Here is an 81,003-nt window from a genome sequence, read left to right on the forward strand (position 1 = left end):
GAGGCTTATGCCTCTTTTTTTCTACCAAAAAATCCCATTGATAGAATATCATAGAAATCTATCAACAGGATTTATCATAGAGCCCTTTTTTTATTATCTCGTTTATTTTTTTGTTCTTGAATCCGCATCTTAGCTCGTTCAATCATGGTATGTTCTTGCTTTTGAAAGACTGATCTAGTAGTTAAATAATTGAATACACCAACTAATACTTGGTCAATGATCTTAACAAGTAAGGCGTTTAAATGAAGCCAAGATAATCCTACCAGCATAATTAAAGTATCTGGAATTAGACTAATTACACGATAGGTAAAGAAAACTATTAATTTATGCCATGTGCTGTGATCATGATCGACATTATTAATAAAAACGGCTTTTTGGTTAAAGTAAAATGATGCCAGGTTGGACACAATAAAAGCAATGGTGTTAGAAATCACCATTACGCTGTGCCACCAAGAGTGAAGCACCATAAAGACTAAAGTGTTAATTAAGGCAGCTACAAAGCCAAAAATCATGTATACCCAAAGATTACGGTGTCTTTTAAGTATTTTTTGCCCTAATTGTCGAATTTGAGCTTGATCGACAGCAGTAACTTCTTTTTTATTTTTAGTCATGTAGCTTATCAGCCATTTCCTTTGCAGCTTGGTCGATTAGATCAATTGCTTCATCGTCAGGCGCATTTTCAATAGTGACTGGTTTAGTAATCTCAGTAGCACCACATTCTTTAAATGCCTTTTCATAGTCAAAAACATTTTCACAGAAGTGTTCACCATAGGTCTTATCTCCAGAACCCATGACAGCAAAATATTTACCACTTAAATCTAAAGCCTTTAATTCTTCATAAAAGTCTGCAATTTCATCGGTCATTGCACCTTCACCATAAGTGTAAGTAATGAAAATGCAGAGATCACTTTCTAAGTAATCGTTAGCATCCGTAAAACCAACATCGCTGGTTTCAACGTCAAAGCCATAGTCTTGAAGATCTTCTTCTAATATATCTGCCATGTCTTCATCATTGCCAGTCATACTGGCGTAGACAATTCTTGCTTTCATGATTTTTCATACCTTTCACTGCATTATACGACATTTTATTATACATGAAACTATCGTAAAATCGTTTGGTTTTATCAAATTTTTAAAATTGAAATTCATTATTTTGCCTTATATTTAAGGATTTAAAATTTTTTCTGTATTTTTAATTAAACAAACGGTAAAGTAAATCAGAGATAACAGAGTTTTTTTAGTAGAGGGTAATTTATGCATAAAATTTTCAGAATTTTTATTATTTTGTTTTTAGCCTTAAGTGCGACAATCGTAGTTGGGCAAAGTTGTTATAATCAGCCAACCTATGCTTCGATGGGATCAACGGGTGGAGGTAGTACTTCAACAGGTGGTGGTTCTTTATCCGGCGGCGGTGGTTGGTCGTCATCAGATTCAGATAGTGATGCGGATTTCTTTGATTTACATAGTTGGGGAGTAATATTACTAATTTTCCTAGTTCTGGGAGGATTAGTATATTTAGAAATGCTTTTTTCTAGATTCCGCTATTGGCTGCGCAAGATTCATTATGCGTACCATTTAAAGCGACAACGCCTATACACTTTTTCAACCTAATTTAACAATTAGTAAGTTCGAGAAAATGTTGCGGTTAACCAAAATTAAATTAGTGGAAAATAAAAATAATGAATTAGATGATAGTTTTACAGAGACTTATATTCAAGCTCAGTATTTATATAGTCAGCTTTTACGCGAAAAATATGTCAACCGCCATCATAGTCTGCATTTACTTAGAAAATATTTAGATAAATATTTCTACAAAGCCATGGTTAAGGAAATTAAATTGAAGATCTCACAGGGAACGATTGATGATACCGTTGTTAATAATATTGAAGTTGTCAAATATGCCAAGTTAGACGAGAATTTGATTATTACGCAATTAAACGTCAATGGTCAGGATAAAGAAGTTCAATTTAATGAAAGCTTTGAGGATAGCTTTGCTAGAGACACATGGAGCGATTATGTGATCTTCGGCAAGACAAAGTCGGGACAATATAAGATTGTTTCTTTAGTATATGGCGAGCATTTCCAATTAAATGGCAGAGATTATAATCGCCAAAGAAATTTACGTCACACTCAATACTTTGAAAGACGAAAATGATTAGCCTTTTAAAAGTATTTAGTAAAACGGTATAATAGTGATATCTGAAACTAAAAAAGTTTTATCAAAGGAGAATTTGTTTTGATTACAATTAAATCAATTAGAGAACTTAAAGGTATGCAAGCTTCAGGCCATCTTCTTGCAACAATGTTTGAAGGCTTGCGTGATGTAATTAAGCCAGGAATTTCAACCTGGGAAATTGAAGAATTCTGCCAAGACTTTGTTAAGAGTCGTGGTGGTCGTCTTTCAGAACAAGGCTTTGAAGGCTACAAGTATGGTACTTGTATCTCAGTTAACGATGAAATTGCTCACCAAACTCCAAGAAAAGACCGTATCTTAAAGGAAGGCGACATCGTTAAGGTTGATGTAACTTGCAACTTAAATGGTTACGAGTCAGATTCATGCACTACTTATCCAGTTGGTGAAATTTCAGAAGCTGATAAGAAATTAATCGAAGTAACTAAGAAGGCAATGTACTTAGGAATTGATCAAGCCGTTTTAGGTAACCGTATCGGTGATATTGGTGCCGCTATTCAACATTGGGTTGAAGACGAAAACCATTATGGCGATGTCCGCGAATTAATTGGTCACGGTATTCAACCATCAATTCACGAAGATCCAGAAGTACCACACTGGGGCAAGGCTGGTCACGGCATTCGTCTTCGTGAAGGTATGACTATTACCTGTGAACCAATGGTTGAAGCAGGTGGCGATTGGCATATTGACCAAAGAACAGTTGATGACCCTAACGATGACTGGGTTTACTACGCAACTCCAGATGGTTCAAATGCTGCTCAATTTGAACACACTTTTGCTATTACTAAAGATGGTCCTAAGATCTTAACTTTACAAAAACCATATGATGGTTTAGAAAAATACATCCCTCACTTTGATGAGATGGATGATTAGGTTCTTGAATGAAAAATGAGATAAAGAAATCTAATTCAAAAATAAGTGATTTCTTTCTTACTTTGCGAACGATTTTGTCGCAAGGTGAGATTATTGATAGTTCAATTGTAATTGCATATTATATTTTGTTTTCAATCTTTCCGATTATCATTATTATCGGAAATGTCCTGCCTCTGTTTCATATTGATACAGCGCCTATTGCAAAATATTTAAATTTGATTTTTCCAGATCAAGTATCTAGTTTTATTATGCCGATCATCAATTCTTTATTGAAGACGACATCTACTGGCTATATTTCATTTGGTATTATTTTAGCGATTTGGTCTTTTTCTAATTTGGTTAATGCAATTAGATTAGGTGAGAACCGACTGTATGGTGTTCACCAAGTTGAATTAAAACTTTCAATGCTTAATTTTTTGTGGACAAGGTTGATCACAGTCATCTTTACTACTTTGATGATTATCATCTTTACTGCAGTTGGTGTAATATTGGCGTTTGGTCAAGAATTGCTAGATTTAATGGATGCAATTTTTAAAGTACCAGTTCATGAAATTGGTAAAATATTTAGCTATCGTTATCCTGTGATTTTCTTGATTATAATTTTGGCGGTATTTTACTTAAATTATGTTTTGCCAAATATTAAACTAAAGAAACGTGTAATTTGGCCGGGGATATTTGTCACTTCATTTGGATGGATGGCGTTATCATTTTTATTTAGTTTTTATTTGCATAACTTTCCAATTACTTGGAAAAACTACGGCATTGTCGGTACGTTTATTATCTTTATGTTGTGGTTGAACATTGCTTCACTATTGTTTTTATTTGGCGTTGCTGTTAATGCAACGATTATTCGTAATCGAGTAGGAGAGCTTGAGTATTCTGCTGGTAGGATTGCAAGTTATATTCAAGATAAAAGGCGAAAACAAAAGTAGCTCTAAAATCACGATTTTGCTATGATACTGTTAAAAGTTAAGAGAATAGAAAGAGTGTCTGTATGAAAGTAAGAAAAGCTGTTATTCCAGCTGCCGGTTTAGGTACTAGATTCTTACCTGCAACTAAGGCTTTACCTAAAGAAATGTTGCCAATTGTTGATAAACCAACAATTCAATTTATCGTAGAAGAAGCCAAGAAGTCTGGTATTGAAGATATTTTGATTGTTATTGGTAAAAATAAGCGACCAATTGAAGATCATTTTGATTCTAATCCAGAACTTGAACAAGACTTGGAAGAAAAGGGTAAAAGCGAGTTGCTTAAGTTGACCCAAGGTATTACCAACTTAGGTGTCAATTTGTACTATACTAGACAACCACATCCAGCAGGCTTAGGGGATGCAATTTATCGTGCTCGCAGCTTTGTTGGAGATGAGCCATTTGTAGTAATGCTTGGGGATGATTTGATGGATGACAAAATTCCTTTAACTAAGCAATTGATTAATCGTTATGACAAGACTCATGCTTCTACTATTGCTGTAATGCCAGTGCCTCATGAAGAAGTTTCTAAATATGGGGTAATTGAACCTGAAAATGAAATCATGCCTGGTTTAATCAACGTTAAGTCTTTTGTAGAAAAGCCAGATATTGATAAGGCACCAAGTGATTATGCAATTATTGGACGTTACTTGCTTACACCAGAAATTTTTGATATTTTGGCTCATCAAAAACCAGGGCGTGGCGGAGAAATCCAATTAACAGATGCCATTGATACGATGAATAAGACACAACGCGTGTTTGCTCATGTATTTAAAGGTGAACGTCATGATGTTGGTAATAAAGAAGGCTATCTTGAAACTTCTATTGAATATGGACTAAAGCATCCTGAAATTAAGGATCAATTGCGTGCGTATATTAAGAAGCTATCTAAGCAATTTGAAGCTGAAGATAAAAATAATAAATAAAAAGCAGATAATTGTTTACAGACTACGCGAAAGCGTAGTCTTTTTATGTTTTTTTTAATATTTTTTGTTATGATCATAGTGTTAATAATACAAATGGAGAAAAAGTGATGAAAAATATTTATATTGTAGCAGCCAAGAGAACACCTTTTGGCAAGTATCGTGGATTTTTTAAAGATGCTTCGGCAATTGATCTTGGCGTAATGGCATTAAAGGGCGCGTTAAAAGATGGAAATATTAATCCTGATAAGGTCCAAGAACTTTTTATGGGCAATGTTTTGAGTACAGGCTTGGGTGAAAATATGGCTCGTCAGGTTGCTCTTAATTCAGGAATGAAAGAAGAATCCACTGCGGCAACGATTAATGATGTTTGTGGCTCTAGCCTTAAGGCTGTCCGTTTAGCTCAAGGTCAAATGGAAATGGGCGATTTAGATCTAGTTGCAGTTGGTGGTAGCGAAAGTATGACCCGTGTACCATATTTGGTTAAAAAAGAAAATAAAGAAAATCCTGCAGACCATTTAGTAAATACTATGATAAATGATGGCTTGATGGATGCTTTTTCTGGACAACATATGGGGATTACCGCCGAAAACGTTGCACAAAGATATCATGTTACCCGTGAAGAGATGGATGAATTTAGTCTTCGTTCTCATAAAAAAGCGGCAGAAGCAACGAAATATGGCTTTTTTGATAACGAAATTTTGCCAATTGAAATTGATGGTGAAACTTTAGATCATGATGAGCCAATTCGTCCAGATACTTCTATGGAAGCCTTAAGTCAATTAAAACCGGTCTTTAAAGAGGATGGTGACGTAACCGCCGGTAATTCGTCTCCATTAACAGATGGTGCAAGTATGTTGGTATTAGCCACAGAAGACAAGGTTAAGGAATTAAACTTAAAGCCGATTGCTAAGCTAGGAGCTTTTGCGGAAGCTGGATTTGATCCTGCTTATATGGGATATGCACCATATTTTGCCGTGAAGAAGCTGCTTGAAAAAACAGGACGTTCAATTAATGATTATGATATTGTAGAACTAAACGAAGCCTTTGCTTCGCAAAGCGTAGCAGTAGCTCGTGATTTGCAAATCCCTGATGATAAATTAAATATCATGGGTGGTGCCATTGCGTTGGGACATCCATTAGGTGCAACTGGAACCAGATTAATTTGTTCTGCAATTAGTGGCTTAAAGAAGGAGCAAGGCCAGCGTGCATTGGTAACTTTGTGCATTGGCGGTGGTCAAGCAATCGCATATGAAATCGAGAATGTTTAATGAAGTTTTATCAATTAAAGCCTGAGCAAAGGCGAGAAATTTTACAATCTGAAGGAATAAATTTAGAAGATATTGATGATCAGGTTCTTAACCGCTTAGACAAATTAAGCGAAAATGTTGTGGGCCAATTACGGTTGCCTTTGGGAGTAGTGCAAAATCTTTTACTAAATGAGCAATCGTATATGGTCCCTATGGCTGTAGAAGAACCTTCAGTTGTGGCAGCTGCTAATCATGGTGCTCATATTTTTGCACGAAATGGTGGAGTCAAGGCAACTAGCAAGCGAACAGGAATCTATGGTCAAATCGTTTTAAAGATAAATTCTGACTTTTCTTTGGTAAACTTAAAAAAACAATTTCCTGATTTGATCGATTTAGCTAATACAGAATTTGCTAGTTTAATTCGTCACGGTGGTGGAACTAGATCAATTGAGGCTGAACAAAAAGGTGATTTAGTCTATCTTAAAGTTTTAGTTGATCCCGCTGAAGCAATGGGGGCAAATAAGACAAATTCTATCTTGGAATTTTTAGCAGCTAAATTAAAACAATTCCCAGGTGTTGAAGAAAAATTATTTGCCATTTTATCAAATTATCCTAGTCAGTTGACTACGGTTATAGTTACTCTTGATCCTAAAACAATGGGTGGCCGGAAAGTAGCTGAACGTGTTGCTTTGCTCAGCAAAATTGGTTATGAAGATCCATATCGAGCAGTAACCAATAATAAAGGAATCATGAATGGCGTTGATGCGGTGTTAATTGCTACAGGAAATGATTACCGCGCAATTGAAAGTGCGACTGCAGTTTTAGCTAACCAAGATGGACATTATCGCAGTTTGTCTAAATGGACTATGCAAGATGGCAAGCTAGTTGGCGAATTAACTTTGCCAATGGCTATTGGAGTAGTTGGTGGTTCTATTAAGGCTCGCAAAGATGTACAGCAGAGTTTTGCTATTTTAGGTAAGAAGATTACCAGTGCTAAGTTAGCCGAAATTATTGTCAGTGTTGGGTTAGCTAATAATCTGGCAGCACTGCTGGCGATTTCTACTGTAGGAATTCAAGCAGGACATATGAAGCTGCAAGCACGCAATATCGTCGCTGAACTTGATGCCAGTGATGATGAAAAGAAGCAGGTATTAACACAAATAATTGAGCAAAAAGATTATTCTGAAAGTTATGCACAACTTGTTTTAAAGCAAATAAGAGAGGGAAAATAATGCAAGTAGGTATTGATAAGATTGGACTTTTTACTCCTAACAAATATGTAGACATGGTTGATTTAGCCCATGCAAGAAATGAAGATCCAAATAAGTTTTTGATCGGTATTGGTCAAAGTGAAATGAGCGTTGCAGATCAAACCCAAGATGCTGTTTCAATGGGAATTAATGCAACGATGAAGTACATTGACCGGATTGATAAGGATAAGATTGGTTTATTGGTCTTTGGTACCGAAAGCGGGATCGATCAATCTAAATCAGCTTCACTTTTTGTTAAGACAGCACTTAAATTAAAACCAGAAGTGCGGACTTTTGAAGTAAAAGAGGCATGTTTTGGCTTAACCGCTGCCTTAATGATTGCACGTGATTTCGTTAGAGTTCATTCCGACCAAACTGCAATGGTCATTGGTAGTGATATTGCACGTTACGGTATTGGTACTGCGGGTGAAGTAACCCAAGGTGCTGGTAGTGTAAGTATGCTGATTAAGGCTGATCCAGCTATTTTAGCTTTAAATGATGGTCACAGTGCATACAGCGAGGACATTAATGACTTTTGGCGTCCAAATAACTCTAAATTAGCAATGGTTGATGGTAAATATTCAACACAAGTCTATTTAGATTTCTTTAGCAAAACTTTTGCGGATTATAAAAAGCAAAAGAATTTGGAAACAAAAGATTTTGATGCTATTATTTATCACTTGCCATTCACTAAGATGGGGTTAAAGGCTAATCGAATTGCTGTTGCTGATCAAGATGAAGCCACTACTGAAAAATTGCAAAATTCATTTGCTGCTTCTAAACAATTATCACGTCGAGTTGGTAATATTTATACTGCCTCTCTTTATATGAGCTTGTTGAGTTTGCTTGAAAACGGTAATTTATCAGCTGGCTCATTAGTTGGTTTATTCTCATATGGCTCAGGTGCCATGGGTGAATTTTACAGTGGCAATCTTGTAGCTTGCTATGAAAAAGAAATTAATGCAGCCAGTGATGAAAAGATGCTTGAAAGACGTCAAAAGTTAAGTATTCCTGAATACGAAGATGTGTTTAATACTGCGCTTGAAGATCCGGAAGACAATGAAGAATTAACTAGTGATGATGAAAAAGGCACTTGGTATTTTGCAGGTACTAAAGGCAATATTCGTCAATATAAAGTTAAGTAAAATGGAAAAGGCTATGATCATGATGATCGTAGCCTTTTTACATAAGAACAATTTGATTGTTGTCTTCTTTGATTTGTAATCCAAAAATGTGATGTTCTTCTTGGTCAACTGCTATTAAAAGAGGAATACCGCGGTTATGCATATGACCTACTAAGCGGATCAGTTTAGCCTTAGTCATTGCTTTTTCTCCTGGATAAAGCAGACAGTGGCCATCTACCAGAGTTAGTTTGCCCCAAGGAACAACTTTATCGTCTATTTTTAGATAAAAAGTGGTATTAATATTTAAATCGTTAATTAATTGAAGTAAATCTGTTAAGCGCATTTTCAAGTATAATTAAAATTAGTAATAGTTATTAACTAATTATAGAATGAATAATAAAGTAAATTAACATGGAAGAATCAAAATGAAGAAAAAAATAATATTATCGTCTTTGACTTTGGCTGGACTAGGGTGGTTAGCAATTAGCGACTATTTTTTTAAATACGCGATGACCACTTATAAGAAAAAGCCAGAATCTAAAGAATTATCCGGTAGGGATGCGCTATATCGTGACAAGCTTGGGTTCAAAGAATTTGAAAAACAAGAATGGATTTTAAGAGTAGATTCTAATATAAGTTTATATGCTAACTATCTTGATAATCATTCTAAGAAGACGACGATTTTATTGCATGGCTTTATGAGCGACGGAGATAGCATGGCTGGTTTTGCCAAGATGTTTTATGATTTGGGATATAATGTCTTGTTGCCTGATGCGCGGGCACATGGACGCAGCTCAGGCGAATATATTGGCTATGGCTGGGTAGAAAAAGACGATATTTTACGCTGGATTAAAAAAGCGATTGGCTATACTGGGGATGATACTCAGATCGTCGTGATGGGACAAAGCATGGGCGGTGCTACTGCGATGATGGTTTCCGGCTTAAAATTACCTAAGCAGGTAAAAGCATTTATTGAAGATTGTGGATATTCCAGTGTAAAAGAAGAAGTGGATTATCAAGCAGGTAATTTATTTGGTTTGCCTAAAGTAATTCGTAAACCTTTGATCAAGACCATGAGTGGTATTAATAGAATAGAGAATGGCTTTTTCTTAAAACGAGCATCATCTGTTAAACAATTGCGGAAGAATACGCGGCCGTTTTTGTTTATCCATGGTGGAAAAGACCACTTTGTGCCTACCGAAATGGTGTATCAAAATTATGCGGCAACTAATGCACCTAAGTTTTTATGGGTTGCACCGTTAGCTGGGCACGCTCTATCTTATCCAATGTACAAAAATAAATATCGACAAGTTATCAAAGCTTTTTTGAAAAAATATATTCATTAATTATTGCAAGCGGTTACACAACAGGATATAATTAGGGACGTGGAAGAGGTAGAAATTAAGTTAACAAGTATAAATATAAGTAAGTTTTTATCTCCAGAATTGTATTATTATTGGAAACTTGAAAGATTCTCTATATGTAGAGGTATCAGCCCTAATAATGGCTGTTTACAAAACTCCAATTCATTAAAAGTTACGTTTTATGTAAAGACCCGAACAAGTGAATGTTAATATTGGTTACGATGATGCCATTGTTTTAATACATAACGAACAGTTGAAGATCGTGACTATCAATTTGATGAGCTACCTCATCCACTTGAATTGCGACTGCTAAGAGACAAGGATTGCCCGACAGTCGCTTTTTGTATGCAAAAACAACCTAGCTGATAACTAGGTTGTTTTTCTTATCTTATTTTCTTAAAACTAATTTAGCGATTGCTTCACAACGTGGAGTTTGTGGCAACATATCCACATTTTGGATTACACGGACATCGTAAACTTCACTTAATAAGACTAAATCTTGGGCTAAAGTAGATGGGTTACATGAAATGTAAACAAAAGTTTCAGGTTTTACCTGTAAAAGAGTTTTGATTAATTTTTTAGCCAAGCCCGTTCTAGGTGGGTCAACGATTAAGGCATCGATTGAAACGCCGCTGTTCTTTAATTCAGGCAATACCTTTTCTACGCTGCCTTGGATGTAATCTGCATTTTTGATGTGATTGAGTTCCACATTGTGCTCTGCATCTTTAACGGCTTCAGGAATAGTTTCGATTCCGATAACTTGCTTGACGCGATCAGCAGCTAAGATACCTAATGTACCTACACCACTATAGGCATCAATTAAAGTTTGATCTGGGGTTAAGTCTAAGTATTTCAATGCTTCTGAATAAAGGTTGACAGTTTGAACCGGGTTGAGTTGGAAGAAGGCACGTGGGGATAAAGCAAATTTCTTACCCAAAATTTCTTCCATAATTTGGTTTTTACCCAATAATTTTTCAGTTTTATTGCCCCAAACCTGTGGATTTTGCCATTCAGTTTCGTTTTGGTAAACGCTGACGACATTATCCAGCTTCATGATTTCTTTAGCAAGTGGGATTAAGTTCTTGATCTTGTGACCAATGGTGATCAAAGTAACTTGAATTTCTTTGCTAGCTTCAGATTGACGCACTACGATAGTTTTGACGCCGGGTAAATGACGACGGAAGTTAGCAACAGGGACATGCAACTTCTCAATTAAAACTTTGATTTCACGTTCAGTCTTTTGAGTGTCTTCACTTTGCGTAGGCATCTTAGGCAAATCGATCAAGCGGTGAGAATTTGGTGCAAAAAGACCTAATTTAGTTTTACCGTGAACATTTTCGATTTGGTATTGTGCCTTATTGCGGTAATGCCATTCATCAGGAGCAGGGATAGTCTTCTTAACCTTGTATTTAGCATAGTTTCTTGGATGGTACTTTCTAAGTGATTCAAGCATATTATTACGCTTGAATTCAAGTTGCTTTTCATAAGACAAATGTGCTAGTTCCAATCCACCAATTTCTGGATCTACGCCTTCTGGGAAAGCTACTCGATCAGGACTCTTTTCCTTAATGCGGACAAGTTCACCTTGAAGATAGTGAGGGTAGCTCTTAACAATTTTGGCTACGACTACTTCATCTGGCAAAGCACCTGGGATAAAGATAATCTTCTTTTTATAATAGCCGATTCCTTCGCCATTAATTCCCAAACGTTTAATTGTGATAATTACATCTTTTTCATGATGTTGTTTTTTATTTGTAAATTTTTTATTCATCATCTTATTCTTTCTACTAAAAACTAATTACATTGCTTTTAATTGTACTACCTGGTAAAAGTTCTTAGCAAGATTTAAAAAAATTTGCTAGCATGTATTTTGGAATATGCGAGGTGAAAAAATGATCATAACCAAAGTTAGTGCACAAAAGCGCCCAGGTCGCTATAATATTTTCCTAGATGGTAAATATGCTTTTTCTGCTGGTGAAAAAACAGTCGCTGAGTTTGTTCTTTTAAAAGGAAAAGAACTTGATGATGAGCAAGTTGAAAAAATCAGACAATTTGATGCTGCTGCTAAAGCTAGTGATCTAGCAGCACATTTTTTGAGTTACGAACCTCGAACTATTTTTGAAGTCTTGCAGTATTTAAAAAAGCATGAAATTTCTGATGAAGCTGCTAATAGTGCCGTTAATCAGTTAAATGAGTTAGGTTATTTAGATGATCGTCAGTATGCTAAATTATTTATTAAAAATGATTTACGTGTCGGATCAGATGGACCGAAAAGTTTGCTACGTAAATTAACGCAAAAAGGTGTTGATCCAGAAATCAGTCAGACAGAATTAGACGAAGTGATGGATGAAGACTGGATTGAAGTCGGTCAAAGAGTAATCAAATCGATGATTCATCAAGCAGGTAAACTGGCTCAGCGAGAATTAAAGCGTAAGATGAAAACTAAGTTATTAATGCATGGTTTTGACGGTGGAATTAGCAGTGAAATAATTGCATCTTTAGATCTTGAAGATGATGAAGATTTGCAAATGCAAGCTTTAAAAAAGCAGGGCATCAAAGCCTATAAACGTTTTCGTCGCTATGATGAAAGTGAATGCAAGTTTCGGATGAAGAAATATCTCTTCAGCCATGGTTTTTCAACTAGTGAAATTGATGCATTTTTAAATGGTGAAGTAATTAATTTTGATGATTTAGCAGAATATTAAGGAGAAAAAATGAAAAAGAATATTGATAAGAAGTTATTTGTTGGCCGTCCTTTCCCAGATAGTTTGATGAATGCCCAAAAGAGTTTTATGGAATCTAATCAACAAATGGAAAATGATGAAGTATTTCAAAAGTTTTTAGCAGATAATAATCTAGAAAATAAGCGTTCAGCCTTAATTGTTTCAGGCCCAGATAGCTTTATGTACTGGTATGGCGTAGTAACTGATGTGGAAGCTGATAAGGTGCCAACAGGTTTAATGAAGTTTGAATTACCTAAGGCTGAAATAGATGAAGAAGTAGAAGAAAATCAAAATTTAGTTTACTTTAACTTGCCATTAAATAGCACTGTACCTAATTTTGTAAAAAAGGTAGTAGCCAATGGAGTTAAGGTTTATGAGAACTTAGGTGATAGCGATACTCCATATATTGTCTGGAATCTAGATTTAGATACAAAAAAACTGACCCAAGCATTTTACGTAAAGGTCAGTGAATAATTAATGTTGTTGTGGATCGATTGATAGATTATCGTATTCAACATAAGCGCCAAGACAAGTTGATACGAACATGATTAATAAGACGAAACCGATGGAACTACCTACAATTTGATCTAGTGTTAACACGGCACGTACTAAATAAGTTGCGGCAAAGCATAAAATAAAATCTAAGACGATATTTGCAAATAATAAGAAATAGCGTCGTCTAATACTGAAAAAGCGCAAAAGCTGCTTTAACAAGCCGTCATTAGTTTGCATAGCTAATAGATCAACTGGTCGTTGAATCGTAGCTTTAACTGCAAACATAATGATAGAACCGACTAAAGCACCAATAATTGTGCGGTAAATTTCTGCCGAATGGAGAACTAGTGCATTATAGCCGATACCGATAATTAGTAAGCTACAGATATATGGAACAAGTAATAAAAAAGTAAAAACTAATAAAACGTGGCTTTTTTTCATAAGGAGTTCCTCCTTTTAGTCTTATTTGCTATTTTAACATACTGTTAATTGCTCTATGCTATAATAACTTTATTTAGATAACTTTTTTAAGAAAGAGAGTAAAAAAATGAGTAGTGATCCTGGAGCGAAGAATCTTTTTGTTCGCCTTAAAAATAGATTGTCAGGTGAGACAGAAGAAGGAACTAAAGATCATTTAGAAAAAGAAATTATCAATTTACATGATAATCATAAAATTAATGATACTGAGTTCTCAATGCTTGAAAGAATTCTGGACTTTCAGGGGAAAATGGCTCGCGAAGTAATGGTACCAAGAACGGACGCGTTCATGGTAGATGCGGATGTGAGTTTTCAAGATAATCTTGATGAAATATTGCGTGAGCCGTATTCGCGTATTCCAGTATATAAACGAGATAAGGATAAAATCGTCGGCATAATTCATATCAGAACGGTATTGCGTAAGGCTAAGATTAAGGGGTTTGAAAATCTTGATTATCAAGATGTAATGACTGAACCTTTATTTGCACCAGAAACAGCAGAATTAGGAGATCTGTTGATGGAAATGCAGCAAACGCAGCGTCAACTAGCTATTTTAACAGATGAGTATGGTGGCGTAACTGGCTTGGCTACTATTGAAGACCTTGTCGAAGAGATCGTAGGGGATATCGACGACGAGGTTGATCATACAGAGATTTTGTATAATCAAATTGCGCCCAATAAGTATATTATCTATGGAAAAATGCCGTTAGATGATTTTAATGAGCAATTTGGTACGCATCTTGAAATGGAAGATGTAGATACGGTAGCAGGTTATGTCATTAATACCTTGAAGATGATCCCAGCTAAAGGGGAAAAGTTAACCGTTGACATTGGCGACGGGATGACTTTGACTACTAGAAGAATGAAAGGGTCACGTTTACTTACGGTTTTGTTGACAAAGGATAGACAAGAAATAAAAAAGGAAGAAGATAAAAAAGAGTAATGGATAAAGAGTTAGCAGAGAAAGTAAAGAAAAGAAGAACATTTGCAATTATTTCTCACCCAGATGCAGGTAAGACAACAATTACGGAACAAATGCTGTTATTTGGTGGGGTAATTAGAAAAGCTGGTACTGTTAAAGCCCGTAAAACTGGTAACTTTGCTACAAGTGACTGGATGGAAATTGAAAAAAAGCGTGGTATTTCAGTTACTAGTTCCGTTATGCAGTTTGAGTACAAGGGCAAGAGAATCAATATCTTGGATACACCAGGACACCAAGATTTCTCAGAAGATACCTATCGTACTTTAATGGCGGTGGATGCTGCTGTCATGGTAATTGACTCTGCAAAGGGTATCGAACCACAAACTAAGAAACTATTTAAAGTTGTTAAAAAACGTGGTATTCCGATTTTTACTTTTATGAACAAGTTAGACCGTGATGGTCGACCACCACTTGATTTGATTGCTGAACTTGAAGATTTGCTCGGCATTGAAGGTGTAGCAATGGACTGGCCGATTGGTTCTGGTCAAACTTTAAAAGGCTTGTATGATATTGCTAATAATCGCGTTGAATTGTACCGCAAAGATGGCGCAGACCGTTTCTTACCATTGAATGAAGATGGTACTTTGCCTGATAGCGAACCATTGAGTCAAGATCCTCAATTCCAAGATACTCTTGATGAAATTGAATTGGTTAAAGAAGCTGGTAATAAATTTGATCCTGAAAAAATTGCTTTGGGTGATCAAACTCCAGTCTTCTTCGGTTCAGCTTTAACCAATTTTGGTGTAGAAACATTCTTAAATAGTTTCGTTGATTTAGCACCGGCTCCTGAAAGTCATACTGTTAATGGGGATGAAGAACTTAGTCCAAAAGATCCGGAATTCTCAGGCTTTGTCTTTAAGATTCAGGCTAACATGAATCCTCACCACCGTGATCGAATCGCATTTGTCCGTGTTGGTAGTGGTGAATTTAAAAAAGGATTGGATGTTACTTTAGCAAGAACAGGTAAGCCAATCCGTTTGAATAATGCAACTGAATTTATGTCTAGTGAACGTGTGCAAGTTTCAGATGCCGTAGCTGGAGATATTGTTGGTTTGTACGATACTGGTAACTTCCAAATTGGAGACAGTATTTATTCAGGTAAACGTAAAATCGTTTATCCACCACTTCCAGAATTTACTCCAGAATTGTTTATGCGGGTAACTGCTAAGAATGTGATGAAGCAAAAGTCATTCCACAAGGGAATGAATCAGTTGGTTCAAGAAGGTGCTATTCAGCTTTACCGTAATTACCAAACCGATGAATATATTTTAGGTGCGGTTGGTCAATTGCAATTTGAAGTCTTCCAATTCAGAATGAAGAATGAATATAATTCAGAAGTTGAGATGAATAGTATTGGACATAGAGTTGCGCGTTGGATTGATCCAGAGCAACTTGATCCTCGTATGTCTAACAGCCGTAATCTTCTAGTAAAAGACCGTTATGGCAATCCATTGTTCTTGTTTGAGAATGAATTTGCAGAACGATTCTTCCACGACAAGTATCCGGATGTTAAATTAATGGAAAAGCTTTAATAAAAAATAAGCGTCTAGGAAATAAATCCTCTAGACGCTTATTTTTGTGATTAAATTTATTTAATTTACTTGTCGACGTGAATTTCAATGACGTGACGGCTCTTGTCAACGGTTAAAGTATATGAAGAATCGTAATCTTTGATTAATCGTTTGATGACAAATTCAATTTCATCTTCACGGACACGGCGATCATGGTTTTCAAGTGCAATGCCGATTGCATTTTTGCTTTCGGTATAAATTACTGAAGTATTTCCTAATGAATATACTTTAACGTAATTAGCATCGGTAGTATTGAGCTGACTGTGAACCAAGTTAGAATAGTTGTTAGTTACATCGATTAAATGCATGAATTTCACCTGTTTCTTTTAGTTTTTATAACTTAAATTTAGTATACATCAAATTAAGCAGCATCTTTTTATTTTTATTAAATTAAATAAAAAGATGCTGCTGATTATTAATCGCAGAATCTTTTTTGAATTATTAATTGGCGTAATTACTCAGCTGTGTTTTCATCGCTAATAACGATCTTATTATCGACAACATCTGCCTTAAGATTCTTGCTATCAGTGTGATCAAGCTTGAAGTCTGCAACGTTATCTTCGATTTCTTCTTGAATTGTTCGACGAAGTGGACGAGCACCTAAAGCAGGGTTGAATCCATCTTCAACTAATTTATCTTTAGCTGTTTGAGTTACATCGATATGCAATCCTTGGTCTTTGACCATATCGTTAGTGTTCTTAAGCATCAAATCAACGATCTTGAGTAAGTCTGGCTTAGTCAATTCGTTGAATTCAATGACATCATCTAAACGGTTTAAGAATTCTGGCTTAAAGAATTGGCTCATATTATTTCTAGCTGATTCTTTAGATTCAGTTTCATTCTCAGCAGTAAAGCCGACACTAGCATTCTTAATTCCTTGACCTGCATTAGAAGTCATAATGATGATTGTATCTTTAAATGAAACTGTTCGACCTTGTGAGTCGGTTAAGCGGCCATCGTCTAAAATTTGTAAGAATAAGTTTAAAACGTCTGGGTGAGCCTTTTCGATTTCATCGAGCAAGATCAAGCTGTAAGGATTATGTCTTACTTGCTCAGTTAATTGTCCAGCTTCTTCGTAGCCAACGTAACCAGGAGCAGAACCAATTAACTTAGAAACAGAGTATTGTTCCATGTATTCAGACATATCGAAACGAATCATGGCGTTTTCTGAACCGAACATTTGCTTAGCTAATTGTTTGGCAAGCTCAGTCTTACCAACACCAGTTGGTCCTACGAAGAGGAAAGAACCAATTGGGCGACCTGATTTGTTAAAGCCGATTCTATTACGACGAATAGCACGAGCCACTTTTTCAACTGCCTTATCTTGACCAATGACATGAGCCTTTAAGTCACTGGCTAAGTTTTGCAATTGATTTTCTTCTTGCTTTTGAATATCACCAACAGGGATGCCAGTCTTTTCTTCAACAATCTTATTCATAATCTTGTTGGTGATAACTGGAGACTTGTCTGGATCTACCTTTTGATCTTTAACTTTTTCGTATTTTTCGATTTGGTCGCGGTAGTAGGCTGCCTTTTCGTAATCTTCATTCTTTAAGGCTTCTTCTTTTAGTTGCTCAGCTGCATTGATTCTTTCTTGCATTTTATCCTTATCAATATAAGGAATAGTTAAGTTCATTCTTGAACCAGCTTCATCTAACAAGTCAATGGCTTTGTCAGGTAAAAATCTGTCTTGAATGTAACGAGCTGATAATTTAGCAGCTGCTTCAATTGCATCATCTGTATAATGAACGTGGTGGTAATCTTCGTAGCGTTGTTGAATACCTTTCAGAATCCTAATAGTTTCATCAATAGAAGGTTCTTTTACTTCAACGGGTTGGAATCTACGTGCTAAAGCAGAATCTTTTTCAATGTCGCGATATTCCTTGATAGTAGTAGCACCAACTAATTGGAGTTCACCACGAGCTAAGGCTGGTTTGATGATGTTACCAGCATCCATACCGCCTTCAGCGTTACCCGCACCAACAATTTCGTGAATTTCATCAATGAATAAAATGATGTCATCACTTTGTTGTAATTCTTTGATTAATTGCTCCATCCGTTGTTCAAATTGACCACGAATTCCAGTACCTTGAACAAGTGAAACTACATTTAATGATATGATTCTTTTATTTTGTAATTTAGCTGGGACAGAACCATCAACGATTTCTTGTGCTAATCCTTCAACTACGGCTGTTTTACCAACACCTGCTTCACCGATTAAAACAGGGTTGTTTTTAGTTCTTCTATTTAAAATCTCAATTACACGAGCGATTTCTTTATCACGTCCGATAACTGGATCGATTTTTCCTTTTTTAGCAAGAGCAGTTAAATCAGTACCGTATTGGTCAAGGAGACTTTTACCACCTTGATTGCCGTTACCATTTCCTCCGCCCATTTGCATTTTTGGATTATTTCCGTTCATATTATTTGCGGCATTGTTGTTATTTCCGTTTAAAGCGTTGAATAAATCATCAAAGTCGCCAAAAAATTCATTGTTATTATTCATATTTTCTAGATTTCCTTGTTGATTTCTTAATTCTTGATAGCATTGTTGACATAAATCAATTTCTCGGCTTTGGCCATTTACCTTAGTAAAGAGGTGAATGGAGGCTGGCCGTTTATGACAATTTTGACAAAGCAAAATACATGACCGCCTTTCATTTAAGTTGTAACAAAATTATATTATTAGCACTCTTAGTAGTCAAGTGCTAAGCTCTACATTTCTTACTTAATGTAAGAAACACATAAAATAATAATATTTTTGAAAAATTAACATAAATAGTAGAATAAATAATGAAAAAATTATAAAATTTAAAAAGTGTGGTGATATTTTTGGATTATCAAAAGATTTTAGATCAATTGGTGTCTGGAGAGCTTAAAGAATATAAGGTAGAGCCCGAATATGCCTTTGATTTACAGAAAACTATTAGAAATTATGGTAAAAGACAATATATTACCGGCAGAGCTGAAAGAGGCGGTGCTATTGTATATACCGCTACGAACACTGACGATTGAATAATGTAAACTGTTACATTATTGTTGTCTAAACTGTAAAAACATGATAATCTAATACCTGAATGGGTATTTATTACCAGTTTAATTTTTTCAATTTAAAGGAGATATTTATAATGGAAAAACGCGATTTTCATATTATTGCAGAAACAGGTATTCATGCACGTCCAGCTACTCTTTTAGTACAAGCTGCTTCAAAGTTCGGTTCAGATGTTAACTTGGAATACAACGGCAAGTCAGTAAACTTGAAGTCAATCATGGGTGTTATGTCACTTGGTGTTGGCCAAAATGCTGATGTTACTATCACTGCTGAAGGTGACGATGAAAAAGACGCATTGGACGCAATTGCTGACACTATGAAAAAAGAAGGTTTAGCTGAATAATGACCAAGACTTTAAAAGGAATTGCTGCTAGTGATGGTATTGCCATTGCTCCAGCATATCTTCTTGTGGAGCCTGATCTTTCATTTTCAAAGTCTTCAGTTGATGATGTTGAAGCTGAAGTAGCTCGTTACAAGGATGCTATTAAGACTTCAACTACTGAAGTTGAAAAGATTCGTGATGTTGCCAAGAAGAGCTTGGGTGAAGAAGAATCTCAAGTTTTTGAAGCTCACTTAATGATTTTGAATGATCCAGAATTTACTGGTGCCATTGAGAATGAAATTAAGGATTCAAAGATCAATGCAGAAGCTGCATTAGATGAAACTGCACAAAAGTTCATCCAAATTTTTGAAAGTATGACTGATAATCCTTACATGCAAGAACGTGCTGCCGATGTACGCGATGTTTCTAAGCGTATTATGGCTCACTTACTTGGTAAGGAATTACCAAACCCAGCTTCAATTGACCATGAAGTAATCGTTGTTGCTCATGATTTGACTCCAAGTGATACTGCACAACTTAACAAGAAATACGTTAAGGGCTTTATTACTGATATTGGTGGTCGTACTGCTCACTCAGCAATCATGGCACGTTCACTTGAATTACCAGCTGTAGTTGGTACTGATTCAATTACTAAGGACGTTAAGAACGGCGACATGTTAATTGATGATGGTCTTGATGGTGTAGCTATTATTGATCCTAGTGATGATCAAGTAGCTGACTACAAGAAGAAGGGTGAAGCTTTCTTAAAGCAAAAGGCTGAATGGAAGAAATTGAAGGATGAACCTTCAGTAACTGCCGATGGTAAGCAATTTACTATTGCAGCCAACATCGGTACTCCTAATGATATGCCAGGTGTACATGAAAACGGTGCAGAAGCTGTTGGTTTGTACAGAACTGAATTCTTGTACATGGATTCATCAAACTTCCCAACTGAAGATGATCAATTCGAAGCTTACAAGAAAGTTATCGAAGGCATGAACGGCAAGCAAGTTATCATCAGAACAATGGATATTGGTGGTGACAAGCATCTAGATTACTGGGACCTGCCAGATGAAATGAACCCATTCTTAGGTGTACGTGCTATTCGTCTTTCACTTAAGAACGAAAAGATTTTCCGTACCCAATTAAGAGCTTTGCTTCGTGCATCAGCATACGGTAAGCTTGGTATTATGTTCCCAATGATTGGTACATTGGCTGAACTTCGTCAAGCTAAGGCTATCTTAAATGATGAAAAGCAAAAGCTTGTTGAAAAGGGCGTTAAGATCGGTGACGACTTGCAAGTTGGTATGATGATCGAAGTTCCTGCAGCTGCTGTTTTAGCAGATCAATTCGCTAAGGAAGTTGACTTCTTCTCAATTGGTACTAACGACTTGATCCAATACACTATGGCTGCTGACCGTGGTAACGATAACCTATCATACTTGTACCAACCATATAACCCATCAGTACTTCGTTTGATTAAGCACACTATTGATTCTGCTCATGAAAATGGTATCTGGTGTGGTATGTGTGGTGAAGCTGCCGGTGATAACACCATGTTCCCAATCTTACTTTCAATGGGACTTGATGAATACTCAATGAGTGCAACTTCAATCTTACGTATCAGAAGCTTAATGAAGAAGTTTGATACTAAGGATCTTAAGGAATTGGCTAACGAGGCATGCTTCGTTTCAGAAACTGCTGAAGAAAATGAAAAGTTAGTTAATGACTTAATGAAGAAGATCGACAAATAAATTCATATTTTGAATTGAGAAAAGAGACCGAAAGGTCTCTTTTTTCATATTTAAATATTTTAAACAAAACATACAATTTCTTCACAAATAATTCACGTTTTATCTTTAGAATATAAAGAGAAGTTAACATAAAAGATAAAATGAGTACTTACAAAAAAGAAGTTAGTATGTTATACTAATAGTAAGATTAAGAACGTATACAAATATTTGTTCTGAGGAGCGTGATTTTTATGGTAGATTTATATGTTTCGCCTAGTTGTACTTCATGTCGTAAGGCACGAGCTTGGCTTGAAAAGCATGATATTCCATTTAAGGAAAGAAACATTTTTTCGGAGCCTTTGACTAAAAAAGAGATATTAAAAATTCTACGTATGACTGAAAATGGTACTGAAGAAATCATTTCTACCCGCTCAAGAGCTTTTCAACAATTAAAAATAAATTTGGATGATTTATCAATTGATCAGTTACTTGATTTAGTAGAAAAGAATCCAAGCTTGTTAAGAAGACCAATTATTATGGATGATCGTCGACTTCAAGTAGGATATAATGAAGACGAAATTCGTCGTTTCTTACCACGTAAGGTTCGTCGATTAGAATTGGCTGAAGCCCAAAAAATTGCAGATTTATAATATGGAAGAGTGTTAGTAATGATGCTAACACTTTTATTTTAGATAAAAAATAGGCTACAATAGGTTATATAATTCGTGGAGGAGATATCCTGTGCAAGTAGATCATATCAATGAAAATACAATAAGAGTTAGAATTAATAAAAATGAATTAGCTCATCGTGGATTGAAGGTTTTAGATTTATTGGGGGATAAACAAAAAATACAGCAATTCTTCTACTCCATTCTTTCAGAGGTAGATACTGATCATACCTTTACTCAAGGAGTACCTGTAACTTTTCAGGTAATGCCTAACAATGGCGGTCTTGACTTGATGATTACCAAGATTAAGCCTGACGATGCTGATAATCTCCGTCAAATGATAGAGCCAATGAATAGTGAGACTAATCAAACACAGGCAGAGCCCGATTCAAGAAGAAGTTTCTTTGACCTTGATCCGAAAGATGATGTAAATACTGAACTTGATCCAATAAAAGAAGAAAAGCTTGAATCATCTAATCAGGAGAACGCAGTTAATATTCAATATTGGAAATTCCAAAATCATCATTCCTACAGCTTTGATGAGTTAGGAAATCTAGTTGAATTAGCGGATAGTTTGAAAGTAAGTGATCTGGCTTCAAGTTTGTATTATTTACGGGGTAAATACTACTTGAAGTTAGCATTTTTAGATGAAAATTATGCTGAACTTAAGCCAGCTGATGCTTGGGCTATTGCTAATGAATACGGAATCAAGATTGATGATGAAGAAATGAAGACGGTAAAGGAAACTGGAAAATGTTTGTTGAACCGTGATGCTCTTGATTATATTCGCTATTACTTTCTTCAAAAGCAATAATTAAGATTTTATAAAGAAAAAGAGACGTTAGAAAAAAACGTCTCTTTTTTACGTAATAAAACATGGGTGAAGAAATATGTATGCAGCCATGTTGAATAAAAAAATAGTATTAGCCGTTAGTGAAGCGAATATGGTTAATACCGGTCAAAAAAATTTAAATATAGATGATTATCGTTGTCCACACTGTCATAAAAAAGTAATTTTAATTATTTCAGAACAAAAGGCAGCCTTTTTTAAGCATTTAACTAGTTATAGCAATGCGATGGGAGAAAAAGAGGAACATCATCAATCTAAGATGCTGTTGAAAGCCGCGCTTACTGCGGCCGGATTCAACGCGCAAGTTGAGATACCGTTAGCTGATGGTCAGCTAAGAGCAGACGTTTTAGCTTCAGAAAAATTAGCCTTTGAAGTTCAATGTGCACCGCTAAGTGATACTGAATTTAGACATCGACATTTATTATATTCTGAAATAGGAGTAACCGATATTTGGATTGTGGGACAAAGGCATTATTTAAAGAAGAAACTAAAACATACTCAGTCGATCTTTTTTAGAAAGAATAAATTGTGGGGAAATTATTATCTGGAAATTAATCCTAAAAAGAATGTGTTTTGCTTAAAATATAATGTTTTACAGGAACCGGTAACGAATAATCTTCATTACCAAGTAAAATATTTTGCTTTAGATGAATTAGATATGAAGATGTTTTGGCATTTTAAGCCTATAAAAAGAGACTATCCAATTAATATAAATAATCAAAAAAAATATTTAAGAAGGCAGTTAGCACAGAAAACAAAGCTCGGATTAAAAATAGGCGAGTTACTTTATTGCAAGGGGCTAACTGTGGATAGTCTGCCAGATGAAGTGTTTAGTACTTGGCGTAATCCTGGTGAAGTAGATTCTGTCACTAAATTTTTGCAAAAATAAAACGCCTATTAAATAAGGCGTAAGTGGTTTTGTTGCGGCATAAAATTTGAAAAGCAATTTTGATAATCAGGTAGAAGCAAATTAACTAAATCCTCATGTGCAACGGGACCTTCTAGAAGGACACCATTTTGTTCATTATCCTCATTGAACAAAACAATTGTTGGTGTAGCTTTAATGTTCCATTGATTAGCTAATTTTTGATCTTCCTCGATTGAACTCCGTACATAACTGCTTTTCTTGATTGCATTAATTGTATTAGCTTTAATGTTAAGCCTAGTAGCAATTTTTTCTAACAATTTAGGATTGTAAGCTGAAGCATCATGACTTAAATTCTTTTGCAGTTCATATAAAAATTCACGTGCTTTTTTATTACCATATTTAAGTTTAATAGCATGGTAATTTTCTAGCGCATCATAAGTTGCTTTAGAAAAAGTACTGATGTCTGGCAGCTTTTGTGCATCCTTACGACGCCTAATAGCGTCATCATTTATTAAACAAACATTAGCAATAGGAATATAGTGATAACAAACGTCAATTCCAAGTTCATCAACGGTGTTGCGAATTTGTTTTTCCGTATCATAACAGTAAATTCCTATTGGATTAATGAATAGAAAAATCTCGAACATACTCTCGACCCCTTTGGTGATTTACTATTGATACTTTAGCAAGAAACAAAAAAAGTGACAAAAAATATGCCTTATTTTCTATATGTTATTTTTTGTGAATACTTGCTCGAGCAATTTTACTTTGGTTAGTATTGCTAGAATTCTGCTTAAAATTGTAATCGCTTTCCAGCTTAGTTAGGACATTAGTTATTAAAACTGGATCATCATTCTCGATTTCTAACTCAAAGTCTTCATAGCCATCTGGATAAGAAGTTGCATCTAATGTTAATTCACAATCTTGTGGTCCATTCATTAAGATACGTCTAGTTTTGCTCCAGGTGAAAAGTGAAAGAGCGTCTTGTTCCTTAGCAAAATGTGCACTGAGGTATTGACCAATATTACCGTGAAAGGTAAAGTGCTTTTTTGCTACCAATTCTTTAGCTTGCGCATGAGTTAAATTATCGTTAATTTCAATAACTTCATGATAATTTTTTTGAACTGGATTAGGATCAGGCACTTTCATTGTTTGTTCGGCATGATCGCTATAAATTCTGATTCGCAAACTAATATGGTGCTTTTTTAATAATTTATCAGGTGTATCAAAATAATAATTCTCTTGTACAAAATCACTTTTTACAGGAAAATCACTGACTATTTTTTGATAAGTTTCTTTATGTAAAAGTGTTTTAGCTTCGATTTCTCGATTTTTGCTCATAAGTTTAAAACCTCCGAATCCATAAATCATTATAATAGTTAGGAAAAAATATTTAAATCAGTTCAGATTATAATCTTTAACATGGTAAAATGTGTTTGTTTACTAAGAAAGGATGTTTTCTCATGGAAGTAGATTGGGATAACTTCTTGTGGCCTTATAATGAAGCTGTACGCGAGTTAAAGGTTAAATTTCGTTCCCTTAGACAAGGCTTTTTAACTAGGGGAGAACATTCACCAATTGAATTTGTAATTGGTAGGGTGAAGACAGTAGATTCTATTAAAGAAAAAATGACGAGACGGGTAATTAGCCCAGATGTCATTGAAACTGATATGCAAGATATTGCCGGTATACGTATTGTGACACAATTTGTGGACGATATTTATAAGGTGGTAGACTTAATTCATTCACGTGATGATATGGAAGTAGTAGAAGAGCGTGATTATATTCAAAATGCTAAACCTTCAGGCTATCGTTCATATCATATGGTAATTAACTATACAGTTTACTTGCCAGAAGGACCTAAAAAGTTAATTGCGGAAATTCAGATTAGAACTTTAGCAATGAATTTTTGGGCTACTGTTGAACATACTTTAAATTATAAATACCAAGGTGCTTATCCAGAGGATATTTCAAAACGACTTAAGTCAACCGCAGAAGCTGCGTATAAGCTAGATGAAGAAATGTCTTCTATTAAGGATGAGGTCCAAGAAGCTCAAAAGATTTTTACCAAAAATAAAGGCAAGGAAAAGTCATGAAAGTAACAATAGCGCATAATAACTATGATAAGACTTTAGAGACAGTGGCCTATCTTAAGAAGCTATTGCAAAAGAAGAATGTCATTTTTGACGCTAAATATCCAGATGTAGTAATTACAGTCGGCGGAGATGGTACTTTAATCAACGCTTTTCATCGTTATGAGAATCAGGTTGATTCAGTACGTTTTATAGGTGTGCACACAGGACACTTAGGTTTTTATACTGATTGGCGTAATTATGATATTGATAAAATGGTTGATGCGCTTTTATTAACCAAAGATCAACCGGCTAAGTATCCCTTGCTTGAAATTAAAATGTTAACTGAGTCGGGCGATATTCGTTATCATTTGGCTGTAAATGAATCAGCGGTTAAAAGAATATCACATACGCTTGAAGCAGATGTTTATATTGATGATGAAATATTTGAAAATTTTAGAGGCGATGGTTTATGTGTTTCTACGCCAACGGGCTCAACCGCTTATAGCAAATCGCTGGGCGGGGCTGTAATTCATCCGCGATTAAAAGCTTTGCAAATGACAGAGATCGCTTCAATCAATAATCGTGTATTTAGAACATTATCTGCGCCAATTGTAATCGCACCCGATCAATGGATTACGATTGTGCCTAACGCTGATCATTTTGTAATGACTGTGGATGGGGCAAGAATCGATGTTAAAAATGCCAAAAAAATAGAATATCGTATTTCTAAGCACTCAATTCAGTTTGATCAGTTTGGTCATCACCATTTTTGGGCGCGTGTACAAAATGCGTTTATTAAGGATAACGAGGGTAATGACAAGTTTATTTAAATTAATTGTACAAGAAAAAGATCCCAAAAAATTGGGCTCTTTTTTGTTAAAGAATGGTTTCTCGCATCAGGCTTTGATTAAGGCAAGACATCATCACGGAATGATTTTGGTAAATCATAAGCGAAGATATTTAAGTTTTCATTTACGGACTGGGGATGAAGTTATTTTTGTTAGTGGTGAAGAAAAGAAAAATCAATTTTTGAAGCCATCTAATAATCCGGTAGATCCAGTTTTAGAGACTAAAAATTATATTGTGCTAAATAAACAAGCTGGGGTTTTATCAATCCCGTCTAGATATGAAGATAACGATGCTATTGTAAATAGATTAATGGGCTATTTTTCGAGTCAAAATGAAAGGGATTTAAAGCCTCATGTGATTACTCGTTTGGACCGAGATACTTCTGGTTTAGTATTAGTTGGAAAGAATGCTGTTGCGCATGCTCGTTTTAGCAAAATTGGTAAAGAGCAGTTTATTAAAAAGTATCACGCTATTGTTCATGGGAATTTTGCGAAAGATGAGTTAGCTGGATTAATTGATGAACCGATCGGTAAAGAAGGCGACGGTGTAAAAAGAGCCGTAGTAGCAAGCGGAAAAAAAGCACAGACGTGTTATCGTGTGCTTAGCCAAGTTAAAGGGGCTAGTCTAGTAGAATTACGCCTGTTAACAGGTAGAACGCATCAGATAAGGGTTCATATGGCTTATTTAGGCCATCCACTTTTTGGTGATCCCTTATATGGCATTGATGACAATTTTTCCCGGCAAGCATTAAATTGTTTTTATTTAGCTTTCCCTGATCCATTTGATAATGAAAAAAAGCGAGTAATTGAAATCAAAGATCCACAAGACATGTCGAAGTTATGGCAAAAATTAGTTAATTAATAAAAATTTTTAAAATCATTAGGATAAACTATTAAAATACTTGCATAAAGAAAGCGCATTCTTTAGAATGATAAGTGCAATATAAAACTATACTTATACAGAAAAGAGGATACCTTTATGTATTATTCCAATGGTAATTATGAAGCTTTTGCAGATCCTAAAAAGCCTGAAGGCGTAGACAATAAGTCTGCTTATATTATCGGTAGCGGTCTAGCTGGCCTTTCTGCAGCTGTCTTCTTGGTTCGTGATGCTCAAATGAAAGGTGAGAATATTCATATCTTGGAAGAATTGCCAGTAGCTGGTGGTTCACTTGACGGTGCTAAACGTCCAAACGCTGGCTTCGTTGTCCGTGGTGGACGTGAAATGGAGAATCACTTTGAATGTTTATGGGATATGTATCGCTCAATTCCAAGTTTGGAAATTCCAGGTGCTTCTTATCTTGATGAGTATTATTGGCTTGATAAAGAGGACCCTAACTCCTCAAATTGCCGTTTGATTTATAACCGTGGTGATCGTCTTCCAAGTGATGGTCAATACGGTTTAGGCAAATGTACTAATGAAATTGTTAAATTAATCATGACACCAGAAAAGGAACTTGAAGGAGAAACTATTGAGGAATTCTTTAGCGATGACTTCTTTAAGACTAACTTCTGGTCATACTGGTCAACAATGTTTGCTTTCGAAAAATGGCACTCAGTAGCCGAAATGCGCCGTTATGCGATGCGCTTTATTCACCACATTGATGGTTTGCCAGACTTTACCGCTTTGAAATTTAACAAGTATAACCAATATGAATCAATGGTAAAACCACTCTTGGCATACTTAAAAGATCATGGTGTTAAATTTGAATATGATTGTCACGTTCAAAATGTAGAAGTTGATCATGATGGCAAGCAAAAGATTGCTAAGAAGATCATTATGACTCAAAATGGCAAGGAAACAGAAGTTCCATTGACTCCAAATGACATCGTATTTATTACTAATGGTTCAATTACTGAGAGTTCAACTTACGGTGATCAAAATACCCCAGCTCCAATTACACATGCTAAAGGTAGTTCCTGGAAGTTATGGGAAAATTTGGCAAAGCAAGATCCAGACTTTGGTCACCCAGATGTCTTCTGTGAAAACTTACCAGAACGTAGCTGGTTTGTTTCCGCAACTACTACTTTGAAGAATAAGAAATTAGCTCCATACTTTGAACGTTTGACTAAACGTAGTCTTTATGATGGCAAAGTTAATACTGGTGGTATTATCACGATTGTCGATTCTAACTGGGAGCTTAGCTTTACTATTCACCGTCAACCACACTTCAAGAGTCAAAATCCAGATGAAATTGTAGTTTGGATTTATGCACTTTATTCAGACACTGAAGGTAATTACATTAAGAAGAGAGTGGTTGACTGCAGCGGTAAGGAAATTGCTGAGGAACTTTTGTATCACTTAGGTGTTCCAGAAAGTCAAATTAATGAATTAGCTAGTGAAGAAAACATGAATACTGTTCCTGTTTACATGCCATACATTACTAGTTACTTCATGCCAAGACATAGCGGTGACCGTCCAGCCGTTGTACCAGATGGTTCTGTCAACATCGCCTTTATTGGTAACTTTGCGGAGTCGCCAACAAGAGATACCGTCTTTACTACTGAATATTCAGTCAGAACGGCTATGGAAGCTGTTTACACGCTTTTGAATGTTGACCGTGGTGTTCCTGAAGTATTTGATTCAATTTACGATATTCGTCAACTCTTGCGGGCAATGTACTACATGTCAGACAAGAAGAAGCTGGCTGATCAAGACATGCCACTCCCTGAAAAATTAGCTCTTAAGACAGGGATGCGCAAGATTAAGAAGACTTGGGTAGAAGAATTGTTAAAAGAAGCTAACTTGATGTAGTTTTAATGCAAAAAGAAAAAAGCTTGATTTTTATCAAGCTTTTTTTGTATGCTTCTTAACGCGCTTCATAATAAATAAAATCGCTGCAGCTATTAGGGCAACGGCCACAATCATGACTGCTGCCTTAATAATTCTGCTGGTGTCAAGATGCAAAATTGAGTCGCCACCATAAGCATAAAGATATGCAAATGGACTTACCCCGATCACAATCGGAATCAATTGCTTTTTGAAATCATTTTTATTAATCAAAATATTGACATAGCTAACGGTTGCACTTGGAATAAATGGGATGAGATAGCCAATAGTTAGAGCGACCATCGGATATTTTTGTGTAGTTAACAATTTGTAGATCTTACTATTAGACATATGTTTAATGTCATATAGTTTGTGCAAAAACTGCATCAAGATGATTTGTCCTAAAATATCACTAATCCAGTTAACAATAAAGCCAAATGCTGGACCATACAAGATTCCATTCAAAACACAGAAGATACCATTAGATAAGCCGGGAATTGCCACACAAATGGCATTTAAAATAAAAAGAAAAGCTAAATCTTCGATCCCGTGGCTACGAACCATTTTAATTAACAATTCTTCATTATGGTGATCAAAATGAACTAGTAATTTTAATTCTGGTAGATAGCTTAAATATAATTTATATAAAAGCAATAATCCTAAAATTCCACCTAGAATAAATAGTATGATACGAATAATCTTTTGTTTCACTTGGTCACCTTCTTATTAATTCAGTTCTGCTTATGTCTATTTTACTTTAAATTTATGAAATGAAAAAGCCATGACTAGCATGTCATGGTTATTTTTCATTATGGGTTATTTGGTGAAAAGTACGCGAGTGCCTTCAGGAACAGGAATTTCTGTTTGAATTGGAGTTAAAGCTCCATTACCGCCATTTCTGATATACAAGGTAGCGTTATCTGTATTTTGATTTGCAGCTACTACGTATTTTTGATCGGCATCCCAGTTGAAGTCACGAGGGAAATCACCAAATGTAGAAATGCGCTGAACTAAGCTTAGGGTGTGGTCATCATTAATCTTAAAGACGGTGATAGAATTGTGGCCTCTGTTGGAGTTATAAACATATTTACCATCTTTACTAATGTAAAGTGCTGCGGCACCATTGTGTTCAGTAAAATCTTCTGGAATGGTCTTGTATGTAGCGATATTTTCGAAGTCCCAAGTGTCTTCATTAAATTTAACTACGTTGATTTTGCTAGATAATTCACCAACAACGTAGAAGTAGTTACCATCTTTTGAAAAGACGATGTGGCGAGTTCCAAAACCAGCTTCATTTTTATATTGAGCTAGGTGATGTAACTTGCCGTTTTCTAACCGGTAGAAGTCGACAGTGTCATTACCTAAATCGCAGCTAACTAAATTACCTGCTGGTGTTTCATCGAAGAAGTGTGGGTGAGGGCCATCGACTTGTTCTGGACGTGGGCCCAATGTTTCAGCCTTGTGAGTGACTTGATCGAGTAATTCTAACTTGCCGCTTTTATTGTAGTGGAATACAGATAAAACGGCGGTGTGGTAATTTGCGGTATAGATAAGCTTTTGCTCGCGATCAATACCAACATATGCTGGTGAAGCGCCAGGTGTTAAATAGCGATCGACTTCACTTGAACCATGTTCACCTAATTTAAAGACGCCGATACCACCTTCGTCACCTGCGTTGTTAATAGTAAAAATTAAATCGCCATCTTTTTGGAAATAAGTAGGGCCACCTACACTAATAATATTTTCAGCCTTGCCTAACTTAGCTCCATTATCTTCACCAGTAAAAGGCAATTCATAAATACCTTTAGAGGTCTTCTTAGTATAGCCACCGATTAAAACTTTCATATAATGCCTCCGATTTTTTAGAAAAAGTATTAACTGAGATAAGTATAGCATGGAAAATAATGAATCAGATTGTGACTTGTTCTAGTGAAAAGTGCTAGAGTAGGAAATATAAGGGAAAAATAATAATTGTAAAAATGAGAAGGTGCGTATAGGATGGATGAAAATAAAATCCGTAAATTATATGCCCAGAATGAGGTTCAACAAGTTTTTACAAATTTGCACTCTTCTTCTTCTGGATTATCGGATGAGGAAGCCGCTAAACGACTTAAGAAATATGGTACTAATACTATTAAAAAAGCCGCAGCTGAATCAGAATGGAAAACGTTTTTCAAAAACTTTTCTAGTATGATGGCAATTTTGCTTTGGATATCAGGGTTAATTGCAATAGTTTCCGGAACGTTAGAATTAGGAATTGCCATTTGGTTGGTTAATATTATCAATGGCTTATTTAGTTTTTGGCAGGAGCGAGCCGCCAAGCGGGCAACGGATGCCTTAAACAATATGTTGCCCAGCCATGTAGAAGTGATTAGAAATGGCAAGAAAAAGCAAATAAATAGTAAAGAGCTAGTGCCGGGGGATGTTTTTGTTTTACAAGCTGGTAACTCAATTCCAGCCGATGCAAGAATTATTTCCGCCAGTTCAATGCCAGTAGATCAAAGTGCTTTGAATGGTGAATCTGTTCCAGAGTCTAAAACCACAAAGTATGATCCTGGTGAAGGTAGTTATGCTGAAAGCAATTTGGTCTACTCAGGCACTACTGTGGGAGCTGGCACTGCTAGAACAATTGCTTTTGCGACGGGTATGAATACAGAATTCGGTCGAATTGCAAGCTTGACGCAAAAACAAACGAAGACAAGCAGTCCTCTCACGGCAGAGCTTAATCGATTGACTAAGCAAATTTCGATTATTGCTATTACGATTGGACTTATATTTTTTATCGCAGCTATCTTCTTCGTAAAGTATCCTTTAGCTAAGGCTTTTATCTTTGCTTTGGGGATGATTGTTGCTTTTATTCCAGAAGGATTATTGCCAACGGTAACTTTAAGTCTAGCTCAAGGTGTTAAGCGGATGGCTAAAAAGCATGCGTTAGTGAAAGAATTTAATTCTGTTGAAACTTTAGGTGAAACGACAGTTATTTGCTCAGATAAAACCGGTACGTTGACGCAGAATCAAATGACAATTCACTACCTTTGGACACCAGCTCATGAATATCACGTTACTGGTAATGGCTATGTTAATAATGGTCAGATTGAGCTAAATACAAAACAATTATGGTATGAGGAAAATCCTGATTTACGTAAATTAGTTCAAATTGCAGCTTTGGATAATGATACTTCGGTTCAACCTAATAAAAAGGGTGGAAAGCCTAAGATTTTAGGTACACCAACCGAAGCTTCCTTGATTGTGATGGCAGAAAAAGCTGGATTTGATAAACAAAAAGTTTTAGTAAAATATCCTCGTTTGCGGGAATTGCCATTTGATTCTGATCGTAAAAGAATGTCAACTGTTCATCGTTGGGATGATACGCATTATATTGTTCTCACTAAAGGTTCTTATAGCGACACGATTAAGCAATGTGATCAAATCCAGGTTGATGGTAAAATTCGTCCGATGACTGAAGCAGATCGTCTTCGCGCTAAAAAGGCAAACGCTGATTATGCTTCTCGCGGATTGCGCAGTATGGCCCTCGCTTATAAAATAATCGATCATGGTGTCGATATTAATAAAATAAGTATTGCGTATGCGGAAAATCATTTAATCTTTGTGGGTTTAGCAACAATGAGCGATCCACCACGTCCAGAAATTTATGATGCAGTTAAACGTTGTCATCAGGCCAAAATTAGAATAATCATGGTAACTGGGGATTCAAAATTAACTGCTAAGTCAGTGGCTGTTCAAATTGGTTTAACTTCTGATCAAGCACGTGTAATTTCCGGTAATGAATTAGATCAAATGAGCGATGAAGAATTGCGTCATGCATTAAAAGATGAGGTAATCTTTGCCAGAGTTGCTCCAGAACAAAAATACCGCATTGTAAAGAATTGTCAGGCTAACGGTGAAGTTGTAGCTTCCACCGGTGATGGAGTTAATGATGCTCCGGCTTTAAAGCAAGCCGATATTGGAATTGCAATGGGAATGACTGGTACTGACGTGGCTAAAGATGCAGCCAATATGATTTTGACCGATGATAACTTCGCTTCGATTGTAGCTACCATTGAAGAAGGACGTGCAGTTTATAGCAATATCCGCAAGTTCTTAACATATATTTTGACTTCTAATGTACCCGAAGCTATTCCGTCAGTGCTATTTCTTTTCTCGGCTGGATTAATTCCACTTCCTATGACAGTTATGCAAATTTTAACGGTTGATCTAGGTACCGATATGCTTCCAGCCTTAGGATTAGGTGCGGAAGCTGCCGATCCAGATATTATGAAGCAACCACCACGTAAAAGATCAGAACATTTATTGAACAAAGGTGTTATTATTAAAGCCTTTTGTTGGTATGGTCTTTTATCAAGTATTATTTCTACAGCTGCCTATTTCTTTGTGAACTATCAAAATGGTTGGCCTAACGTAGCTTTGGCTGCTAATGGCTCAATTTATATGCGAGCTACAACTATGGTTTTAGGTGCAATTGTCTTCACTCAGGTGGCAAATGTATTAAATTGTAGAACTAATATAGTTTCTGTTTTTAAAAAGGGATTATTTGAGAATAAAAATATTTGGTACGGCATTATTTTTGAAATCATTCTATTCGTTATCTTGACTATTACACCAGGCATTCAGCAGGTGTTCAATACAACTATCTTGACTGCTAGTGATTGGCTATTCCTATTCTTGTTACCAATTCCTTTAGTATTATTAGATGAACTAAGAAAATGGTTGATGTATCATCACAAAAATATCTAATAATTTGGGCTGCTTAAGTTTTTAAGCTGCTATTCTTATGCTAAAATTATTTTTAAGGAGATATAAGATTATGAAATGGATTTCAACTATTAAAAAAATTGGTAAAAAAGCTATCGATAATAAAGATGGCATGGTAATTTTGTTCGGCGAGGGTGCCAACAAAGACTTAGAAGATGTTTCAGTTATTCAAAAATTTAGTGATGAAACTCCAGTTAATGGCTTTGTCTTTAAAAAGGGTGATACGATTACTGTAGATGGTCAAACTTATGTAGCTAATTATGTAGGTCCAATGGTTGAAAGTAATATGAAGGCTTTGGGTCACGCTACTTTATTCTTTAACCGTCCAATTCCTAAAGCACCTTTAGCAAATGCGGTATATTTTGATCCAGATGTTGCTCAACCACTTCCAACCTTTAAAGTGGATGATGATATTGTTTACGAACACATTTAAATACTAGGACAGGTAGATGGATTATAAACAAAAAAGTAAAAAAGAAACCTTATTTAAAAAATGGTTTTTAGATAATCGGTTTAGTATTGTTTTATTAAACATCTTATTGTTCTTTTTAATTATCTGGATTTTTAATAAAATTTCTTTTGTATTGAATCCTGCTTGGGTATTTTTTAGTGCGATTTTGCCGCCATTACTTTTAGCGGTTATTCAATATTATGTAATGAATCCAGTAGTAGATTGGTTTGAAAAGAAGTTTAAAGTACCTAGAGTTGCTACAATTCTTGTCTTGTTTCTGTTTGTTTTAATAGCTTTAATCTGGATTATCAATATCCTGGTTCCTATTGCCCAGAATCAGATTAATTCGCTGATTAAAAACTGGCCTCATATTTGGAACGATGCTGTTAATGCAACGCAGAATGCTTTGCGTGATCCTCGTTTGCATGAGGTAAAAGGTAGCTTACAAGGCATGATAGACAATACGCAAAAAACTTTGTTTAAATCAGGGCAAAGTACTATCAACGCTACTTTAGGCAATATATCATCTGCGGTAAGTATCATTACAATGATTGTGATGACTCTGCTTACTGCACCGTTTATCTTATTCTTTATGCTCAAAGATGGGCATCAATTGCGTCCTTACATTACGAAATTTGCACCGGAGCATTGGCAACCTAGTTTTAGTCAGCTGTTGTATGATATCAACTATGCATTGGCTTCATATATTCGTGGTCAAATAACAGTTGCTTTTTGGGTAGGCGTCATGTTTGTAATTGGCTACATAATAATTGGCCTACCATATGGATTAGCTTTAGCTATCCTAGCCGGTTTTATGAATTTGATTCCATATTTTGGGACACCATTGGCTCTTATTCCGGTATTCGTAATTGCAATTATGACTTCAGGATCAATGTTAATTAAGGTTTTAGTGGTCTTTTTAATTGAACAAGCAATTGAAACTAGAATTTTAAGTCCTTTAGTTATGGGGAATAAAATGGAAATGCATCCCGTAACTACTATTTTACTTTTAATCGGTGCTAGTTCCGTTTGGGGACTATGGGGTGTAATTTTTGGTATTCCGATCTATGCAGTCTTGAAGATTATCGTGTCTCGCGTGTACAATTATTATCGAAGAGAATCTGAAATTTTTAGTGAAACAGATGCTGTTTCTTCGACCACGGGAGATGCAGATACAAAAGCAAATAATGCTAAATAAATTAAAGCGTGGTTTAAAAGCTGCGCTTTTTTAGTTTAAGGAGTTTTTGAAATGACAAATCACGTAGTTTTATATGAGCCATTAATGCCAGCTAATACTGGTAATATTGCACGTACCTGTGCAGGTACCAATACAGTTTTAGATTTGATTGAACCTTTGGGGTTTCAAATTGATAATAAAAAAATGAAACGAGCAGGGCTCGATTATTGGGACAAAGTTGATGTACGTCGTCATGATGATCTGAATGCTTTTTTAAAGACTTTAGGGCCTAATGACGAAATGTATTTAATTTCTAAGTTTTCATCAAAGAATTATGTAGATGTAGATTACACCGACCCAAATAAAAATTATTATTTTGTTTTTGGTAAGGAAACTACAGGTTTACCTGAAACTTTTATGCGTGAATATTATGACAGAAATTTAAGAATTCCAATGTCAGATAATATTCGTTGCTATAATTTGTCGAATTCTGTAGCAATGGTCTTGCTTGAAGCATTGCGTCAACAAGGATTTCCAAATATGGAAACTGCACACCATTATGAAAATGATAAATTGAAGGATGATTATGATCGTCCAGAAAGATATGAACGTAATTTAGGAAGTGAAGAATAATGGATTTTGAGAGACAAACACCAGTAACTGTACAAGCATTTCACTATGATTTAGTTGATGAAGATACAGAACCAAAGAGCGATGTTAGAACTGGCATTCAAAAATTGGATGTAAGTCAAGATGATGAGCATTCAGAAGAAAATGGCAGCTATTATGATGTAGCTGTGTTCTATGATGTAGTTCCTGCACCAAGTGAATTTAGAGTAAGTGGAACTATTCATCAGGTTGTTCAATTAAAAGATTATCATGGTGATGGTTCTGATATCAGTAGCGCAGATTGGCAACTTTTAAGTCGACCATTGGTTGAATATATTGAGACTTTAACGTATGAAGTAACTCAAGTAACTTTTGACCAACCGGTTAACTTGAACTTTAAAGCCAATTTTTAATCACTAATTAGGGTGAGTACATGCCTGTAAAAAGGAAAAAAAGAAAGACAAAAAAGACATATTCTAAAAAGAAAACAACTAAAAAACAAAATTTAAATTGGAGTATTTTGGGGCTAGTATTTATTTTGCTAGCTGTTTTTGCCTTTGTTAGATTTGGTATTTTAGGTAAACAGATTGCTAATTTGATTCGCTTGTTTTTTGGTGATTCGTATCTATTAGCTGCTAGTTTATTAGCCCTTTTTGGGCTGGTAAATTTGATTTATAACCAGCCAGTTCATTTGTCAGTTAAACGTACAATTGGGCTTTCTTTAGCATTCATTGGTATTTTATTGATTCAAAGTAGCTTGTATTACGAGCATGAATTAGTAAATAGTAATTTCTTGAATTCATTCTGGCATGCGATGACTGCAGAATTTGGTCGTGCCGCTGTTACAGAAAGTGTTGGTGGCGGCCTGATTGGTTCGCTAGGTTATCAGATTTTTTATCCGCTATTAGGACAAATTGGGATCAAGATTTTTGCGTTCTTACTAATTCCTATTGGAATCTTGATGTTTTTTGATGTGAAATTCAGGACGATTATTGAAAAATTTCAATCCAGCAGTCAATTATTTATTCAAAAAAATAAAACCGCTGGTGTTAAGTTGAAGGACAAATATAGTGACGTATTGGAAAAAAGAAAACAAAAACGTGCTAATGACGATGATAAAAATATTTTCCCAGACGTTGCAGATTTTGATTCTGATGACAATGAGGAAGATACTAGTGTTAAACCTTCAAGTGAAGACGTGACGGTCGAACCAGATCCAGAGCCGGCTCCTGAGCCGCAAATCCAAATTGCACCACAGCATGAAGAACCTGACAGCAAGGATTTACCCAAATCGCATTCTTTTGTTCAAGAAGATCAAAAATTGGTGCAAGAATTAGCCAATGTGGATCATGGTGAGTTAAAAACAGATACTATAGTTAACAAGTCATATAAAAAGCCACCTTTGAGTTTATTAGATCCAATTAAATCAACTGATCAGAGTACAGACCGTGATTTAATTAAGAAAAATACTCAGGTTTTACAATCTACTTTTAAGAGTTTTGGTGTAAAGGTAATTATTAAAAAGGCCATTTTAGGCCCTACTATTACTCGGTATGAGGTTCAACCTGCCGTCGGTGTAAAAGTTAGTCGTATTGTTAATTTGGCTGACGATTTGGCTTTGGCACTTGCAGCCAAGGATATTAGAATTGAAGCTCCAATTCCAGGAAAACCTTTTATTGGTATTGAGGTGCCTAATCGGGCAACTTCAGTTGTATCTTTTAAAGATGTAATGGAACATCAAGATGCAAAGGCAAAAAAGGATCCAATGAATGTGCCATTAGGCAAAGACGTTACTGGAAGTACTATTTCCGCTAATTTGGCAAAAATGCCACACTTATTAATAGCTGGGTCTACTGGTTCTGGTAAGTCTGTTGCCATCAACACTATTTTGGCAAGTATTTTGATGAAAGCCAGACCAGAAGATGTAAAGCTAGTTTTAATTGATCCTAAAATGGTAGAACTTTCTGTTTATAACGGAGTACCACACTTGTTAATTCCGGTTGTAACAGATGCTAAATTGGCTTCTAATGCATTGCGCAAAGTAGTTAAAGAAATGGAACGCCGCTATAAGTTATTTGCGGCAAGTGGCGTTCGCAACATGGGCGAATATAATCAAAAAGTCGCTGAAAATAATCAGGATAAATCTAAGCCTGCAATGAAGCCATTGCCGTATATTTTAGTAGTGGTTGACGAACTTAGTGACCTGATGATGGTTGGTGGCCATGATGTTGAAGGAGCAATAGTTCGACTAGGACAAATGGCTCGAGCTGCCGGAATTCATATGATTTTAGCTACTCAGCGTCCAAGTGTAGATGTTATTACTGGTTTAATTAAAGCCAATGTTCCATCTCGTATTTCTTTTGCTGTATCTAGTGGTGTAGATTCTAGAACTATTTTGGACCAAACAGGAGCTGAAAAACTTCTAGGTCGTGGTGATATGCTTTATATGCCAATTGGTGCTTCAAAACCTGAACGTATTCAAGGTGCTTATATTGCGAGTGATGAAGTTGAACGTGTAATCGATTGGGTAAAGAAACAACAAAAAGTTGACTATGATGAGACTATGATTCCTAAAAAGGGCGAAAGCTCATCGGCTTCTGATAATGGAAACGATGAACCGGAAGATGAATTTTATAATCAAGCTGTTGATTTGGTTCGTCGTCAGCAAACAGCAAGCGTATCTATGTTGCAGAGACGTTTTAGGATCGGTTATAATCGGGCTGCAAGAATCGTGGATGAGATGGAAGCTAAAGGAATTGTGGGACCTTCTGAAGGTTCAAAGCCACGTCAAGTATTAGTCCCACCAGTAAAGAATGAAGGTAATGGAAATAATGCTAATGACTAATATTACAATTAGGAAAAATAAGAAATTTACAACAGCCGCGTTGGGCTGTTTTTTGCGTTTACCGCTGACAAGTCACAATTTAGCTTTTGCAAGCTTGCTATCACGTTTGCAGTCAAACACCAGTATGTTATATCCACAAATTGCGGAGCAGACTCGAAGATTGGCCGATTTATATGATTTGCAATTGGATATTATGCCTCAGCTTTTTGGTAAAGAAATAATTTTGACTTATTATGCAAATTTTGTTGAACCAACTGAAGTACTGGATCCAGAGTATGTATGTCAAGAAATAATTCAAACTATTAGCGAAATTATTACTAAGCCAGATTGTACTCCGGAGATGTTGGCCTATGCGAAAAGACAACTAGAAGATGATTATCGCGAGTTAATGGAGCAGCCTGCCAATTATGCCATCGATCAATTCTTTAAATTATGGTACCGGGATCAGCCAGATTATGCTGAGAATTTTATGGGACCAATTGATGAAATACAAAATGCTACTGTAGATGAGGTAAATCGTTACATTGAGAGTCTGCGTGATGTCCCTGTAGCCGTAATTGGCATGGGACGTGACCACCAGTTAATGACTAAACTAGCTAAATTTTATTTCACCCAGGCTGGTATTATAAAAAATTTCCAAACCACTGGCTTAACTATTCCTGCTAACAAAAACTTAATTGAAAAAGTTGATGAACAAGGCAATGCGCAAGCACAATTGTTAATGGGCTTTGGCATTAATCATACAATTAATTATCAGGAACAAATTGTAGGCTTACTTTTAAGTCAATATTTAGCAGGAGACCAATCATCTAAGTTGTTTAGTAAAATTCGTGAAGAATTAGGTGCAGCTTATGCTGTCGAGGCTAGCTGTTTTGCTAATAATTCTCTGTTTTTAATTAATGCTGGATTGGATCCCGATCAAGTAGAATCTGCTAAGCGAGTGATATTAAATGAAATAGAGAATTTGGCTGCTGGTAATGTAGATGAAGAACTTTTTAAGAAAGCTCAAAAGGCCTTGTATAGAAATACTAAAATTGGTTTAGACAGTCAAAATTGGCAAATGGGTCAAGCCTTTCGAGGAGAATTATTTTCAGACTATTTAGATTTTGATCGAGAGACTGCTATTAAAAAGGTCACAACTCATCAATTAGTCAGTTTTGTTCAAAATTTATTCTTTAATGAAAGCTATATTTTAAAATGATTACACCAAAAATTATTAAAAGAGAATATAAATCTGGTTTTAAAGCCGAGATTATCCTGAAGCCCCATTTTTATCAACGCTTTTTTGGTATTATTATTGATTTCGGCAGTAGTGATCCCCAAAAAGTAGCGGGTTCTGCCCACTTTTTGGAACATAAATTATTTGCTAAAAAAGATGGAGATATTTCTTCACAATTTGAGGAAATTGGCGCAGATGTTAATGCATTTACCTCCTTCAATGAAACTATGTTTTATTGCAGCGGGATTGAACACACCCCCAAGATGATTGATCTGTTGTTTAGATTAGTAGGCGAGCCATATTTTACTAAACAAAATATTGCCAAAGAGGCTCCTATAATTGAGCAAGAATTGGCAATGTACCAGGATGATCCGATGTGGAAAGTAAACAATGCCATTATGACGAGCATGTTTGGTAATTCCAATTTAGGGACCGAAGTAGTTGGGACTAAAGAATCGATTAATCAGGTAACCAAGCAAAATTTGACTAAGGTTTATACTGAAAATTATGTGCCTACTAAAATGCAATTTGTTGCTTGTGGTGATTTTTCGGATAATCAAGTTCGAACCATTTTGCGTCAAGTAGGTAAATTGCAAGCTAAGTATCTAGCTGATCGTAAAGATGTTTCGACTCCGGTTTCTCAACCAGTGGGTGAGCTTTCAGATCAAGTTTTGCAAGCTAAAGGAAATTCAAAAGCTTTTGGATTGGGTATTCGATTTAAAAACTTTAAGAAAGTATTATCTAGTTCTGATTTGACTCAAATTCTGCTAGAAATAATGTTAGAATCAAAATTAAGCGTGATGAGTCCTTGGTTTGAGAAAATGCGCAAGGAAAAGCTGTTGGCTAATCCTTTGCAAATTTCAGTTAACTATACTAGACAAGGCGATTTTGCTACTATTTTTGGAGTTAGTGCAGATAATCAAAGAATAATTGAGGAGATTAAACGCGTTTTAACCCAACCTATAGATCTTAATTCTGAGCAATATCGTTTTATTAAAGAGAATTTTGTTTTGCAGAAGAAAGAATGGCTGGCCCGTACTATTCGGACAATGAATAATCTTTCATATTTTGCAATTGAAATGATTGAAGAAAATCTTGACCATGAAGATTTACAACTTAATTTATTAAAGTTGCAGACGATGGGCTTTGAAGAATTCGATCAAATTTGTCAAAAGCTGATGAAAGATAGCACTATTTGCTCGGCTTATTTAAACTCTGATAAGGAGGAGCAATAAATGAAGCGTGCAATTGTATTCGGTGCTACAGGTGGCATAGGACAAGCAATTTGTCGTGATTTGGCTGAAGATGGCTGGTCTCTTTATTTGCATTACAATTCCAAAAAGGAAGTTGCTGAAGAATTAGGTCAAAAGTTGTTTACTAAATATCCTGACCAGGATTTTATGCCGATTAAGTTAGATTTTGAAGTTGATGATGCACAATTAAGTGAATTTGTCCAAAATTTATTGCCGGTTAATGCAGCAGTTTTTGCTCAAGGGGTCACTAATTACGGCTTTCTAGGGGATGAAGATCTTGATAATATTACAAGATTAATAAAAATCAATCTGACTGTACCCATTAAATTAACTAAATTACTGGAGCCGCAGCTAATGAAACAAGGTTTTAGTCGAATCGTTTACTTAGGTTCGGTTTATGGAGGCTACGGTAGTGCTCTGGAATCGGTATATAGTGCCACTAAAGGTGGGTTAAGTCGTTTTGCGCAGGCTTATGCACGTGAAGTAGCATCAAATAATTTGACGGTTAATGTAATTGCACCAGGTGCTGTAAAGACTAATATGAACAGTATTTTTTCAGAAGATACTATTGAGAAAGTTCAAGAAGAGATTCCTGTTGGTCGTTGGGCTGATGGAAAAGATATTTCATATTGGATCAAAGTGTTGCTGAATGAACGAAGCAGTTACCTTACTGGTCAAACAATTTATGTTACTGGAGGCTGGCTTTTATAACTAAGAAGTTGTAAACGAAATTTTATGGTATACTCAATTTGTTAAATTTAATTTTGAAGAGGTTAATATGGCAGACATCGGAGAGAAATTAAAGAGTGCTAGAGAGGCAAAGGGACTTTCAATTGAAGATATCGAAAAAGCAACTAAGATTCAAAGTAGATATCTAACAGCAATTGAAAAGGATGAATTTGATAAGCTTCCTGGTGACTTTTATGTTAGGGCATTTATTCGACAATACGCTCAAGTAGTTGGATTAGATGGGAAAGAATTACTCAGTGACTATCATGAGGATGTTCCAGAAGCGGATCCTGATGAATATGTAGAGAATTCAATTGATAATAAGAGCGAAGAGGTTCGTGAAACCACAAATAACAAGAAGAATTTGTGGAAGAATTACTTGCCAAGAATCGCAATCGCATTAGGTGTAATTATCGTAATCTTAGTTGTATACGTATTGTATGCACGTATTTCATCAAGTGGTCAGCATCATGATACTGATAACAGCGGCGTAACTGTATCATCACAGAAGACATCATCGTCATCTTCTAAGAAGACTAAGCCGGTTGCTGTAAATACAGTTAAGATTAAAAAGATTAATGACAATGAATACCGTGTCCTTGGTCTTAAGAGGAATCGTCGTTTAGTTGTTAAGGCAGGTTCAACTCAAAATACTTCTGCGGGAGTACAAATTAATGGCAATGCAAATAGCTGGCAAGGAACTTTAATTGCTAAGCAAAAGCATACCCTTACTTTACCTTCAAACGCTGAACGAGTTGTAATTACCTTGGGTAATGATAATGGTAGTTCGATTAAGATCGGTGGCAAGAAGGTTCCATACGTACCTAATAATAGCTACAGAACAATTACTTTGTTAATTGGAAAGGCTAAGAAGACTACTACTCATCATACTGATGACAATACTAGTCAAAATGGAACGACTAGCGATAATAATACTAATAACAGTAATACTACTACTCAAAATCAAACTCAGAGCAGCTCTACTACTAGACACAACACTCAAACTAGTCACCAACAATCATCAGCTGCTCAAAGCAGTCAAACAAGACAAAGTAGTCAAACACAACAATCATCAGCTACTCAATCATCAACAACCACTACGCAAAATAACAATGCCGGTGGAAATGATAATGGTGGCAGCGGTGATGAAAATAATGGTAATTAAAGCTTAGGAGAAAATAAGAAGAATGAATTTACCTAATAAACTTACTGTTTTTAGAATCTTTTTAATTCCAATATTTATGTTAATTATAATTTTCGGTGGGGATGCTCATACTGAAGCCGCTGGTTCAACTGTTGTTTGGAGCTGGGTAATTGCAGCTATTGTTTTTGCCGTAGCTTCAGCTACTGACTGGTTTGATGGTCATATTGCTCGTTCACGCAACATGGTTACCAACTTTGGTAAGTTTGCTGATCCTTTGGCAGACAAGATGTTGACTATGACTGCATTTATTTTCTTAGTTGAATTGAAGCTTGCTCCAGCTTGGGTTGTTGCAATCATTGTTTGTCGTGAATTAGCAGTTACTGGTTTGCGCTTGATTTTAGCTGAAAACAAGGGACAAGTTTTGGCAGCTAAAATGCCTGGTAAGATCAAGACTACTTGCCAAATGTTATCAATCATCTTCTTATTGATCGGTAACTTCTGGTATATCGGTACAATTTTACTTTACCTTGCATTGATCTTTACTATTTACTCAGGTTACGACTACTTCCACCAATCATGGGGCGTATTCAAAGGATCCATGTAAAATTAAAGATAAATTAAAAGAAGCATAAAATTGCTTCTTTTTTATTTTCTCAAAAAAAAATTACCTTTTTTTGCGTATTTAATAGTGTAGGCTAAATACTTTGAACGTTAGTTTGTATATTGCTTGCAAAGTAGATAATGATCAAAGTATAATTACTGAGTACAAAAATTTAGGAGGAAAACATGCCCAAAGATGAAAAAAAGGCTGCTTTAGATGCAGCGCTCAAGAAAATTGAAAAGAACTTTGGCAAAGGTGCTGTTATGCGTATGGGTGAGAAGGCCGATACTCAAATTTCAACAGTTCCAACAGGTTCACTTGCTTTAGATGCTGCTATTGGTGTTGGTGGCTATCCTCGGGGACGTATTATTGAAGTATATGGACCTGAATCATCTGGTAAGACTACTGTTGCTCTTCATGCAGTAGCTGAAGTGCAAAAACGTGGTGGTACAGCCGCATATATTGATGCTGAAAACGCAATGGATCCAGCATACGCTGAAGCTTTAGGTGTAGACATTGATTCACTTATTTTGTCTCAACCTAATACTGGTGAAGAAGGACTACAAATTGCTGATACTTTAATTTCTAGTGGTGCTATTGATATTGTGGTTGTCGACTCTGTTGCTGCTTTAGTTCCACGTGCAGAAATTGAAGGCGAAATGGGGGATGCCCATGTTGGTCTTCAAGCTAGATTAATGAGTCAAGCTTTGCGTAAGTTATCAGGAACAATTTCCAAGACTAAGACTATTGCAATTTTCATTAATCAGATTCGTGAAAAAGTTGGGGTTATGTTTGGTAACCCTGAAACTACACCTGGTGGTCGTGCCCTTAAGTTTTATTCAACTATTCGACTTGAAGTAAGAAGAGCAGAACAGATTAAGCAATCTGGTGATGTAATTGGTAACCGCGTCAAGATTAAAGTTGTAAAGAACAAGGTTGCCCCACCATTTAAGGTAGCAGAAGTAGATATCATGTATGGTAAAGGTATTTCTCAAAGTGGAGAATTACTTGATATGGCTGCTGACAAGGATATCATTGATAAGGCTGGATCATGGTATTCATATAAGAGCGATCGTATCGGCCAAGGACGAGAAAATGCTAAGAAATATCTTGAAGATCATCCAGATATTTATCAAGATATTCAACAACAAGTTCGTCAGGCATATGGTATTGATGAGAAGTCAGTAGCTGATCGTGAAGATCCTGAAAAAATAAAGGAAAAGCGTGAAGAGGCTCAAGCAGAGAAGTCTGCCGAAGCTAAAAAGACAACTGATGATAAATAAAAATGATTTTTACCTTGGAATTATGTTCCAAGGTTTTTTCTTGTGGATTGACATGGACCAACAGGTTCTTTATCATAAAAGTGGTGTGAATAATTCTAAAAAAAGGCGATAGTAATCATGAATACAATTATTATGATTCCCGTCGCAACTGCCATTGTTTCAATTTTGGTGGGTACAGTGATTGGCTATGCTATTCGTAAACATTCTTGGGAACAAAAAGCTCAGAATGCACAAAATGATGCTGATCATATTTTAGCCGATGCTCGAGCACAAGTAGCTGCGGTAGAAGCAGAGGTTAATGCACAAAAGCAAGCAGCAGAAGCTGTTAAGCAAAGTGCTGAAAATACTAAGAAAGAAAAAATTCTTGAAGCTCAAGAACAAATTCGTGATTATAAGCAAAAGACTGAAGACAAGTTAAATTTAAAAAAGGATGATTTAGCTCGTCAAGAAAATCGTTTAAAGCAACGTGAAGATACTTTAGATCACAAAAATTCTTTGTTAGATGAAAGAGAAGCTGGACTCACTCAAAAGGAAGATCAATTAAAGCAGCAAGATACTAGCTTAAAGGCAAAATTAACTGAAGCTGATGAATTAGTTGAAGCTAGACGGCAAAAGCTTTATGACGTAGCTAAGTTGGATAAAGAAGAAGCAAAAAAGATTGTGCTTAATAAATTATCTGATGAGCTTGTTAAAGAACGTGCCGAATTGATTAGAAATAGTAATGAAGAAGTTAAAGCGAAAGCTGATCATTATGCTAACCAAATTATAGTTGATGCAATTCAGAGTAGTGCAGCAGATACTGTAGCAGAAACCACCGTGTCTGTTGTTGATCTACCAAATGAAGAGATGAAGGGACGTATTATTGGACGTGAAGGTCGCAATATTCGTTCATTTGAAGCTTTAACTGGTATTGATTTAATTATTGATGATACACCAAAGGTTGTAACTTTGAGTGGCTTCGATCCAATTAGACGTGAAATTGCGAAGAGAGCAATGGAACGTTTGATTAAGGATGGGAGAATTCATCCAGCTAGAATTGAGGAAATGGTTGATAAAGCTCGTAAAGAAGTTAATGACGATATTTATGAAGCTGGTGAAAGTGCCTTAATGGAACTTGGAATTCACCGTATGAATCCAGAACTCGTTAAGACGCTTGGACGACTCAAGTATCGTACTTCATATGGGCAAAATGTCTTGTCACACTCAATTGAAGTTGGTAAATTAGCTGGTACTATGGCTGCCGAATTAGGTCTAGATGAAAAATTAGCAGTTCGCGCGGGATTATTACACGATATTGGTAAAGCCATCGATCATGATATTGAAGGTTCACACGTAGAAATTGGTGTAGAGTTGACCCGTAAATATCATGAATCCGATGTTGTAGTTAACGCGATTGCTGCACACCATGGTGATGTGCCTAAGTTATCGTTTATTGCTGAACTTGTAGTTGCAGCAGATACGATTTCTTCAGCTCGACCAGGTGCAAGAAGTGAGAGTCTAGAAAATTACATCAGGCGTTTGACCGAATTAGAAAAGATAGCTAAGAGCTATCAAGGTGTCAAGCAGGCTTATGCCATTCAAGCGGGACGTGAGGTTCGCGTGATGGTAGAACCTGATGAAATTTCAGATGATCGTACAGTTATTTTGGCACGGGATATTCGTAATCAGGTTGAAAAAGAACTTGATTATCCTGGTAATATTAAAATTACTGTTATCCGTGAAAAACGAGTTGTAGCGATCGCTAAATAAATTTAAAAAGGTTTGAAATTAAAAGTTTCAAACCTTTTTTGTTATTTGTGCAAAACCGACTCTACTTGTATAATTAGAACGAGTAAATAAGGAAAGTAGCCAAATATGTTTAAAATCATTGTTGAATTATTTTTATTGGTAATTATCTCGGCGGCTATTACGCCGTTTATTCGGCGTTTGGCTTTCGTATTGGGAGCTGTTGATAATCCTAATGCACGTAGGGTTAATAAGAAGCCAATGCCTACTATCGGGGGATTAGGAATTTTCGTTACTTTTAATATCGGTGCATTTGTACTGTTACGAGAGCAATTTCCTACCCATGAAATCTTTTCGATTTTATTAGCTTCAAGTGTAATTGTGTTGACGGGATTGATAGATGATATTCTTGAATTAAAGCCTAGACAAAAAATGTTCGGCATTTTTATTGCCTCATTGATCATTTATTTCTTGGCAGGTATTCGAATGAATGTCTTAAAAATTCCTTTTGTCACGCACGAAGTTAATATTGGTTGGTGGAGTTTTCCAATTACCATTTTTTGGATATTAGCTTTAACTAATGCAGTCAATTTGATTGATGGACTGGATGGGCTAGCAGATGGGGTATCAATGATTTCTCTAACGACCATGGGAATCGTAGGATATTTCTTTTTACACACGCATCAGCTATATGTGCCTATAGCTTGTTTTATGTTAGCCGCATGTTTATTAGGTTTTTTACCATATAATTTCCATCCAGCTAAGATCTTTTTAGGAGATACAGGTGCATTATATATTGGATTTATGATTGCGGTTCTTTCACTGAAAGGTTTAAAGAATGTAACTTTTATTTCTTTATTAGTACCGATCATAATTTTAGGTGTGCCAATCACCGATACGGTTTATGCCATGATTCGGAGAAAATTAAATAAAAAACCTATCTCAGAGGCGGATAAACACCACTTGCACCACCAATTGATGAGAATGGGATTAACTCATAGACAAACGGTTTTAACGATCTATGCATTGTCTTTGGTCTTTTCTTTCATCTCATTATTATTCTTGCTTTCTCCGGCTTGGGGAACATGGTTATTAATTCTGGGATTGTTGGTTGCACTTGAATATTTTGTGGAATCAATCGGCTTGTTGGGTGAAAAGTATCATCCATTAATGCATGTTATCCAGAAAATCATTAATCAAAAAAGCAAAACTGATCCTACAGTTGAAGTTTGGCATTTGGGCGACGAGAAGCCTGACCAATTAAAAAATAAAAAGAATACAAAATAAAGAGTTTGGTTATTAGCCAAACTCTTTATTGTTCATGATAATTATTTTGTTCAACTGGAAGTTCGTTGTAGCGTTTTTCACCATTAGTGAAACTGATTTGACCAGCCAAAAGGTTGGTCAAATCTTTTTTTGTTTGTTCTTGATCATCTATATCTAAAAAAATATGAATTTTGATATCTACACCGTATTCAGTATCAGCTATGAAGACTTTATTCGTCTTAAGGTAATGATCAACTTCATCAAACCGATTATAAGGCACGCTGAAAATAAGTTCTTGTTGCAGGACACGTTTAACCACGCCAATTTTTTCTACAGCGTTGGTTACGCTATTGGAATAAGCCCGAATTAAGCCACCTGCACCGAGCTTAATGCCACCGAAATATCTGGTTACAACGACAGTGATATTTTTTAAGTTCATTAATTGCAGCGCTTTTAATTCGGGGATGCCAGCTGTGCCTGAAGGTTCACCGTTATCACTTGCTTTTACTTGATCATCATTTAAACCGATAGTATAGGCAAATGTGTTGTGGGTAGCGTCACGATATTTCTTTGAAATTTCCTGGATGAATTCATTTGCTTCATCTGTAGTAGTGGTTCGTGCCATGTTAGCAATAAATTTACTCTTTTTGATTACTAGTTCAGCAGCGCCATTTTCTTTAATAGTTAAAAAATTTTCTTCTTTTGACAAAAAAATCGCCTCTTTTTGCGTAATAGATAATAGAGGTGAAAAATATGGAAGATTTAACTCTATTATCGGGTCGTCAATGGATTGTTAATCAAAAGGATTCTAGCACACTTGAAGATTGTAGCAAAGTTCCGGTAATTGAAAATGGGTTGTGCAACCGATGTGGCAGTAAAGTCGAATGTAAATTACCAAGTGGCAAATTATACTGCCGTGCTTGTATTGGTTTAGGAAGAGCAAATGAGGGAGATGTTTTGGTTCACTGTCAAAATGCGAGCCAATTTTCAAAGTTACCGAATGGTGGAATGACTTGGAATGGGCAGCTGACTACGTTGCAACAAAAAATTTCAGATAATTTAGTTTTAAATTTTAAACAAAAGAAAAGCAGCTTAGTTCATGCGGTAACTGGTGCAGGAAAGACCGAGATGCTGTTTCAGCTAATTGCGGAGTGCATGAAGAATGGAAAACGTGCATGTATTGCCACACCCAGAATCGACGTGGTTAATGAACTATTTCCACGATTTGAAGCAGCTTTTGCGGAAATTGAGATTGGCAAATATCACGGGCGAGAATACCAAGAACCAAATTTGGATCAATTGACAATTTGTACTACGCATCAGTTATTGAAATTTTATGAAGCTTTTGATTTGTTAGTGATTGATGAAGTAGACTCGTTTCCTTATGTGGGAAATGATCAATTGCATTTTGCAGCTAAAAATGCCGTAAAAAAAGATGGAGTGCGCGTGTATTTAACAGCCACGCCGACAGAAGACTTATTAGAAGAGGTTAAGCAGGGAAAAATTGAAATCTTAAAGCTCAATCGGAGATTTCATGGTGGACTTTTACCGGTACCAAGGGAGAAATTATTTATTAAGCCGTTTTTAAATAAAAAAGGACAAATTCACGCTAATTTGCTTGCCGAAGTAAAAAAGGTAGTAAGAAGCGAGCATCCCTTGTTAATTTTTGTACCTCGAATTGAACAAATTCCGATCTATTTGGCAGCTTTAAAAAAGAAGTTGAAAGATAATAACGTGAAAATCGTTGGAGTGCATGCACAAGATTCTCAAAGAATAGAAAAAGTTGCGGCTTTTAGAGAGCGAAAGTATGACATTCTTTTGACTACTACGATTTTGGAACGTGGAGTAACTTTTAAAAATGTTTGGGTAATTATTGTTGCAGCCGATGATCCTATTTATACTGCCGCAAGTTTAGTGCAAATTGCGGGACGAGTGGGTAGAGCGAAAGAAGACAAAACAGGTTTAGTGCTATATTGCTATCATCGTTACACTAAAAATATTCGCAGCAGTATCAAGCAAATTAAGGGGATGAATAAATGAGACAATGTCTATTATGTGAGCAAGAATTTATTCCTCCAATTAAATTTGCCCAAATTTTCTCATTAAAAAATTTTAGGCAGCCTAAGATTTGCTTTCATTGTTTGAATCAATTTGAAAAATTGACGGGAAATCGTTGCTCAGTATGTTCGAAAATGATGGAGCAAGGGATTATTTGTAGTGATTGTAAAAAGTGGCAAAAGATATATCAAGGTGAAGTTTTGCATAATTCTGCATTATATCGGTATAATTCTGCTTTTCATGATTTGATGGTGGCGTATAAGCGAAGAGGAGATTATGTTTTACGGGAAGTATTGCAAGAATTAAGCTGGGACTATTTATCTAAAACGGAGTTTGATTATTATATTCCTGTGCCTACCTCACCTGGGCACCAGGTTAAGAGACAGTTCGATACAATTTCGGCTGTTTATGGAGATATTGTGTCCCTTACGCCGCTTTTAGCTAAAAAAGAAGGTAGTCATGCTCAAGGTGAGAAAAACAAAGAGGAGCGGCTAAAAACGCCCCAAAGCTTTTTTATTGATAAAACTATAAAAATAAAAGAAAATATACAGACAGGGAAAGTGTTGCTATTAGATGATATTTATACTACTGGACGGACGCTTTATCATGCACGAGATTGCTTAAAATCAAGGTTTCCAGGGATGCATATTGAAAGCTTTTCAATTTGTCGTTAGATTTGTTATGAAACGCTTTCATTTTTTGGTATAATGTATTTGTAAAGAAAAAACCGCTTTGCGGTGAAAGGAGAATCTTATATGTTAAAGTACAATGTTCGTGGAGAAAATATTGAAGTAACTGACGCTTTAAGAAGTTATGTTGAAAAACGGTTAAATAAATTAGAAAAATATTTTGAATTAAGTCAAGACGTGATCGCACACGTAAACTTAAGAGTTTACCGTGACCGCTCTGCTAAGGTCGAAGTTACTATTCCTTTACCATACTTAGTTTTGAGAGCAGAAGAAACCACGGACGATATGTATCGTAGCATTGACTTCGTTTCAGAGAAACTTGAACGTCAAATTAGAAAGTACAAGACTCGTGTAAACAGAAAGAGTCGTGAAAAAGGTTTACAAGATTTCTTTGTGGAACAACCTCAAGAAGAAAAGAAGCCTAGCGAATTTGATATCGTTCGTAACAAGCGTGTAAGCTTAAAGCCAATGGATCCAGAAGAAGCAATTTTACAAATGGACATGTTGGAACATGATTTCTTTGTATTTGAAGATGCTGAAACCAATGGTACTAGTGTTGTTTACCGCAGAAACGATGGTCGTTATGGTTTAATTGAAACTAACGAATAATTAAGGTAAAATAATTACTAGTGTCAAACCTCGCGTGAGATAAACGCGAGGTTTTTATTTGGAATATTTTAAATTTGTAAATAATCATGTTAAAATTAATCTGTATTTTTAGACTTTACGATATATAAGGACCGATTTAATGGTAAATATTTTAAAGAAATTATATAACGACGATAAAAGAGAACTTAAGAAATTCGAAAAATATGCCAACAAGGTAGAAGGCTATGCCGATGAAATGAGCAAGCTTACTGATGAGCAATTACAAGCTAAAACTCCTGAGTTCCGTGAACGACTCAAGAAGGGTGAAAGCTTAGATGATCTTTTGCCAGAAGCATTTGCTGTTGCTCGTGAAGGTGCCAAGCGTGTGCTTGGTCTTTATCCTTTCCACGTTCAGATTTTAGGTGGTATTGCACTTCACTATGGTAACATTGCCGAAATGATGACTGGTGAAGGTAAGACTTTGACAGCAACCATGCCTGTATACTTAAATGCGCTTGAAGGCAAGGGTGTACACGTTGTTACTGTTAACGAATACCTTTCAAGTCGTGACGAAGAGGAAATGGGTCAACTTTACAAGTGGCTTGGTTTAACTGTGGGCTTGAACTTAAATTCAATGTCTCCAGATGAAAAGCGTGAAGCTTATAATTGTGATGTTACTTATTCAACTAATTCAGAATTAGGCTTTGACTATTTGCGTGACAACATGGTTGTTTATAAAGAGCAAATGGTACAACGTCCACTTAATTACGCCATCATCGACGAAGTTGACTCAATTTTGATTGATGAAGCTAGAACACCTTTGATTATTTCTGGTGAAGCTGAACAAGCAAATAGTGACTATATTCGTGCAGATCGCTTTGTTAAGACTTTATCTGAAGATAAGAGCGATGACGATGCAGATGATGACGAAGATCATGGCGATTATAAGATCGATTGGCCAACCAAGACCATTTCTCTTACTAGAACTGGGATTGAAAAGGCATGTAAGCACTTTGGTTTAAGAAACTTATATGATGTTGAAAACCAAAAGTTGGTTCACCACATCGATCAAGCTCTTCGTGCTAACTACATCATGCTTAAGGATATCGATTACGTTGTTCAAGACGGCGAAGTTTTAATCGTTGACTCATTCACTGGTCGTGTAATGGAAGGACGTCGTTACTCAGACGGTTTACACCAAGCAATTGAAGCTAAGGAAGGCGTTAAGATTCAAGAAGAATCAAAGACGCAAGCTACAATTACTTACCAGAATTTCTTCAGAATGTACAAGAAGTTATCTGGTATGACTGGTACTGCTAAGACTGAAGAAGAAGAATTTCGTGAAATCTACAATATGCAGGTAATCACAATTCCAACTAACCGTCCAATTGCTAGAAAAGATATGCCTGATATTTTGTATCCAACTTTGGATTCAAAATTCCATGCTGTAGTTGAAGAAATTAAGAAGCGCCATGCTAAAGGTCAACCTGTGCTAGTTGGTACTGTAGCCATCGAGAGTTCAGAAAGATTGAGTAATTTGCTTGATGAAGCAGGTATTCCACATGCTGTTTTAAACGCTAAGAATCACGCAAAAGAAGCTCAAATTATTATGAATGCCGGTCAACGTGGAGCTGTTACTATCGCTACTAACATGGCTGGTCGTGGTACTGATATTAAGCTTGGGCCTGGTGTTAAGGAACTTGGCGGTTTAGCCGTAATTGGTACTGAACGTCACGAATCACGTCGTATTGATAACCAGCTTCGTGGTCGTTCTGGTCGTCAGGGTGACCCAGGTTACACTCGTTTCTACTTATCACTTGAAGATGACTTGATGAAGCGTTTCGGTGGAGACCGTGTTAAAGACTTCTTGGATCGTTTATCAGACAATGATGATGATAAGGTAATTGAAAGTCGTTTAATCACTCGCCAAGTTGAATCAGCTCAAAAGCGTGTTGAAGGTAACAACTACGATACTCGTAAGCAAACTTTGCAATACGATGATGTTATGCGTATTCAGCGTGAAATTATTTACGGTGAAAGAATGCAAGTAATTAATGCTGATAAATCATTAAAGAATGTTTTAGTTCCGATGATTCACCGTACAATTGATAGTCAAGTTGATATGTTTACTCAAGGCGATAGAAGCGAATGGCGTCTTGATTCATTGCGCGACTTTATTTCTTCAAGTTTAACTTCTGAACAAGTTACAGATTCAATTGACTTTAAGACTATTAGTGTCGAGGACTTAAAGAAGAAGTTATACGACATTGTGGAAAAGAACTTTGAAGATAAGGAAAAGGCATTAGGCGATCCTAGTCAAATGCTTGAATTCGAAAAAGTTGTTATCTTACGTGTTGTTGATGATCGCTGGACTGATCACATTGATGCAATGGATCAATTGCGTCAATCAATTGGACTTCGTGGTTATGGACAACTTAATCCACTTGTTGAATATCAAGATTCTGGTTACAGAATGTTTGAAGAAATGATTTCAAATATTGAATTTGATGTAACTCGTTTGTTCATGAAGGCTGAAATTAGACAAAATCTTAGTCGTTAATAAAGAAAGAGGGGAGTTAACAGCTTCCCTTTTTTTGCAATTATTAGTAAAGGGAATTGAGTTTAAATGGAAATTAGTGAAATTCAAAGTGTGCTAGACGAATTAAAGAAACGCCTAGATCACTTTAGGGGGTCTCTTTGACTTAGATGCAATTGATGAAAGCATCGAAATAAATGAAGCAAAGATGGCTGAACCGGATTTTTGGAATGATCAAGAGAAAGCGCAAAAATTAATTAGTGACAATAATCTGTTAAAAGAAAAACGTGATTCGTTTTTGAAATTGCAACAGGGCTATGAAGATGAAACCACTGCGCTTGAACTTTTACGTGAAGAACCAGATCCAGATTTGCATCAAGAAGTAGAAACTGATTTAAAAAATCTGCAAGAAGCGTTTCATAATTATGAATTAGACTTATTGTTATCAGGTAAATACGATAGTCATAATGCACTCCTTGAAATCCACCCAGGTGCCGGTGGTACTGAAGCGATGGATTGGGGTCAAATGCTTTTCCGGATGTATCAAAGATATTGTGATGCAGCAGGTTTTAAGTTTGAGATTAATGATTATGAACCTGGTGAAGAAGCTGGACTTAAGAGCGTAAGCGTTAGAATAAGCGGCAAAAATGCTTATGGGATGCTCAAATCAGAAAATGGAGTTCACCGATTGGTTAGAATATCACCTTTTGATGCGGCCAAAAGACGGCACACTTCTTTTGCTTCAGTAGAAGTGATTCCTGAAATAGATGACAGTATTCAAATTGATATTGATCCTAAAGATTTACGAGTTGATGTTTATCGTTCTAGTGGTGCTGGTGGACAGCACATTAACAAAACTTCTAGTGCGGTAAGAATTACTCACTTGCCTACAGGCATTGTGACTACTTCTCAGGCTCAGCGTTCGCAGCTTCAAAACCGTGAAACTGCAATGAATGAATTGAGAGCAAAGCTTTTTCACTTAGAAGAGGAGAAGAAGCGGAAGCAAAAGCAGGCTTTAAAAGGTGATCAAAAAGAAATCGGTTGGGGATCTCAAATTAGATCTTACGTTTTCCATCCATATAACTTGGTTAAAGATTTACGCACAGGATATGAAACTGCAGATGTTAATGGCGTAATGGATGGAAAACTGCAGCCATTTATTTATTCATATTTGCAATGGCTTCTTAGTCAAGAAAATCCGGAGTAAATGAAAGATGAGTTTTTTAGGCATTGTAACGTTAGTTTTAATAGCGTTAATCATATTAAGTTTATTATTTGTCTTTTTTAAAGCATTTATTCTATTGTTGCCAGTCGCTTTAATTGCAATCGCAATTATTTGGTTGATTGGGTTTACGGGAAGAAAAAATAAGAATAATATGCCAAGTAGTGGTAATTACTATGATTGGTTTAAAAATGTTAATTCCACTCAGTCACAATCCCGTCCCCGCAAACAAGCTAAAAATGTGACTACAAAAGATATCGATAAATAGTTGGGAGGTAAAAAACTATGGCCGATGCAGTAAAATTAAGCAAATTAATTGAAGACAATAAAAGTATTCTTGAGGTGTATCAAGGACATGAATATATTAAAGATGATGAAATATATGTTTCTGATATTTATCGTCCAGGATTGGAGTTAACGGGATACTTTGATTTTTATCCTGCACAACGTATTCAATTATTGGGTCGTACTGAAATCTCATATGCTGCTAGATTAGACCACGATATTAGAATGCATGTATTTAATAAAATGGCTACTAAGGCTACACCATGCTTTTTGATATCACGTTCTTTACCTGTGCCTAAAGAATTAGCGGAAGCCGCAGAAGAAGCTCAGATTCCAATTTTGCGGACTGGAGAATCAACCACCTATATTTCAAGTATTTTGACTGAATATTTACGTGCGCGTTTAGCTAAAAGAACTAGTATTCACGGAGTTTTGGTTGAAATTAAAGGTATGGGTGTCCTGCTAACCGGCGCTTCTGGTGTTGGTAAATCTGAAACGGCTTTAGGTTTGGTTCAAAGAGGCCACCGTTTGATTGCGGATGACCGAGTAGATGCCTTCCAAAAAGATCACAACACTGTTGTAGGTGAAGCTCCGAAGATTTTGCGTCATTTGATGGAAATCAGAGGTATCGGGATCATTGATGTAATGAACTTATTTGGTGCCGGTGCTGTTAAGAGCAGAACTGAGATTCAATTGGTAATTAACTTGGTTAACTGGGATCCTAAGGCTAACTATGATCGTTTAGGCTTTGAAGAAAATGCACGTACGCTTTGCAACGTCCCTATTCCACAGGTTAATATTCCAGTTAAGGTCGGACGTAACATTGAAAGTATTATTGAAGTAGCTGCGATGAACTTTAGAGCTAAGCAAATGGGTTACGATGCTGCACAAACTTTTGATAATAATTTGACCAGTTTAATTTTAGAACATTCAAAAGAGGATACGAACAAGGAACCACATCATAATGATTAATATGGTAATTAATCCAGTTGCATTTCAATTAGGAAATTTAAGCATAAAATGGTACGGTATTATTATGGCCGTAGCAATCGTACTTGCTGCGTGGATGTCCATTGAGGAAGGAAAGAAAAGACAAATAATCAGTGATGATTTTATTGATTTACTCTTATGGGCCGTGCCATTAGGCTATGTAGGTGCTAGAATATATTACGTAATTTTTGAATGGGGCTATTATTCTCAACATCCAGATCAAATTATTGCTATTTGGCATGGTGGAATTGCCATCTATGGCGGATTAATTGCAGGATTAATAGTACTCTTGATTTTTTGTTACAAAAGAATGTTGCCACCTTTTTTGATGCTAGATATTATTACACCTGGTGTAATGGCCGCTCAAATTTTAGGTCGGTGGGGTAATTTTGTAAATCAAGAGGCTCATGGTGGTCCAACTACCCTTCATTTTTTACAAAGTCTTCATTTGCCTGAGTTTATTATTCAGCAGATGAAAATAGGTGGGACATATTATCAACCTACTTTTCTTTATGAGTCTTTTTTTAACTTGATAGGATTAATTTTAATTCTGGCTCTGCGTCATCGAAAACATGTCTTTAAACAAGGAGAAGTTTTCATGACTTATCTTCTTTGGTATAGTGTAGTAAGATTCTTTGTCGAGGGTCTGAGAACGGATAGTTTGTATGCTTTTGGAATGATTCGTGTATCGCAGGCACTGAGCTTGGTTTTATTTATTGCAACAATTATTTTATGGATTTATCGTCGTAAAGTAGTTAAACCAAAGTGGTATTTGCAAGGCAGTGGGTTAAAATATCCATATACAAGAGATTAGTTTAGATAAAAATTTCAATATAGAAAGTTTGAGAGAAAAAATGACAAAGATTTCAGTTTTAGGTAATGGTTCATGGGGTTCAGTTTTAGGTTCAATGTTAGCCGATAACGGAAACGATGTGACTCTTTACGGTAACATTGATAGTGTTAACGAAGAAATTAATAAAACTCATACCAATAGTCACTACATGAAAGATTGGAAATTAAATGAAACTACTAAGGCTACTGGAGACCTTGAAGAAGCACTTGATGGTGCAGAATTAGTTTTATTTGTTTTACCAACTAAGGCAGTAAGAATTGTTGCTAAGAATGTACGTAAGGTATTGGACAAGACAGGTGCTAAGCCACTTTTAGTTACTGCAACTAAAGGTATTGAACCAGGTACTAAGAAGCTTATTTCAGAAATCTTGACTGAAGAAGTTTATCCAAATGATGAAGATAAGATCGTAGCTATTTCAGGTCCAAGTCATGCTGAAAATGTAGCTCAAAAAGATTTAACTGCTATTGCATGTGCTTCAACTGATGAAGAAAATGCTAAGAAAGTTCAAAAGATTTTCTCAAATGATTATGTTCGTTTCTACACAAATGATGATTTAGTTGGTGTAGAAGTTGGTGGTGCCGTTAAGAACGTTATCGCCATTGCAGCTGGTATTTTAGTAGGACAAGGCTACGGCGATGATGCTAAGGCAGCACTTATGACTAGAGGTTTAGCTGAAATTACTCGTTTAGGTGTTAACTACTTTGGTGCTAAGCCAATGACTTTTAGTGGTTTATCAGGTATTGGTGACTTGATCGTAACTTGTACTTCAGTTAACTCACGTAACTGGCGTGCCGGTAAACAAATCGGTGAAGGCAAGAGCTTAGATTACGTTCTTGAAAACATGGGTCAAGTTGTAGAAGGTGCAACTACTGTTAAAGCCGTTCATGAACTTAGCGAAGAAAAGAACATCGATATGCCAATTTGTGAAGCTATTTACCGTGTTCTTTACGAAAACACTGATGTAGCTGAAGAAATTAAGCAAATGATGGGCAGAGATCCTAAGCCAGAAATTCGCCTTTAATTTTTAATAAAATAAGGATAAAAAGACATGTTCAGATGAGCATGTCTTTTATTGTTAATAATATAGATCAGAAAAGACAGAGTCATTCCAGCCAAAAATGGAATAAAAAAATGACTTTTTAGTAGTTAAAGCGTTAAATTAATAAAGCAGAAGTTTTATAATTGTTACTAGATAATAAAAAGTTAAAGACAGCTTTAAAATCCGATACGTATTTATTTTGATGAATAGAGGAAAATATGAAAGCAAAAGAAGTTTTTGAAGAATGGCAAAATGCTAATAATTTACCTGATTATTTAAAGGATCAATTAGATACTTTAGGTAAAGATGAAAAATGGATTGAAGATGCCTTTGGTCAAGATATCAATTTTGGGACTGCCGGAATGAGAGGTCGTCTTGAACCCGGAACTAATAGAATCAATCTTTTTACAGTTGGCAGAGTTACTGAAGGCTTAGCAAGATTGATTGATGAAAATGGTGAAGAAGCTAAAAAGCGCGGTGTAGCTATCTCATTTGATTCAAGATATCACTCAAGAGAATTTGCGGAACATGCAGCACGTATTTTAGGTGCACACGGGATTCACGTATATTTGTTTGATGATTTAAGACCAACACCTGAACTTTCATATGCTGTTCGTCATTTGCATACTTTTGCAGGTATTAATATCACTGCTTCTCACAATGCTAAGCAATATAATGGTTACAAGGTTTATGGTGAAGATGGTGCACAAATGGCACCAGAAAACGCAGATCGTTTATTTGCATATGCTCAAAAAGTAACTGACATTTTTAGTGTAAAGGCAGCACCTGTCCAAGAATTACGGGCAAATGGTACTTTGCAATTAATCGGTGAAGATGTTGATGAAGACTATTTGAATGAATTAAAGCAAGTAACTGTTGATCCTGAAATGGTTAAAGCAAATGCTGATAAGTTAAAGATTATTTACACACCACTTCATGGTACAGGTAAGATGCTTTATGATCGTGCCTTTAGACAAGGTGGCTTTGACAATGTAATTCCAGTTCCTAGTCAATCAATCATTGACCCAGAATTTCCAACTACAATTAAGCCTAACCCGGAATATCGTGATGTCTTCAAGCCTGGATTTAAATTAGCTGATGAAGTTAATGCTAACGTAATCATTGCTACTGACCCAGATGCTGATAGAATGGGTGCAGCTGTTAGAAAATCTGATGGCGACTTCCAAGTTTTGACTGGTAACCAAATTGCTACTTTGATGGCTTACTACTTGCTTGTTCATATGAAAGAAAGTGGCAAGTTGACTAGCGATTATGAAATCGTTACTTCAGTTGTTTCAAGTGCTTTACCATTTAAGATTGCAAAAGATTTTGGCATTAAGACTAAACACGTTTTGACTGGCTTCAAGTATATCGGTGAAGAAGTTGACCGCATGAAGAAGGCTGGCGATGCTAAGTTCCTCATGGGCTTTGAAGAAAGTTATGGTTACTTATTCAAACCATTTGCTAGAGACAAGGATGCTATGCAAGGTGCATTGATGTTTGCCGAAGTTGCTAGTTACTATGCTTCTAAGGACATGACTGTTTTTGATGGCTTGCAAGAAATCTGGAAGAAGTACGGTGTAGCTTATGAAATTACCAAGGCTATCGAAATGCCAGGTATCGGCGGTCAAAAGAAGATGGCAGCCCTCATGAGCAAGTTGCGTGATGAACATTTAAGCGAAATCAATGGTGTCAAAGTTAACAAGATTCAAGACTTCTTGAAGAAAGAAACTATTGAAAATGGTAATGTTACACCACTTGAAGAATTCCCAGAATCAAACGTATTGAAGTACTTCTTAGATGATGAAACTTGGGTTGCTCTTCGTCCATCAGGTACTGAACCAGTTATCAAGGCTTATGTTGGTGTAAATAAGAAGGATATCGCAACTGCAGAGAAGGCTGCACAAGACTACCAAGCAGCTTTAGCTGAACTTCTTAAATAAAATGGGCATATTTCGTGCGAAAACACGTTCGTGGTAGTAAAATATAAATACTAATTAGAAAGTTGGACAATTTGGTCCAACTTTTTTCATGAGGAGTTTTTGACCATGATTAAACGACAAAAAGATCGCAAATTTGAATTAGTATCTAAATTTAAACCTGCTGGAGACCAGGAGCAGGCTATTGATAAATTAACTGCCGGCTTTAAAAAAGGCTATAAAGAACAAATTTTGGAGGGTGCAACTGGTACTGGTAAGACTTTTACTATGGCCAATATTATTGCTAACTTGAATAAGCCCACTTTGGTAATTACGCATAATAAAACTTTAGTAGGTCAACTTTATGGCGAGTTTAAAAGTTTCTTTCCTCATAATGCAGTTGAGTATTTTGTTTCTTACTACGATTATTATCAGCCAGAAGCTTATGTTCCTCAATCCGATACTTATATCGAAAAGGATTCGGCTATCAATGATGAAATCGATCAGTTGCGACACGCCACTACTTCAGCTTTAATGGAGCGTAACGATGTTATTGTCGTAGCTTCTGTATCGTCAATTTATGGTTTAGGTGATCCTAAAGAATATGCCCGTAGCGTTTTGATGATTCATGAAGGTCAAGAATATGATCGTAATGTATTATTGCGTGATTTGGTAAACTTGCAATATGACCGCAACGATATCGATTTTCAACGGGGACGTTTCCGTGTTCGCGGCGATGTGGTAGAAATTTTCCCAGCTGGTAATTCGAATCATGCTTATCGTATCGAATTTTTCGGGGATGAAATAGATCGCATTGTTGAAATTGACTCTTTGACTGGAGAAGTAATTGGTGAAAGAGAAAGTATCTCTTTATTCCCAGCTACGCACTTTATGACTAATGATGAACAATTGCGGCGCGCGCTTAAAGAGATTTCTAAAGAAATGAAAATTCAGGTAAAGAAGTTTGAAGGCGAAGGCAAGCTACTTGAAGCCGAGAGAATTAAGCAACGTACTACATATGATATGGAAATGATGAGTGAAGTTGGCTATACCAACGGAATTGAAAATTATTCTCGTCACATGGAAGGGAGAAAAGCTGGAGAACCGCCTTATACTTTGCTAGATTTCTTCCCTGATGATTTCTTGATTTTAATTGATGAATCGCATGCGACTATGCCCGAAATTCGTGCGATGTATAATGGTGACCGCAATCGTAAGCAGACGTTGATTGATTATGGTTTCCGTTTACCATCAGCGCTTGATAACCGTCCACTTAAGTTATCTGAATTTGAAAAGCATGTTCATCAAATACTATATGTTTCTGCTACGCCAGGTGATTATGAATTAGAGCGAACTGATCATAAGGTTGAACAAATTATTCGGCCAACAGGCTTACTAGACCCGAAGATTGAAGTAAGGCCGATTGAAGGGCAGATCGATGATCTAGTTGGCGAAATTAATAAACGAATTGATCGCAATGAACGAGTCTTTGTTACTACTTTGACCAAAAAGATGGCAGAGGATTTGACAGATTACTTAAAGGATCTGGGAATCAAAGTGCAATATTTGCACTCTGACATTAAGACACTTGAGCGAATGAAAATCTTGCGTGATTTACGTTTAGGTAAATTTGATGTGTTAATCGGAATTAACTTGTTACGTGAAGGTATTGATGTGCCAGAAGTTTCACTGGTAGCTATCTTGGATGCAGATAAAGAAGGCTTTTTGCGTGCGTATCGTCCGCTAGTTCAAACAATGGGTCGTGCGGCTCGTAATGCAAATGGTGAAGTAATTATGTATGCCGATACGATTACTGATTCTATGAGAGCCGCAATCAATGCCACTAAGAGACGGCGTAAGATTCAAGAAGAGTTTAATAAAGAACATGGAATTACACCTAAGACAATTATCAAGCCTGTTCAAGATGTAATTTCTATTACGAAGCCATCAAGTGATGATAAAGATAAAAAGTCTGATAGTTTTGCCGATTTGAACTTCGATGAATTGACTGCTAGTCAAAAGAAGACGATGATTAAGAATTTGCAAGAGCAGATGAAGGAAGCCGCTAAAAAGTTGGACTTTGAAGAGGCAGCAAACTTACGGGATGCTATTATCGATTTACAAAAGTCATCTAGAAAACCAAAGACAAAAAAGGGGAAAGCTTTTAATGGTAAATGATAAGATCGTTATTCGTGGTGCACGAGAACATAATTTAAAGGATATTGATATAACTATTCCTAAAAACCAATTAGTAGTAGTTACTGGTCTATCAGGTTCTGGAAAGAGTTCTTTAGCTTTTGATACCTTGTATGCAGAGGGTAGAAGACGCTATGTACAATCACTTTCTAGTTACGCTAGACAATTCTTGGGCCAGATGGATAAACCAGATGTTGATTCAATCGATGGGTTGAATCCCGCTATTTCAATTGATCAAAAAACCACATCACATAATCCACGTTCAACTGTCGGAACAGTAACCGAAATCAATGATTATTTACGTCTTTTATGGGCTCGTGTAGGTCATCCAATTTGTCCGAATGATGGAACTTTGATTGAACGACAATCGGTTGATCAAATGGTAGACCGAATCATGTCTTTACCCGAAAGAACTAAAATCCAATTGTTAGCTCCCGTTGTTCGTGCTAAACGCGGTGAACACAAGGAAGTTTTTAAACGAGTACAACGTGCTGGATATGTTCGTGTTATTGTTGATGGTGAGATGCACGAAATTGGAGAAGAGTTTAATTTAGCTAAAAATAAGCGACATAATATTGATATTGTTGTGGATCGTTTAATCGTGAAAGATAGTATTAAATCTCGTTTGTTTGACTCAATTGAATCAGCTCTTCGTTTATCTGATGGCTACATGAATGTTGATGTTATTGGCGGGGAGATGCTTAACTTCTCTGAATATTATGCTTGCCCTAAGTGTGGTTTTACAGTAGGCGAAATGGAGCCAAGACTATTTTCATTTAATGCGCCATTTGGTGCTTGTCCTGATTGTGATGGATTAGGGATGAATTTAGCCGTTGATGAAGATTTGGTTGTACCTGATAAGACCAAAACTTTGGCAGAAGGTGCGTTAGCTCCATGGAAGACGTCTAATTATTACACTGAAATGTTAGAACAAGCTTGTGCAGCACTTGATATTCCAATGGACAAGCCTTTTAATAAATTAACTAAAAAGCAAAGAGAAACGATTCTTCACGGTTCAACTAAGCCAGTGAAATTTCATGTTACAGGGGATTTTGGCGTTAATGACACAACCCAGCCTTTTGAAGGGGTAATGGATAATGTTGAAAGACGCTATAAACATCCAATGTCCAAATTTATGCGCGATGTGATGGGCAAGTATATGACAGAGCTGACTTGTTCAACTTGTCACGGTAAGCGATTAAATGAAAAAGCTTTGGCTGTAAAGGTAATGGACAAGGATATCGCTGAAGCTTCTGAACTTTCAATCAATAAATCCTTAGATTTCTTTAAGAGCGTCAAATTAAGTGAACAAGAAACTGTAATTGCTAAACCAATTTTGAAAGAAGTGTGTGATCGTCTTTCATTCTTAGACAGCGTTGGATTAGATTATTTGACCCTTTCTCGTTCTGCTAATACTTTATCTGGTGGGGAAGCTCAACGTATTCGTTTGGCTACCCAGATTGGTTCTAACTTATCAGGAGTTATGTATGTTTTAGATGAACCTTCAATTGGACTTCATCAACGTGATAATGATCGTTTGATTGCTTCACTTAAGAGAATGCGTGATTTAGGCAATTCTTTGATTGTGGTTGAACACGATGATGAGACTATGCGCCAAGCCGATTATCTGATTGATATGGGACCAGGCGCCGGCGTTTACGGCGGTAAGGTAATGTCTCAAGGTACACCAGAAGAAGTGGAGAAAAATCCTAAGTCTTTGACTGGTCAATATTTGTCGGGAAAAAAGTTTGTTCCTGTGCCATTAAAACGCCGCAAGGGTAATGGTAAGAAGATCACTATTACCGGTGCACAAGAAAACAATTTAAAGAATATTAACGTTGATTTTCCTTTAGGAAAATTTGTCGTAGTGAGTGGTGTTTCTGGTTCAGGTAAGTCAACTTTAGTTAATATGATTTTAAAGCGAGCATTAGCGCAAAAGTTAAATCATAATTCAACTAAGCCAGGTAAATATAAGTCAATTCGTGGCTATAAAAATATTGAAAAAATCATCGATATTGATCAAAGTCCTATTGGACGTACCCCACGTAGTAATCCGGCTACTTATACTAGCGTTTTCGATGATATTCGTACGCTTTTTGCTCAAACAAATGAAGCTAAAATGAGAGGTTATACTAAGGCTCGTTTTTCATTTAATGTTAAAGGCGGCCGCTGTGAAGCATGTCATGGTGACGGAATTATTAAGATCGAAATGAATTTCTTGCCAGATGTGTATGTCCCATGTGAAGTTTGTCATGGCAGTCGTTATAATTCAGAAACCTTGGAAGTAACTTATCGTGAAAAGAATATTGCTCAAGTGCTTGATATGACAATTAATGAAGCATGCAAGTTCTTTGAAAATATTCCTAAAATTGCACGTAAATTGCAGACTATTGTTGATGTAGGTTTAGGCTATGTTAAATTAGGTCAATCTGCTACAACTTTATCAGGTGGGGAAGCCCAGAGAATGAAGTTGGCTGCAGAATTGCAGAAATTATCAACTGGTAAGAATTTCTATATTTTGGATGAGCCAACGACAGGTCTGCATACCGATGATATTAAGCGTTTGCTTGAAGTTTTGCAGCGTTTAGTTGATGAAGGAAACACTGTTCTAGTAATTGAACATAATTTAGATGTGATTAAAAACGCTGACTGGATTATTGATTTAGGACCTGAAGGCGGTGAAGGTGGCGGTAACGTTGTTGCTACAGGAACGCCTGAAGAAATAGCGGAGGTGAAAGAAAGCTATACTGGTCAATATTTAAAGCCGGTTTTAAAGCGTGATACTAAGTTAACTAGGGATGCGGAAAATAAAAAGTAATGCGTAAGTGTTTTTATCCTCGAATAAGTGTAAAATAGGCACCAAGGAGGACGAATAATGGACATTTTTTCAAGTTCTAGAGATAATCGTGGCTTCGATTGGGGCGCATTTATCGCTGGTGTATTAATGGTTGTTGTTGCTTTTTTGCTTCTTAGACATCCAGCCAAGGGATTGCATGCATTTGTATTAATCTTTGGTATTTTGTCAATTTTGCAAGGTTTAGTATGGCTTGCTGGTTATTCACGTTTTCGTGCTTTCTTTGCACGTAGTTGGGTAGCACTTATTTCAGGTATTTTAGATATCATTGTGGGTATTTTGTTCTTATGCTCATATGATATTGGTGGATTGACCATTGCATATTTATTTGCAATTTGGTTCTTTGTCGACTCAGCTGTCGGAATTGCCTTTTCATGGCACTTGCGTGACTTTTCAACAGGATACTTTATCTTTAACTTAGTTTTGAACATTCTAAGTTTAGTTATTGCTATTTTCTTGATCTTTAACCCACTTTTTGCAGCTTTGAGTTTAGTATGGTTAGTTGCATTTTGGTTGTTAGTATTTGGTATCAATGAAATAGTCGTTGCATTTATGCACCGTTAATAATTATGAAAAAGAGGCTGCGATGGTCTCTTTTTTTTGCACTATAATGGAACACCCGGTATGATATAATTTACAGAAGGAGGGCTAACAATGGCTGATGATAAGAAACAATTATTAATTGTTACAGGAATGAGTGGGGCAGGCAAAACTGTTGTGGCTCATGATTTAGAAGATATGGGTTACTTCGTAGTTGATAACTTGCCACCAACATTATTGGGAAGCTTTTGGGATTTAATTAATAATTCAAATGATTTCCATAAGGTAGCAGTAGTAATTGATTTACGTGTTAAAACTTTTTATACAGATTTATTAGATGAGGTAAATTCACTCGAAGATAATGGCACCGTTCAAGCTACTATTCTCTTTTTAGATGCTTCAGATGATGTGTTAGTAGCACGTTACAAGGAAACTAGACGGCTTCCACCACTAGCTAATAATGGTAAGGGACGTTTGTTAGATGGCATTCAAGAAGAACGTCGTATTTTGATGCCAATCAAAAATCGTTCAAATTACATCATTAATACGTCTAATTTATCTACTAAAGATTTAAAACAGAAGTTAATTAATACTTTCAGTGACCGTAAGCGTCAGCCATTTTCAATTGAAGTAATGTCATTCGGTTTTAAATATGGCATGCCAATTGATGCGGATATTGTAATGGATGTGCGTTTTCTGTCTAATCCATTCTATATTCCGGAGTTGCGTCCATTCACAGGATTAGATAAGCGTGTCTTTGATTATGTAATGAATAAAGAAGAGACACAGGTTTTCTATCAAAAATTATTGGATTTATTAGAAACCGCTATTCCTGGTTATATTAAAGAAGGAAAAGAAAAATTGACAATTGCAATTGGTTGTACTGGTGGTCAACATCGTAGTGTATCAATTGCACAACAACTTGCTCGTGACTTATCCAAAAAATATCCAGTTGATATAACTCACCGTGAGGTAAGTCGCTACATTAGAAAGTAGGTATATCGCGATGTCATATGGAGAAACGCGAATTGTGCGCGTAATTAAAGGCAGACGTCCGCGGGTGGTAGTTATCGGTGGTGGTACTGGGTTACCAGTTATTCTAAATGCATTGAAAGATCAAAATGCGGAAATTACTGCCATTGTTACGGTATCCGATGATGGTGGCTCATCTGGTTCTATCAGAAATTTTATTAACGTTGTTCCACCGGGTGATATTAGAAATGTGTTAGTTTCTTTAAGTGATTTGCCACAAGAAGAAAAAGACATTTTTCAATATCGGTTTGATTCATCTGATGCATTCTTCTCAGGCCACGCTATTGGTAACTTGATCATTGCAGCTTTGAATGAAATGCATGGGAATATTTTTGATGCTGTTCAATCTTTATCTAAAATGATGAAGGTCGACGGCCACGTCTTTCCAGCATCTAACGAACCTTTAACGTTAAACGCCGAGTTTATTGATGGTACCACGGAAGCCGGGGAAACGGAGATTACCTCAAAAGATAAAAGAATCAAACGTGTTTGGGTAACAGATACTAATTCGAATGCCACACCTAAAGCAGTTTTACCTGTTTTAGCTTCGATAATGCAGGCAGATGCAGTTGTCTTAGGTCCAGGTAGTTTATTTACTTCTATTTTGCCTAATTTGATGATTTCTAATTTAGGTGAAGCGGTTCGAGAAACCCCGGCTGAAGTAGTTTATATTTGTAATATCATGACTCAACGTGGAGAAACTGATCACTTTAGCGATGCAGAGCACGTGGAGGTAATCAATCGTCACTTAGGTGGAAACTATATCAATACAGCTTTAGTTAACGGAGCTAAAATTGATATGAGTAAATTTCACCCAGAGGATTATGATGCATATCTTGAACCTGTTAAGAATGACTTTAATGGTTTGAGAGCGCAAAATTGTCGTGTTATTACCGATGATTTTATTGATCAACGACACGGGTTGGTCTTTCATGATGGAGAAAAAGTAGCAAAGGAAATAATGAATTTGGCATTTGAGGCAATGTTACGTAAAAGAATGAAGGAAAATAATGGCTAGTTATGCTAGTGAAGTCAAAAAGGAGCTAACTTCGCTTGAGGTGCATCCAGAGCATGCTAAAGCAGAGTTAGCTGCTTTTTTGCGAATGAATGGGGTTTTAAATCTTCATGATCATCAATTTAGTCTAGATATCACTACAGAAAATCCCGCTATTGCACGAAGAATTTTTAAACTGATTAAAGTTGCATATGGAATTGAACCATTATTGATTGTTTCTCGTAAGATGAAATTAAAAAAGAATAATCAGTATCTAGTTCGACTTAATCGTGACGTGCAAGAAATATTGGAAAACTTAAATATTTGGGATCCTGCTCGAGGATTAGTTACCAGAATTCCACAGAGAATTATGAAGTCACGGGAAGGTGCAATGTCTTATCTTAGAGGTGCTTTTTTAGCTGGCGGTAGCGTTAATAATCCTGAGACTAGTAGATATCATTTAGAAATTTATTCAACTTATGAAGATCATAATGAAGATTTAGCTAAGTTGATGAATGAGTATTTTTATTTGAATGCTAAGATGACGAAACGTCGTCGAGGTTACATTGTCTACCTTAAAGAAGCAGCTAAAATCGGAGATTTTTTGCATGTAGTTGGAGCATTAAATGCTATGCTAAATTTTGAAGATTTACGAATCATGCGAGACATGCGTAATTCGGTTAATCGTTTGGTTAATTGTGATACAGCTAATATGAAAAAGACGGCTTCCGCTTCTGCAAAACAGGTAGAAGATATTCAGTTGATTCAAAAAGAAAAAGGAATCGACAGCTTACCAGAAAAGTTACAGATTTTAGCACGTTTTAGATTAGCTCATCCAGAATTAACTTTAAAAGAAGTAGCGGATCAAATTCCGGATGGACCTATTTCAAAATCTGGTGTTAATCATCGATTCAAAAAGTTACATGAATTGGCTGAAAATTTGAGAGATTAAAAAAAGAGGATTTGCACACGTAAATCCTCTTTTGATTATAATTTATGATTACTTCTTCTTATTAACCATAATTTCATCGATTAAACCGTATTCCTTAGCTTCTTCAGCAGTTAAGTAATTATCACGTTCGGTATCCTTTTGAATCTTTTCCAAAGGTTGACCAGTAGTTTCGTGTAAGATTTCGTTAATCTTCTTGCGACTCTTTAAAATTTCGTTAGCTGCAATTTGAATATCAGTTTGTTGACCTTGTGCTCCACCTAAAGGTTGGTGAATAAGTACAGTAGAGTTAGGTAATGCGAAACGCTTACCCTTAGTACCACTAGTCAAAAGAATAGAAGCCATTGAAGCAGCCATACCAATTGCAATAGTTGATACATCTGATTTAATGAAATTCATAGTATCCATAATTGCAAGACCAGAAGTAATTACACCACCTGGTGAATTAATGTAAAGCGAAATATCCTTAGTGTTATCTTGTGCATCAAGGAAAAGCAATTGAGCAATAATTGAGTTAGCCATTTGGTCGTTAATTTCGCCACTCAACATAATAATTCTATCTTTTAATAAGCGTGAGTAAATGTCATAAGCACGTTCACCACGAGCAGTTTGTTCAATAACTGTAGGTACTAGCATATATTTGCCTCCTAAATTTATTTCGTATTAATTAGCACTCTTTTAAGTACTGTGCTAATTAAATCACTTCGTAATAAAAGTGTCAAATAAAGAGATTTACTTGTATTCAAATTGTATTTTTGAGAATATTGTTTATATATTATAATAACTATGTAAAATATTGTTGTAATATTGTAGGAGGACAAGCTTGAAATATACAAATAAGATTTTAACTGCAACATCAGCTGTTGCAGTTAGTGTTGGTTTATTAATGGGTTATTCAAATCCTGTTTTTGCCGCTAATTCTAAGTCAACTACTAAAACAGACAAAGCTAAAGATAGTTCAACTGCTAAAAAGGGGCCAGTTCAAACCAGTACTTCTTACGATTTGATGGTTAAAGTAGGTAGTAATAAACATTACAATGTTTATAAGAGCATTAAGAATGGTAAGCCTGTTAAGAAGTTAGCAGATGCCAGTGACTATCAATATGCTCATATTCAATCTGATCAACGAATTAAAACTCACAACGGTACCTACTGGCGCATTTATGTTAATGGCCGTAAAGTAGGATATGTTAACCAAAACTGGTTTACTAGAAACACTATTGCTGTTCCTAAGACTGTAAGTTTAGTAAGAAATAGTCATTCTGATTTTGCTCCAGAAGATGCAGTTAGTTATGTAACTAACTATATGGGAACCGTTATTCCTACCCAAGATATTACAATTTCTGAAGATGCAATTGATTGTTCTGAACCAGGTACTTACAAGGTTAAGTATAGTTATGGTAGTGCTAAAGCTACTGTAAAAGTTACTGTAAGAAAGAGTACTAAAGAAGGCGTTGCTGATGCAGATAGTGTTTCAGCACAACCATTTAGTGGTGACCTAAAATCTTGGAAGACTTACTATGGTAGTTCATCTAACTACGTAACTAAGACTGACTTTGCTCCGGATAAAGCAAAGCACAGTTACACTACTGATAATGGTAATATGACCTTTAAGACTCGTTTCTTCCAACCAGTTTTACTTAGTGTTGCTAGAGACATTAAAGACGACGATTACATTAACCGTGTAGGTCATATTCCAGAAGGTATTGCTATGTCAGACGGCTGGCTTTACACTAGTTTACTCAGCAGTACTAAAATTTCTAATGGTCACATCATTGCTTATAATTTAAACCATTTGACTAATGCTTTTAATGGTCAATACTTGCTTGATATGTCTCAAAAGAAGTTCAATTCTTACGTTAAAAATATTAAGGTAAGTCCATATATCCCAATTGGTCACGGTCAAGCTATGGGCGCAACTGATAAGTATATTTATGTAGTTAACTATGATAATAAGACATCATATAAGAGCAATAGATCAGAAGAATTGCTTCAAATCCGTAAGAGCGATATGTGCATTAATAAGATTTGGACATTCAAATGCTGGAATGGTAGCGACTCAGAAGGCCGTTACTTCCACGATGGTGTTATTGTAAGTGATCACAAGATGTATACAACTCTTTACAACAAGCAAAAGAACCAAACTGAATACTGGGAATTCAACCGTAAAGGTGATAACTGGTACCCAACTATGGTAGGTGCAACTAAGACTGGTATTGTTTCAAATACTTATACTCAAGGTTTCACATACGATGCTAAGAATGACAACTTCTATCTTGCATTTAACGATGTAATTGCTAAAATTGCTCGTAATGGTGAAGTCAAGGATACTTATCAATTCCACACTGGTCGTGAAATTGAAGGTATCGCTGTTTCAAACAACAGACTTTACATGAATTTAGCTCAACGTGCTGAATTACTTGAAAGTACAGAAAAGTTGACCAAATAATTTATTTCATTAAAAAAGGCAGTGAACGTTTAGGTTCATTGCCTTTTTTGTATATCTATTTCTCAGCGTCTAAATATTTTTGTAGGACCCTGAAGACACCATTTTCAGTATTGGCAGGTGCGATATATTTAGCATGTTCTTTAACACTTGGCATCCCGTTAGCCATAGCATAAGAGTATTTTGCAAAATCAAGCATAGCAATATCGTTGCCGCCATCACCAAATGCGATTAGATCATCACCAGTTAAGTTTAATTTGGCTAATAAATGCTTTAAACCGGCGCCTTTATTGATACCATAAACATTAGTATCAATAGCAGTATTAGCAGATCCAAATGCAGAAATTTTTTGTTCATGCTTTTCATTGAATTCTTTTTCAATTTCTGGCGCCTTAGAATTGTCTAAACTAAAAGTGATTTGCAAGATATCCTTGTTGGGTAAATCTGACCAATGATCAACAACTGCACTTTTGCCAGCGAAGTATGCTAAGAAGTCACGCTCAGTTTTAGGAATAGCTTTGTGGAAGTAGGCTACATCGGTTTCGAAGACCATAGGAGCTACTTTACCATATTTGTCACTGACTTCTTTAAGTAGACTAAGAGCAGTTTCACGTTTTAGCGGATAAGAAGCAACTATTTCACCGTTAACAACTAGCATAGAACCATTGAGAGAAACAAAATCCATGCGTTCAGCAAAATCACCGAAGTCTTGCTTTAATCTAGTGTATGGCCGACCAGAAGCTACGATAAAATGAACGTTTCTTTTTTCTAATTCCGTAAGTATTTGATCAAATTGTTCATGATTAAATTGCTTACGATCATCTAAGAATGTCCCATCCATGTCAACTGCAACAGCTTTAAAAGGTAATGTCATATTTTTCCACCTCATTTTTAATCTAAATGAAATTAAAAAATAAAAAAAGACCGCTGTCAACGGTCTTTTTTGTTATATCTATATCTAATTGGCCTTTGCTTCTTGATATTTTTTAATACCAGGAAGAATCAATCCCAATGCGATTAAGATGATTGGTGTTAAGATATTGAGCATTAATGTAAATGGATCTGGTGAATAAATACCAAAAATACAACATGCTGCAGTAACTAAGAAACACCAAATACCTGCGGTATAAGCTAATCCCTGAGATTTAGTCATTTGATAAGTGGTTTCAAATGATTTTTGATGCTTTCTTAAAGCAATATAAGCTGCAAATACCCAAAGGTAACGAAGTGGCATGGTAGTTGAGTTTAACTTAACTAATTGAGCCATTACAGCTTGTGCGTTAGGAACAAATGCTTGGATAGCAATTAAACCACCTGATAAAACAACGATCATCCAAATACCATTGATATAAGCACCATGCTTGTTAAGCTTGAATAAACCTTTAGGAATAAATTCTTTTGCTTCTTTACTTCCCAAAAGCATTCTAAGCGGTGCGTCAATACTAATTACTAAGGTGGAGAATTGACCAATTACATTACACCATGAGTAGATGTACATGAATAATCCACCAACATGGTAGTATTCGCCTAGTTTTTGGAAGGCCATGTAGGCACCATTTGAAATATATTCATTCAAATTAGCATTAACGACCTTCGGATCAAACATCAATGCCATGGCAAAGGTACCTAAAATTGCTGATACCATAACCATGATTGCTAATGCCATCATTGCCTTAGGGAAATTCTTGGAAGGATCTTTTACCTTATTAACATAAGGCGAAATCTTTTCACAGCCACCAACGGCAAATACTAAGATTGAAAGAGAAGTAAAGTATTTAACGTTGAAAGTTGGCATTAAATTCTTCCAATTAAGATCAATGTGGTAAAATCCTGCTCCTGGATTAATAGCCGGAGCGGCAAACATCATGATGATAAACAAAATTGACATGATGAACATTGAAGAACCTGCGATAGTTGCTAAGCCCTTTAATACAGGAATACCACGACTTGCTACCCAGCAGAAGAATAAAAATACAACTAATGTTGCAAATTGTGTCCAAGCAGTAGGTAATCCGTCGTACCATCTGGTGTTACCAAAGATGCCCCAAGCCATAGCTCTTAAGCCACCGGTACCTTTACTAGAAATATATACGACGTGGCAAGCCCAATAAGTCCAACCTGCATAATATGCCCATTTTGCACCCATTGTGGCATTTACCCAAGATGATACCCCACCTTCGGTATTTTTGAATGTAGCACCTAGTTCACCAACCATCAGTGCATAGGGAACAAAGTAGAGAAGGAACATGACTACCCAACTGAAGATGACCTTTGTTCCATCAAAGTAGACGTACCCATTAACAACGTTACCAAATCCCCAAACAGTGGAGAACGCCATCATTGCCAGAGTAGTCCACATCATCTTTCTGGGATTGTTTTGTGATTCGACCATAAAAACACTCCTAATATAAATTGTGAACCCTTTCATTATATAACAATGCCATTAGTATGTTCTTATATTAATTTTTTTTAATAATATAAGAACATTTTTGATGAATTGGTGCTAGGATATGAGTATATGTTGTTTTTTTAAGGAGGAAGAATGAATGAGAAACAATAAAAAGCTAATTTTAGCTGGTTTGTTGATTGCTGGAAGTTTATTAACTATTAATGGTCAAGCAAACACTGTTCAAGCTAAAAGCTACGGCAAGGCTGTTACTAAAATTGCAGGTAATGGTAATTATGCAATTTATCACAATGTTTCAAGCAAGGGACCAAGCGGCAAGTTTACTTCAACTAAGTATTTTAAACATGGTCAAATTCAATCAAAGGAATCTAGATCAACCAGAAAAGGTACTTTCTGGAAGATTATTGTTGATGGTCGCAATGTTGGTTGGGTAAGTGAAAAATTCTTTGCACGTAACCAAATCTCTGTTGCTAATGAGGTAAGCTTAGTTAAAAATAGTGATTACAGCTTCCCTACTAGAGATGCGATTAACTACGCTACAGATGCACATGGTACTGCAATTAATCCTAATAAGGTTCATGTTTCTAGAAAGTATGTAAGTACTAATCCAGACAAAGTAACCTATAGTTATGGTAAAGCAAAGGCAGAAGTTAATATTGACGTTCATGATGGTGATATGGCTTCTCCAAGTGTTACTCCGAAGAAGGGCTTTAAGACTACTTCTACTTGGAATGGTGGCTCAAAGGGCTCATCTAGAAACTGGAATCGTGCACATGGATACCGTTCAGAAACTACTAGCAACACCATTAAGAGCAATGGCTTAACTCTTGGAACTCGTTTGTTCCAACCTAGATTTTTGAGTTTAGGTTATGGTCAAGCTGGGGATGCAATGGGCCAAGTTGGTGTAATTCCTGAAGGTATGACAGTTAACGGCGGTATTTTCACTACTTCATTATTTACAAGCAGCAATAGTCAATATGGACACTTAGTTTCATATAACTTGAATGCATTAAAGAGCAAGTATGCTGCACAAAATCTTACTACTATGAAGTGGAGCACTTTTAAGTCATACGCTAAAAACATTAAAGTAAGTCCATATATTAAATTGGGTCACGGTCAATCATTAGGTTCTTCATCAAGTTACATCTACGTATTGGCTAATGACAATAAATACAATAATGGTCCTGCTTCAGAAGAAATCTTACAAATTCGCAAGAGCGATATGAAGATTAACAAGATTTGGACATTTAGAATTTCAGACAATCGTTACATTCACAACGCTACTTTTGTAGGCGACGATACTATGTACGCTTTATTCCACAATGGTGGTCATAACTGCTATGAATACTGGAAGTTAACTAGAGATGGTGATACTTGGAATGCTACTGAAGTTGGTGCAACTGAAGGTAGATTTATTTCTAATTCACCAGTTCAAGGCTTTGCTTATGGCGACGGTCACTTCTTCATTGGCTTTAATGACAACATCTTTAAGGTAAGTGAAAATGGCTCTGCACAAAAGCATTACCGTTTCAACACTAAACGTGAAATTGAAGGTATGTCAGCAACTGGTTCAAGATTGTATGTACAATTTGCACAACGTGCTGAATTGACTTCAGGTAAGTTTTAATAGTAAATGAAAAAGCTAGAGCAATTGCTCTAGCCTTTTTTGTATGGGTCCCCTGGGAGTCGAACCCAGATTTTAAGAACCGGAATCTTACGTGCGATCCATTACACTAAGGACCCAAACTACGCAGCCTCTAGTATAACAGAAAAAGAATATAAATAGAAATGATTTTGTGAGCCTTACAATTTTTTTAAAATAGCCAATCTTTTTCTTGAATTACGAAAAATACATTGTTATACTAACAGTGTCGATTGGGAAATGTATGAATTTGAAATAGTTGTACGTTTCTCTTATATTTTTAAGTATTCTGGGACAGCAATCGACACAGATGTGGTCACTAAGCGTCCCAGGGAAAGGAGGGAACGATGAATTCGGACTTTTCTTTGCTCGAAGCGCTCGTTCCCGACGTCTTAAAGATTCTTCGACAAAGGTATCTTGTCCTTGAGCAGATAGCACTGCATGCGCCGATTGGGCGTAGAAGTGTAGCTCAACATTTAGGGCTTTCAGAAAGAAACATTAGAACCGAAACTGAATATTTGAGTCAATTAGGTTTGATTGAAACTAAAAGTTTTGGAATGTTTTTAACTGAAAAGGGCGAGAAAACATTACAAGATGCGGGGCCATTGATTGACCGTCTCTTTAATGCTGGTGAAACAGAATTAGCACTGGCTAAGAAATTAGGGATTGAAAGAACCTTGATTGTACCAGGTAATGCTGATTTGCAAGATCGCGTTTATGAAGAGATGGGAGAAGAGTTAAGTTCAGCTTTAAATTTACTCTTGCCATTAGGTCATTCAATAGTTACAATTCTAGGTGGAGCGGCTTTAGCAAAATCTGCTAAGTATTTATCTCCTAGTTTAGGGAATAACCGCCAGTTAGAATTTGTTCCTGGTCGAGGAGCCTTGGGCGAAAATGTAGAAACGCAAAGTAATACAATCGTCCAAGAAATGGCAGCTAAAACTTCGGGTACGTATAAGACATTGTATTTACCTGAACAGGTTTCAGCTGCAGCGTATAAATCTTTGATACGTGAATCCTCGATTGCGGATGTTCTGCAAGATATTTCACAAAGCGATGCAGTGATCCATGGTATTGGGTTAGCCCAAGAAATGGCGCAGCGTAGAGGGTATAATTCAATTAGACTTTCGGAGCTTCGTGAAAAGAAGGCCGTCACCGAATGTTTCGGGTGTTTCTTCGATGAAAAAGGCAAGGTTGTCGACCGTATCACCCAGGTTGGATTACAGTTTGAGAACCTATATAAAATACCCCACATATTTGCTTTTGCATGTGGTGCAAGAAAAGCCAAAGCAATAAAAGCATATATGCCCAATGCACCTCATCAAACCTGGTTAATTACTGATGAGGGTGCCTCAAATATGATTTTAAAGGGGAAATAAAATCCCGTTTAAAATAAATTGTTGTTTATAGTTCTTAAAGGAGGACTTTTAGGTTATGACAGTTAAAATTGGTATTAACGGTTTCGGCCGTATCGGTCGTTTAGCATTCCGTCGTATTATGGACTTAGGCGAAAAGAGTAAGGACATCGAAGTTGTTGCTATCAACGACTTGACTACTCCATCAATGCTTGCTTACTTACTTAAGTACGACACTACTCATGGTACTTTCAACCACGAAGTTTCATCAACTGAAGATGCTATCGTAGTTGACGGTAAGAAGTACCACGTATACGCTGAACCACAAGCACAAAACATTCCTTGGGTTAAGAACGATGGTGTTGACTTTGTTCTTGAATGTACTGGTTTCTACACTAGCAAGGCTAAGTCACAAGCTCACCTTGACGCAGGTGCTAAGCGTGTATTGATCTCAGCTCCAGCTGGTAACGACTTGAAGACTATCGTTTACTCAGTAAACGAAAACACTTTGACTGCTGACGACAAGATTGTTTCAGCTGCTTCATGTACTACTAACTCACTTGCACCAATGGCTAACGCTTTGGACAAGGAATTCGGTATCGAAGTTGCTACTATGACTACTATCCACGCATACACTGGTACTCAAATGACTTTGGATGGTCCTGCTCGTAGTGGTAAGGAACAAGACGCTCGTGCTGCTGCTGAAAACATCATTCCTCATACTACTGGTTCAGCTAAGGCTATCGGTTTGGTATTGCCTAACTTGAACGGTAAGATGAACGGTCACGCACAACGTGTTCCAGTTCCAGATGGTTCAGAAACTGAATTAGTATCAATCTTGAGCAAGAAGGTTACTGCTGACGAAGTTAACGAAGCTATGAAGAAGTACGAAAGCCCATCATTTGCTTACAATGGTGACCACATTGTTTCAAGCGATGTTTTGAACATGACTGCTGGTTCAATCTTTGACCCAACTCAAACTATGGTAACTACTGCAGGTGACAAGCAATTAGTTAAGACTGTTGCTTGGTACGACAACGAATACTCATTCACTTGCCAAATGGTTCGTACTTTATTACACTTTGCTACTCTTTAATCATTAATTTAAATTAACTGATTATAGTTAAGTGGTAATTGAGAAGGCGGAGGGAGATTCTTCCTTCCGCCTTTTTTTGAAGGAAAAATATCAAAATAATCGGAGGATTATAATGGCTAAATTAATCGTTGACGATCTTGATGTTAAAGGTAAAAAGGTTTTAGTACGTGTAGACTTCAATGTTCCAATTAAGGACGGCGTTATCGGTGATGACAACCGTATCGTTGCTGCACTTCCAACTATCAAGTACATCATTGAACATGGTGGTAAGGCTATTTTGCTTAGTCACTTGGGCCGTATTAAGTCAGATGCTGACAAGAAGGAATTATCATTAAAGCCAGTTGCTGAACGTTTAAGTGAACTTCTTAAGAAGCCTGTAACTTTTGTACCATCAAACGAAGGTAAAGAAGTTGAAGATGCTATCAACAACATGAAAGATGGCGACGTTGTTGTTCTTGAAAACACTAGATTCCAAGATATCGACAATGACTTTGGTAAGCGTGAATCAGGTAACGATCCTAAGCTTGGCGAATACTGGGCAAGCCTTGGTGACATGTTTGTAAACGACGCATTTGGTACTGCTCACAGAAGTCACGCATCAAACGTTGGTATCGCTACTGCAATGAAGGAAAATGGCAAGCCTGCAGCTGCTGGTTACTTACTTGAAAAGGAAATCAAGTACTTAGGTGACGCTGTTGATAACCCTGTACACCCATTCGTAACTATCTTGGGTGGTGCTAAGGTTTCAGACAAGATTGGTGTTATTAACAACTTGATTCCTAAGTCAGACCACATCTTAATCGGTGGTGGTATGGCTTACACCTTCTTAGCAGCTCAAGGCCACAAGATCGGTAAATCATTATTTGAAGCTGATAAGGTAGACCTTGCTAAGGAATTGCTTGAAAAGGCTGGCGACAAGATCGTTCTTCCAGTTGACAACGTAGCTGCAACTGAATTCTCAAACGATGCTTCACGTGAAGTTGTTGGTGATGACATTCCTGACAACATGATGGGTCTTGACATTGGTCCTAAGACTATTGCTAAGTTCAAGGACATCTTAAAGGATGCTAAGACTGTTGTTTGGAACGGACCAATGGGTGCTTTCGAAATGCCTAACTTCGCAGAAGGTACTTTGGAAGTTGGTCGTGCATTAGCAGATCTTACTGACGCAACTACTATTATCGGTGGTGGTGACTCAACTGCTGCTGCTAAGCAATTGGGTATTGCACCTAAGATCAGCCACATTTCAACTGGTGGTGGTGCTTCACTTAACTACCTTGAAGGTAAAGTATTGCCAGGTATCGCTTGCGTACAAGACAAGTAATTTAAGTTAAGGAGATAATAGACTAATGAGCCGTACACCAATTATTGCTGGTAACTGGAAGTTACACATGAATCCAGAACAAACTACTGAATTCGTTGACGCTGTTAAGGACAAGTTGCCAGATCCAAGTAAGGTAGAATCACTTATTTGTGCACCTGCAGTTGACCTTGATGCTTTAAGAAAAGCAGCTAAAGGTTCAAACTTACACATCGGTGCTGAAAACTGTTACTTTGAAGACGAAGGTGCTTACACCGGTGAAACTTCACCTAAGGTCTTGAAAGAAATGGGTATGGACTACGTAATTATTGGTCACTCAGAACGTCGTGGTTACTTCCACGAAACTGATGAAGACATTAACAAGAAGGCTAAGGCAATCTTTGCTAATGGCTTGAAGCCAATCATTTGCTGTGGTGAATCACTTGAAACCCGTGAAGCAAACAAGCAAGAAGACTGGGTTGTTGGTCAAATTAAGGCTGCTTTAGATGGTCTTACTGCTGAACAAGTTTCAAACCTTGTTATTGCTTATGAACCAATCTGGGCTATTGGTACTGGTAAGACTGCTTCATCAGACCAAGCTGAAGAAATGTGCAAGACTATCCGTGAAACTGTTAAGGACTTGTACAACGAAGAAACTGCAGAAAACGTTCGTATTCAATACGGTGGTTCTGTAAAGCCAGCTAACGTTAAGGAATTAATGTCAAAGCCTGACATTGATGGTGGCTTAGTTGGTGGTGCTTCACTTAAGCCTGAATCATACTTAGAATTGGTAAACTACCAAGACTAATCTGATTATTAAAAAAGGAACTTCTTAATTAAGGAGTTCTTTTTTATTATGCATTTGATAACAGACAATAGAGCCTAAAACTTTTATTAAATGCCCAAATGTAAGGGAATACATTAAGAAATAATAACATTTAACCCCCTTGTATTTTTTACCTAAAAAAGTATAATAAGTAATGGAGGTTGAAATATTACAGAGTAAACCTTCATTATTCAGTCTCTGCCTAATAATTCCTTATTACTTAATAAATACAAACTTTATGGCAGAAGATACATCTATATCTATATCACTTTCTAGAAAGTGTCTGGGGAAAAAACCAACTCTCAGATACAAAAAGACGATCAATCTAACTCTTAATTTGAGTTGCTTGACCGTCTTTTTCTTTTCGCTTAAACAAAATTGGTCCTTTGACCATCTTCTGTTCCAATATTTGCTTAAATTCATTATCATGAAGGCTATTCCCACATCGGTTTCAACCTTCTTTTTGCCTCTTAAATGAGTTCGACGCATGCCAAAAACATTCTTCAAATGTCCAAAAATCGGCTCCACATCATACTTTCTCATTCTGTAGATGTGACTGCCTTCAGGACTTTGGAAAACTGCTTTGGCTTTTTCTTTTAAGTATTGCCAGTTAGGATTATAGCGAACCTGACCAGTCGTTTTATCTTTACCCCGACTATAATATTTGAAGCTAAATCTAACGCCGTTTTGATCAAGGTAGTAATCGTCTTGTTCATCATAGAACCAGTTAGCTAG

At 36.3% G+C, this 81,003-nt stretch carries 75 protein-coding genes and 1 tRNA gene; 59 read left to right on the forward strand and 17 right to left on the reverse strand.

The annotated features are described in order from the left end of the window. Positions 1 to 74: 74 nt before the first annotated feature. A complete protein-coding gene (locus JEM49_RS04735; RefSeq protein WP_201873896.1) occupies positions 75 to 611 on the reverse strand; it encodes a GtrA family protein in 537 nt (178 codons plus the stop codon). Continuing rightward, the gene (locus JEM49_RS04740) at positions 604 to 1,050 is read right to left on the reverse strand and encodes a flavodoxin (protein WP_087175941.1); all 447 of its coding nucleotides are present in this window, start codon (positions 1,048 to 1,050) and stop codon (positions 604 to 606) included. Before JEM49_RS04740 ends, JEM49_RS04735 begins: the two co-directional genes overlap by 8 nt. Positions 1,051 to 1,254: 204 nt before the next feature. Between JEM49_RS04740 and JEM49_RS04745 the strand changes: the two genes are divergently transcribed. The 8 genes from JEM49_RS04745 to JEM49_RS04780 all read left to right on the forward strand — a co-directional run bounded on the left by JEM49_RS04745 (position 1,255) and on the right by JEM49_RS04780 (position 8,600). Next, the gene (locus JEM49_RS04745) at positions 1,255 to 1,611 is read left to right on the forward strand and encodes a hypothetical protein (RefSeq protein WP_201873898.1); all 357 of its coding nucleotides are present in this window, start codon (positions 1,255 to 1,257) and stop codon (positions 1,609 to 1,611) included. Positions 1,612 to 1,636: 25 nt separating this feature from the next. Further along, positions 1,637 to 2,155 carry a hypothetical protein gene (locus JEM49_RS04750; protein ID WP_242509773.1) on the forward strand — a complete coding sequence of 173 codons (519 nt, stop codon included), beginning with the start codon at positions 1,637 to 1,639 and terminating at the stop codon, positions 2,153 to 2,155. Between the two features lie 81 nt (positions 2,156 to 2,236). Continuing rightward, positions 2,237 to 3,064, forward strand: coding sequence for a type I methionyl aminopeptidase (gene map / locus JEM49_RS04755; protein ID WP_003633294.1), 828 nt, complete (start codon positions 2,237 to 2,239; stop codon positions 3,062 to 3,064). Between the two features lie 8 nt (positions 3,065 to 3,072). Continuing rightward, positions 3,073 to 3,996, forward strand: a complete 924-nt coding sequence (locus JEM49_RS04760) for a YihY/virulence factor BrkB family protein (protein ID WP_087175943.1) — start codon at positions 3,073 to 3,075, stop codon at positions 3,994 to 3,996. Positions 3,997 to 4,058: 62 nt separating this feature from the next. Continuing rightward, the gene (galU, locus tag JEM49_RS04765; RefSeq protein WP_025005470.1) at positions 4,059 to 4,958 is read left to right on the forward strand and encodes a UTP--glucose-1-phosphate uridylyltransferase GalU; all 900 of its coding nucleotides are present in this window, start codon (positions 4,059 to 4,061) and stop codon (positions 4,956 to 4,958) included. Between the two features lie 107 nt (positions 4,959 to 5,065). After that, a complete protein-coding gene (locus tag JEM49_RS04770) occupies positions 5,066 to 6,226 on the forward strand; it encodes a thiolase family protein (protein WP_201873900.1) in 1,161 nt (386 codons plus the stop codon). Continuing rightward, positions 6,226 to 7,437, forward strand: a complete 1,212-nt coding sequence (locus JEM49_RS04775) for a hydroxymethylglutaryl-CoA reductase, degradative (RefSeq protein ID WP_098037112.1) — start codon at positions 6,226 to 6,228, stop codon at positions 7,435 to 7,437. The genes JEM49_RS04770 and JEM49_RS04775 overlap by 1 nt, the downstream gene beginning before the upstream one ends. Then, complete coding sequence (locus JEM49_RS04780) at positions 7,437 to 8,600, forward strand: hydroxymethylglutaryl-CoA synthase (protein ID WP_201873902.1); 1,164 nt, start codon at positions 7,437 to 7,439, stop codon at positions 8,598 to 8,600. The genes JEM49_RS04775 and JEM49_RS04780 overlap by 1 nt, the downstream gene beginning before the upstream one ends. Positions 8,601 to 8,637: 37 nt before the next feature. Here the strand turns inward: JEM49_RS04780 and JEM49_RS04785 are convergent, their stop codons facing one another. Next, positions 8,638 to 8,922, reverse strand: coding sequence for a hypothetical protein (locus tag JEM49_RS04785; RefSeq protein ID WP_098036844.1), 285 nt, complete (start codon positions 8,920 to 8,922; stop codon positions 8,638 to 8,640). Between the two features lie 82 nt (positions 8,923 to 9,004). Here JEM49_RS04785 and JEM49_RS04790 point away from each other — a divergent pair, with 82 nt between their 5' ends. Next, on the forward strand, positions 9,005 to 9,925 hold the full coding sequence (locus JEM49_RS04790; RefSeq protein ID WP_087175615.1) for an alpha/beta hydrolase: 921 nt from the start codon (positions 9,005 to 9,007) through the stop codon (positions 9,923 to 9,925). Positions 9,926 to 10,331: 406 nt separating this feature from the next. Here JEM49_RS04790 and rlmD read toward each other — a convergent pair whose 3' ends face one another. Then, on the reverse strand, positions 10,332 to 11,714 hold the full coding sequence (gene rlmD, locus JEM49_RS04795; RefSeq protein ID WP_087175616.1) for a 23S rRNA (uracil(1939)-C(5))-methyltransferase RlmD: 1,383 nt from the start codon (positions 11,712 to 11,714) through the stop codon (positions 10,332 to 10,334). Positions 11,715 to 11,835: 121 nt separating this feature from the next. Between rlmD and recX the strand changes: the two genes are divergently transcribed. Both recX and JEM49_RS04805 read left to right on the forward strand, forming a co-directional pair. Then, on the forward strand, positions 11,836 to 12,648 hold the full coding sequence (gene recX / locus JEM49_RS04800) for a recombination regulator RecX (protein WP_087175617.1): 813 nt from the start codon (positions 11,836 to 11,838) through the stop codon (positions 12,646 to 12,648). 9 nt (positions 12,649 to 12,657) lie between these two features. After that, positions 12,658 to 13,140, forward strand: a complete 483-nt coding sequence (locus JEM49_RS04805; protein WP_098036846.1) for a hypothetical protein — start codon at positions 12,658 to 12,660, stop codon at positions 13,138 to 13,140. Here the strand turns inward: JEM49_RS04805 and JEM49_RS04810 are convergent, their stop codons facing one another. Beyond that, entirely contained in the window at positions 13,141 to 13,602 is a 462-nt protein-coding gene (locus tag JEM49_RS04810; RefSeq protein ID WP_087175619.1) for a hypothetical protein, read from the reverse strand. It abuts the gene before it with no gap. 106 nt (positions 13,603 to 13,708) lie between these two features. Between JEM49_RS04810 and JEM49_RS04815 the strand changes: the two genes are divergently transcribed. Continuing rightward, positions 13,709 to 14,581: a hemolysin family protein gene (locus JEM49_RS04815; protein ID WP_201873905.1), complete on the forward strand. Its 873-nt coding sequence runs from the start codon at positions 13,709 to 13,711 to the stop codon at positions 14,579 to 14,581. Continuing rightward, on the forward strand, positions 14,581 to 16,152 hold the full coding sequence (locus tag JEM49_RS04820; protein WP_201873907.1) for a peptide chain release factor 3: 1,572 nt from the start codon (positions 14,581 to 14,583) through the stop codon (positions 16,150 to 16,152). The genes JEM49_RS04815 and JEM49_RS04820 overlap by 1 nt, the downstream gene beginning before the upstream one ends. A gap of 65 nt (positions 16,153 to 16,217) precedes the next feature. On the opposite strand, the gene JEM49_RS04825 is transcribed toward JEM49_RS04820, so the two are convergent. Further along, complete coding sequence (locus tag JEM49_RS04825; protein WP_014563970.1) at positions 16,218 to 16,499, reverse strand: DUF1827 family protein; 282 nt, start codon at positions 16,497 to 16,499, stop codon at positions 16,218 to 16,220. A 146-nt stretch (positions 16,500 to 16,645) separates the two neighbouring features. Beyond that, positions 16,646 to 18,832: an ATP-dependent Clp protease ATP-binding subunit gene (locus tag JEM49_RS04830; RefSeq protein ID WP_201873908.1), complete on the reverse strand. Its 2,187-nt coding sequence runs from the start codon at positions 18,830 to 18,832 to the stop codon at positions 16,646 to 16,648. Positions 18,833 to 19,023: 191 nt separating this feature from the next. On the opposite strand from JEM49_RS04830, the gene JEM49_RS04835 reads away from it, so the two are divergent. The 6 genes from JEM49_RS04835 (at position 19,024) to JEM49_RS04860 (ending at position 23,705) form a co-directional block, all read left to right on the forward strand. Continuing rightward, entirely contained in the window at positions 19,024 to 19,206 is a 183-nt protein-coding gene (locus JEM49_RS04835; RefSeq protein WP_191335210.1) for a hypothetical protein, read from the forward strand. Positions 19,207 to 19,319: 113 nt separating this feature from the next. Continuing rightward, positions 19,320 to 19,586 carry a phosphocarrier protein HPr gene (locus JEM49_RS04840; protein WP_005718606.1) on the forward strand — a complete coding sequence of 89 codons (267 nt, stop codon included), beginning with the start codon at positions 19,320 to 19,322 and terminating at the stop codon, positions 19,584 to 19,586. Beyond that, complete coding sequence (ptsP, locus tag JEM49_RS04845; RefSeq protein WP_025005480.1) at positions 19,586 to 21,319, forward strand: phosphoenolpyruvate--protein phosphotransferase; 1,734 nt, start codon at positions 19,586 to 19,588, stop codon at positions 21,317 to 21,319. The genes JEM49_RS04840 and ptsP overlap by 1 nt, the downstream gene beginning before the upstream one ends. 230 nt (positions 21,320 to 21,549) lie before the next feature. After that, complete coding sequence (gene spx / locus JEM49_RS04850) at positions 21,550 to 21,948, forward strand: transcriptional regulator Spx (RefSeq protein ID WP_012211591.1); 399 nt, start codon at positions 21,550 to 21,552, stop codon at positions 21,946 to 21,948. A 91-nt stretch (positions 21,949 to 22,039) separates the two neighbouring features. Beyond that, positions 22,040 to 22,780: an adaptor protein MecA gene (locus tag JEM49_RS04855; protein ID WP_098036848.1), complete on the forward strand. Its 741-nt coding sequence runs from the start codon at positions 22,040 to 22,042 to the stop codon at positions 22,778 to 22,780. Positions 22,781 to 22,856: 76 nt separating this feature from the next. Next, positions 22,857 to 23,705: a competence protein CoiA gene (locus tag JEM49_RS04860; protein ID WP_191335209.1), complete on the forward strand. Its 849-nt coding sequence runs from the start codon at positions 22,857 to 22,859 to the stop codon at positions 23,703 to 23,705. An 8-nt stretch (positions 23,706 to 23,713) separates the two neighbouring features. On the opposite strand, the gene JEM49_RS04865 is transcribed toward JEM49_RS04860, so the two are convergent. Beyond that, positions 23,714 to 24,331: a DsbA family protein gene (locus JEM49_RS04865; protein WP_098036850.1), complete on the reverse strand. Its 618-nt coding sequence runs from the start codon at positions 24,329 to 24,331 to the stop codon at positions 23,714 to 23,716. Positions 24,332 to 24,416: 85 nt separating this feature from the next. Next, positions 24,417 to 25,025, reverse strand: coding sequence for a CYTH domain-containing protein (locus tag JEM49_RS04870; protein WP_098036851.1), 609 nt, complete (start codon positions 25,023 to 25,025; stop codon positions 24,417 to 24,419). Between the two features lie 122 nt (positions 25,026 to 25,147). Between JEM49_RS04870 and JEM49_RS04875 the strand changes: the two genes are divergently transcribed. The 4 genes from JEM49_RS04875 (at position 25,148) to JEM49_RS04890 (ending at position 29,362) form a co-directional block, all read left to right on the forward strand. After that, on the forward strand, positions 25,148 to 25,780 hold the full coding sequence (locus tag JEM49_RS04875) for a GTP pyrophosphokinase (RefSeq protein ID WP_056945575.1): 633 nt from the start codon (positions 25,148 to 25,150) through the stop codon (positions 25,778 to 25,780). Beyond that, positions 25,777 to 26,589 (forward strand): NAD kinase, encoded by an 813-nt coding sequence (locus JEM49_RS04880; protein WP_201873909.1) that lies wholly within the window; start codon positions 25,777 to 25,779, stop codon positions 26,587 to 26,589. The genes JEM49_RS04875 and JEM49_RS04880 overlap by 4 nt, the downstream gene beginning before the upstream one ends. After that, positions 26,573 to 27,469: an RluA family pseudouridine synthase gene (locus JEM49_RS04885; protein ID WP_201873910.1), complete on the forward strand. Its 897-nt coding sequence runs from the start codon at positions 26,573 to 26,575 to the stop codon at positions 27,467 to 27,469. The genes JEM49_RS04880 and JEM49_RS04885 overlap by 17 nt, the downstream gene beginning before the upstream one ends. Before the next feature lie 117 nt (positions 27,470 to 27,586). After that, on the forward strand, positions 27,587 to 29,362 hold the full coding sequence (locus JEM49_RS04890; protein ID WP_201873911.1) for an oleate hydratase: 1,776 nt from the start codon (positions 27,587 to 27,589) through the stop codon (positions 29,360 to 29,362). Positions 29,363 to 29,395: 33 nt separating this feature from the next. Here JEM49_RS04890 and JEM49_RS04895 read toward each other — a convergent pair whose 3' ends face one another. Beyond that, entirely contained in the window at positions 29,396 to 30,088 is a 693-nt protein-coding gene (locus JEM49_RS04895; RefSeq protein WP_025005488.1) for a TVP38/TMEM64 family protein, read from the reverse strand. Between the two features lie 105 nt (positions 30,089 to 30,193). Next, positions 30,194 to 31,222 carry a lactonase family protein gene (locus JEM49_RS04900; RefSeq protein WP_201873912.1) on the reverse strand — a complete coding sequence of 343 codons (1,029 nt, stop codon included), beginning with the start codon at positions 31,220 to 31,222 and terminating at the stop codon, positions 30,194 to 30,196. Positions 31,223 to 31,375: 153 nt separating this feature from the next. Here JEM49_RS04900 and JEM49_RS04905 point away from each other — a divergent pair, with 153 nt between their 5' ends. The 14 genes from JEM49_RS04905 (at position 31,376) to JEM49_RS04970 (ending at position 48,473) form a co-directional block, all read left to right on the forward strand. Next, a complete protein-coding gene (locus tag JEM49_RS04905; protein WP_201873914.1) occupies positions 31,376 to 34,132 on the forward strand; it encodes a cation-translocating P-type ATPase in 2,757 nt (918 codons plus the stop codon). Between the two features lie 70 nt (positions 34,133 to 34,202). After that, positions 34,203 to 34,583, forward strand: a complete 381-nt coding sequence (locus JEM49_RS04910; protein ID WP_025005491.1) for a PTS glucitol/sorbitol transporter subunit IIA — start codon at positions 34,203 to 34,205, stop codon at positions 34,581 to 34,583. 16 nt (positions 34,584 to 34,599) lie between these two features. Beyond that, positions 34,600 to 35,799 (forward strand): AI-2E family transporter, encoded by a 1,200-nt coding sequence (locus tag JEM49_RS04915; protein ID WP_201873916.1) that lies wholly within the window; start codon positions 34,600 to 34,602, stop codon positions 35,797 to 35,799. Between the two features lie 51 nt (positions 35,800 to 35,850). Beyond that, entirely contained in the window at positions 35,851 to 36,411 is a 561-nt protein-coding gene (locus JEM49_RS04920) for a tRNA (cytidine(34)-2'-O)-methyltransferase (protein ID WP_025005493.1), read from the forward strand. Beyond that, positions 36,411 to 36,800 carry a DUF1149 family protein gene (locus JEM49_RS04925; protein WP_025005494.1) on the forward strand — a complete coding sequence of 130 codons (390 nt, stop codon included), beginning with the start codon at positions 36,411 to 36,413 and terminating at the stop codon, positions 36,798 to 36,800. Before JEM49_RS04920 ends, JEM49_RS04925 begins: the two co-directional genes overlap by 1 nt. A 20-nt stretch (positions 36,801 to 36,820) precedes the next feature. Beyond that, the gene (locus JEM49_RS04930; protein WP_201873918.1) at positions 36,821 to 39,232 is read left to right on the forward strand and encodes a DNA translocase FtsK; all 2,412 of its coding nucleotides are present in this window, start codon (positions 36,821 to 36,823) and stop codon (positions 39,230 to 39,232) included. Beyond that, positions 39,219 to 40,433: a M16 family metallopeptidase gene (locus JEM49_RS04935; protein WP_025005495.1), complete on the forward strand. Its 1,215-nt coding sequence runs from the start codon at positions 39,219 to 39,221 to the stop codon at positions 40,431 to 40,433. The genes JEM49_RS04930 and JEM49_RS04935 overlap by 14 nt, the downstream gene beginning before the upstream one ends. Then, positions 40,430 to 41,686, forward strand: a complete 1,257-nt coding sequence (locus JEM49_RS04940; protein ID WP_201873920.1) for a M16 family metallopeptidase — start codon at positions 40,430 to 40,432, stop codon at positions 41,684 to 41,686. Before JEM49_RS04935 ends, JEM49_RS04940 begins: the two co-directional genes overlap by 4 nt. Beyond that, the gene (ymfI, locus tag JEM49_RS04945; protein WP_201873922.1) at positions 41,687 to 42,415 is read left to right on the forward strand and encodes an elongation factor P 5-aminopentanone reductase; all 729 of its coding nucleotides are present in this window, start codon (positions 41,687 to 41,689) and stop codon (positions 42,413 to 42,415) included. It begins immediately after the preceding gene. 67 nt (positions 42,416 to 42,482) lie between these two features. Beyond that, on the forward strand, positions 42,483 to 43,598 hold the full coding sequence (locus JEM49_RS04950; RefSeq protein WP_098043902.1) for a helix-turn-helix domain-containing protein: 1,116 nt from the start codon (positions 42,483 to 42,485) through the stop codon (positions 43,596 to 43,598). 22 nt (positions 43,599 to 43,620) lie between these two features. Further along, positions 43,621 to 44,181 (forward strand): CDP-diacylglycerol--glycerol-3-phosphate 3-phosphatidyltransferase, encoded by a 561-nt coding sequence (pgsA, locus tag JEM49_RS04955; protein WP_201873924.1) that lies wholly within the window; start codon positions 43,621 to 43,623, stop codon positions 44,179 to 44,181. Positions 44,182 to 44,363: 182 nt separating this feature from the next. Further along, complete coding sequence (gene recA, locus JEM49_RS04960) at positions 44,364 to 45,461, forward strand: recombinase RecA (protein ID WP_025005499.1); 1,098 nt, start codon at positions 44,364 to 44,366, stop codon at positions 45,459 to 45,461. Between the two features lie 117 nt (positions 45,462 to 45,578). Further along, the gene (rny, locus tag JEM49_RS04965) at positions 45,579 to 47,210 is read left to right on the forward strand and encodes a ribonuclease Y (RefSeq protein WP_025005500.1); all 1,632 of its coding nucleotides are present in this window, start codon (positions 45,579 to 45,581) and stop codon (positions 47,208 to 47,210) included. A 105-nt stretch (positions 47,211 to 47,315) separates the two neighbouring features. Then, positions 47,316 to 48,473 carry a glycosyltransferase family 4 protein gene (locus JEM49_RS04970; protein WP_056945578.1) on the forward strand — a complete coding sequence of 386 codons (1,158 nt, stop codon included), beginning with the start codon at positions 47,316 to 47,318 and terminating at the stop codon, positions 48,471 to 48,473. Positions 48,474 to 48,498: 25 nt separating this feature from the next. Here the strand turns inward: JEM49_RS04970 and JEM49_RS04975 are convergent, their stop codons facing one another. Beyond that, on the reverse strand, positions 48,499 to 49,161 hold the full coding sequence (locus tag JEM49_RS04975) for a YigZ family protein (protein ID WP_056945512.1): 663 nt from the start codon (positions 49,159 to 49,161) through the stop codon (positions 48,499 to 48,501). 44 nt (positions 49,162 to 49,205) lie between these two features. Between JEM49_RS04975 and JEM49_RS04980 the strand changes: the two genes are divergently transcribed. The 16 genes from JEM49_RS04980 (at position 49,206) to whiA (ending at position 69,199) form a co-directional block, all read left to right on the forward strand. Continuing rightward, a complete protein-coding gene (locus JEM49_RS04980) occupies positions 49,206 to 50,492 on the forward strand; it encodes a DEAD/DEAH box helicase (protein ID WP_098045734.1) in 1,287 nt (428 codons plus the stop codon). Further along, positions 50,489 to 51,184: a ComF family protein gene (locus tag JEM49_RS04985; protein ID WP_025005161.1), complete on the forward strand. Its 696-nt coding sequence runs from the start codon at positions 50,489 to 50,491 to the stop codon at positions 51,182 to 51,184. Before JEM49_RS04980 ends, JEM49_RS04985 begins: the two co-directional genes overlap by 4 nt. Positions 51,185 to 51,265: 81 nt before the next feature. Then, positions 51,266 to 51,808 carry a ribosome hibernation-promoting factor, HPF/YfiA family gene (gene hpf / locus JEM49_RS04990; RefSeq protein WP_087175641.1) on the forward strand — a complete coding sequence of 181 codons (543 nt, stop codon included), beginning with the start codon at positions 51,266 to 51,268 and terminating at the stop codon, positions 51,806 to 51,808. Positions 51,809 to 51,947: 139 nt separating this feature from the next. Beyond that, positions 51,948 to 54,347, forward strand: a complete 2,400-nt coding sequence (gene secA / locus JEM49_RS04995) for a preprotein translocase subunit SecA (protein WP_087235407.1) — start codon at positions 51,948 to 51,950, stop codon at positions 54,345 to 54,347. Between the two features lie 66 nt (positions 54,348 to 54,413). Next, positions 54,414 to 55,530 (forward strand): peptide chain release factor 2 gene (gene prfB, locus JEM49_RS05000; RefSeq protein WP_164477382.1). Its coding sequence is split into 2 segments (ribosomal slippage): positions 54,414 to 54,485 and positions 54,487 to 55,530, totalling 1,116 coding nucleotides; the frame shifts between segments, so codons are not numbered across the junction. A 7-nt stretch (positions 55,531 to 55,537) separates the two neighbouring features. After that, entirely contained in the window at positions 55,538 to 55,813 is a 276-nt protein-coding gene (locus JEM49_RS05005; protein ID WP_025005157.1) for a hypothetical protein, read from the forward strand. Between the two features lie 17 nt (positions 55,814 to 55,830). Then, positions 55,831 to 56,802 carry an HPr(Ser) kinase/phosphatase gene (hprK, locus tag JEM49_RS05010; protein WP_201873926.1) on the forward strand — a complete coding sequence of 324 codons (972 nt, stop codon included), beginning with the start codon at positions 55,831 to 55,833 and terminating at the stop codon, positions 56,800 to 56,802. Further along, positions 56,795 to 57,634, forward strand: a complete 840-nt coding sequence (gene lgt, locus JEM49_RS05015; protein WP_162606860.1) for a prolipoprotein diacylglyceryl transferase — start codon at positions 56,795 to 56,797, stop codon at positions 57,632 to 57,634. The genes hprK and lgt overlap by 8 nt, the downstream gene beginning before the upstream one ends. 40 nt (positions 57,635 to 57,674) lie before the next feature. Further along, entirely contained in the window at positions 57,675 to 58,694 is a 1,020-nt protein-coding gene (locus JEM49_RS05020) for an NAD(P)H-dependent glycerol-3-phosphate dehydrogenase (protein ID WP_025005155.1), read from the forward strand. A 236-nt stretch (positions 58,695 to 58,930) separates the two neighbouring features. Then, positions 58,931 to 60,655, forward strand: coding sequence for a phospho-sugar mutase (locus JEM49_RS05025; RefSeq protein ID WP_056945510.1), 1,725 nt, complete (start codon positions 58,931 to 58,933; stop codon positions 60,653 to 60,655). A gap of 105 nt (positions 60,656 to 60,760) precedes the next feature. Then, complete coding sequence (gene uvrB / locus JEM49_RS05030; RefSeq protein ID WP_056945509.1) at positions 60,761 to 62,809, forward strand: excinuclease ABC subunit UvrB; 2,049 nt, start codon at positions 60,761 to 60,763, stop codon at positions 62,807 to 62,809. Then, on the forward strand, positions 62,799 to 65,645 hold the full coding sequence (gene uvrA / locus JEM49_RS05035) for an excinuclease ABC subunit UvrA (RefSeq protein ID WP_191335196.1): 2,847 nt from the start codon (positions 62,799 to 62,801) through the stop codon (positions 65,643 to 65,645). Before uvrB ends, uvrA begins: the two co-directional genes overlap by 11 nt. Positions 65,646 to 65,702: 57 nt before the next feature. Then, positions 65,703 to 66,245 (forward strand): HdeD family acid-resistance protein, encoded by a 543-nt coding sequence (locus JEM49_RS05040; protein WP_025005153.1) that lies wholly within the window; start codon positions 65,703 to 65,705, stop codon positions 66,243 to 66,245. 90 nt (positions 66,246 to 66,335) lie between these two features. Further along, positions 66,336 to 67,217 (forward strand): RNase adapter RapZ, encoded by an 882-nt coding sequence (gene rapZ, locus JEM49_RS05045; RefSeq protein WP_025005152.1) that lies wholly within the window; start codon positions 66,336 to 66,338, stop codon positions 67,215 to 67,217. Between the two features lie 10 nt (positions 67,218 to 67,227). Next, entirely contained in the window at positions 67,228 to 68,271 is a 1,044-nt protein-coding gene (locus JEM49_RS05050) for a gluconeogenesis factor YvcK family protein (protein WP_201873927.1), read from the forward strand. Continuing rightward, entirely contained in the window at positions 68,264 to 69,199 is a 936-nt protein-coding gene (whiA, locus tag JEM49_RS05055) for a DNA-binding protein WhiA (RefSeq protein WP_025005150.1), read from the forward strand. Before JEM49_RS05050 ends, whiA begins: the two co-directional genes overlap by 8 nt. 48 nt (positions 69,200 to 69,247) lie before the next feature. Here whiA and clpP read toward each other — a convergent pair whose 3' ends face one another. Then, on the reverse strand, positions 69,248 to 69,832 hold the full coding sequence (clpP, locus tag JEM49_RS05060; protein WP_005718663.1) for an ATP-dependent Clp endopeptidase proteolytic subunit ClpP: 585 nt from the start codon (positions 69,830 to 69,832) through the stop codon (positions 69,248 to 69,250). A 187-nt stretch (positions 69,833 to 70,019) separates the two neighbouring features. Between clpP and JEM49_RS05065 the strand changes: the two genes are divergently transcribed. Next, complete coding sequence (locus JEM49_RS05065; protein WP_201873928.1) at positions 70,020 to 71,645, forward strand: SH3-like domain-containing protein; 1,626 nt, start codon at positions 70,020 to 70,022, stop codon at positions 71,643 to 71,645. Positions 71,646 to 71,700: 55 nt separating this feature from the next. On the opposite strand, the gene JEM49_RS05070 is transcribed toward JEM49_RS05065, so the two are convergent. Beyond that, the gene (locus JEM49_RS05070; protein WP_191451305.1) at positions 71,701 to 72,516 is read right to left on the reverse strand and encodes a Cof-type HAD-IIB family hydrolase; all 816 of its coding nucleotides are present in this window, start codon (positions 72,514 to 72,516) and stop codon (positions 71,701 to 71,703) included. An 84-nt stretch (positions 72,517 to 72,600) separates the two neighbouring features. Continuing rightward, positions 72,601 to 74,034: an APC family permease gene (locus tag JEM49_RS05075; RefSeq protein ID WP_191335193.1), complete on the reverse strand. Its 1,434-nt coding sequence runs from the start codon at positions 74,032 to 74,034 to the stop codon at positions 72,601 to 72,603. 154 nt (positions 74,035 to 74,188) lie between these two features. Between JEM49_RS05075 and JEM49_RS05080 the strand changes: the two genes are divergently transcribed. Further along, positions 74,189 to 75,676: an LBA0864 family S-layer associated protein gene (locus JEM49_RS05080; RefSeq protein ID WP_201873929.1), complete on the forward strand. Its 1,488-nt coding sequence runs from the start codon at positions 74,189 to 74,191 to the stop codon at positions 75,674 to 75,676. A gap of 44 nt (positions 75,677 to 75,720) precedes the next feature. On the opposite strand, the gene JEM49_RS05085 is transcribed toward JEM49_RS05080, so the two are convergent. After that, positions 75,721 to 75,792, reverse strand: a tRNA-Arg gene (locus tag JEM49_RS05085). A gap of 246 nt (positions 75,793 to 76,038) precedes the next feature. Between JEM49_RS05085 and JEM49_RS05090 the strand changes: the two genes are divergently transcribed. The 4 genes from JEM49_RS05090 (at position 76,039) to tpiA (ending at position 80,250) form a co-directional block, all read left to right on the forward strand. After that, on the forward strand, positions 76,039 to 77,070 hold the full coding sequence (locus JEM49_RS05090) for a sugar-binding transcriptional regulator (protein WP_025005146.1): 1,032 nt from the start codon (positions 76,039 to 76,041) through the stop codon (positions 77,068 to 77,070). A 55-nt stretch (positions 77,071 to 77,125) separates the two neighbouring features. Further along, complete coding sequence (gene gap, locus JEM49_RS05095) at positions 77,126 to 78,142, forward strand: type I glyceraldehyde-3-phosphate dehydrogenase (RefSeq protein ID WP_025005145.1); 1,017 nt, start codon at positions 77,126 to 77,128, stop codon at positions 78,140 to 78,142. A gap of 112 nt (positions 78,143 to 78,254) precedes the next feature. Continuing rightward, the gene (locus JEM49_RS05100; protein WP_025005144.1) at positions 78,255 to 79,466 is read left to right on the forward strand and encodes a phosphoglycerate kinase; all 1,212 of its coding nucleotides are present in this window, start codon (positions 78,255 to 78,257) and stop codon (positions 79,464 to 79,466) included. 25 nt (positions 79,467 to 79,491) lie between these two features. Beyond that, positions 79,492 to 80,250, forward strand: a complete 759-nt coding sequence (gene tpiA / locus JEM49_RS05105; protein WP_023061659.1) for a triose-phosphate isomerase — start codon at positions 79,492 to 79,494, stop codon at positions 80,248 to 80,250. 234 nt (positions 80,251 to 80,484) lie between these two features. Here tpiA and JEM49_RS05110 read toward each other — a convergent pair. Then, positions 80,485 to 81,003, reverse strand: a 519-nt coding sequence (locus JEM49_RS05110; RefSeq protein WP_201873930.1) for a transposase, incomplete at its 5' end; no start/stop codon positions are given.

Origin of the sequence: Lactobacillus sp. A27 (assembly GCF_016742815.1) — a bacterium.
Lineage (GTDB): Bacteria > Bacillota > Bacilli > Lactobacillales > Lactobacillaceae > Lactobacillus > Lactobacillus gallinarum.

Excerpts from the sequence above, each read along its gene's own strand:
- JEM49_RS04735 (WP_201873896.1), bottom strand. The coding sequence starts at position 611 with ATGACTAAAAATAAAAAAGAAGTTACTGCTGTCGATCAAGCTCAAATT.
- JEM49_RS04740 (WP_087175941.1), bottom strand. The coding sequence starts at position 1,050 with ATGAAAGCAAGAATTGTCTACGCCAGTATGACTGGCAATGATGAAGAC.
- JEM49_RS04745 (WP_201873898.1), top strand. The coding sequence starts at position 1,255 with ATGCATAAAATTTTCAGAATTTTTATTATTTTGTTTTTAGCCTTAAGT.
- JEM49_RS04750 (WP_242509773.1), top strand. The coding sequence starts at position 1,637 with ATGTTGCGGTTAACCAAAATTAAATTAGTGGAAAATAAAAATAATGAA.
- JEM49_RS04760 (WP_087175943.1), top strand. The coding sequence starts at position 3,073 with ATGAAAAATGAGATAAAGAAATCTAATTCAAAAATAAGTGATTTCTTT.
- galU (WP_025005470.1), top strand. The coding sequence starts at position 4,059 with ATGAAAGTAAGAAAAGCTGTTATTCCAGCTGCCGGTTTAGGTACTAGA.
- JEM49_RS04770 (WP_201873900.1), top strand. The coding sequence starts at position 5,066 with ATGAAAAATATTTATATTGTAGCAGCCAAGAGAACACCTTTTGGCAAG.
- JEM49_RS04775 (WP_098037112.1), top strand. The coding sequence starts at position 6,226 with ATGAAGTTTTATCAATTAAAGCCTGAGCAAAGGCGAGAAATTTTACAA.
- JEM49_RS04780 (WP_201873902.1), top strand. The coding sequence starts at position 7,437 with ATGCAAGTAGGTATTGATAAGATTGGACTTTTTACTCCTAACAAATAT.
- JEM49_RS04785 (WP_098036844.1), bottom strand. The coding sequence starts at position 8,922 with ATGCGCTTAACAGATTTACTTCAATTAATTAACGATTTAAATATTAAT.
- JEM49_RS04790 (WP_087175615.1), top strand. The coding sequence starts at position 9,005 with ATGAAGAAAAAAATAATATTATCGTCTTTGACTTTGGCTGGACTAGGG.
- rlmD (WP_087175616.1), bottom strand. The coding sequence starts at position 11,714 with ATGAATAAAAAATTTACAAATAAAAAACAACATCATGAAAAAGATGTA.
- recX (WP_087175617.1), top strand. The coding sequence starts at position 11,836 with ATGATCATAACCAAAGTTAGTGCACAAAAGCGCCCAGGTCGCTATAAT.
- JEM49_RS04805 (WP_098036846.1), top strand. The coding sequence starts at position 12,658 with ATGAAAAAGAATATTGATAAGAAGTTATTTGTTGGCCGTCCTTTCCCA.
- JEM49_RS04810 (WP_087175619.1), bottom strand. The coding sequence starts at position 13,602 with ATGAAAAAAAGCCACGTTTTATTAGTTTTTACTTTTTTATTACTTGTT.
- JEM49_RS04815 (WP_201873905.1), top strand. The coding sequence starts at position 13,709 with ATGAGTAGTGATCCTGGAGCGAAGAATCTTTTTGTTCGCCTTAAAAAT.
- JEM49_RS04820 (WP_201873907.1), top strand. The coding sequence starts at position 14,581 with ATGGATAAAGAGTTAGCAGAGAAAGTAAAGAAAAGAAGAACATTTGCA.
- JEM49_RS04825 (WP_014563970.1), bottom strand. The coding sequence starts at position 16,499 with ATGCATTTAATCGATGTAACTAACAACTATTCTAACTTGGTTCACAGT.
- JEM49_RS04840 (WP_005718606.1), top strand. The coding sequence starts at position 19,320 with ATGGAAAAACGCGATTTTCATATTATTGCAGAAACAGGTATTCATGCA.
- ptsP (WP_025005480.1), top strand. The coding sequence starts at position 19,586 with ATGACCAAGACTTTAAAAGGAATTGCTGCTAGTGATGGTATTGCCATT.
- spx (WP_012211591.1), top strand. The coding sequence starts at position 21,550 with ATGGTAGATTTATATGTTTCGCCTAGTTGTACTTCATGTCGTAAGGCA.
- JEM49_RS04860 (WP_191335209.1), top strand. The coding sequence starts at position 22,857 with ATGTATGCAGCCATGTTGAATAAAAAAATAGTATTAGCCGTTAGTGAA.
- JEM49_RS04865 (WP_098036850.1), bottom strand. The coding sequence starts at position 24,331 with ATGTTCGAGATTTTTCTATTCATTAATCCAATAGGAATTTACTGTTAT.
- JEM49_RS04870 (WP_098036851.1), bottom strand. The coding sequence starts at position 25,025 with ATGAGCAAAAATCGAGAAATCGAAGCTAAAACACTTTTACATAAAGAA.
- JEM49_RS04875 (WP_056945575.1), top strand. The coding sequence starts at position 25,148 with ATGGAAGTAGATTGGGATAACTTCTTGTGGCCTTATAATGAAGCTGTA.
- JEM49_RS04880 (WP_201873909.1), top strand. The coding sequence starts at position 25,777 with ATGAAAGTAACAATAGCGCATAATAACTATGATAAGACTTTAGAGACA.
- JEM49_RS04885 (WP_201873910.1), top strand. The coding sequence starts at position 26,573 with ATGACAAGTTTATTTAAATTAATTGTACAAGAAAAAGATCCCAAAAAA.
- JEM49_RS04890 (WP_201873911.1), top strand. The coding sequence starts at position 27,587 with ATGTATTATTCCAATGGTAATTATGAAGCTTTTGCAGATCCTAAAAAG.
- JEM49_RS04900 (WP_201873912.1), bottom strand. The coding sequence starts at position 31,222 with ATGAAAGTTTTAATCGGTGGCTATACTAAGAAGACCTCTAAAGGTATT.
- JEM49_RS04905 (WP_201873914.1), top strand. The coding sequence starts at position 31,376 with ATGGATGAAAATAAAATCCGTAAATTATATGCCCAGAATGAGGTTCAA.
- JEM49_RS04910 (WP_025005491.1), top strand. The coding sequence starts at position 34,203 with ATGAAATGGATTTCAACTATTAAAAAAATTGGTAAAAAAGCTATCGAT.
- JEM49_RS04915 (WP_201873916.1), top strand. The coding sequence starts at position 34,600 with ATGGATTATAAACAAAAAAGTAAAAAAGAAACCTTATTTAAAAAATGG.
- JEM49_RS04920 (WP_025005493.1), top strand. The coding sequence starts at position 35,851 with ATGACAAATCACGTAGTTTTATATGAGCCATTAATGCCAGCTAATACT.
- JEM49_RS04925 (WP_025005494.1), top strand. The coding sequence starts at position 36,411 with ATGGATTTTGAGAGACAAACACCAGTAACTGTACAAGCATTTCACTAT.
- JEM49_RS04930 (WP_201873918.1), top strand. The coding sequence starts at position 36,821 with ATGCCTGTAAAAAGGAAAAAAAGAAAGACAAAAAAGACATATTCTAAA.
- JEM49_RS04935 (WP_025005495.1), top strand. The coding sequence starts at position 39,219 with ATGCTAATGACTAATATTACAATTAGGAAAAATAAGAAATTTACAACA.
- JEM49_RS04940 (WP_201873920.1), top strand. The coding sequence starts at position 40,430 with ATGATTACACCAAAAATTATTAAAAGAGAATATAAATCTGGTTTTAAA.
- ymfI (WP_201873922.1), top strand. The coding sequence starts at position 41,687 with ATGAAGCGTGCAATTGTATTCGGTGCTACAGGTGGCATAGGACAAGCA.
- JEM49_RS04950 (WP_098043902.1), top strand. The coding sequence starts at position 42,483 with ATGGCAGACATCGGAGAGAAATTAAAGAGTGCTAGAGAGGCAAAGGGA.
- pgsA (WP_201873924.1), top strand. The coding sequence starts at position 43,621 with ATGAATTTACCTAATAAACTTACTGTTTTTAGAATCTTTTTAATTCCA.
- recA (WP_025005499.1), top strand. The coding sequence starts at position 44,364 with ATGCCCAAAGATGAAAAAAAGGCTGCTTTAGATGCAGCGCTCAAGAAA.
- rny (WP_025005500.1), top strand. The coding sequence starts at position 45,579 with ATGAATACAATTATTATGATTCCCGTCGCAACTGCCATTGTTTCAATT.
- JEM49_RS04970 (WP_056945578.1), top strand. The coding sequence starts at position 47,316 with ATGTTTAAAATCATTGTTGAATTATTTTTATTGGTAATTATCTCGGCG.
- JEM49_RS04980 (WP_098045734.1), top strand. The coding sequence starts at position 49,206 with ATGGAAGATTTAACTCTATTATCGGGTCGTCAATGGATTGTTAATCAA.
- JEM49_RS04985 (WP_025005161.1), top strand. The coding sequence starts at position 50,489 with ATGAGACAATGTCTATTATGTGAGCAAGAATTTATTCCTCCAATTAAA.
- hpf (WP_087175641.1), top strand. The coding sequence starts at position 51,266 with ATGTTAAAGTACAATGTTCGTGGAGAAAATATTGAAGTAACTGACGCT.
- secA (WP_087235407.1), top strand. The coding sequence starts at position 51,948 with ATGGTAAATATTTTAAAGAAATTATATAACGACGATAAAAGAGAACTT.
- JEM49_RS05005 (WP_025005157.1), top strand. The coding sequence starts at position 55,538 with ATGAGTTTTTTAGGCATTGTAACGTTAGTTTTAATAGCGTTAATCATA.
- hprK (WP_201873926.1), top strand. The coding sequence starts at position 55,831 with ATGGCCGATGCAGTAAAATTAAGCAAATTAATTGAAGACAATAAAAGT.
- lgt (WP_162606860.1), top strand. The coding sequence starts at position 56,795 with ATGATTAATATGGTAATTAATCCAGTTGCATTTCAATTAGGAAATTTA.
- JEM49_RS05020 (WP_025005155.1), top strand. The coding sequence starts at position 57,675 with ATGACAAAGATTTCAGTTTTAGGTAATGGTTCATGGGGTTCAGTTTTA.
- JEM49_RS05025 (WP_056945510.1), top strand. The coding sequence starts at position 58,931 with ATGAAAGCAAAAGAAGTTTTTGAAGAATGGCAAAATGCTAATAATTTA.
- uvrB (WP_056945509.1), top strand. The coding sequence starts at position 60,761 with ATGATTAAACGACAAAAAGATCGCAAATTTGAATTAGTATCTAAATTT.
- uvrA (WP_191335196.1), top strand. The coding sequence starts at position 62,799 with ATGGTAAATGATAAGATCGTTATTCGTGGTGCACGAGAACATAATTTA.
- JEM49_RS05040 (WP_025005153.1), top strand. The coding sequence starts at position 65,703 with ATGGACATTTTTTCAAGTTCTAGAGATAATCGTGGCTTCGATTGGGGC.
- rapZ (WP_025005152.1), top strand. The coding sequence starts at position 66,336 with ATGGCTGATGATAAGAAACAATTATTAATTGTTACAGGAATGAGTGGG.
- JEM49_RS05050 (WP_201873927.1), top strand. The coding sequence starts at position 67,228 with ATGTCATATGGAGAAACGCGAATTGTGCGCGTAATTAAAGGCAGACGT.
- whiA (WP_025005150.1), top strand. The coding sequence starts at position 68,264 with ATGGCTAGTTATGCTAGTGAAGTCAAAAAGGAGCTAACTTCGCTTGAG.
- clpP (WP_005718663.1), bottom strand. The coding sequence starts at position 69,832 with ATGCTAGTACCTACAGTTATTGAACAAACTGCTCGTGGTGAACGTGCT.
- JEM49_RS05070 (WP_191451305.1), bottom strand. The coding sequence starts at position 72,516 with ATGACATTACCTTTTAAAGCTGTTGCAGTTGACATGGATGGGACATTC.
- JEM49_RS05075 (WP_191335193.1), bottom strand. The coding sequence starts at position 74,034 with ATGGTCGAATCACAAAACAATCCCAGAAAGATGATGTGGACTACTCTG.
- JEM49_RS05080 (WP_201873929.1), top strand. The coding sequence starts at position 74,189 with ATGAGAAACAATAAAAAGCTAATTTTAGCTGGTTTGTTGATTGCTGGA.
- JEM49_RS05090 (WP_025005146.1), top strand. The coding sequence starts at position 76,039 with ATGAATTCGGACTTTTCTTTGCTCGAAGCGCTCGTTCCCGACGTCTTA.
- gap (WP_025005145.1), top strand. The coding sequence starts at position 77,126 with ATGACAGTTAAAATTGGTATTAACGGTTTCGGCCGTATCGGTCGTTTA.
- JEM49_RS05100 (WP_025005144.1), top strand. The coding sequence starts at position 78,255 with ATGGCTAAATTAATCGTTGACGATCTTGATGTTAAAGGTAAAAAGGTT.
- tpiA (WP_023061659.1), top strand. The coding sequence starts at position 79,492 with ATGAGCCGTACACCAATTATTGCTGGTAACTGGAAGTTACACATGAAT.